Consider the following 112,100-nt stretch of genomic DNA (forward strand, 5'->3'; position numbering starts at 1 on the left):
ATGGCCGTTCGGTTCTGTCCTTCCTTGGTGATTTCGGAATCGGCAACGTGATGGAGAAAGAAGCGGCGATGTCCAGCGCTCGCGAGCGCCTAGCCAGCCTAGAGCGAGTGAGAAGTCAGAAAGGCTGCTCGAAGGTAGCCACTGCCCAGTAAGCGCAGACGAAACACACAAGCCCGCCCAGTGCGGGCTTTTTCATGCCCGGAGAAAAGCAATGCTGAGCAAATACCTGGCCGCCACCTACGAGGATGGTGCGCGCGGGCCGGATAGGTATGACTGCTGGGGGCTGGTCAGGGCGGTTCGTCACGAGCTGCTAGGGCTGCCACTGCTGCCCTCATTCGGCGCCGTGCGTAACACCATGCCCGCCGCATTCACACGCGCCTATGAGGAGCAGGCGGCGCTGATGGAGGAGTGCAAGCCAGAGCCTGGCGCTATTGCAGCCGTATTCCGCGGGCGAATCGTTATCCATGTTGCCGTTGTGGTTGAGATTGACGGAGCCCTGGCTGCGCTTGAGATCCGCAACGACCGAACAAGCGCTCGCTGGATGCGGCTTCCTGACTTCGAAGCTAGCTATCTGCGTGTCATCTACTACAGGGACAAGCCGTGATCTATATCTATCCGAGCAAGCTTGATGGCGGGCCGCTGGAAGAGCACTCCACAGTCGAGCCGATGACCGTCGATGCCTGGCTGCGTGCCAATGTCAAAGGCTATCGCCCGATTGATGTGGCGCCGATCAGCGTTAACATCAATGGTGCGCTGATTGAGCCGGCAGAATGGGAGTCTGCCGAGTTCGGGCCTTCTGATACGGTCGACATCTACCCAGAGCCAAAAGCGGCCGGCGTTGGCGCATTCCTCGTCAGTTACGGCGCCTACATCGCAGCAGCTATCGCGGTGCTCGCCGTTCTGTTGATGCCCAAGCCAGCGTCGATGAACCGTAACGGGCAAACGCAAGGCAACCAACTTGATCTTGCGACGACCAAGGGCAACCAGGTCAAAACAAACGCGCCGATTCGTGAAATTGCAGGCAAGCGCAAGGTATACCCTGACTACCTTCTCCCGCTGCGTCGGTATTTCACAGCGCCGCGCGAACAGTGGGTTGACATGCTCCTGTGTGTCGGCAAGGGAAAGCATTCCATACCAGAAAGCCGGATCTTGATCGGCGACACTCCGGTCATTTCGCTTGGCGAAGACGTGCAGTTCACGGTGTACCAACCTGGCGCCGATCTTAGCAATGAGCCCTGCGCTGTCTGGTGGAACTCTTGCCCGGAAGTTGGCGCGACATCAACGGGTACGTCAGGCCTGCAGCTGAAAGCGACGTTTGCTGTAACGCCAGACGTTTCGGCCACCTCTTATCTTTTCGATGGTGACACTGTGACTATCCCGTCCGGTGCAGGCGCTTTTCCGTCTGGCTGGGCTGCCGGGATGATTGCTCGGATTGAAGTCGCGTATCCCTACACTGTGATCGACGGAGGGGCTGGCCGGGACATCATCGAGGGCGACCTGTCGCAGATTGCCCCGTTTGCCGGAATGCTGATTGAGATCGTCGGCGACAACGAGGGTATGTATGTCGTCGAATCGTTCACGCCAGGCGCAACGGAAAGCGACCCGGACCAGATGACGCTTAGCTACGACGCTGGGGAGCCTGTCACATCGATGCTGACAGGCAGCGTACAGATGGGGATTGGATACCGCGGCCTGCGCTACAGGTTGTTGGCGGCAAGCTCCGACGCAATATCTGTCGAGCGAATGACCGACACCGGATCTACCGACTTGGACTGGCTCGGATTCTCGCCGCTATCGACAACGCTGGCATCGATTACGCTGGACGGCTCCACTCAGGAGGGCGACTGGTGTGGACCTTTCGCGGCATGCCCCGATGGAGAGCTGACTGCCGCGCTAGAGTGGGACGTGATGTTTCCAGGCGGCCTGATAAGGATAGGCAGCAAGGGCCAGTCGGTTGATGTGAGCGTCACAGTTGAAATTCAGTATCGCGACATCGAGCAAGCAGGTGATTGGGCCTCGATACTTACGACCTACAGCGGGAAAACATTAGACCAACTTGGTTATACGGAAAACGCGCTTCTCCCTTACGCGATGCGTGCCGAGGTCCGCATGCGGCGTATCGGCGCCGAGTCCACTAGCACGCAGAAACAGGACGGCGTTCAGTGGTATGGCCTCCGGTCCAGGCTGAACGGCCCAAGCAGCTATGAAGGCGTCACGCTGCTGGCAATGCGCGTGCGCGGCGGCAATCGTCTCGCCGCTCAGTCTGAACAGCTGGTATCAGTGGAAGCAACCCGTGTCCTGCCTGTCCGTAATGGTGGGGCTTGGGATGTCGAGACCCCGACGCGAGATATAGCGCCATGGATTGCACACGTCGCCCGCTCAATCGGCTACACGGACGATGACCTTGATATGGCTGAGCTGGACCGTCTGGGCGATGTATGGGCGGCGCGCGGCGATTACTTTGATTCGTCGGTCGACTCTATGAGCACGGTCAAGCAGTGCATTGTCGATGCGATGGCGGCGGGCTTTGCGGATATCACCATCGACCGAGGCAAGATCCGGCCGGTGAGAGATGAGCCTCGAACCACCTTCGAGCACATGTACACCCCGCAGAACATGACCGAAGCGCTGTCTAGGTCATTCACGGCCCGTAAGCCAGATGACTACGATGGGGTTGATGTCGAATATGTGGATGGCGTGACCTGGCAGAAGGAAACCGTAGAGTGCCGCCTGCCTGGCGACATCGGGCAGAAGGTCGAGAAGATCAAGCTGGAAGGGGTCACGAGTCGAACAAAGGCGTGGCGCATAGGCATGCGGCAGCGTCGTTCGCAGAAGTACCGGCGCTGGGGTTATCAGTGGGCGACGGAGCTGGATGCGCTCAATAGCCGATACCTGAGCTATTGCGCAGTGGGCGACGACGTTCCTGGGTATGGCCAGAGCGCCATAATGCTCAGTTACGACAGGGGAATTATCGAATCGTCCGAGCCCTTCGACTGGTCTGCAGGCGGCGCGCATGTGGTCGGTATTCGCCGGCCAGACGGCACGCTTTCTGGTCCGTACCCGGCAACGCAGATCGATGACTACCACCTGTCAATAACCGGCTTGGACTTCGAGCCGGACACCAGCTGGAGCATCGAGCCGCCGCATCTTCTGTTTGGCCCGCTCAACCGCTGGAGTTATCCAGTTCTAATCACAGGCATATCGCCAAGCGGCACAGAAGGCGCCTCGGTCGAGGCGATAAACTATTCAGATAAGGTATATGTGGATGATGATTCATTTCCCCCAGAATAGGGCGAGTCAGTGCCGTGACGAGCTGTATATCCAGCAAGCATGCGTGCCTCCATAACTCTTTTTGCAGCCTCCTCTTTTGTTTCAAATAGACCTAGATGCCTGTTCTTGCCGCCTATGCATGCTTGTGCGGCCCACTTTCCTCGCTGCTTGTGCCAGCTAACGCCGGTTATTCCGCTCGTATTGCTTCGGTATTTGGATTTGTTCTGCATATTGATGCAGCGTGGCACGCAACGGAGATTGTTTATTCTGTTGTTCAGTCCGTTGCCGTCTATATGGTCAATCTCATGGCTAGGCTCTTCCCCATAAAAGAGCTGCCAGGCAACCCTGCTGGCATTTAGTGTTACTGCTTTGTTCCCATCAATGGTTATCCTAATATTGCGCTGCCTATAGCCATAGGCGTTTGATTTAACCGAGCCAGCAACCTTTCCTGCAAACTTAGAGTTAAAGGCTCCTGAATCATGGCTCCTATGTAGCCAAGTTAGTTCTCCTGTTAAAGAATCGTAAGCAATAAGCGCATTTAAAACAGTTGTGGCGATTGGCTCAGCGGACATTAAGTTAAGCCTCTTGATTGTTTCGCAAATTATAACCGACTGTTCCGGCAATTACGACGGAATATAAAAGTTATTCGCCAACACATACCGGACACGGCCCACACGGACGCCGTGCGATTTCGTTCGCCTGGAGTAAACGCATGACTTTCAATACCGGCAACAATGTCCCGTCGACCGATCCGCGAGACCTGTACGACAACGCGCAGAATTTCGACAAGCTTATCGTCGGGCCTGAGCCTTCCTACCTGGATCGGCTAGGCGTGCCGCGCAAAAGCTGGGCAGGGATGGAAGCTGATTTCACGGCGTTCCTGGCTGCTTCCGGTTTCGAATCGACGCACCTGATATACGTAGATGGGCAACTGCTTACTGTTGACCGCCCTACGCAGCTGATTGATTACGACGGCTCTGTCTATCGCGTAAAAATGCCGGCCAGTTTTCCTCTAGAGCTGTCCGGGGTGTGGGTTGATGATGCGCCGTTGTTGCTCGACGTCGGCGACGAGTCTTTGCGGTTAGCACTTGCAACCAATGAAGGCGCCGGCCTTATCGGCATGGACCTGGGCGGCACTTACGCAGACGGTACGCTCGGCAAAGCGATTCTCGACGCACTCTCAACCCCCAAAGAAAACGCCGCCTGGGCTGGTTTCTTCGCCTGCTGGCCGATGGGGCACGCGCTTACTGCCGGTACGACGGAACGTGTCCAGCTTCCGGCAGGCGTCACCCACGGGCGTGCTGGCTTTGCGGCCGGGACGACTATCACGCACGCGGACGGGCAAAAGGCTGCGGATGCTCTGCGTATACAGCGAAACGCCGGCGACACCGATACTTCAAACCATACCGTTTGCATCAACCTGACCGCCGAGGAGACGAAGCCTCTCCGCGGGAAGCGCTGCACAATGCACCTTTTCGCGCGCCGTGGTGCAGATTACTCCGGCGCTACGATTACATATCGGGTGCAGGGATCGGTCGAGCCGGAGCAGCCGATTCTATCGTCCGTGGGGAACTACACGAATGGGCACGAGGTGTTGGCGACTGCCGATGTATTGCCGGGCCTCAATCAACCGGACGTGCCGTACTCGCTGACCCTAGACGTGCCGTCCGACATGACGCAGCTAGCGATCGTGGTAGTGGTGCGCTTCACCGGCACGGCGGGCACGAGCGACTTCATTGAGCTTGAAGATGCGTGCATTTACCCGGGTCGCAGAGTTTACCCAGCAGCGCGCCCGGACTTCGCTGCGCTGCTGAACAAGGCGGCGACTCGGTATCAGGCCAGCTACCCCTATGGCGTGCCTGTTGGCTCGAATACCCATCAGGGCGCGGTGACCTCCATTGCAAATGGCGCCGCGGTGAACTGGGCAGTGCACGCTAATGTTCGCTTCGCTCCGCGCATGATCGCGCCGCCCCGCGTTCAGTTCCTGGCGCCAAGCTCCGGCATTCGTTCGCGCTGGCTGAATCCTGCGGCCAGCACTTTTCTCTCTGGCATCGCATTCGACGTTTCCGACTCTGGCGTATCGATCACAAACAACGCTGCGGCAGTGGACGGCACTCGCTACCTCTGCCAGTGGGCCGCCGACGTACTTTTTTAAGGAAGCATCATGCCTATTACCCTTGGCGTTACCCGCGAGTTCGAGTTCACTGCGAACGACCTTAGCAACAACAACTGCATCTTTCCGCGTGACCCGCGGAACTCGGTTTTCGTGCAGCTGACCGATTTCCGTACAAAGCGGGTTTCGGCGGCGCCTTCGCAATACTGCGCGTTCCCGTATATCGTGAAGCTGGGAAGCTCGCTTGTCGGCCTCTACAGCGACGGCCCTGCGCACGCATCGTCCGAGCGGCAGGTCATGATTCGCTCTGACGATGGCGGACTGACTTGGAGTAGCGTCACCTTTACCGAGAACGGGTCTGGCACCTACGACACCACGTTGCTTTCCGGCCTGTTGGCGTCCGGCGCATCTGTGGTGCTGAAAGTCTGGACGATCAAGAACAACTCCGGAACCCTGGCGGTGACCAGCGTCAGTACAGTCGAGAGCGGCGGTGTCACCTACGCGCTGTGGTCGCGCCCGATACCGTCACCGACCGGCACCGTCTTGTATCGTACCGGCTATGGGTCGAACGGCACTAACACGCAGACGGCTATGTTCCAGTCCTCTGACGGCGGGGTAACCTGGACTTTCAGGTCACTGATGTTCGCCACTGCCGGGCGCAACTACAGCGAGGCGGACATGGTCCGCACAACTGGCGACAACCTGGTCGCCGTAGTGCGTGAAGACCTCGGCGCAGGAAATCCGCTCTATTACATCACCAGCGCCAACAACGGAACATCGTGGAGTGCGCCGGTAGCGATCCCGACAACTACGGTAAACGGTCGCCAGCCAAACCTAATGAAGCTGTCGGACGGATCCTACATTCTGGCAGTAGGCGACCGCGCGGGTGTCAGTGGTTTCAGCGGATCGGGCGATCGTGTCGCTGGAGTCGATACTACAGGCATAACGATGGTTCGCTCGACCGACGCGCTGACTTGGGGGACTCGCACGAGCTTGGCGGGAATGTATTCCACCGATGGCGGCCAGCCTTTCGTCAGCGAGACGGATGCCGGCCGCATCTGCGCCGTCTTCTATCACCGTCGCGGCATCAACAAGCAGCCGGAGATCGGCTGCTCGATGGTCAACGTCGCAGCGCTCTGACGCCTAACAGCCCCGCCAGCCGGGGCTTTTTATTGCCCAAGGATTACCCATGACCCTCTCAGAACTACGGGAGCGAGCCATAGCGCCCGCTCTCGCGCTGCTGCCTGCGCGGATGAATAGTCAGCAGGCTGAGATTATGTTGCTGGCTATCACGCAGCAGGAAGACCCTGAGCAACGCCGGCGTCAGTGGCCGACCGGGCCGGCGCGCGGGCTACTGCAATTCGAACAAGGTGGCGGCGTGCGCGGCGTGCTGAATCACCCATCGAGCCGCGAACATGCCCGACGTGTGTGTGCTGCTCGAGGTGTTGCGCCGGAGCCTGCCGCTGTATGGGCTGCGCTCGAGCGTGACGACGTGCTTGCCTTCGTGTTCGGCCGGCTGCTGCTCTGGACTGATCCGAAGCCGCTGCCTGGCGAGCATGATGCTGCGGGCGGCTGGGATCTTTACGCTCGGACTTGGCGGCCTGGCCGGCCTCACCCTGAACGTTGGCCGGCACGATTCGCCGCAGCCGTGCGGGAGGTGATGGCATGATCGCCCTGCTCAAGCAGTACAAGCTGATCGCTCTAGCTGCCGCTTTTGCGGTTGCCTTTGGCGCTGGAATGGTCGTGCGGGGCTGGTGGGCGGCGGCGATCATTTCTGACCTGAATGCAGAACATGCAGCCTATCGAGAGGCTATCAGCCGCGAATATGCACAAAAGCTGGTGGTGCTGGCCGGTGAGCAAAAAGCCCTTCAGCAGCGCCTAAGCACCCTCGACCAACAACGATACGGAGAGCTGCGCCATGCACAGCAAGAAATTGATCGGCTGTCTGCTGCTGTGGCTGATGGCTCTCGCCGGCTGTCAGTCCGCGCCGCCTGTCCAGCTACTGGAGCCGACTTGCCCGGGAGTTCCGTCGCCGGCCGCCTGGATGATGGAGCCCAGCGAGCCGACATTCACGAAGAAGATGCTCGACGTATTGTCGCCATCACCGGAGACGCCGACGCCTGCGCTGTGAAACTGACCGCGCTGCAGGAGTGGGCGATGGAAGTAACGAAGGGGAATTAGGGTTGCCCGGACGGGCTGAGATGGTGTTGGTACTCGTACCACTTTCTGTACCAATCGAGGGTGGAATAGGGCGTTTATGGGGCTTCAGGCTGGTATTGCTTAACGGTGCAATGCCTCCTTCACACCCTATGGCACCCTGACTTACTATACCGCGCAGTATAAGTATTAGAACCCGCCTCGCGACAGAGAGAGATTCGACGTGTTCCGACATGCCTTGCCCTTCCTCGGTGTTTTTGGTTTCGTTTTGCTTGCCGGTTGCGGCAATGGTGAGCCTGAGCAACTCTCGACGCGGCCGGTGATGGTGGTTCAGCCACAGCCTGCCAGTGAGGCCTTTGAAAGCTATCCGGGCGAGGTGCATGCGCGCTACGAACCCGAACTGGCGTTTCGCATTGCAGGCAAGGTCACGGAGCGGATGGTCGAAGCCGGCGAGCGGGTGAGCAAGGACCAACCATTGGCTAAGCTCGATCCGCAGGATGTGCGACTGCAACTCGAGGGTATGCGTGCTCAGGTGGCGGCGGCGGAAGCCAACTTACGGGTCGCCCGCGCCGAGCATGAGCGCTACAAGACCTTGATGGATCGCCAACTGGTCAGTCGCTCGCAATTCGACTCTTCTGAAAACGCCTATCGCTCAGCACAGGCACGTCTGCAACAAGCCCGTGCGGAATTCGACGTGGCCAACAACCAGGTCGGCTACGCCATCCTGCGAGCGACGCACGAAGGCGTGGTTGCTCAGCGTCGGGTTGAGGTGGGGCAAGTAGTTGGCGCTGGTCAGACGGCGTTTGTCCTGGCTGCCGATGGCGAACGCGAGGTGGCCATTAACCTGCCGGAGCAGGCGCTGGAACGCTACTCTGTCGGCCAACCGGTGTCGGTGGAAATCTGGTCGCAGCCGGGCAAGACGTATGCCGGCCACATCCGCGAGCTATCGCCAGCTGCCGACGCCCAGTCCCGGACCTACTCAGCGCGCGTTGCCTTCGAGGATGCCGAGGTGCCTGCCGAACTTGGCCAGAGCGCGCTGGTGTCGATCCGCAGCAATGGCGAGGTGCCCTTGGCTGTGCCGCTTTCGGCAGTCACGGCCGAGCAGGGCAACGCTTACGTCTGGCGAGTCAGGGAGGACGCCACTCTTGAGCGCGTCGTCGTACAAACGGGGGCCTTCGGTGAATCCTCGGTGCCGATTCTCAAAGGCTTGCAGGCCGACGATTGGATTGTGTTGGCGGGTGTGCAGATGCTCCACGAGAACCAGGCGGTGAGGGCGGTCGATCGTGATAACCGTCCGGTCGTGCTGGCAGCGCAGGAGTAATCACGATGCGCTTCAATCTTTCCGCCTGGGCGCTGGGTAACCGGCAGATCGTTGTCTATCTTATGCTGTTGATGGCCGTGGTCGGGGCGCTCTCTTACAGCAAGCTCGGTCAGAGCGAGGACCCGCCCTTTACCTTCAAGGCGATGGTAATTCAGACCCAGTGGCCCGGCGCGACTGCCGAAGAAGTCTCGCAGCAGGTCACCGAGCGCATCGAAAAGAAGCTGATGGAAACGGGAGAGTACGAGCGCATCGTGTCCTTTTCACGTCCGGGCGAATCCAACGTGACGTTCATGGCGCGCGATTCCATGCACTCCGAGCAGATCCCTGACCTCTGGTATCAGATCCGCAAGAAGATCGGCGACATCCGCCACACCTTGCCCGCCGGTGTGCAGGGGCCATTCTTCAATGATGAATTCGGCACCACGTTCGGCAACATCTATGCGTTGACCGGCGAAGGCTTTGATTACGCCGTGCTCAAGGATTACGCCGATCGCATCCAGTTACAGCTGCAGCGTGTCGCAAACGTCGGCAAGGTCGAGCTGATCGGTCTACAGGACGAGAAGATTTGGATTGAGCTTTCCAACGTTAAGCTGGCCAATCTCGGCGTGCCGCTGGAGGCAGTCAAACAGGCGCTCGAAGCGCAGAACACCGTCATGTCGGCGGGATTCGTCGAGACACCCAGTGACCGTGTTCAGCTACGCGTCACCGGTAGCTTCGAGACGGTCAAGGAAATTCGCGACTTCCCCATCCGGGTCGCCGGCAGCACCTTCCGCATCGGTGATGTCGCCGAGGTCTATCGCGGTTTCAACGATCCGCCCGCGCCACGCATGCGCTACATGGGCGAACCGGCGATCGGCCTGGCGGTGTCGATGAAACCCGGAGGCGACATCCTCGTGCTCGGCGAGGCGCTGCAAGAGGCGTTCGCACGACTGCAGCAGGAATTGCCGGCGGGCATGCAGTTGCGCAAGGTCTCGGACCAGCCGGCGGCCGTGAAGACAGGTGTGGGCGAGTTCGTCCAGGTGCTGATCGAGGCCCTGGTGATCGTGCTGCTGGTGAGCTTCTTCTCGCTGGGTGTCCGTACGGGGCTGGTGGTCGCGCTGTCGATCCCACTGGTATTGGCCATGACCTTCGCGGCCATGCATTACCTGGACATCGGTCTGCACAAGATTTCCCTGGGTGCGCTGGTGCTGGCGTTGGGACTCATGGTGGACGACGCGATCATCGCCGTGGAAATGATGGCGATCAAAATGGAGCAGGGCTTCGACCGACTCAAGGCTGCGAGTTACGCCTGGACCAGCACGGCCTTTCCGATGCTCACCGGTACGCTGATCACCGCAGCGGGCTTTCTACCGATCGCCACCGCACAGTCCAGTACGGGCGAATACACCCGCTCGATCTTCCAGGTGGTGACCATCGCCCTGATCGCCTCCTGGATCGCCGCGGTAGTGTTCGTGCCCTTGTTGGGCGAGAAGCTGCTACCCGATCTGGCCAAGCGTCATGCGCAAAAGCATGGCGGCAGCGAACAGGGGCACGACCCGTATTCGACGCCGTTCTACCAGCGCGTGCGGCGCGTGATCCATTGGTGCGTGCAGCGGCGCAAGACGGTCATCATCCTGACCTTGTTGGCGTTCGTTGGCGCGATCGGCTTGTTTCGTATCGTGCCGCAACAGTTCTTTCCCGCCTCCGGTCGTCTGGAGCTGATGGTCGATCTGAAGCTCGCTGAAGGTGCGTCGCTCAAGGCCACCGAAGCCGAGGTCCATCGCCTTGAGGAGATGCTCAAGGACCGCGCCGGCATCGACAATTATGTGGCCTATGTCGGCAGCGGGTCGCCGCGCTTTTACCTGCCGCTGGATCAGCAGTTGCCGGCCACCAGCTTCGCTCAGATCGTGGTATTGGCCGACAGTATCGAGCAGCGTGAGGCGTTACGTAGCTGGCTGATCGAGCGATTGCGGGAAGATTTCCCGACCTTGCGCGGCCGCGTCAGTCGCCTGGAAAACGGTCCGCCCGTGGGCTATCCGGTGCAGTTCCGGGTCACTGGTGAGCATATCGATGTGGTGCGCAAGCTGGCACGTCAGGTCGCGGCCAAGGTGCGCGAGAACCCCTATGTGGCTAACGTCCATCTCGACTGGCAGGAGCCGAGCAAGGTGGTCTGGCTGAACGTGGATCAGGATCGTGCCCGTGCGTTGGGCGTCAGTACGGTTGAACTGTCGAACTTCCTCAAGCGCACCTTCACCGGCACCACGGCGAGCCAGTTCCGGGAAGATAACGAGCTGATCGAGATCCTGATCCGTGGCACCGCACGCGAACGCGAAACCCTGTCGATGTTGCCCAGTCTGGCGATTCCCACGGCCAGCGGCCGCAGTGTGCCTTTGTCGCAGGTCGCAACCCTGGAATACGGCTTCGAAGAGGGCGTGATCTGGCATCGCAATCGGATGCCGACGGTAACGGTGCGTGCCGACATCTATGGCGATCAGCAGCCGGCCTCGCTGGTGCAACAGATCGAGCCGACCCTGAGTGAGGTACGCGAGGCGCTGCCCAGCGGTTACCTGCTGGAAGTCGGCGGTACCGTCGAGGACTCCAGTCGCGGCCAGGCCTCGGTGAATGCCGGAATGCCGCTGTTCATCATTGTTGTGGTGAGCCTGCTGATGCTGCAGCTGAAAAGCTTCTCACGTTCGGCGATGGTGTTCCTGACCGCACCGCTGGGGCTGATTGGCGTAGCACTGTTCCTATTGTTGTTCGGCAAGCCGTTCGGTTTCGTAGCGATGCTCGGCACCATCGCTCTGTCCGGCATGATCATGCGCAACTCGGTGATTTTGGTGGACCAGATCGAGCAGGACATTGGCGCGGGGCAGGATCGTTTCAATGCCATCATCGATGCCACGGTGCGGCGCTTCCGGCCCATCGTGCTGACAGCGCTGGCGTCGGTGTTGGCGATGATACCGCTGTCACGCAGTGTGTTCTTCGGACCGATGGCGGTGGCGATCATGGGCGGGTTAATCGTCGCGACTGCGCTGACATTGCTGTTTTTGCCAGCGCTTTACGCCGCCTGGTTCCGGGTCAAGGAAGCGCCTCAAAGCTGAGTCCTGAATGGGAGTCGGCGTCCGCTTAGACGCCGGCGGCCTGCAGCAGCTGCTCCGCTGAGGCCTTGGCCAGCAGCGCCTGGTCATCCGGGCCTTCGATGTGCGCCATGCTCAGTGCGCCTTCGATAAGAAATTGCAACTGGCGTGCAAGCTGCTGAGGCAGCGGTGCATCGAGTGCTTCCAGCAGCTCGCGCAGATGGTGCTGAAATTGCGCCTTGTATCCCGCTGCGCGCTGATGGATCGGGTGTTCTCGATCCAGATATTCGGCCGCTGCGTTGATGAACAGACAGCCACAGAACGCGGTTGGGCTGTGAATCATGTTGTTCAGTCCATCGAAAACGCTCAGCAGCGCCTTGCGCGGCGGCAACGCGCTGCGCGCCTCTCGCAAACGCTCGAGCATCGGCAGCTGGCGCGCTTCCAGCACCGCCAGGATCAGTTCGTCCTTCGACTTGAAGTGCTTATACAGGGTCATCTTGGCCACGCCCGATTCGCTGAGAATCCGATCGATACCGGTAGCGTGGTAGCCCTCTGTGTAGAACAGCCGCTCCGCAGTGGCGAGCAGCAGGTCGCGCTTGTTGGTTGCCATGTAGGTCTCCTCGGCCGGCCATTATGCGGGAGCGAAACTGTTCCCTCCAATTGTCCGCTGACCCATACATTGCGCTTGCAGTGTACAGACAGGTCTGTCTATTATCCAGTCGTGCCTGATTCAGGCCCATCCTCAAGGAGCGACACGATGAAACTCTACGACATGACCCTGTCCGGCAATTGCTACAAGGTTCGCCTGTTTCTTGGTTTGATCGGCCAAACGGCTGAACGGGTGCCGGTGGATGTGCTCAAGGGTGAGCACCGGCAGTCAGCGTTCCTGGCGACCAACCCAAGCGGGCAGGTGCCGGTACTTGAGGACGGCGAGTTCCGCGTGATCGACTCTCAGGCCATCCTCGTTTATCTGGCGCGGCGATATGCCGATGAAGCCTGGTTCCCGCAGGATGCGTTGGCTCAGGCGCGCATCGTCGGCTGGCTGAGCTTCGCGGCCAACGAGATGCACCATGGCCCAGCCACTGCCCGTGCGGGGCGTCTGTTCGGCAGGCCAATCGACGAAGCATTAGCCGCAAACCGTGCCGTGGCCGCCATAAGCCTGCTTGAACAACAGCTTGCGCAGCACGCTTGGCTCGCTGAAACGGCCGGCCCGAGCATCGCTGACATCGCGATATACCCCTATGCGGCGCTGGCCGGGGAGGGCGGTCTCGATCTCGCACCGTTTGCCGCAGTTAGGGCGTGGTGCTCACGTATTCGCCAGCTGCCGGGTTACGTCGGCATGCCCGGTCTGGAGTAAGGAGGCAAGCGCCATGGCCAGTCCTTTCCATGCCGGCGAACAGTGGGTACAGAGCCGTGTCGGCGTGCGCGAAAAAGCCGAGCAGATCGGCAGTCGAATGATCCACTCGGTCATGCCGGAACAGCACCGGGAGTTCTTCGCACAGCTGCCAGCATTACTGGTCGCTGCATCAGACAGCGAAGGGCAACCCTATGCTTCGGTGCTCTGTGGCGAACCCGGGTTTGCCTGGTCGCCGGACCCGGGCTTGTTGTGTGTCGAGGCCAGCATGCAGGCGGATGATCCGATTGCACCATTGCTGCAACCGCACAGCCCCGTTGGCTTGTTGGGATTGGACTGGCCGACGCGCCGTCGAAACAGGTTGAACGGACGAATCCTCCAACGCGATGCGCAAGGCTTCAGCGTGGCCGTGGCGCAGGCATTCGGCAATTGCCCGAAGTACATCCAGGCGCGACAGTGGCATACGGCTCCGCGCCAGCCGGGGCAGACGCTCGAAGGACATGGATTGGCCAACGAATGGCTGGGCCTGGTCAGGCAGGCGGACACCCTGTTTATCGCCAGCGACAGCCGGGACCCGGAGGGCGGCGGTGCAGACGTCTCACACCGTGGCGGGCCGCAGGGCTTCGTCGAGCTCGGTCGGGACGGCCGACTCTGGATGCCGGATTACAGTGGAAATCGGCTGTTCAACACGCTTGGCAATCTGGTCCGTGAACCCCGCTGCGGTCTGCTGTTCATCGATTTCGCCACTGGAGATCTGCTCCAGCTACAGGCCCGGGCAGAAGTAGTCTGGCCCGAGCAGTACGCAGCGCTGGGTGTTTCGGCTCTGCCTGGCGCCGAACGCCTGCTCGCGCTGGAGCCCGGTCACTGGACACTGCGGCGCTCACGTCTGCCGCTGGCATTTGCTGGGCATGACAGTTCGCCGTTTCTGCCTGGAACGGGAGTTTGAGCCATGCGTGTCCTGAAGAGTCTGGCTGTGTTGTTGATACTTTTCTCCGGCGCTTTATCGGCTGCGGAGTTGCGCTTCAGCCTCGTCCAAACCGGGCGGACTATTTCCAGCGGTGAATATGCCTGGCGTGACGGTGGTTCGCTGCCGTCAGCCGAGTTCAATCATGTCGCCGTGCTGATCGAACACAGGGGTAGCCGCCTGTTGTTCGGTACGGGTCTCGGACGGCAAATCGACGCTCAGCTGAACGGCGTAATCCCCTGGCGCGCGAAACGCTACAGCGCAGTGCAGCCGGCGCGAGACCAGTTCGATGGGGATGGCTTCGCCATCGACCGGGTGGTGCTGGGCTGCGCGCGCTGGAATCATGCCTCTGGCCTGGTGGATTTTGCCGAACTCCCGGTGCTCGCAAGTCCGGAGAGCATTCGCTACGCGCAAAGTGCCACACCGCCCGCGGTCATACCGGGGCAGTTTTCTCACGGGGTCAGGTGGCAGCCACTTCGCCTGGAACGCCGCGCTGTTTACGGGTTCGGGGAGAGTCTCGATCTGTTTGGCGACGAACGGCTAGTGCTGGTGAAGCTGGCCGGTCATGGTGCCTTGGGCCTGTTTCTCACTCTCGATGATGGTCGACGTTTCTTCTTTCGAGGGGATGCCCTGAGCTCCGAAAGCCGCGCGGAGGCGCTGCCCGCCGAGGTCTACCGATTGCAGGATGTCCGGCTGCAGGCTCGCCTCGGTTTCTATCCCCGTTGGGTCGAGTGATTGCGCCATTGAACTAGCCCTGAAATTCGTTCGCAGACCGCCGTTTTGAGCCCTTCCGTTCGTCTGTTCGAGCACGTCGAGCGATGCCTCGACAGCTAAGCTTAAGCCTGTATTTTTCTATCAGAAGCCAGGCCGGAAACGATGGGCGCAGTATGGCGAAACGACACATCTCGGGCAGAGGGCAGCAAGCGCGCGCCATCTGCTGACAAGCCTGGGCGAACACGTACGCACGGCAGCCGTCTGGCGCGCCGCATGGGTGTGTTCCTGGGCGTTTCATTGCTTGCCGGGGGCGGTTATGCCGCCTGGCATGAGATGCACACCTCGAAACTGCAGGCGCTGTGGCTTAACCGTTACGCCGAGAATCTGGACTACCAGCTCGAGCCCGGTGCGAGCCGTAGTATCAAATTTCCCGAGGCAGGACCATTCGACCGCCGTCTGGGCTATGCGGCCTTGCCGACGTTCCTGGAACGGCTGACCCAACGGGGGTTCAGCGTGCAGCAGCAGGTGAGTTTTTCGCCGGCGTTGCTGCGCTACGTGAACCGCGGCTTCTTCGTACCGTATCCGGAGAAATCCCAGGCAGGACTGACCATCGACGATTGTCGAGGCGAGCCCCTGTATGCCAACAGTTATCCGCACCAATACTACGAGACCTTCGATGACGTACCGCCGGTCATCGCGATGAGCCTGCTGTTCATCGAGGATCGCGGACTGCTCGACGCCGGCCGCCCACGAGCCAACCCCGCGGTGGATTGGCCACGTTTCACCATGGCGGCGGTCAGCCAGGTCGAGAAGAAGCTCGGCCTGCCGGTCCAGGCGGCTGGCGGCAGTACCTTGGCAACGCAGGTGGAGAAATACCGTCATTCGCCAGAAGGGCGCACTGGCAATGCTGAGGAAAAGATTCGGCAGATGATTTCTGCCAGCGTCCGTACCTACCGCGAAGGCCAGCAGACCATGGTCACCCGGCAGCGCATCGTGCGTGACTACCTCAACAGCGTGCCGCTCTCGGCCGCCTACGGTCACGGCGAGGTGCACGGCATCGCCGACGGTCTGCGCCTCTGGTACGGCGCCGATTTTGCCGAGGTCAACCGGGTGCTCGATGCTCGCCGTAACGCGGGCGTTAGCTATGAAACGCAGGGGCTGGCGCTGCGTCAGGTGCTCTCGCTGCTGATCGCTCAGCGGCGCCCGTCGTATTACCTCGGGGCAGGGCGCGACGACATGGCGGAACTCACCGACAGTCATATCCGCCTGTTGGCCAACGGCGGCGTCATCAATACACGGCTGCGTAATGCCGCCTTGCAGCAGAAGGTTGTGTTCCGGGACCTGCGCCTCGAGCCGGGTATCCGAGAGGTGCCTTCCAGCAAAGGCATCACGGCGGCTCGGATGCGCCTCAGCAACCTGCTGGGTGTTTCGTTGTATGAACTCGATCGTCTCGATCTGGCCGCGACCACGCCGCTGCACGGTGAACTGCAGGGGCAGATCAGCAACTACCTGCATCGACTGGCCGATCCGGCGTTCGCGGGCGAGGCTGGTTTGTTCGGCGAGCGCATGTTGTCACCTGAGCGTACCGGCGACGTGCGCTACAGCTTCACACTGTTCGAGCGCGGCGAGCAGGGCTTTCGCGTGCGGGTGCAGACCGATAACACCAACCAGCCGTTCGATATCAACGAGGGCAGCAAGCTGGAGCTGGGCTCGACCGCGAAGCTGCGGGTACTGACGACTTATCTCGAGGTTGTTGCCGAGCTGCACGAGCGCTACGCGACGAGCGATGCCGCCACCTTGCGCAAGGCCGAGGCGCTGGATCCGCTGACCCGCTGGGCCCTGGCGTATCTTATTCAGCATGAGGATCGCAACTTGCCGGCGATGCTTGATGCCGCGCTGGAACGGCGCTACTCGGCCAGCCCGACCGAGCGCTTCTTCACGGGCGCCGGTATGCACCGGTTCGGCAACTTCCGTCATCAGGACGATGGCCGCCTGCCGACCATGCGTGAAGCCCTGCAGGAGTCGATCAACCTGCCGTTCGTTCGGTTGATGCGTGATCTGGTGAGCTACAGCACCTATCAGACTTCCAACGGCGCCGAGTTGCTCAGAACTGACGACAATCCCGAGCGGCGGGAATACCTGCAGCGCTTTGCTGACCGTGAGGGCTCGGTGTTTCTCCAGCGCTTCTGGCGCAAGTACCGCGACAAGAGTGCAGACGAACGCATCGAAGCACTGCTGGACGGCATGCGGCCAACCCCATCGAGGCTGGCTGCGGTGCATCGTTATCTGATGCCCGAGGCAGATCGCGTAGCGTTCGAGCGATTCCTCAAGGCCCGACTGCCGACTGCGGACCTCACCGACAAGGCGCTCGACTCGCTGTACGAGCGCTATGCGCCGGGGTCGTACAGCTTGCCGGATCAAGGCTACATAGCCCGGGTCCATCCGCTGGATCTATGGCTGCTGGGTTATCTGATCAAGCATCCCGAGGCGGGTATTACCGAAGTGATCGCGGCCAGTAGCGCCGAGCGCCAGGAAGTGTATGGCTGGCTGTTCCGCAGTCGCCACAAGAGCGCACGGGACAGCCGCATCCGCATCATTCTGGAAGTCGAGGCGTTCACTGATATCCATCGCCGTTGGCAGCGTCTGGGCTATCCATTCGACCATCTGGTGCCGTCGCTGGCCACCGCGCTGGGCAGTTCAGGTGATCGTCCGGCGGCGCTGGCCGAGTTGATGGGCATCATCGTCAACGACGGCGTGCGGCTGCCGAGCGTGCGCATCGACAGCCTGCATTTCGCCAGTGACACGCCGTACGAGACTCGCCTCGGCATCCAGCCGGATGTGGGTGTGCGGGTGCTGCCGAGTGAGGTTGCGACGGCTTTGCGCGAAGCGCTTGCAACGGTGGTCGAGGGGGGCACGGCGCGGCGCCTGCGTGGCAGCTTTGTGCAGGCTGACGGTGAAGCCCTGCGTGTTGGTGGCAAGACCGGAACGGGTGACAACCGGATCCAGACCGTTGGGGCCGGCGGCCGGCTGATCAGCTCGCTGGCTCTGAATCGCACCGCAACCTTCGTGTTCTACCTCGGGCCGAACCACTTCGGCACGCTGACCGCCTATGTTCCAGGGCGCGGCGCGGACAGCTTCCGCTTTACCTCGGCGCTGCCGGTGCAGGTGCTCAAAGGCATGGCGCCGATCCTGCAGCCGTACCTGCAACCCGGCGCGCAGACGCAATGCCAGCCAGTTGGTGCGCCACTGGAGCCGACGCTGACGGCGAGCACCAAGAAGTCCTGACGATAGCGAGTCGAGCGGTCGGGGATACCAGACCGCTCTGATCTCTTCTCGCAGATGGCCTTTGCCGAAGACTCCGCGCTCGGCGACACTCATCCTTTTCGCGGGCCCAATCGGGGGCTTGCATGGGATTGAGGGACGACGATGAAACTGCCGATCTATCAGGTCGATGCATTTACTCATGAGCTGTTCAAAGGCAACTCCGCTGCGGTCGTGCCGCTTCAGCAATGGCTGAGTGACGCGCAGATGCAGGCCATTGCCGTGGAAAACAATCTGTCAGAAACCGCCTTTCTCGTGCGTGAGCCTGATGGGGCTTTTCACATTCGCTGGTTCTCACCGATCACCGAAATCGATTTCTGCGGGCACGCCACCTTGGCCAGTGCTTTCGTTCTATTGGGGCAGAAGCTGGCGACGGCTCCGCTGGTCTTCCGTGCGGCCGCGGTCGGTGATATCAGCGTCGCTCAGTTGGACGATGGCTTGCTGGAGATGAGCTTTCCCAACCGTGCCCCGGAACCCGTCGAAAACCCGCCGGTCGAGCTGTTCAATGGCCTTCGTGCCTTGCCGCAGACGGTGTTGAAAAGCAGCCAGGCCTGGTTTGCCGTGTACGAAGATGAAGATCAGGTGCGACAGCTATCACCCGATCTCGCGCTGCTCAAGTCACTGGCGCCACTGGATGTCGTGGCGACCGCGCCGGGACGTCAGCAGGATTTCGTCTCGCGCTATTTCTGGCCGGCCAATGGCGGCGACGAGGACCCGGTCACCGGCTCCATCCATGCAGGCCTTGCTCCTTACTGGAGCGAACGGCTGGGCAAGACGCAGTTGCTGGCGCTGCAGGCCTCGCGCCGCAGCGGTTTGCTGCACTGCCGGGTCGAAGGCGAGCGGGTTTTTGTCGCCGGGCATGCGGTGTTGTATCTGAAAGGCACGATTGAGGTGTAGTTCCCGGTTGTGAAACAGGCGCGCTCGCGTCATGCAGCGCCGCTATTGAACCGGGCGCTAGAACGACTTCACGATCCGCCCGAGCAGCTCCATCGCGTCCTCGCTGCGCTTGTCCCAAGGATGGCCGTAGTTCAGGCGTGCGCAATTGCGAAAGCGCCGGGTGGCTGAAAAGATCGGGCCTGGAGCGAGACTGATGCCCTGCGCGAGCGCCAGCTGCAACAATTGCAGCGAATCGACTCCCTCGGGAAATTCGAACCAGAGGAAGTAGCCGCCGCTGGGCCGCGTTACCCGGGTGCTGGCAGGGAAGTGACGCGCGGCGGAGGCAAACATTTCGCCCTGCTGACGTTCCAGTGCATGACGCAGTTTACGTAAATGGCGGTCGTAGCCGCCATGTTGCAGATAATCAGCGATAGCCGCTTGGGCCGGCACCGAGGGAGAAATCGTCGTCATCAGCTTGAGGCGGCTGATCTGTTCGGCATAGCGCCCGCCCGCCACCCAGCCGATCCGGTAACCCGGCGCCAGGCTTTTGGAAAAAGACCCGCAATGCATTACCCATCCGTCACGGTCGTGGCTCTTGACCGGTTTCGGCGGCTCCTGGTTGAAGTACAGCTCGGCGTAGACGTCGTCTTCGATCAGCGGGACCTGATGGCGCTGCAGCAGCGCATAGAGTTTCTCTTTGTTTGCCTCGCACATGCTCGCACCGAGCGGATTCTGCAGGCTGCTCATGAACCAGCAGGCCTTGATTGGCAGGCTGCCCAGGCGGCTTTCCAGGGTGCCCAGGTCGATTCCGTCACGCGGATGCACCGGGATTTCCACAGCTTTAAGTTTGAGCCGCTCCAGCACCTGCAAGGTGGCGTAGAACGCGGGCGCTTCGATGGCGACCAGATCCCCCGGTTCGGTGACCACCTGTAAGCAGAGGTTCAACGCTTCCATCGCGCCAGTGGTGATTACCAGTTCGTCCAACGGCAGCATGACTCCGCTGACCATATAGCGCAGGGCGATTTGCCGGCGAAGGTCAGGGTGACCGGTAGTCATCTCGGCGATCACCTCACGCCCCGGCATCTCGCGCACGGTGTGTGCCATGGAGCGGGCCAGGCGTTGCAGGGGAAACAGGTCGGGACTGGGGAAGGCGGAACCGAACGGAACGGTGTCCGGATCGCGCAGCGAGGCGAGCACCGAGAACACCAGTTCACTAACGTCGACATCGGTGGTTTCGCTCAGTCGTGGGCTGATCTCAGGCTCGGGAAGCAGGCGTCTGGCGTGCTCGCGAACAAAATAGCCCGAGCGCGGCCGGGCCTGAATCAATCCGCGATCCTCTAGCAGGTAGTACGCCTGGAACACGGTGGAGGGACTAACGCCGTAGGTGCGACTGGCATGGCGCACGGACGGCACCTTTTCGCCCGGCGCCAGCACGCCGGAGCGGATCAGTTCGGCAATTTCGTCAGCGAATTTCTCGTAGCGCTTCATCTGCTTCAGCTTCAGCAAGGGGCAATATCGGTCAGCCGCGTGAGCGGGCGCATGCGAACTGCCACCATCCTATCGAACGCTTGGTGCAATGAAGCTACTCGGAGCCGTTACCTGGCGTGTCGGGTCGCTCGCGTCAGTGACCGAGAAGTGCAGCTTCTCGTGCGCGTTCACATTGTCGTCAACGAGCGCCACGCTGACCGGGATATCGACGATCTCGCCTGCGGCGAGACTGATCTGGTGCGGGCCGTGCAGCTCGTAGGGGCCTTCGCCCAGGGTGATCAGATAGTCGTGCGGCTGCTGGGTTTTATTGATCACCTTCAAGCTGTACATGTTTTCGATCTGGCCCTCGATATTTTCTCGGTAGAGGGTGCGATCCTTGGTTACATCCAGGGATAACGTCGGTCGCGCTTCCAACGCCCAGACGAAGGCGCCGATCATAATCACCAGCGCTCCAGCATAGCCGATCAGGCGCGGTCGCAGCAGCGTAGTTTGGCCGCCTTCAAGCGCACGTTCGGAGGTATATCGGACCAGCCCTCGGGCGTAGCCCATCTTGTCCATGACGCTGTCGCAGGCGTCGATACAGGCACCGCAGCTCAGGCAATCGAGTTGCAGGCCGTCGCGGATATCGATACCGGTGGGGCAGACCTGCACGCACAGTGTGCAGTCGATGCAGTCGCCAAGGCCTTCGGCCTTTGGGTTGGCGTCTTTGCGCCGCGCGCCTCGTTGTTCACCCCGGGCGGCATCGTAGGACGCCACCAGCGTGTCGGCATCGAACATCACACTCTGGAAGCGCGAATAGGGGCACATGTGCACGCACACCTGTTCACGCAGCCAGCCGGCGTTGATGTAGGTCGCGGCGGTGAAGAAGAACAGCCAGAACGCGGCGGTTCCGCCCAGCTGCAGGCTGTACAGATCGATGACCAGTTCACGGACCGGGGTGAAGTAGCCGACGAAGGCAATCGCCGTGGCCAGGCTTACGGCAAGCCAGACGGCGTGCTTGGCAGTGCGTCGTAGCAGCTTGCTGAATGACAGCGGGGCGGCGTCCAGTTTAATTCGCTGGCTGCGATCACCCTCGGTGACTTTCTCAGCCCACATGAACACCCAGGTCCAGGTGCTTTGTGGGCAGGCGTAGCCGCACCAGACTCGACCCGCGAGCACAGTGATGAAGAACAAGCCGAAGGCGGCGATGATCAGCAACGCCGATAACAGGATGAAATCCTGCGGCCAGAATGTCGCCCCGAAGATATGGAACTGTTGTTTGTTCAAATCCCATAGCACCGCCTGGCGTCCGCCCCAGGTCAGCCACTGGGTGCCGAAATAGAGCAGAAACAATAGTCCGCCGCCGACTAGGCGCAGATTGCGGAACAGGCCGGCAAAACTGCGGGTGTGAATCGGCCCGCCCGCCTGTGCCGGGGTCAGGCGTATCGGCTTGCGTGGATCAACGGTGTCGATGATTGTTGCGCGGATGCGTTCGGTCATTGGGGTGCCCCTGTCAGGCTATATCAGGCGGCGCCGATGATCTGATCAGGGTGTTTCGCATAACAGGCTCAGGTACTGCTGAAAAATACGCATCAGATGGTCGCTGCGCTGGTTTGGATCTGCATCCGACGGGCCATCCAAGGCGTGCGCCCTCGTAGCGTAGGGGTTTGGCGACGACCTCGGTAATGTGGTCGCTGCACCGTGCCTGCACCGTGCGACGCTAGGCCACAGTCCGCGCAATCAGCTGATGCGGTTTTTCCGTGCGCATCTGCACCTGTTTCGAGGCGAGCGAGGCAAGTCATAGTCGCTCGCGTGTGGCCGATGCGTGCTGTCAGCGGCCGTTCCCTGCATGATTACCCGTTCCGCTCAACCGTTTTGATAGGACCCTCAATGATTCTCAAAGGCCTGACCTGGCTGGTCGTACTGCAGCTGCTTGGCAGCGTCATCCATCTCTCGCTGCTGCCAGCGCTGCCCGGTCCTATCATCGGCATGGTGCTGCTGTTCGGGCTGCTGTTGCTGCGCCGCGGCATTCCCGAGCCGCTGGAAAAGACCGCCGCGCTGCTGCTGCAGTATCTGCCGTTGCTGTTGATCGTGCCGGCGGCGGGGATCATGACCAGCAGCGAGGCCTTGCTTGCAGACCTGCCGGCGATTGCCGCCGGGCTGGTGTTGTCGCTGGTGGTGACCGTGCCGTTCTGCGGCTGGTTGATGCAGCGGCTGATTCGGCGCATGGACCGCCGAAGGGAGGATCAGGCATGAGCGGCGTCGACTGGCATAGCGTTTGGACGCTGACCCTTGATCATCCGCTGTTCTCAGTGGCGCTGACGTTGATTGCCTTTCAACTGGCACTGGCGTTGTACCGACGCAGTGGTTGGCTGGTGTTGCAGCCGGTCATGATCGGCATGCTGCTGGTGGTTGGCACGCTTTACCTGTGTGGCATCGACTATGCGAGCTATCGCGCCGACGCCTCGATGATCGCCGTGCTGGTCGGTCCGGCGACCGTGGCGCTGGCCGTGCCGCTGTACCGCCATATCCGCCGCATCCAGCAGCTGTTCTGGCCGATCCTCATTACGCTGGTGTTTGGTGGTGTACTCGGCGTTGCGCTGACCCTGGCGATCGCCGGCGCGCTGGGTGCGGATCTGTCGGTGCTGATGAGCCTCTCGCCCAAGGCAGCGACCATGCCGATCGCGATGTTGGTGGCTGAACAGCTGGGTGGTCTGGCGTCTTTGGCAGCGGTATTCGTCATGCTCACCGGGGTCATCGGCACCGCGCTTGGGCCGCTGTTGCTGGGTTGGGCCGGCGTCGATCATCCGGCGGCACGAGGCTTGAGCTATGGCATCAACGCGCACGCCATCGGCACGGCGAGGGCGCTGGAGGAAGGTGACGAGTGCGGCGCATTCGCGGCGCTGGGGATGAGTCTGCTGGGCATTCTGATCGCATTGTTCCTGCCGCTGGTGCTGGGCTGAGGGTTTCTGTTGCATCGGCAGCTGTTGCGGTTGGCCCGGCTACGCCTAGGCTTAGGGCTCTTCCCTCAGGAGCAGTCCCATGTTCGAGCAGTTCCAGCGTAACGAGTGTGAGGTCAACGGCGTTCGGATCAACTATCGCAAGGGCGGCTCCGGTCCGCCTCTGCTCTTGCTGCACGGATACCCGCAGACGCACGTAATCTGGCACAAGGTGGCCGATCAGCTGGCTCAGCGCTTCACCGTTGTGGCGGCTGACCTGCGCGGTTACGGCGATAGCAGCAAGCCCGAAGGCGGCGAGGATCATATCGCCTACAGCAAGCGCGAGATGGCGCGCGACCAGGTGGAGCTGATGCGCGCGTTGGGCTTCGAGCGCTTCGACCTGCTCGCCCACGACCGCGGGGCGCGGGTCAGTCATCGGCTGGCCATGGATCACCCGCAGGCCGTGCGGCGGCTTATCCTGCTCGATATCGCGCCGACCCTGGCTATGTACAGTCAGACCGACGAAACCTTTGCTCGCGCCTACTGGCACTGGTTCTTCCTGATTCGTCCGTCGCCGCTGCCGGAAACGCTGCTCGAGGCCGACCCCGAAATGATCCTGCGCACCGCCGTGGCCACCCGCGCCGATCATGTGCATCCGTTCAGCGAGGGCGCGTTCGCCGAGTACCTGCGATGCATGAAGCTGCCCGGCACCGTTCATGCGTTCTGCGAGGACTATCGGGCCAGCGCCGGCATTGATCTCGACCATGACCGCGAAGACCGTGCCGCCAAGCGAATGATCGCCGCGCCGTTGCTGGTGCTGTGGGGTGCCAAGGGTGTGATCGAGCGTTGTTTCGATCCGCTTGAGGAATGGCGCGCGGTTGCGTCAGACGTTCAGGGCAAGGCCCTGCCAGCGGGGCACTATCTGCCGGAAGAAGTGCCCGAGCTGCTATTGGAAGAAGTGCTGGCGTTTCTCGCCTGAAATCGTCCATCGCGCGGCGGATATATCGATCATAGCGATAGGTTCGTACAGAAAAATCCAACCATGTAATCGGCGATTCAATAGAAGATCACCTCATTCCGTCACTCGGCGCGCCTGTCGCCGAGTCGGCCACCGTTTAGAGGCCTCTCAAATGATCGACATTCGCCCCCGCGCCGAGCTCGGCAGCGCTCAGCATGGTTGGTTAGATACCCGTCATCACTTTTCCTTCGCTGAATACCACGACCCGGCCCGCATGCACTGGGGACACTTACGGGTCTGGAATGACGACAGCATCGCACCGCATTCCGGCTTCCCGAGCCACCCGCATCGCGACATGGAAATCATCACCTACGTGCGCAAAGGCGCGATCACCCATGAGGACAGCCTCGGCAACCGCGGCCGAACCGTGGCGGGTGACGTCCAGGTGATGAGCGCCGGCACCGGCATCACCCACAGCGAATACAACCTGGAAGACGAGACCACCGAGATTTTCCAGATCTGGATCTACCCGGATCAGTCCGGCTTGCCACCGGCCTGGGGCACTCGGCCTTTCCCGGCCGGTGAGCGCGCCGGCAGCTTCGTTACCTTGGCCAGCGGGATGGCAGAGGACGGTGATGCCTTGTCCATTCGAGCCGACGCCCGCCTGGTTGCGGCGACACTTTCTGCCGGTCAGGTTGCCGAATACCAGATTGGCGCGGACCGGAAGGTTTACATGGTTGCGGCCAGCGGGCGTATCGAAGTCGCGGAGCGAATCGCGGCGGCAGGTGATGGGGTGGCAGTGCGAGATGAGAAGCAGCTGAGCATCAAGGCGTTGGAAGACAGTGAAATCGTGCTGGTCGACGTTCGCTGAACATATCGACTTCCACTACTCAAACCGGAACACAACCCAGGAAGAGGAAACTGAAAATGGTGAAGATTCTCGTGGTGTATCACTCAATGTATGGCCACATCGAAACCATGGCCAATGCAGTGGCCGAAGGTGCGCGTCGTGTCGAAGGCGCTGAAGTGACCATCAAGCGCGTGCCGGAAACTATGCCGCAAGAGGCTTTCAAGAGTGCCGGCGGCAAGGTCGACCAGCAGGCACCGGTCGCCAATCCGGCCGAGTTGGCCGATTACGACGCGATCATCTTTGGTACGCCGACTCGCTTCGGCAACATGTCCGGGCAGATGCGTACCTTCCTCGATCAGACCGGTGGGCTCTGGGCCAAGGGCGCGCTGCACGGCAAGGTTGCCAGCGTGTTTACTTCAACCGGCACCGGCGGCGGTCAAGAGATGACCATTACCTCGACCTGGACCACTCTGGCGCACCACGGAATGATCATCGTGCCCACCGGCTACGGTATCGGCGAGTTCTTCGACATTTCGGAAGTAAATGGCGGCACGCCGTACGGTGCCTCGACCATCGCTGGCGGTGACGGCTCGCGTCAACCTTCCAATAAAGAACTGACCATTGCCCGTTACCAGGGCGAGCTGGTGGCCCAGACCGCGGTCAAGCTGAAAGGCTGATCGGCCGCGAAGGTGCCGGGTGGCTTGGCTCGCCCGGCGTCCCGGCCCAATCAGCCGTATTGCAGCAACCCGTACATCAGCTCATCGACATAGCCGGTGTCGCTGGCACGTTTGTAGGCCGCCCGCTGAGTGCCTTCGTGAACGAAGCCCAGACGTTCGTAAAAGGTGATGGCGCGGGGATTGTCCGCTTCGACTGTCAGCTCGACACGCGTGATGCCCGCTCGCTGCAGCCGCGCAAGGGCGTCCTGCATCATTCCCATGGCGATACCTCGGCCTTGAGCTTCCGGCGCCACGGCCAAGGTTCCAAGGTAGGCGACATGGGCAGTACGACCGACGTGCCGCTGCGCCTTGTAGAAGCCCATTACTTCCCCATCGACTTCGTATACGTAGAAACAGCCACTCTCGAACAACGGGTCGAACACCTTGCCGAACGCCTCGCGCGTCATCGGATCGAAGCCCAGGAAGGGCACCACTGATTCGTGCATGTAGATGTCGTAGACCCGATCAAAATCGGTAGGCGCGACCAGTCGGCGCATATCCATCCTCCTAGGGCAGCGGCGCGAACAGCGCCTCGATATCACTCGGCTCCAGTTGCCAGCCACCTTGATCACCGGCATCCAGCACGCCTGCGGCCAGTTCGGCTTTGCGTTGCTGCAGTTGCTGGATCTTTTCTTCGACGGTAGTGCGAGCGATCAGCTTGTAGACAAACACCGGTTTGCTCTGGCCGATACGGTGCGCGCGGTCGGTGGCCTGGTTCTCCGCGGCCGGGTTCCACCAGGGATCGTAATGGATCACGGTGTCGGCAGCCGTCAGGTTCAGACCGGTGCCGCCAGCCTTGAGGCTGATCAGAAACAGTGGGACTTCCCCATTCTGGAACCGCTTGACGGGAGTGCGCCGATCCTTGGTTTCGCCGGTGATCTGTACATAGTCGATGGTGCGGCTCTGCAGCTCTTCTTCAATCAGCGAGAGCATCGAGGTGAACTGTGAAAACAGCAGAATTCGTCGGCCTTCGGCGAGCAGCTCGGTCAGCATCTCCATCAGGCTGTCGAGTTTGCCAGAGGTGCCGCCCCGGACTGGCCGGGCGACGTCGCCCTTGACCAGACGGAGATCGCAGCACACCTGACGCAGCTTGAGCAGGGCATCGAGGATGACGATCTGACTGCGCGCCAGGCCTTTGCGGTCGATCTCCTCGCGGACTTTGCTGTCCATCGCCAGTCGCACGGTTTCGTACAGGTCGCGCTGAGCCGGGCTGAGCTCGACCCAGTGCAAGATCTCGTTTTTGGGCGGCAACTCCTGCGCGACCTGTTCCTTGCGTCGCCTGAGCAGGAAAGGTTTTATTCGCTTGGTGAGGTGCTCGAGCCGATCGGCGTCGCCGTGTTTCTCGATAGGCGTGCGGTAATCCCGGGTGAATTGCTTGGTATCGCCGAGCCAACCGGGCATGAGGAAATGAAACAGCGACCAGAGCTCGCCCAGATGATTTTCCAACGGCGTGCCGGTGAGGCAGAGGCGCTGGCGGGCGTCCAGACGTCCGGCAGCTTGCGCGGCCTTGCTGCTGGCGTTCTTGATGTTCTGGGCTTCGTCGAGCACCAGCACATGCAGCGGGACGTCTGCGAGCAGGTCGATGTCTCTGGGCAGCAGCGCGTAGGTGGTGAGCAGCAGATCGTAGTCGGTCAGGTGCTGGTAGAGCTGTCGACGCGTCGTCCCGTGCAGGGTCGCCACTTTCAGCGATGGCGCGAAGCGGGCCGCTTCATCCTGCCAATTGGGGATGAGGGTAGTGGGCATCACCACAAGAGAGGGTCGGTCCAGCTTGCCCGCTTGCTTCTCCAGTAACAGGTGAGCAAGAGTCTGCAACGTTTTACCCAGACCCATATCGTCGCCCAGAATGCCGCCGACCTCGAGGGCTCGTAGCGTTTGCATCCAGCGCAGGCCGTCCAGCTGATAGGGGCGCAGTGTTGCATTCAGGTCCCGCGGTGGGCTGATGTCTTCTTTGCGGTAATCGCGCAGTCGCTGGGCGAAATCCCGTAAATGCTCGCCGCCATGCCATTGCAGTGGGAGCGAATCGAGCCCAGCCAGCCGGGCCGCATCGGTTCGCTCCAGTCGTAAGTTCTCGCCGTTTGGTTGCTCTTGAAGATAAAGCTCCGAGAGGGTGGCCAAGATGGGTTTCAGGCGATCGAAGGGCAGCAGCACTTGCAGCGGTTGGTCATCTTCTTCGCGGCGCCGATCGATCTGCACTCGCAGGGTTTCGTCGTCGCCGCGTTGTGCCAGGGCGTGCGCAGAGAGCAGGGCCGGATTGCGTCGGATCAGCCCGAGCAGGACCGGCAATAGACTTATTCGCTCACCTTCAACGATGATGCCGAGTTCCAGGTCGAACCAGCTGTGCTCGGGCGGCTCTTCGACGTCGACGTACCAGGCATCAATCGAGGTCAGATCGTAGGCGAAGCCGGGCTGCATGACGATCTGCCAGCCTTGCTCGCGCAGCGGGGTCAGTTGGGTTTGGGTGAAATTCAGCCAGGCCGCCTCGCTCGACAGCTCGAACATCTCGGCCGAATCCTTCGGCAATGCCTGACTCTGGCGCAGCGCTGGGCGAAAACCCAGTTGCTGCAACTGCTGACGCAGCGCCTGTTCCGCGTCTAGCCGGCGGGCGATGCTCAACACGCGAGCCCCTTCGGTCTGGCGTACGCGTTGGCCGGGCTTGGCTTTGCCGTGAACCTGGGTGTGGCCGTAGAGGAAAGTCAGCCCGGCACGATGCTGGTGCTCGCTCACCATGCGTCCGCTGCTGAGCTGGTAGTTGACCGACTGATGGCTGCCGAGGCTCAGGTGGGGCAGTGGAAGTAGGTCATCGACCTGATGTTCTACGGGCTTGGCGGGGGCCGGCAGCTGCGGGGCGATTTCATGCAGCGTCAGGCTGAACAGGGCGGCCTGGGCAGATGGAACCGCGGGTGCGTCGAGGAGGTGCCGAGCCAGTGGCATAGGCAGACCGTGATCGACCATGCCCATTTCGTTCCGGGCCCTGTCGACGTAGTACAGCGGGTCCACAGCTGTAAGCAGTTCGCCGTGGGGTTCGGCCATGTCCAATCCAGGCTGGAAACCCCCGTCGGTTTGCTCGTTCCAGTTGAAGCGTGCCTGCCGGGGCCGGCCGGGCTGCAGTGCGGGCTGATCCCAGCTGAGAAAGGCGCGACCGCTTTCGAGAATCAGGCGCAGGATTTCGCCGCCGTTCTCGCCGTTGGGCTTGAATCCATTGCCTGATGTGCGGCCCAGCGTTACCAGTGCGGCAATGCGCAAATCCAGCGGCTGCATGAAGGTCGGCTTGCGAAATCCGGCTTCACGCAATCCATAGTAGGGCTGTCGCTCGCCCCAGGTGCCGTCTTTGTGTTGACGCACCTTGTAGACCTCCACGGAGAAGTCAGGGCATAGCAGATAGTGCAGACACCAGCCTTGGCCAGTTTGCAGGTTGTCACCTAGCGCCTGTGGGAGCTGCGATAGCCATTGTTCCAGCCGGTCAGGGAAGCGCTCACCGGACTGCTCGCTCTGCTTGGCGGGCAGGCGCTCGGCTTGCGCTTCGAGGGACGCTATCAGGGCTACGCAATGCTTGCAGTTGAGGCCAACCGGACAGCTGCAGATGCAGCTGAGCCGGCCGTCGCGGGATAACTCCAGCGACTGACGATAGACGCTGCCAGCTGAACCGCGGCAGGTCGCTTCGACATACCGTGAATCCTCACGGACGATCCTGATGCGATTCTCCGCTGCGTACTGCAGGCCCCTGGCGATTGCGTTTTCGGAAAACGGTAATCGCCAGGCGGCGGGCAGGTTGGGGAGAAAGTCACCCTGCATCGGTGGATCGGGCGGGGAGTACAGGCGTCTTCGGCATCGTTACGGCTTTTCCACGGACAGACGTTCGAGCAATGCCTCAAGCGTGTTGAAGCGCTCTTCGGCACGCTCCATCGGCACCTGAAATTTGAACATCGTGGCGCCTTCGAACTTGTAACGGTTGGGCTGGCTCTGGATCAGTTTGATCAGCACCATCGGGTCGACGCTGGTATTCGCAGCGAACTCGATACGTCCTCCTTGAGGGCCGGCGTCGATCTTGGTGATGCCGAGGCTGGCCGCCTGCAGCTTAAGCAGGGTCAGCCTGACCAAGTGCTTGGCAGGTTCAGGCAGCAGACCGAAGCGATCGATCATCTCGACCTGCAGTTCACGCAGACCGTTCTCGTCGGCGGCGTTGGCGATGCGCTTGTAGAGGATCAGCCGCGCATGCACATCTGGTAGGTAGTCTTCCGGAATCAACGCCGGGACGCGCAGATTGATCTCTGGTCCGCCGCCCAGCGGTTGATCGAGGTTCGGCTGTTCACCTTTCTGGATGGATTTGACCGCACGTTCGAGCATCTCCATATAGAGCGTGAAACCGACCGCTTGAATCTGCCCGCTCTGGCCATCGCCGAGCAGCTCGCCCGCGCCGCGAATCTCCAGATCGTGGGTAGCGAGGACGAAGCCTGCTCCGAGATCCTGCGCGTTGGCGATGGCTTCCAGGCGCTTCTCGGCGTCTGGGGTCATGGCCTTGCGTGGTGGCGTCAGCAGATAGGCGTAGGCCTGGTGGTGGCTGCGTCCAACGCGTCCCCGCAGCTGATGCAGCTGGGCCAGGCCGAACTTGTCGGCACGTTCGATGATGATGGTGTTGGCGCTCGGTACGTCGATGCCCGTCTCGATGATGGTCGAGGCGATCAGCACGTTAAAGCGCTTGTGGTAGAAGTCGCCCATCACCTGTTCGAGTTCGCGTTCGCGCATCTGGCCGTGGCCTACGCCAATGCGGGCTTCCGGCACCAGTTCGGCAAGATCGGCGGCGCATTTCTCGATCGTCTTCACGTCGTTGTGCAGGTAATAGACCTGGCCACCGCGCAACAGCTCACGCAGCAGCGCTTCCTTGATCACAGAGTTCTGCTGCTCCATGACGAAGGTGCGCACCGACAGCCGGCGCGCAGGCGGCGTGGCGATGATGGAGAGGTCGCGCATGCCGGCGACGGCCATGTTCAAAGTCCGAGGAATCGGTGTGGCGGTCAGGGTGAGGATGTCCACCTCGCTGCGCAGCGCTTTGAGCTGTTCCTTCTGGCGCACCCCGAAGCGGTGTTCCTCGTCGATGATCACCAGCCCAAGGTTGGTGAACTTGACGTCGTCCTGCAGCAGTTTGTGCGTACCGATGAGAATGTCGACCTTGCCTTCGGCCAGCTCCTGCACAGCAGCCTGGATCTCCTTGGCCGATTTGAAACGGCTCATCACCTCGACGCGAACCGGCCAATCGGCGAAACGGTCGCGGAAGCTGTTGTAGTGCTGCTGGGCAAGTAGAGTGGTTGGCACCAGCACTGCCACCTGACGGCCACTGTGCACCGCGATGAAGGCGGCGCGCATGGCCACTTCGGTCTTGCCGAAGCCCACATCGCCGCAAATCAGGCGGTCCATGGGGCGGGGCGCGAGCATGTCGTTGCGAACCGCTTCAATAGCGGCCAGCTGATCTGGAGTCTCCTCGAACGGAAAGCCAGCGCTGAACGTCTCGTAGTCGAGCTGCGGGTCTTCGAACGCATGGCCTTCACGTGCAGCGCGGCGGGCATAGATGTCGAGCAACTCAGCGGCGACATCTCGGACCTGCTCGGCCGCTTTGCGCTTGGCCTTCTGCCAGGTTTCCGAGCCCAGGCGGTGCAGCGGCGCCAGTGCATCGTCGCTGCCGGTGTAACGAGCAATCAGGTGCAGGCTGGAGACCGGCACGTAGAGCTTGGCCTCTTCGGCGTACTGCAGCATCAGGAACTCGGCGGCCTGACCTTCGATCTCCAAGGTGACCAAGCCGTGATAACGGCCGACACCGTGGTCGATGTGAACCACCGGCGCGCCTTCGCGCAGTTCGGTGAGGTTCTTGATGACGTTCTCGCCGGCATCACGACCTTTTTCACGCCGGCGGCGTTGCATGATTCGCTGGCCGAACAGCGGGTTTTCGGCGATCAGCGCCAGGGCCGGGTCTTGCAGCAGCAAGCCGTCGTCGAGCGGGGCGATGGTGATCGCTAGACGCTCGCCGCTTTCAACGAACTGCGGCCAGCCAGCAACTTCCTGCGGACGCAGCTTCAGCCGAGCGAGCAGCTCGAGCAGAACCTCGCGACGCCCAGCCGATTCGGCGGTGAACAGTACGCGGCCTGGAAATTCGTCGAGAAAGCGTCGCAATGCACCCAAGGGTTCAGGTGCCTTGGCGTCGATCGCAAGCTCAGGGAAGCGGCTGGCTGGAAAGCGCTCGCGGCCGATGCCGGTTTCTACATCGTCCTGGCTGGCCACGATCCGCGGCCAGAGTTTCAGATGCGCAAAGCAGTCTTCGACCGCCATGAACAGCTCGGCGGGTGGCAGCAATGGGCGCTCAGGGTCGACGCGACGCTCTTCGTAGCGAGTACGGACGTCTTTCCAAAAGTGCTCCGCAGCCTGCTCGATTCCCGGCAGCGAGAACACCTGGGTGTCTCCCGGCAGATAATCGAACAGCGTCGAGGTCTCGTCGAAGAACAGCGGCAGGTAGTACTCGATACCGGCCGGCGTGATCCCCGTGGATAGATCCTGGTAAACCGGGCAGCGGCGGAAATCCACGTCGAAGCGCTCACGGAAGCGTGCGCGGAAGCCGGTGACCGACTCCTTCTTCAGCGGGAACTCGCGTGCCGGCAGCAAACGGATCGACTCGACTTTATCTATGGAACGCTGATTCTCTGGATCGAAGGTGCGCAGCGTTTCGATTTCGTCGTCGAACAGGTCGATGCGGTAGGGCAGGGGGCTGCCCATCGGGAACAGGTCGATCAGCGCGCCGCGGACTGCGAACTCGCCGTGTTCGTAGACTGTATCGACACAGCGATAGCCGGCCGCTTCAAGGCGCGCCCGCATCTGCTCGACATCAAGCTTCTGGCCGACATCCAGTACCAGGCTGGATCCGAGCAAGAATCGCTTCGGAGCAAGTTTGTGTAGCGCTGTGGTGATCGGGACTACCAGAACGCCGTGCGTCAGCTCCGGCAGCTGATAGAGCGCTGCAATCCGCTGGGAGATGATGTCCTGATGCGGCGAAAACACGTCATAGGGCAGCGTCTCCCAGTCGGGGAAGTGCAGAACCGGCAGGCCAGGCGCGAAGAAGGCGAGCTCTTCCTGCAGGCGTTCGGCGCTCTGACTGTCGGCGGTAAGAAGGAGAGTGAATCGATCTGCGTTGCTGGCTGCTTCGGCAATGGCCAGGCTCAGCGCGGCACCAGGAAGGTTGCCCCAGGTTTGCTTGCCGCTGGCGGCAGGCATGGGCGGAAGGCGCAATACGGACACGAGTGGGCGTGGCTCCGGTCGATAAAAATGGACCGCCCGGATTGTAACTATCCGCGCGGGACGCTGTCAGTGTTTCGGCTGCACAGATTGCCGGCGCTAGGGTGCGGCGGCATAATGTAGCCCTTTTTCTCAGCCCCTACATGTTGGAAGGAACTGCCCGTGACTCAGAAGCCCGACCAGTGTCTTGGTGAATGGATTGATCGAGAAGCCCTCGCCGAAGCGATGATTCCGCTGATTGGTCAGCTGTATCGTAACAACAACGTGGTGACTTCCATCTACGGCCGGGGGTTGATCAACCGTTCGGTCATTGCTCTGCTCAAAGCGCATCGTTTCGCTCGTCACCGTCAGGCTGACGAAGCCGAGCTGTCCGTCAACGAAACCCATCAGATCCTCACGACCATGAGTCAGATGGACCTTGGCGCCGCTTCGGTGGATCTGGGCAAAGTCGTAGCCAAGTTCAAGGCCGAGGGCAACGGCCGCAGCCTTGATCAGTTCGTGCGTGACGAACTCGCTGAAGTTGCTGGCAAGCGCAACACCACGGGCGTCCATAAGGGCACCGACGTCGTGCTCTATGGCTTCGGCCGGATTGGTCGCTTGCTCGCCCGCATTCTGATCGAGAAGACAGGCGGCGGTGATGGCCTCCGTCTGCGCGCGATCGTCGTGCGCAAGGGTGCTGAAAACGACCTGGTCAAACGCGCCAGCCTGCTGCGTCGCGATTCGGTTCATGGTCCGTTTGAAGGCACTATTCACATCGATGCCGAAAACAACACCATCACCGCCAACGGCAATCTGATTCAAGTGATCTATTCGAACGATCCGGCCTCGGTGGATTACACCCAGTATGGAATCGAAAACGCTCTGCTGGTCGATAACACCGGCAAGTGGCGCGATGCCGAGGGCCTCAGCCAGCACCTCAAGTGCCCAGGTGTTGCCCGCGTTGTGCTGACTGCGCCAGGCAAGGGCGAGCTGAAGAACATCGTTCACGGCATCAACCATGGCGAAATCACGGCCGACGACAAGATCGTCTCCGCTGCCTCCTGCACCACCAACGCGATCGTGCCGGTGCTTAAAGCAGTCAATGACCAGTACGGCATCGTCAACGGTCATGTCGAAACTGTGCATTCGTACACCAACGACCAGAACCTGATCGACAACTTCCATAAAGGCAGTCGCCGTGGCCGTAGTGCTGCGCTGAACATGGTCATCACCGAGACGGGTGCTGCTACGGCTGCCGCCAAGGCGCTGCCCGTACTGAAAGGCAAGCTGACAGGTAACGCCATTCGCGTGCCGACGCCGAACGTCTCGATGGCGATTCTGAATCTGAACTTGGAAAAGGCGACGAACCGCGAAGAGATCAATGAGTATCTGCGCCAGATGGCCATGCACTCGGATCTTCAGAAGCAGATCGACTTCGTCAATTCGCAGGAGGTTGTTTCAAGCGATTTCGTAGGTTCTCGTCACGCAGGTGTTGTCGATGCCGAGGCGACGATTTGCAGCGATAACCGAGTCGTGCTTTATGTCTGGTATGACAACGAGTTCGGATATAGCTGCCAGGTAGTGCGTGTAATGGAAGATATGGCCGGCGTTAACCCGCCTGCTTTCCCGCGCTGACGGGCGGCTTTTGCTGAAAGAAAACGGGAGCTTCGGCTCCCGTTTTCGTTTCTTATGTTCTCAATAATGCTGCGGTCGATGCGCTGGCGGCTGGAGCGTCAATAGTCGGTTGCGGATGACCGCTTGTCTTTAGTCAAAAAATTGGAAGACCTTGGGTGGTCAGTCACGGGTCGCGGCCTCTATAATCGGGCGGATTTCTACCTGGGCCCGTGGCATAGCGTCGCGTCGATATATTTTTCGACGCGCGTCGTGCAATTCGACCTTCAGCTAAATCGCTGGGCCTGTAAAAAAGTCTTTTAAAATCAGTGGTTAGGCGAGCCGATGATCAATATAAAACGTGGGCTAGATTTGCCCATTGCAGGTGCGCCGGCGCAGCGTATCGAGGCCGGAAGGCCCGTGCGAAGCGTCGCCGTAGTAGGGTTTGATTACCCTGGCATGAAACCGACCATGGAAGTTCAGGTCGGTGATCGCGTGAAACTGGGTCAGGTGTTGTTTTCGGACAAGAAGACGCCTGGCGTTCATTTCACCGCCCCAGGCGCGGGTGTTGTAAGCGCGATTCATCGTGGCGAGAAGCGCGTCCTGCAATCGGTCGTCATTGACTTGGAAGGCGCTGAAGAGGTGACTTTCAACCAGTACGGCTCGGCTGAGCTGGAAGGGATCGGTGACGAGAAGGTTCGTGAGAATCTGCAGCAGGCTGGTCTCTGGGCTGCGTTTCGCACACGTCCATATAGCAAAGTTCCGGCTATCGATGCCGTTCCCAGCTCGATCTTCGTCACTGCAATCGACACTCATCCGTTGGCTGCTGATCCAGCATTGATCATCGCGGAGCGCGCTGCTGATTTCGAAGCAGGCCTAAAGGTTCTCGGCAATCTGGGTAAGCTGTTTCTGTGTAAAGCAGAAGGCGCCTCGTTACCCGGCGAGCAGATTGCGAAGGTTAAGACTGAAAGTTTCGCTGGTCCGCATCCTGCCGGTCTGGCTGGAACACACATTCATTTTCTGGACCCGGTTAGCGCCACCAAAAGCGTTTGGGCCATTGGCTACCAGGACGTAATCGCGATCGGTGCACTGTTCCTTACCGGCAAGCTTTCGGTAGAACGTGTGGTGTCGTTAGCCGGTCCGGTCGTTGAAACCCCGCGTCTGGTGCGTACTCGCCTGGGCGCTAATCTCGATGAGCTGACAGCTGGCGAATTGCAGCCTGGTGCAAACCGTGTTGTATCTGGATCGGTTCTGGGCGGTCGTACGGCGCATGGCGCTTTCGCGTTTCTCGGTCGCTACCACCAGCAGGTTTCCTGCCTGCGCGAAGGTAAGGAGCGCGAGATGCTGCACTACCTGCGTGCCGGTAGCGACAAGCACTCGATCCTCAACATCTATATCTCCAAGTTGATGGGCGGCAAGAAATTCGCTTTTTCCACCTCCACCAATGGCAGCCCGCGGGCCATGGTGCCGGTTGGGAACTACGAAGAGGTCATGCCGCTGGACATTCTACCGACTCAGTTGCTGCGCTCTTTGATCGTCGGAGATACCGAGGTTGCGCAGAAATTGGGCTGCCTCGAGCTTGATGAAGAGGACCTGGCACTGTGCACCTACGTCTGTGCCGGCAAGTATGAGTACGGCCCGATCCTGCGAGACAATCTGACCCGTATCGAGAAGGAGGGTTAAGGCATGGGCATTCGCGAATTTCTCGACAAGATCGAGCACAACTTCGAAAAGGGCGGCAAGTACGAAAAGTGGTACGCGCTCTACGAAGCGGCGGACACCTTCCTCTATCGTCCGGGCAGCGTGACCAAGACCACGGCCCACGTGCGTGATGGTATCGACCTGAAGCGGATGATGATCACCGTTTGGCTCTGCACCTTCCCGGCAATGTTCTTTGGTATGTGGAACACCGGTTACCAAGCCAACCTGATCTATGCGCAAAGCCCGGACCTGCTTGCAGTTCAGGAAGGTTGGCAGTTTGCGCTGATCAGTGCGTTGGCAGGGTTCGATCCGTCCAGTGCCTGGGATAACTTCATCCAGGGGGCGGCTTACTTCCTGCCGGTTTATGCGGTCACTTTCATTGTCGGTGGCTTCTGGGAAGTCCTGTTCGCCTCGATCCGCAAACATGAGGTCAATGAAGGCTTCTTCGTGACCTCGGTGCTGTTCGCGCTCACGTTGCCGCCCAGCATCCCGCTGTGGCAGGTCGCACTCGGCATCAGCTTCGGTATCGTTATCGGCAAGGAAATCTTCGGCGGTACGGGTAAGAACTTCCTCAACCCTGCTCTGACCGGACGTGCCTTCCTCTTCTTTGCCTACCCGGCGCAGATGTCTGGCGACGCCGTTTGGACTGCGGTTGACGGCTATGCCAGCGCTACTGCATTGAGCTTGGGCTTCGCAGGTGGCATAGAAAATATCGTAGAGAGCGGCATCACCTGGATGGACGCCTTTGTCGGCACCATTCATGGCTCGCTGGGTGAAACCAGCACTCTGGCTATCTTCATCGGCGGCGCGGTACTGCTGCTGACCAAGATCGCTTCGATGCGAATCGTTGCCGGCACCATGATCGGCATGATCGCGCTGAGCTCGCTGTTCAACCTGATCGGTTCGGACAGTAATCCATTGTTTGCCATGCCTTGGTACTGGCACATGGTGGTGGGTGGTTTCGCCTTTGGTCTGATCTACATGACCACCGACCCCGTGTCGGCAGCGATGACCAATACCGGTAAATGGATCTATGGCATTTTCATCGGTGTGATGGTGGTGCTGATCCGTGTAGTCAACCCGGCCTTCCCTGAGGGCATGATGCTGGCAATTCTATTCGCCAACCTCTGTGCACCCTTGATTGACCACTTTGTCATCCAGGCCAACATCAAGCGGAGGCTGGCGCGTAATGTCTAGTCAAAAAGAATCCACTGCCCGTACGCTGATAGTGGCCCTGCTGGTTTGTCTGGTGTGCTCGGTGTTCGTTGCAGGTGCGGCTGTCGCACTGCGTCCGACCCAGCTGGAGAACCGTCAGCTAGACAAGCAGCGCAGTATTCTGGCGATCGCCGGGCTCGGTGAGGCCGGTATGTCTGGCGCCGAGGTGAAGGCGCTGTATAAAGAGCGCATTGTCGCCAAGCTGGTCAACCTCGAGACTGGCAAATTCAGCGACGAGTTCGATCCAAATACCTTTGACCCCCTGGTTGCTGCGAAGGACCCGCAACTGTCCGACGCACTGCCGCCGGAGCAGGACATCGCATCGATCAAGCGTCGCGAAAAGTACAGCGTCGTGTATATCGTCGAAACCGATGGTGAACTCGACACGCTGGTGCTCCCGGTGCGTGGCTACGGCCTTTGGTCGACGCTCTATGGTTTTCTTGCCCTTCAGGAAGATTTGAACACCGTAGCTGGCCTCGGTTTCTACCAACACGGAGAAACGCCTGGTCTGGGTGGCGAAGTAGACAATCCCAAGTGGCGTAGCCTGTGGGAAGGGAAGAAGTTGTACAACGAGGATGGTGAGCTGGCGATCCAGATCGTCAAAGGTGGAGTCGATCCGCAGAGTCCGAACGCCAAGTACCGGGTAGACGCGCTTGCTGGCGCGACGTTGACCAGCAACGGGGTTAATAACCTGTTGCACTTCTGGCTCGGCGAGAACGGCTTCGGTCCTTTTATCGCTAACCTGCGCGCTGGGGAGGCTTGAGTATGTCGCAACCTACCATTAAGGAAGTCCTGTTCAATCCGGTCTTCAATAACAACCCCATCGGCCTGCAGATCCTCGGGATTTGCTCGGCGCTGGCGGTCACCTCCAACCTGAAAACGGCGCTGGTCATGTCCATCGCCCTGACGCTGGTTGTGGCTTTTTCCAACCTGTTCATCTCGATGATCCGCAGCCAGATCCCTGGCTCCATCCGCATGATCGTGCAGATGGTGATCATTGCGTCATTGGTGATCCTGGTGGATCAGGTGCTCAAGGCTTACGCCTTCTCGTTGTCCAAGCAGCTGTCGGTATTCGTGGGTCTGATCATCACCAACTGTATCGTGATGGGCCGGGCCGAAGCGTTCGCCATGCAGAACCCGCCGATGCTCTCGTTCTTCGATGGACTTGGGAACGGCCTCGGTTACAGCGCCATGCTCATTGCGCTCGGGATCATTCGCGAGCTGTTCGGTGCGGGTAAATTGATGGGTTACACCATTCTTCCTGTCGTAAATGACGGTGGCTGGTACTTGCCGAATGGCCTGCTGCTGCTTCCGCCTTCTGCGTTCTTCCTGATCGGCCTTTTCATCTGGGGCATCCGTAGCTGGAAGCGGGAACAGGTCGAGAAGCCGTCGTTCAAGATGGCGCCTCAGGTCTCGAACAAGGAGGCTTATTAATGGAACATTACATCAGCCTTTTCGTCCGCGCCGTGTTCATCGAGAACATGGCCCTGGCGTTCTTCCTTGGCATGTGTACCTTCATCGCAATCTCGAAGAAGGTCGAAACGGCCATTGGTCTCGGCATCGCGGTTATTGTGGTTCAAGCCATCACTGTTCCTGCGAACAACCTGATCTACACCTATCTGCTCAAGGCAGGTGCGTTGTCATGGGCTGGCTTGCCGGAGGTCGATCTGAGCTTCCTCGGCCTGCTGAGTTACATCGGCGTGATCGCGGCAATCGTTCAGATTCTGGAGATGACCCTCGACAAGTACGTACCCAGCCTCTACAACGCGCTGGGCGTGTTCCTGCCGCTGATCACTGTTAACTGCGCCATCATGGGCGGCACGCTTTTCATGGTCGAACGCGACTACAACCTGGCTGAAAGTGTGGTCTACGGCATGGGTTCTGGTCTGTCCTGGGCGCTCGCTATCGCCTTGCTTGCCGGCATTCGCGAGAAGCTTAAGTACAGCGATGTGCCGGATGGCCTACAGGGCCTCGGGATCACCTTCATCACCATCGGACTGATGTCGCTGGGCTTCATGTCTTTCTCTGGCGTACAGCTGTAAGGACGGGATGAACTGATGAGTTACGAAATTTTCCTCGCCATCGGCATGTTCACCGCCATCGTGCTTGCACTGGTGGTGATCATCCTCGCGGCTCGCGCCAAGCTGGTCTCCAGTGGCGATGTGAGCATCGAGATCAACGGCGAACGCACCATTACGGTACCGGCGGGCGGCAAGCTCCTACAAACATTGGCCGCTAACAACATCTTCCTCTCGTCTGCCTGCGGCGGCGGTGGCACTTGCGCTCAGTGCAAGTGCATCGTCGAGAGCGGTGGCGGCGAGATGCTGCCTACCGAGGAGTCGCACTTCACTCGTCGCGAAGCTGGGGAAGGTTGGCGCCTGTCCTGCCAGACCCCGGTCAAAGCGGATATGAAGATCGAGGTTCCGGAAGAGGTTTTTGGGGTCAAGAAGTGGGAATGCACGGTTCTGTCAAACCCGAACGTCGCTACTTTCATCAAAGAATTGACCTTGAAGTTGCCGGAAGGTGAGAAAGTCGATTTCCGGGCTGGCGGGTACGTTCAGCTGGAATGTCCGCCTCACGAGGTCCGCTACAAAGATTTCGATATCCAAGAGGAATATCGTGGCGACTGGGACAAGTTCAACCAGTGGAAGTACGTGTCGAAGGTCGAAGAAACCGTGATCCGCGCCTACTCCATGGCCAACTACCCGGAAGAGGTTGGACTGGTGAAGTTCAACATCCGTATCGCCTCTCCGCCTCCAGGTAAGGATGACCTGCCTCCAGGCCAGATGTCTTCGTGGGTATTCAGCTTGAAGCCCGGCGATAAAGTGACCGTTTACGGGCCTTTCGGTGAGTTCTTCGCCAAAGATACCGATGCGGAAATGGTCTTCATCGGTGGTGGTGCCGGTATGGCGCCGATGCGTTCGCACATCTTCGATCAGCTCAAGCGTTTGAAGTCCAAGCGCAAGATGAGCTTCTGGTACGGCGCACGCTCGATGCGCGAGGCCTTCTATGTTGAGGAGTACGATCAGCTGCAGGCCGAGAACGACAACTTCCAGTGGCATTTGGCGTTGTCCGATCCGCAGCCGGAAGATAACTGGAACGGCCCAACTGGCTTTATTCACAACGTGCTGTACGAGAACTACCTGAAGGACCATCCGGCGCCCGAGGATTGCGAGTTCTACATGTGCGGTCCGCCAATGATGAACGCCTCGGTGATCAAGATGCTCACCGACCTGGGCGTCGAACCAGAGAACATCCTGCTCGACGACTTTGGCGGCTAGTATGACCCCTGCGTTACTTCAGCCCGTCATCGTTGCCGCCCTGGCGGCAGCCCTGACGGGCTGTCTGTTTCAGGACGAGGTAGAAAGTTTCGGTGGTCCCACCATGGGCAGCACCTACTCGGTGAAGTACGTGGCCGGTGATGTCGCCGTGTCCAAAGAGCAGCTGCGAAACGAGACGGATGCAATTCTGGCCGAGATCGACAGCCAGATGTCTACGTACCGTGCCGATTCGGATATCGAGACTTTCAACGCGCTTCCTTCCGGCGCCTGCATGGCCATGCCCGAGGGGGTCCTCGAGCTCCTCCGAGCCGGCCAGCAGCTGTCGGAGGAGAGCGACGGGGCTTTCGATCTGACGGTTGAACCGTTGCTCAATCTATGGGGCTTCGGTCCTCACGGAACCGGCGAGCGTGTGCCCTCTGCCGAAGAGATAGCCACGGCTCGCGGCAACATGGGACATGAGCATCTTCGGATTGATGGCGAGCAGCTCTGTAAAGACGCAGCCGTACAGATTGATTTCAACAGTATCGCTGCGGGTTATGCAGTGGACCGGGTGACCGCACATCTAGAGGCTTCCGGCGTCCGCCGTTACCTTGTGGAAATCACCGGCGAGCTCAAGGCTCTCGGCCGTAAACCCGGCGGGGAGCCCTGGCGTATCGCAATCGAGGCACCGCACGACAACGAGCGAGTAGCGCAGCGGATTGTCGAACTCGACGGATTTGGTGTCTCCACGTCAGGTGACTATCGAAATTATTTCGAGCGTGACGGTAAGCGGTATTCGCACACGCTTGATCCACTGACCGGTGCGCCGATCGATCATCACTTGGCCGCCGTGACGGTTTTCGATCCCTCGACATTGAGGGCAGATGGGTTGTCTACTGTGTTGATGGTGCTGGGGCCCGAACGAGGTTTGGCATACGCGGGGGAGCGAAACATTGCAGCGTTCTTCGTGATTCGTGAAGGGCAGGAATTCATTAGCAAAAGCACTGAGGCCTTTGATGAGCTATTCGGTGCGGGAGTAAGCAAATGACTTGGTTGATCGTGTTTCTGGTCATGTTGCTGGTGGTCTTCGGTATGTCCATCGGCGTAATCATGGGCCGCAAGCCCATTGCAGGCTCCTGCGGGGGCATCGCCAATCTTGGCATCGAGAAGGAATGCTCGATTTGCGGTGGTAGCCGTGAGAAGTGTGAAGAGGTGAATCAAGAGGCGAGCCACGGTGACAAAGCAGATCTCGCATACGACGCGACCAGACGCTGATAGCCGTTTTTGATCGAAAGGCCGGGGATATCTAGCGCTCCGGGCGTTGGTCTTTGCATGCAGTGCCGGCGCAACCCATGCATCGGCGCGACGATCCAGGCGGCGGTGCGTCGAAGTCACTTCCGCCACCCGGTTTACCGAATTCGTTAACAGCGGCAGGGCTGCCTGCTGCGTGGTCTGGGGTGAATATGGCTGTCTACAATTACGATGTGGTGATACTAGGCTCGGGCCCTGCCGGCGAAGGCGCGGCGATGAACGCGGTCAAAGCTGGGCGCAAGGTCGCCGTGGTTGATAGCAGGCCACATGTGGGTGGTAACTCGACCCATCTGGGGACTATCCCGTCAAAAGCGCTGCGCCATTCGGTGCGGCAGATCATGCAGTACAACACCAATCCACTGTTCCGTCAGATCGGGGAGCCCCGTTGGTTTTCGTTTCCCGACGTCCTGAAAAGTGCCGAAAGCGTCATCGGTAAGCAGGTGACTTCCCGCACGGGGTATTACGCGCGTAACCGCATCGATATCTTCTTCGGCACCGCTAGTTTTGCCGACGAGCAGACCGTAGAAGTGGTCAGTGCCAATGGCATGGTTGAAACCCTGGTGGCCAACCAGTTCATCATCGCGACAGGCTCACGGCCCTATCGCCCCGATGATGTCGACTTTAGCCATCCCCGTGTCTATGACAGTGACACCATTCTTACCCTGAGTCACACACCGCGTCGTCTGATCATCTACGGAGCCGGTGTGATCGGCTCAGAGTACGCGTCGATCTTCAGCGGTCTCGGTGTTTTGGTTGACTTGATCGACAACCGCGACCAGCTGCTCAGCTTCCTAGACGATGAAATCTCCGACGCGCTGAGCTATCACCTACGTAACAACAACGTACTCATCCGTCATAACGAGGAGTACGAGCGTGTGGAAGGTGTGGATAACGGCGTGATCCTGCACCTTAAGTCTGGCAAGAAGATTAAGGCCGATGCCTTCCTCTGGTGCAACGGCCGAACCGGCAATACCGACAAGCTCGCCCTGGAAAACATCGGTCTCAAGGTCAACAGCCGCGGCCAGATCAAGGTCGACGAGCACTACCGCACTGATGTCGGAAATATTTACGCGGCTGGCGATGTAATTGGTTGGCCATCGCTAGCGAGTGCCGCTTACGATCAGGGGCGCTCGGCGGCAGGTAGCATCGTGGAGAACGACAGCTGGCGTTTTGTCGATGATGTGCCCACCGGCATTTACACTATTCCGGAGATCAGTTCGATCGGTAAGAACGAACGTGAACTGACCGAAGCGAAGGTGCCATACGAAGTGGGCAAGGCCTTCTTCAAAGGCATGGCGCGCGCGCAGATTTCAGCCGAGCCGGTCGGCATGCTGAAGATCCTCTTCCATCGCGAGACGCTGGCGGTACTAGGCGTGCATTGCTTCGGCTATCAGGCATCGGAGATCGTGCACATCGGTCAGGCGATCATGAACCAACCGGGCGCGGCGAACACGATCAAGTATTTCATCAATACCACCTTCAACTACCCGACCATGGCCGAAGCCTACCGCGTGGCCGCGTTCGACGGGCTAAACCGGCTTTTTTGAGCGGCTCCGACCGGTGGCCTGAGCCGGTCGGAGAAGATACCCGAGGCTGGCGGTGGCCTAATCGGGAAAGTTTTTAAGGCAGGTTGCCGGGCCGCCAATGAGGCGGCCTCGCTTTATGCGTTGCGCAGCGTCGTGACGGCAAGGCCGGGATAGTCAGTGATCAGGCTGTCGACGCCGAAATCCGCAAGGCGACGCATCAGAGCTGGCTCATTGACCGTCCAGACCGATACATGAAGGCCAAGTTGGCGGGCTTTGGCGATTCGTTCGGGTGTGCATAGGGTCCATTTCAATGCTAGTAGCGAGCAGTCGTACTGCTTGGCTACTTTCAGCGGGTCGAGCCAGGCGTACTCGGCCACTAGGCCGCACGACAATTCAGGAGTCAGCCTTTTCAAGGCCCTGAGCACCTCCCTCGAGCCGGATGTGACGGTAATCCGCTCGGTCAGTCCATGGTGCTCAGCCAGTGCCTTGATCGCCAGGACAGTCCGTGCGGCGCGCACCCTCGAAGCGCTTTTCACTTCCAACTGCCAATGCTCGAAGTCGCACTGCTCAAATAGCTCCGCTAGGCGCGGGATGGGGCAGGGGTGTTTCCAGTGGGGGCCGCTGTGGCGCGCGTCGTACTGGATCAACTCGTCTGCATCACGTTCGACGACCTTGCCGCGTCGCCCCGTGGTGCGTTTGAGCGTCGGGTCATGGATGACCATCAGCTCGCCATCTTTTGACAGGTGCAGGTCGAGTTCGCATCGGCGCACGCCATGGGCGAGGCACTGCTTGAAGCCGGCCAGGGTATTTTCAGGCGCTTCGCCCTTTGCGCCGCGGTGGCCATAGATAAGCGTCACGGTTGTCTCTCTGATTGCAATGATGTGGAGCGTTGGTGATGAATAACGCTGTTGATGACCCGGTTCCCCTCGAAGTAGACAGAAAAATCGCGGTAATCCCAACGAGTGATAGGTGGCTGACCGACAGCTGCGTGCTCCTCATCGGCTAAGCCAAAACGATCAAGTACGTCGATTTTCGCATCGCCGCGGCTGGGCAGCGGAAGGCCGGCCGGGCCTTGCTGGCCGACCGGAATTTTGATGTCTTCGGCGCGTGCCGACATGTTCAGGCTGAAAATCAGCAGTAAGAGCAGCAAAGGGCGCATCCATCAGGTTCCTTGCAGGTTTTCACGTGCCAGGCGTCGTTCCGTCGCCTGTTTCTGCAGGATATGTCGCGCGAGGAGTTGCCGTTGTGCATCAGTCAACGCTTCAAAGGATGTACCGATTGCAAACTGCCCGCCCTCCAGCGCTTGGCAGCTCGCTATACGTGCAGTCAGCAGCATGCCCAGGCCCTGGGGCATCAACGCCAGCTTGAGTGTCCAGGTTGAGCCTTCGTCAAGCGGCTGGTCATTGGTGAAACTAATGCCCCCTTCCGATAGCACGGTCGCCCGAGCTGGCCCGAGGTCCTGCAACAGGTCCTGGGCGAGCGCCTGACCAATCAGGTCGATGCGCTTGTTTTGCACTTTCAGGTAGTTGGCCAGCGTGCGGTTGCCCTCGGCTATCTGACGCAGCAGATGCTGAGCTTCAAAGTCGAGCTGATGGAGTTCGCCGAGCAATTCGAACCGTTGCGTCGAACCGTTACCTGAGACTGTTTCGGCGTGTTCCGGCGGCAGGATTTCAAGTGCGATCATATCCTCGATACGATAGTATTCGCGGCGATCTTCGGTGTCTTCAGTGGGCATGTCGATCCCTGAGCTGCAGTGATGACCTGAGTGTATCAGGCCGCTTGGCATCGTCATTCAGCTTGTTATTTCCCGCCAGCGAAAGCGAACCCAACGATTTATGTTCAGACCGCTGTCCGTGTATATCGGGGCGCGCTACACACGCGCCAGACGTCGCAGCCTCTTCGTCTCCTTCATTTCCTTTACGTCCATGATCGGGCTGGCGCTTGGTGTGCTAGTAATGATCGTCGTGTTGTCTGTGATGAATGGGTTCGATCATGAAATGCGCAGCCGTGTGTTGGGTATGGTGCCGCACGCTACGATCGAAAGCTCGACCCCAATCGACGACTGGCCGACATTAGCAGAGCGGCTCGTGCAGCATCCTCAGGTCGCTGCGGTCGCGCCGTTCATACAAATGCAAGGTTTACTGACTCATCGCGGGCAGGTCACCAAAATTCTGATTAACGCCGTGGACCCGGTTATCGAGCCGGAAGTCTCCATCGTGGGCCAGTTTTTTCGCGAAGGCACTCTGGCCGATCTGGCCCCCGGTGAGTTCGGCATTGTTATCGGCGACAAGGCGGCCAACACCTTGGGTGTAGGGGTCGGCGACAAGGTTACCTTTGTCGCCCCTGAGGTTACCGTCACGCCAGCAGGTGTATTTCCCCGCATGAAGCGGTTCACCGTGCGCGGTATTTTTCACGTCGGGGCCGGTGAGATCGATGGTTATGTGGCAATGGCCAACATCTCCGATCTGGCACGCTTGCACCGCTGGCAGCCGGATCAGGTCCAAGGGGTGCGCTTACGTTTCGTCGATCTGTTTCAGGCCCCGCGTATTGCATGGGAACTGGCGGGTCAGCTGGGTGATGACTTCTACTCCCGGGATTGGACCCGCACCCACGGCAACCTGTACCAGGCAATCCGCATGGAAAAGGCCATGATCGGGTTGCTATTGCTGCTGATCGTCGCCGTGGCTGCCTTCAATATCATCTCCACGCTGGTCATGGTCGTGACTGACAAGCGTGGAGATATTGCAATCCTGCGAACGCTTGGCGCGACGCCACGGCAGATCATGGCGATCTTCATGGTTCAAGGGACAGTGATAGGGATCGTCGGCACGCTGGTGGGAGCATTACTCGGTATCTTCGCGGCGCTCAATGTAAGCAGTTGGGTCGCGGCGCTAGAGAGATTGATCGGGCATAAATTTCTCAGCGCAGACGTGTATTTCATCGACTATTTACCGTCTCGACTGATGACCGCCGATGTGGTCCAGGTCTGCGTGGCGGCACTGATTCTTAGCTTTTTCGCCACCCTGTATCCGGCCTGGCGTGCGGCGCGGACGCAACCGGCCGAGGCGTTACGATATGAGTGAGTTGTTTATGAATGAACGGTCTGCGAACGAGGCCGCGGTACTGAGCTGCCGCAACCTGGGCAAGCGCTACGAGCAGGGTCCGGAGTCAGTCAGTGTGCTGTCCGGGCTTCAGTTGGAGTTGTTTCCCGGCCAGCGGGTCGCCATTGTCGGTACTTCCGGCTCTGGCAAGAGCACACTGCTCAATCTGCTCGGCGGGCTGGATACGCCTAGCGAAGGGAGCGTATGGCTGGCTGGGGAAGAGCTTTCCGCACTCAGCGAGAAGGACCGGGGCCTGTTGCGTAACCGTGCCCTTGGCTTCGTTTACCAGTTCCATCATCTGCTACCTGAATTCAGCGCTCTGGAAAACGTTTGCATGCCGCTGCTGATAGGCAGCACGCCGATAGCGGAAGCACGTACGCGAGCGACCGAACTGTTGCAGCGAGTGGGGCTTGGCCACCGACTCGCTCATAAGCCCTCGGAGCTGTCCGGGGGAGAGCGTCAGCGCGTAGCGATCGCCCGTGCGTTGGCGAACCGTCCGGCGCTGGTGTTGCTCGATGAGCCGACCGGCAACCTCGACCACCATACTGCTCAGGGGATTCAAGACCTGATGCTGGAACTGAGCAGCTCATTACGTACGGCCTTCCTCGTCGTCACCCATGATCCACAATTGGCCGGCCAGATGGATCACATCTTGCGCCTGGAAGATGGCCGGTTGGTGGCTGGCTAATGTTCAGGCCGCTCAGCATCTTCATTGGCAGCCGTTACACGCGGGCCAAGCGTCGCAATCATTTCATTTCATTCATCTCGCTGACGTCCATGATCGGGCTGTCGCTGGGCGTGCTGGCGATGATCATTGTGCTGTCCGTCATGAATGGCTTTCAGCGCGAAATGAGCAACCGCATCCTGGGCATGGTGCCGCACGCCGTGATAGCCGGTGACGGAAGGCCGGTGGACGACTGGCAATCGCTGGCCGAGCAGCTACGTGCGCACCCTGGGGTGCTCGGTACGGCACCGATCACCCAGCTTGAAGGCATGCTTTCTTACAGGGGGGCGATGCAGCCGATTGAAATCAAGGGCATCGATCCGAAGGCCGAAAGCGAAGTGTCTATCCTCGGCTCGAAGATGGTCGCAGGCAGTCTCGACGACCTAGAGGCCGGGGAATCCGGCGTAATCGTCGGGCTGATGACTGCGCGTCGATTTGGTCTGAAGCTGGGCGATAAGCTCACGCTGATCGTGCCTGAGCTCAGCGATGCGCCTGGTGGTATTACACCGCGGATGCAGCGTCTGAACGTCGTCGGGGTGTTCAAGGTGGGAGCTGAGCTGGATGGTAGCTTGGCTATGATTCACCGAGCCGATGCAGCCCAGATACTTCGTTGGCAACCAGAGCAGGTCGAAGGCGTGAGGGTCAGGCTGGCTGATCTTTATCGGGCTCCGCAGCTCGCAACCGAGCTTGTAGCCGGTCTCGGCAAGGGTTATCGCAGTGAGGATTGGTCGCTTACCCAGGGGAGTTTATTCAGTGCGATGAAGATGGAAAAGACCATGATCGGCCTGTTGCTTCTGCTGATCGTCGCGGTGGCAGCGTTCAATATCATCGCCACCCTGATCATGGTAGTCGCCGACAAGCGAGCGGATATCGCGATCCTGCGTACCCTTGGCGCAACGCCACGGCAAATCATGGCGATCTTCATGGTTCAGGGCAGCATCATCGGAATGACGGGAACTCTGATAGGGACGGTGCTGGGCGTGCTTGGTGCGATGAACGTCAGTGCCCTGGTGGCCTGGCTGGAAAAGGTATCGGGACAGCACATCTTCAGTTCGGATGTGTACTTCATCAGCACGCTGCCATCTGAACTGCGGCTGCAAGATGTCTTGCTGGTAACGCTGGCGGCGCTACTGCTCAGTTTCCTGGCGACGGTCTATCCCGCTTGGCGGGCAGCACAGACACAGCCGGCTGAAGCGCTGCGCTACGAATAAGGAACAGTCTTAGCGGCGGTCCATCTGCCGCTTGCGCCAACTGCGTCCGACCCACCAGCGCCAATAGCTCTGAGTGGCGATATAGCCCAATATCGCCACCACAACGCCGACAACGAATGAGCCTAGGAAGAGCGGTTGCCAGTGGCTGTCGAGCATTTGACGCACCCAGGCAAGGCTGAGCTCCATCGGCATCGGGGAAACCGGCGTGTCCAGCAGCCAGGCGCCTACCTTGTAATTGCAATAGAACACCGGCGGCATCGTCAGTGGGTTAGTCAGCCAGACTAAGCCCACAGCGATCGGCAGGTTTGCCCTTGCTGGCACGGCGCACAACGCGGCCGCCAGCATCTGCAGGGGCATCGGGATCATGGCCCAGAACAGACCGATAGCCATCGCTCTGGAAACCGAATGCCGGTTTAGATGGAGCAGGTTGGGGTCATGGATCAACGTGCCGAGAAACCGCAAAGACTTGTGTGCCTTTAGACGGTCGGGGTGAGGCATGTAGCGTTTAAAAAAACGACGCGGCATGAAGATTCTCTGGCGGGGCGAAGCGCGCCCGATTATGCCTGAAACGAGACCCGGCGCTGAGAGGAGTTTGTGACATAAATTCTACACTGTGAGCGCCGACAGGACGTCGGTCAGGCTATGTGACTCGGCGGTTTAACCTATCCGGAGCGGCCAGTCACGGGAAAGGAATCCAGGAGAACCGATGCGTACAGCGATGCTGGCGCTGGCAGCAGGCCTTCTACTGCTGCGTTTTTTACCGCAATTACCGCCTGTCTCAGCGTTGCCGTTCATATTGGCGGCGGGCCTGGTCTTGCTTCCGTTCCGCTGGCGAGCGATCGGTTGTTTTCTCTGCGGGTTTGCATGGGCGTGTCTCAGTGCCCACGAGGCGCTGGATGACCGCCTTTCAACTGAGCGTGATGGCCGTACGTTCTGGCTCGAAGGTACGGTGAGCGACCTGCCGGATGTTCGTGGCGGTGTGGTGCGTTTCGAACTGGTCAATATATCGTCCCGGCATAGCGACCTGCCGTCCAGGCTTCGCTTGGCATGGTACGGCGGCCCCAGGATGCAGGCGGGTGAGCGATGGCGGCTCGCTGCCAAATTGAAAAAGCCACGGGGCTTGGTTAATCCGCACTCTTTCGATTACGAGGCCTGGCTCTTGGCGCGGCGGATCGGTGCCAGCGGCACGATCAAAGCCGGAGAGCGCGTGTCGGTGGCGGCGGGAGGGCCGGGATGGCGCGATCAGTTGCGGCAACGCTTGTTGGTGGTCGATGCTCAGGGCCGCTCCGGCGCCATTGCCGCGCTGGTAGTGGGCGATGACAGCGGCCTGTCCACCACGGATTGGCGTACGCTCCAGGACACCGGAACCGTTCATTTGCTGGTTATATCGGGGCAGCACGTGGGCATGCTGGCCGGCTTGCTTTACGGCCTGGTGGCATTGTTAGCGCGATGGGGAATCTGGCCGCGGCGCGTCGCCTGGTTGCCCTGCGCTTGTAGCCTGGCCTTGGCTGGAGCGCTTGCGTACGGCTGGCTGGCGGGTTTTGAAGTCCCGGTCCAGCGGGCGCTGGTGATGGTCGCTCTGGTGCTCCTGTGGCGTTTGCGGTATCGGCATTTGGGTGTCTGGCTGCCACTGCTGATCGCCCTCGATGCTGTACTGCTGTTGGATCCGCTAGTAGGGCTGCAGTCGGGCTTCTGGTTGTCTTTCCTGGCGGTGGCGCTTCTTGCGCTGGTGTTCCGCGGCCGGCTTGGTAGCTGGAGTTGGTGGCGCGCATTAGGCCGTGCACAGTGGAGCATGGCCCTGGGCCTGTTGCCGATCCTGCTGGCGCTAGGCTTGCCGGTTAGCCTGAGTGGGCCGATTGCCAACCTCTTTGCAGTCCCACTGGTCAGCGCGGTAATCGTTCCGCTGTCGTTGTTAGGCACGTCCTTGTTGTGGTTGCCAGGCGTTGGCGAGCCAGTGCTATGGGTGGCCGGTGGGTTATTGGCAATTCTCTTTGATGCGCTGCAATGGCTTGCCGGCTGGCAGCCGGCGTGGCTACCAGCGTCATTGCCGTTTTGGGCTTGGCTGCTGGTTGCGCTTGGGACGCTGCTGATCCTGCTTCCGCCCGGAATACCGTTTCGGGCGTTGGGTCTGGTGTTTCTGCTACCGCTGCTGTTTCCACCCATCGACACGCCGGCAGTAGGGCAGGCGGAAGTCTGGCTGTTCGACGTCGGTCAGGGGCTCGCTGTGCTGGTCCGCACGCATGACCATGCGCTGCTGTACGACACAGGGCCGCGATATGGTGACTTCGACATCGGCGAGCGGGTTGTATTGCCGTCGTTGCGTACGCTGGGGGTGAGCGGTCTCGATTTGCTGATTCTCAGCCATGCCGATAGCGACCATGCGGGTGGCGCTTCGGCGATCCAGCGACAGATACGTGCTGGGCGAGTGGTCAGCGGTGAGCCGGCAAGACTGCCTGCTTCGCTAGGGGCCGAGATGTGCCGCTCCGGAGACGCCTGGGAATGGAATGGAGTCCGCTTTACGCTTTGGCAATCACCACGGGCCAGAGATGGAAACCAGTCCTCCTGCGTGCTGCTGATCGAGGCGAGCGGCGAACGTCTGCTGCTCACTGGCGACATCGACGTGGATACCGAGCAACTGCTCCTGACGAGCGACATGCCGCTTGAGGTCGATTGGTTGTTGGTGCCACATCACGGCAGTCGCAGCTCGTCGTCAACCGCATTCATCGAGGCAACAGGAGCCGGAGGTGCGCTCATCTCGCGCAGCTTGCATAACGCATTCGGACACCCGCATCCGGAAGTGCTGCAGCGGCTGCACACTGCCGGGGCGCGACTTTATGACACGGCAGAGCTAGGAGCGATTCGGATTCGCCTCGGCCGTTTTGAGCCTGTTCGAGGATTACGTACCAAGCGTCGATTCTGGCGGGAAAAATGAGAACCGGGGCCGTCGGCTGGCTGGCGGCCCTATGCTAGAGTGGCGCCACTTTTTCGAGGGGGATTCATCTCGTGTGGGAGCTGGTTAAAGCGGGCGGCTGGATAATGCTGCCAATCATCCTGTGTTCCATCGCAGCCGCCGGTATTGTTGCCGAAAGGCTATGGACGCTTCGGCCTAGTCGAGTGACCCCACCACACCTGCTTGGCCAGGTGTGGAAATGGATCAAGGACAAGAAGCTCAGTAACCAAAAGCTCAAGGAGCTGCGCGCGGATTCTCCGCTGGGGGAGATACTGGCTGCTGGTCTGGCTAACTCCAAGCATGGTCGAGAGATCATGAAGGAATGCATCGAAGAAGCGGCCGCCCGCGTCGTCCATGACCTCGAGCGCTATCTCAACGCGCTGGGTACGATTGCAGGTATTGCTCCCTTGCTCGGGCTTCTCGGTACTGTGCTGGGCATGATCGAAATTTTTAGTGCCTTCATGGGCTCTGGTATGGCCAACGCACCGTTGCTCGCAGCGGGTATTTCCAAAGCGCTGATTACTACCGCGGCGGGTCTGATGGTCGGCATACCGGCACTGTTCTTCCATCGCTTCCTCCTGCGCCGAGTCGAAGAGCTCGTAGTCGGTATGGAGCAGGAAGCGATCAAGTTGGTTGAAGTTGTGCAGGGTGACCGTGACGTCGACCTAGGTGAGGGCAGGGCGTGAAGTTTCGTCGCAAGGCGCGGGAACATGTCGACATCGGCTTGGCCCCGCTGATCGATGTGGTATTCATTCTGTTGTTGTTCTTCGTGGTGACCACCACTTTTACTCGCGAAACCCAACTGCAGGTTGATCTGCCGGAGGCGGCGAGCGGGTCGCCACCACAGGAAACTGAGCAGAAGCGGCTGGAGGTTGTGATCGACGTCAGTGGCAACTTCAGTCTCAATGGCAAGTCGCTGGTCAAGCATGACCTGAACACATTAATGGCGGCGCTCGGCAAGGAGTCGGGCGGCGATACAAGTTTGCCGATGATCATCAGTGCCGACGGTAAAACTCCGCACCAAGCGGTCATTACCGCCATGGACGCAGCCGGGAAGCTGGGCTTCGCGCACCTGCGCATCACTACCATTGAGGCCCAGCCGGAGCCCTAATGTCCTTTGCTGATCGTCTCCAGCGGGCCTGGTACGAAGGGCATCCTGCCTTGGCGCTGCTTGCGCCGTTGGAAATGCTCTACCGCCGCGTGGTGACCGCTAAGCGAAAGCGGTTCATCAACGGCGTGATCGATTGCTATCGGGCGCCCGTGCCTGTGGTGGTGGTCGGAAATATCACCGTTGGCGGTACCGGCAAGACCCCCCTGATTCTCTGGCTCATCGAGCACTGTCAGCGACGCGGCCTGAAAGTCGGTGTAGTCAGTCGTGGCTACGGTGCCAGACCACCGGAATATCCGTGGCGGGTAGAGCCCGAGCATTCTGCGGCCGAGGTTGGCGATGAACCATTGCTGATCGCGCAACGAACAAACGTACCGGTGATGATTGATCCTGATCGTTCCCGCGCGGTTCGTAAATTGCTCGAACTCGAGCTGCTAGACCTGATCCTTTCCGACGATGGGCTGCAGCATTACCGGTTGGGGCGCGATCTGGAGCTCGTCCTCATTGATGCTGCTCGTGGACTGGGCAATCAACGCTGTTTGCCCGCTGGCCCGCTACGTGAGCCATTGGAGCGGCTGGAATCGGTCGATGCGGTGCTGATAAACGGTGCGCAGGTAGACAGTCCCTCGGGGTTTGCGTTCGCCCTGCAGCCATCGAAATTGATCGAGTTGAGCACTGGGCAAGTCTGGCCCCTTGACCATTTTCCTGCAGGCCAGCGGATGCATGCAGTCGCTGGAATCGGCAATCCACAGCGTTTCTTCACCACGCTCGAGGCGCTACACTGGCGGCCGATTCCGCATGCTTTCGCCGATCACGCTCGTTATAGCCTGGAGCAGCTGAGTTTCAGTCCAGAGCTACCCTTGGTGATGACGGAGAAGGATGCGGTCAAATGCCGGGCTTTTGCGCTGCCGGGCTGGTGTTATCTCCAAGTCCAGGCCGAGCCTTCCGCAGCTTTCGTCACTTGGTTTGATTCCCAGCTGGACCGTTTGCTGCTCGTTCATCCCTAAGCCGCTCGATCTGCCAGGTGCGGTCGGCTGCATCCAAGGACTGCACACCATGGATACCAAACTGCTCGATATTCTTGCCTGCCCGCTCTGTAAGGGGCCGCTGAAGCTGACCGATGACAAGTCCGAACTGATCTGCAAGGCCGACGGCATGGCCTTTCCGGTCCGGGACGGCATCCCGGTGATGCTTGAAAGCGAAGCCCGCACCCTCGACGTGGATGAGCGTCTGGACAAATGACTAACGCTTATACCGTGGTGATCCCGGCGCGTTACGCATCCACGCGCCTTCCGGGCAAACCTCTGCAGGACATTGCCGGCAAGCCGATGATTCGCCATGTCTGGGAGCAGGCCTGCAAGAGCAGGGCACAGCGGGTAGTGATCGCCACGGACGATCAGCGCATTCTGCAAGCCTGCGAAGGCTTCGGTGCGCAGGTATTGCTAACACGGGTCGATCACAATTCGGGCACCGATCGGCTTGCCGAGGTGGCGGAGCAGCTGGGCTTAACGGCTGACGCGATAGTCGTCAACGTGCAGGGCGATGAACCATTGATTCCGCCTTCGGTGATCGACCAGGTGGCACTCAATCTGGCTGCTCACCCCGAAGCCGCGATCGCCACGCTTGCCGAGCCAATCAGCGATCCGCACGCGCTCTTTAACCCGAACGTGGTAAAGGTGCTGAGCGATATCAATGGGCTGGCGCTGACTTTCAGTCGCGCGACACTGCCGTGGGCGCGGGACGAATTCGCTCGTAAGCCCGATGCGCTTCCGAGTGATGTTCCGTACCGTCGGCATATCGGCATCTATGCCTATCGGGCCGGGTTCCTGGCTGACTTCGTGAGCTGGGGGCCGTGCTGGCTGGAGAATACTGAGTGCCTGGAGCAGTTACGTGCGCTCTGGCACGGCAAGCGCATTCATGTCGCCGATGCGGTCGAGGCGCCTCCGGCTGGTGTCGACACCGCCGAAGATCTTGACCGCGTCCGCAAACTGCTCGGAGCTTGAGCGTGAAGGTTCTGTTCGTTTGCATGGGCAACATCTGCCGATCGCCCACTGCTGAGGCTGTACTGCGCAAATACGCGCAGGATGCTCAGCTGGACAGCCGAATCACCATAGATTCGGCTGGAACCGGTGATTGGCATGCCGGGAAGGGGCCCGATCAGCGCGCTTGCCAGGCTGCAGCCAGGCGAGGCTATGACCTCAGCGCTCTAAGGGCGCGGCAGGTGATCGCCGAGGACTTCCAGCGCTTCGATCTCATCCTGGCGATGGATCACGACAACCTAAAGCGCCTAGAGGCCCTGCGTCCAGCAGGCTCAGACGGTGAGCTCGATCTATTTCTGCGCCGATACAAATTGGGCTCGGACGCTGTACCCGATCCGTATTACGGCGGGGAGGACGGCTTCGAGCAGGTGCTCGACCTGATCGAGCGTGGTGCTGCTGGATTGCTCGATGAGATCAGAGGGCGTCAATGAGCCTTCTCATCGAGCCGGGTTATTCACTCAAGGCGCTCAACACTTTTGCGGTCGAAGCCCGTGCCGCCTATTTCGCTGAAGCCCAGGACGATCAAGCAGTAACCGAAGCGATCAATGAGGCCTGCCGCATCGACGTTCCGCTATGGATCCTCGGCGGCGGCAGCAATTTGGTACTGACCGGAGATGTACAAGCACTGGTGCTGCACATGGCCAGCCGGGGCATTCGAGTTCTCAAGGATGACGGCCAGCAAGTAGTGATAGAAGCGGAGGCCGGCGAGCCTTGGCATCCGTTCGTACTGCGGAGCCTAGAGCTTGGTTTGGCTGGGTTGGAAAACCTCAGTCTGATCCCCGGTACGGTCGGTGCGGCACCCATCCAGAATGTCGGGGCGTACGGGGTCGAGATAAAGGATGTCTTCGCTGGGCTGACTGCACTGGATCGCCAAACTGGCAGTTTGGTGGAGTTCGATTTGGCGGCATGTGAATTTGCCTACCGCGACAGCCTGTTCAAACGTCAGGCGGGACGCTATGTGATTCTTCGGGTGCGTTTCATGCTTCATCGGACTGCGGAACTAAGTCTAGAGTATGGCCCGCTCCGTAAGTGGCTGCAGCAGCATGATGTCCAGTCCCCCACACCGATGGATGTGAGTCGTGCGGTCTGTTCGATCCGCAGTGAAAAGCTGCCAGACCCTCGGGTTCTGGGCAATGCAGGCAGTTTTTTCAAGAACCCTTTGGTTCCTCAGTCGAAAGCTGACGCCTTGCTCGGGCAGTACCCCGATCTGGTGGCGTTTCCGCAAGGTGGCGGGCAGGTCAAGCTGGCCGCTGGCTGGCTCATTGATCGTGCAGGCTGGAAGGGTTATCGACAGGGGGATGTGGGCGTCCACAGGCTGCAAGCGTTGGTGCTCGTCAACTACGGGCAAGCAACCGGCCAGCAAATCCTGCAACTTTCCGAAAAGATCCAAGCTGACATCCTAGAGCGTTTCGGTGTGAATTTGGAAATCGAGCCGAACGTCGTCTGACTCAGCCCCGTTTCGGCTCTGCCGTGCCCGTTCTTAGCGTTCTATAAGGGCGACAGATCTCCCGATCTCCGCGGCTACAGGCGGAAACAGTAAGCGTTGACTAGGCGTGTTCTCTGGTCATCTGGGCGCTCCACGAAAGAGCGGCGCAGCGATCTTTCCACATTTGTTCGCCAACAAATAAAAAAGGGATGCCGAAGCATCCCCTTTCTACATCGCTGGTCCTGTCAGTCTTGACGCTTGTCGAGGCCCTGCGGATCGGCTTCCTCCTGCGCATCCGCGTCAGCTTCAGTGGCGGGCTTGATCGCCTCCACTTCGGGCTGGAGCAGCTCGGTCACGGCCTGTTCGGCTTCAGGTTCGGCAGGTGGTGTTTCCGGCTTCCGGGCAACGCTTGGCTCTGCATTGCCATTTGCCGTGCTGGCTGGCTGCTCATTTGTCGCGTCGGTGTCCGGTTCGCTGACAACGATTTCAGGGCTGGCCATTTCTGCCGGAGCTTGGGTTTCGGGGGTCGCTTTCTCTTTCGCTTCGGCCTCGGCTGCTTCTTTAGCAAGACGCTCTTGCTCCAAGCGGCGGCGGCGGACCTCACGTGGGTCGTTAGGTGCACGACCGCTAGCCGTCACGACCGGCGCTTCAGTCTCGGTCGCGGTCTGGGTCGGCTCCTCGAAAGCAGGTGTAGCCTCAGGCTGTGAAGTCTCGGGCGCCGTTGCTGACGCTTCGGGCTCGCTGGCTTTCTGCACCGCCGGAGCTGGCTCCGCTACTGCGATAACCGGTGTCACGGCTTCGCTATCCTGAGTCGCGGGAACATTAGCTGGCTTGTCAACTTCGGTTGCTTCGGGCGTGTTATTAACGGCCACAGCTGGAGCTGGGGCTTCCGCTTCCCTTGCTTCAATTTGAATCTCAGTGGGTGCGGTGTCGGTGTCTGCGGTGTTCGCTGCGAGAGCGGCGGCAGTTGCGGCAATGGCGACTTGTTCAGATTTCACCGGCGCATTGCTTTCGCTTACCTCGGCGTTGTTGCTTTGGGCCTCGTCGTCGATTTCGTTTCCGTTGGCGTCGCGTTGACGATCACGGCGGTTGCTGCGGCGACGCTGGCCACGAGAGCGGCGGCGTGGGCGATCGCTACCTTCTGGCGACTCCTGCTCCTCCTGAGCGGTCTCCGCGGTTTCGTTCTGCTGTTCCTCGGCTTGTTCTACATGTTCTACACGAGGTTTGCGCTCTTCGCGGGGCGGCCGCGGCTTACGCTCAGAACTTTCTTCGCCGTTCGCCGCGACTGGAGCGGTCTGCGCGACATCATCGAGCGGTGCGCGCAATTCGCGTTTGCGCTCTTCTCGCGGCTGACGATCTTCGCGTGGGGTGCGCTCACGACGTGGTTGCTGTTGCTGTTGCTGTTGCTGTTGCGGCTGTGCAGTGCTTTCGCTGGCTTCGACTGGCTCGCGAGACTCACGCGGTTCGCGAGCTTCCCGTGGCTTGCGCTCTTCGCGTGGAGGGCGCGCCTGACGCTCTTCACGAGGCTGACGGTCTTCACGCGGGGCGCGCTCTTCACGAGGCTTGCGCTCTTCGTCGCGGTTGCTGCGCGAATCACGGCGACGGTTCTGCTGGCGCCCACTACGGCGTTCATCGTTGCGTTGCGGGCGGCTGCTAGCGGCGGGTTTCTTCTCAACTTCGGCGGCTGGCGTTTCCTGCTTGCCGGCGAAGAGGCCGACCAGGGACTTGACCAACCCCTTGAACAGGCTTGGCTCCTGAGTGGCGGGTGCAGGCAGCTCAGCGGGCGCAGCGATCGGGGCCGGCGCGGGCGCGGTACGCTGTGGTGCGGTTTTGACGGCCGCTTCCTGGCGAACCAGTGTGCGCGTCGAGCTGACCGGCTGAACTTCCTCAACCTCGGTTGGGCTCATTTCATAGCTGGCCTGACCAGTGATAATTTCCGGGCTATCGTCGCGCAGGCGCTGCACTTCGAAGTGCGGCGTCTCCAGATGATCGTCCGGCAGGATGAAGATGCGCGCGCGGCTGCGCAGTTCGATCTTGGTGATCGCGTTGCGCTTCTCATTGAGAAGGAAGGCGGCAACCTGGAAGGGAACGCGGGCGCGGACCTCGGCGGTACGATCCTTAAGGGCTTCTTCTTCGATCAGACGCAAGATGGCCAGCGACAATGATTCGACATCGCGAATGATGCCTTGGCCATTACAGCGCGGGCAGACGATACCGCTGGTCTCGCCGAGCGATGGACGAAGGCGTTGGCGGGACATTTCCAGTAGGCCGAAGCGCGAGATGCGGCCGACCTGGATTCGTGCGCGGTCGGCTTCCAGTGCTTCACGAACCTTCTCTTCAACGGCGCGCTGATTCTTGGCCGGGGTCATGTCGATGAAGTCGATGACGATCAGGCCGCCAATGTCGCGCAGGCGCAGCTGGCGGGCGATTTCCTCGGCCGCTTCCAGGTTGGTCTGCAGGGCAGTTTCTTCGATGTCGCCGCCCTTGGTGGCGCGCGCCGAGTTGATGTCGATGGACACCAACGCCTCAGTCGGGTCGATAACGATGGAACCGCCGGATGGCAGCTTCACTTCGCGCTGGAAGGCCGTCTCGATCTGGCTTTCGATCTGGAAACGGTTGAACAGTGGTACAGGATCTTCGTACAGCTTGATCTTGCTCGCGTACTGCGGCATGACCTGCTGAATAAAGGAAAGCGCTTCGTCCTGGGCTTCGACGCTATCGATCAGAACTTCGCCGATGTCCTGGCGCAGGTAGTCGCGAATGGCGCGAATGATGACGTTGGATTCCTGATAGATCAGGAAGGGCGCGGCGCGATCCTGAGAGGCTTCCTTGACTGCGCTCCATAGCTGCAACAGGTAATCGAGGTCCCATTGCATTTCTTCACTTGAACGGCCGAGGCCGGCAGTACGGACGATCAAGCCCATATCGGCAGGGACATCAAGACCGTTCAGTGCTTCGCGCAGTTCGTTGCGTTCTTCGCCTTCAATTCGACGAGAAATGCCGCCCGCGCGCGGGTTGTTCGGCATCAATACGAGATAGCGACCGGCGAGGCTGATGAAGGTGGTCAGGGCAGCGCCTTTATTGCCGCGCTCTTCTTTTTCGACCTGAACGATGACTTCCTGGCCTTCGCTCAGGACTTCTTTGATGTTGACGCGGCCTTCCGGCGACTTCTTGAAGTACTCGCGGGAAATTTCCTTGAGGGGGAGGAACCCGTGGCGATCGGCACCGAAATCAACGAAGGCGGCTTCAAGGCTGGGCTCGACGCGAGTGATCTTACCCTTGTAGATGTTGGCTTTCTTCTGTTCACGAGCACCGGATTCGATGTCAAGGTCGAACAGGCGCTGGCCATCGACCAGTGCGACACGCAACTCTTCGGGCTGAGTCGCGTTAATTAGCATTCTTTTCATGTAGTACCGTCGGTTTCCAAGGCAGCGGAAACGGCGTTCGGCACACACGACTCTCGCGGTCGGTGTCAGGTGAGTCAGGAATGGTTGTAAGGCACTCCAGTGTCCAGCGATTTCAGGCCGGTTGGGCCGGCGTCGCGACGACGTCTCCTGCTTACTGTCGGAACAGAAGCAATGGTTCGGGAGGAGGAATCAGCAATCGGTAGCGGACGGAATGAAGCGTCTATGAAAGCCTTTACTACGCAATCCGAGGGCTGTACATCTCCACCCAACACTCATACTTTGAAAATCGGGTGCCGCTCGCAGAATCCGGGAGCGGGTTATCGATTATCGTGATTCCCCTTCGGGAACACGCATCATGTCTTCAAGGCTTGTTTCGGAGCTTCTGCTGCTTGAGAAAAGCTCCGCTGGACGGCCTCACGTCCTGGAACATTGCTGGGTCAAGGATGGCGGTTTCGCTGGCATTCTCTAACCTGTCCGCTTTTGGCGGCGCCTGGACTATAACAGTAATGTTTAAGTGCTTCAAATAAGGGAAAATTGATATCATCCGCGCATGACCAATACCCCCTCTCAGACCTCCGGCGTGCAAATGCTCGAGGTCTCGCCGGAGCTTGCCGGCCAGCGCATTGATAACTTTCTCCGTACCCAGCTCAAAGGTGTGCCCAAGACCTTGATCTATCGCATTTTGCGCAAGGGCGAGGTGCGGGTAAACAAAGGCCGTATTAAACCCGAGTACAAGCTTCAGGCGGGTGATGTCGTGAGGGTGCCACCGCTTCGGTTGCCTGAGCGGGACGAGCCAGTCCCGCTCGCGCAAGGGCTTCTCGAGCGGCTTGAGGCGGCAATCGTTTTCGAAGACAAAGCCTTGATCGTGTTGAACAAGCCTGCAGGGATCGCGGTGCATGGAGGCAGCGGGCTCAGCTTCGGGGTTATCGAGGCCCTGCGTCAGTTGCGCCCGGATGCAAAGGAGTTGGAGCTGGTGCATCGCCTGGATCGGGACACCTCCGGGTTGCTGATGATCGCAAAGAAACGCAGCATGCTGCGTCACTTGCACCTGCAATTGCGGGGCGATGGGGTCGACAAACGCTACATGGCTCTCGTGCGGGGGCGCTGGGACACCGGTAAGAAGCAAGTAAATGCGCCGCTGCTGAAAAATACCCTGCGTTCAGGTGAGCGGATGGTGGAGGTCACTGACGAGGGCAAAGACGCACTGACTCTTTTCCGCGTGCTGCGCCGTTTTGGCGACTTCGCTACGCTGGTCGAGGCCAAGCCGGTAACCGGACGTACGCATCAGATTCGTGTGCATGCCCGCCATGCCGGTCACAGCATCGCTGGCGATAATAAATATGGTGATGAAGAGTTTTCCGCACTCATTCGTGATCTGGGTGGTAAGCGCCTGTTCCTGCATGCCTATGCGCTGAAGGTTCCTTTGCCTGACGGTGGCGAACTGAGTTTGGAGGCGCCGGTCGATGATGTCTGGGCCCGGACGCTGGAGAGGCTTGGTGAATAAGTACGAACTGCTGATCTTCGATTGGGATGGGACGTTGGTGAATTCCATCGGGCGTATCGTTGAATCCATTTTGGTTGCTGCGGCCCGGTGTGACCTGCCGCGGCTGGATGAGGACAGTATCAAGGGGATTATTGGGCTAGGTCTGCCTGAGGCGATAGCCGCGCTGTATCCAAATGTCACCGACAGAAGGTTGGTTGAGGCGTTCCGTCGTGCGTACGCCGACCATTATTTGTCACTGGAGGCTGAGCCGTCGGCGCTTTATCCAGGTGTGGCGCACGCGCTACAACAGTTCCGTGATCAGGGGCATCAGCTTGCTGTGGCGACTGGCAAGGGGCGGCGCGGGCTGGATAGGGTCCTAGCAGGGCAGGGTTGGACTGATTTTTTCGATGTGACCCGCTGTGCTGATGAGACTGCGAGCAAGCCTGACCCGCTCATGATCCACGAAATCCTCGCTCACTGCGGGGTCGGGCCCGAGCGGGCTCTGATGATCGGGGATTCGGTGTTCGATTTGGAGATGGCAAGGCGCGCAGGCGTAGACAGTGTTGCGGTTTCCTACGGCGCACAACCCGTCGAGGTGCTGTTGTCGTGTTCGCCGTGCATGGCTATCAATCATTTTTCGGAGCTCGGTGACTGGCTGTGCTCTGCTGCTGGTCACGCTGAGGTGGTTGCATATGTCGGATGAATGGGGGAAACCCGTGAATGAGTCTAAGGAAGACCGTACTAGTCTAAAGCTGTTGGAGAAAACGCTGCTTGCCGGCGTCCAGGAGCAGCGGCGAGCTCGGCGTTGGGGGATCTTTTTCAAGCTGGTGACATTCGTCTATCTCTTTGGGGCGCTGCTGATATTTTCGCCGCTGTTGCACATGGGGGAAGGGAAAGCTGTTGGTGATACCCATACTGCGATCATCAATGTCCGCGGAATGATTGCCGATGAAGAGGCGGCGAGTGCAGACAACATTGTCGGTGCGTTGCGTGCGGCCTTTGAGGATTCAAATACCAAGGGTGTGGTGTTGCGGATCAACAGTCCGGGTGGCAGTCCGGTGCAGTCCGGCTATATCTATGATGAGATCCGCCGGTTGCGTGGGGAGTACCCGGCCATCAAAGTTTATGCAGTGATTGCCGATCTAGGGGCGTCTGGCGCTTATTACATTGCAAGCGCTGCGGATGAAATTTATGCCGACAAGTCGAGTCTGGTTGGCTCTATCGGCGTCACCGCTGCGACCTTTGGCTTTGTCGAGACAATGGACAAGCTGGGCGTCGAGCGCCGTGTCTATACCTCAGGGGAGCACAAGGCGTTTCTAGACCCCTTTCAGCCGGAAAAGCCAGAGGAAACCGAGTTCTGGCGCAGCGTGCTTGCTACCACTCACCGGCAGTTCATCGACAGCGTGAAGCAGGGGCGGGGCGATCGATTGCAAGTCGCGGGGCATCCTGAGCTCTTTTCCGGGCTCATCTGGTCTGGTGAGCAGGCGCTTGAGCTCGGTTTGATTGATGGTCTTGGCAATGCCAGCTATGTCGCACGCGAGGTAATTGGGGAAGCTGAGCTGGTGGATTTCACCGTCAAAGACTCGCCTTTGGAGCGGTTTACCAAGCAGCTCGGTGTCAGTATTGGTTCGCAGCTTGCCCTGTGGATGGGTTTCCAGGGGCCTCAGCTGCGTTAGTGCAGTGTCAGGGTACTTCGACCCCGGCATTGTTAAGCATGTCTACCAGTCGGATCAGGGGTAACCCAATTAGGCTGGTGATGTCTGTTCCTTCGGTGCTGCGGAACAGGCTGATTCCCAAGCCCTCTACCTTGAAACTGCCGGCGCAATCGTAGGGTTGTTCGGCCCGCAGGTAGCGTTCGATCTGCTGATCACCAAGCGTCCGGAAGTGAACGGTAAAAGCGATGCAGTCGATCTGGGCGGCCCCGGTTCGGCTGTCCAGCAGTGCCAATCCGGTTAGAAAGTCTACGCTTTTGCCGCTGCAGCTCTGTAATTGGCTCTTTGCTCGGTCGAAGGTGTGAGGTTTGCCAAGGATGTTTTGTCCAAGCACGGCGACCTGGTCGGAGCCAATGATCAGATGATCCTGATGAGAGGGTGCCAAGGCTTTGGCTTTCTCTAGGGCCAAGCGGCGTACGAGATGTTCCGGTAGCTCCCTGGTGAGTGGGGTTTCATTTATTTCCGGGGCGCTGTAAGCGAACTCAAGCTGAAGGCGTGAAAGCAGTTCGCGACGATAAGGGGAGCTTGATGCGAGAAGCAGGGGTCGCATTCTTCTTCCTTTATATATAGGTACTGATCGATGGTCGGCCGAGCGCTATTGTGCGGCTGAATTCCTTTGACAGTCGACAGGCGCATCCCTAGAATGCCGCGCTTATGTTGAAAGGACCAATACCTCCGCACGTAGATCCGCGCAAGCTCGCTGACCGAGCGGCTTCCCTGAAGGGCGAGCTGCAATTGTCTGGGCTGAAGCGGCTCGTCGATCCTCTTGAGGATGATAAGGGTGTGGTGCGCGCCAGTTTTGATTTTGGGCGCGACGAGCAGCGCACTGTGGTCATCCACAGTGAGCTGGATGTTGAGGTCACGATGATTTGCCAGCGCTGTCTGGAGCCGGTTGTTCTGCCTATTCACAGCGAATGCGATTATGCCGTGGTGAATGAAGGGTCGAGCAGTCAGCACCTGCCTAAGGGTTATGACGTGCTGGAAGTGGGAGAGGATCCTCTGGATCTGCTGGCGCTGGTTGAAGAGGAGCTTCTGCTCGCTCTTCCGATTGTTCCACTCCATGACCAAGAAGTTTGCCAGCCGCCGGCTGGGCCTGATGAGCCCGAGCCGAAAGAGGACGAGGTATCGCGGTCCAACCCGTTCAGCGTACTGGCTCAGTTAAAGCGTGACCCAAACGTTTAGGAGTTGATCCCAATGGCTGTTCAGCAGAACAAAAAATCCCGTTCCGCCCGTGACATGCGTCGTTCGCACGATGCACTCGAGCCGAACGCCCTGTCCGTGGAAAAGAGCACCGGTGAAGTTCACCTGCGTCACCACGTTTCTCCGGAAGGTTTTTACCGTGGTCGTAAAGTGATCGATAAGGGCGCTGACGAGTAAACCTTGTCTGCTCCGATCATAGCGATCGATGCAATGGGTGGGGACTTCGGTCCCCACTGCATTGTTCCGGCCAGTGTCCAATGTCTGGCTGAATACCCCTCGCTTCATCTGGCCTTGGTTGGCCAATCCTCCCTGTTAGAAGAAATTATCGCTCGGCATCCAGCTGTGGATCGCGCTCGTCTGTCGATTGTCAATGCCGATGAAGTGATCGGTATGGATGAGCGTCCAGCGCAGGCGTTGCGCGCCAAGCCGCGCTCGTCCATGCGCATCGCTCTGGAGATGGTGCGTGATGGGCAGGCTCAGGCTTGCGTCAGTGGCGGGAATACTGGTGCGCTGATGGCACTTGCTCGGCAGGTATTGAAAACCCTGCCTGGGGTGGATCGCCCGGCGATGGTGACTGCGATTCCTACGCTTGAGGGGTCGTGCCTGTTGCTTGACCTCGGCGCGAATGTGGACTGCACGGCCGAGCAGCTCTATCAATTCGCTGTCATGGGGTCGGTTGCGGCGCAAAGCCTTGGTATCGAGCAGCCACGCGTCTCGTTGCTGAATATTGGTACCGAAGCAATCAAGGGTAATCAACAGGTCAAAGCAGCAGCCGGGCTTTTGCAGCAGGCTAGCGGTATCAACTATCAAGGGTTCATCGAGGGTGACGCGCTGTTCCGCGGCGAAACAGATGTTGCGGTATGTGATGGCTTTGTTGGCAATATTCTGCTCAAGTCTAGCGAAGGTTTGGCGCATATGGTAGCCACGCGGGTCGAGCTGCTTTTCCGTCGCTCATTGATTTCACGCCTGGTCGGTGCGCTGGCTCTGCCCTTGCTGCGTCAGTTGCGGGCGGACCTGCGCCCAGCTCAGTACAACGGTGCCAGCTTCCTTGGACTCCAAGGTATTGTCGTGAAGAGCCATGGTAGTGCAGCTGGCGAGGGGTTTCGGTCGGCTATACGCCGTGCTGCGCAAGATGTAGAGCGAAATCTTCCGGCGCAATTGCGCAGTCGTCTCGAACACTTGCTTGTGACTGATCGGTCCACAAGCGACCCGGGTGATGTGACTGCACCCGGTGGATCGGCATCCAACTGAACAATTCGTTGCGCCCTAGTGCGCATTCTTTTCTGACGAACAACCACAAGAGAGCCGTTTTCATGTCCGCATCACTTGCATTCGTCTTTCCAGGCCAGGGCTCCCAGGCCCTAGGCATGCTCGCCGAGCATGGCGCCCAGCAATCGCTGATCATCGATACCTTTGCCGAGGCCTCGTCTGTGTTGGGTTACGATCTGTGGGCACTTTGTCAGCAGGGTCCAGAGGACCAACTGAATCAGACCGACAAGACTCAGCCCGCCATTCTCGCCGCTTCGATTGCATTGTGGCGTTTGTGGCTGGCTGAGGGCGGTGCGAAGCCGGCCTTCGTCGCGGGTCACAGCCTGGGCGAGTACTCGGCGTTGGTTGCTGCTGGTAGCCTTCCGTTTGCCGATGCGGTGAAACTGGTCGAGCTGCGGGGTCAGCTGATGCAGCAGGCTGTTCCGGCCGGTACCGGCGGCATGGCCGCGATTTTGGGTCTAGAGGATGCCGATGTTTTGGCAGCGTGTGGCGAGGCGGCGCAGGGTGAGGTCGTAAGTGCGGTCAACTTCAACGCGCCAGGCCAGGTCGTGATTGCCGGCAACGCTGCGGCGGTCGAGCGAGCCATCGATGTCTGCAAAACCAAGGGTGCCAAGCGCGCCATGCCGCTGCCGGTCAGCGTGCCTTCTCATTGCGACCTGATGCGCCCTGCAGCCGAGCAGTTTGCCGCTGCCGTGACCGGCGCCGGCTGGCGGGCCCCCGAGATCCCATTGGTGCAAAATGTCAGTGCAGCAATCGTTTCGGATCTCGACTCGCTTAGACGCAATCTGCTGGCTCAGCTCTATAGTCCGGTTCGCTGGGTCGAAACTGTTGTTGTGTTAAGCGAACACGGTGTGACCGGTCTGGTCGAGTGCGGCCCGGGCAAGGTGCTTTCCGGTCTCAATAAGCGCTGCGTCAAAGGCCTCAGCACCTACAATCTGGACACCCCCGAAGGTTTTGCGGCCACCCGTGGCGCAGTGCTCTGAATAAGGAGATAGGTATGAATTTGCAAGGCAAGGTCGCGCTGGTAACAGGCGCCAGTCGTGGTATTGGTCAGGCCATAGCGCTTGAACTTGGACGTCAAGGCGCCATCGTGATCGGCACGGCGACCTCATCTTCAGGGGCTGAGCGCATTGCTGAGACGCTCAAAGAGAACGGCATCGAAGGTGCTGGGCTGGTGTTGGACGTCACCAGTGATGAATCAGTTGCCACCACCCTGGAGCATATTCAGCAGCACCTCGGTCAGCCGGCTATTCTGGTCAATAACGCCGGCATCACGCGGGACAACCTGATGTTGCGGATGAAAGACGACGAATGGCACGAGGTGATCAATACCAATCTCAGCAGCCTTTATCGTTTGACCAAGGGTGTTCTGCGGGGCATGACTAAAGCCCGCTGGGGGAGAATTATCAGTATCGGTTCCGTGGTGGGTGCCATGGGGAACGCCGGGCAGGTAAACTACGCCGCGGCCAAAGCCGGACTCGAAGGTTTCAGTCGCGCGTTGGCACGTGAAGTCGGTTCGCGCGGTATCACGGTCAACGCCGTGGCTCCGGGCTTCATCGATACAGATATGACGCGCGAGCTGCCAGAAGCTCAGCGTGACGCATTACTGGGGCAGATCCCGCTGGGTCGCCTCGGTCAGGCGGAAGAGATTGCCAAGGTCGTCGCCTTCCTAGCTTCTGACGGTGCCGCCTATGTCACCGGGGCCACTGTCCCAGTGAATGGCGGTATGTACATGAGCTAATGTGACGCCCGACGCATGTACGCAGTCATAACGGCTGATTAGTTTCGTTATAAAACTGTGGTTTGTTTATAGACAGATGGTTGAAAGCAGGTTCATGCTTGCCCGCTTTCAGCTTGAAATGCGGAAAACGCTTTCTATACACTACCGCGCAGACCAGCTGCCTGATTTTTCCATAGGAGTGAAAACAAGGTATGAGCACCATCGAAGAACGCGTCAAGAAAATCGTTGCCGAGCAACTTGGCGTCAAAGAAGAGGAAGTTACCAACAGCGCTTCCTTCGTCGAAGACTTGGGTGCCGACTCCCTTGACACCGTTGAGCTGGTGATGGCTCTGGAAGAGGAATTCGAGACCGAAATCCCGGACGAGCAAGCCGAGAAGATCACCACTGTTCAAGAAGCTATCGATTACATCAACGCGCACGCGCAGTAAGTCGTAGTCCTGCTTCGAACCAGTAAGCCGCACTGCCTCGAAAGGGCAGTGCGGCTTTTGTTTGAGTTAGTTGAATGCAGCTGGTCGTGCCGGTGGCCGACATCTGTGAAGGCGGCTCTCTTTCCGTTACAGATGCTAGCGGAGCAGGGCGAGTCGAATGAATGCAAGGAGAATTGCTGTGTCGCGTAGACGCGTCGTAATTACCGGTATGGGCATGCTCTCACCGCTGGGTAACGATGTGCCAAGCAGCTGGCAGGGGATTCTCGCCGGCCGCAGTGGTATCGGCCTAATAGAGCATATGGACCTTTCCGCCTATTCCACTCGCTTTGGCGGATCAGTCAAGAATTTCGATGTCGAGCAGTACCTGCCCGCTAAAGAGGCTCGCAAACTCGACCTTTTCATCCAGTACGGACTGGCCGCCAGTTTCCAGGCAGTACGAGATTCCGGGCTGGAAATCACCGATGCCAATCGCGAGCGTGTCGGCGTCGCCATGGGCTCGGGCATTGGTGGCCTGACCAATATCGAAAACAGCTGCAAGGCATTGATCGAGCAGGGGCCGCGCCGTATATCGCCGTTTTTCGTGCCGGGCTCGATCATTAACATGGTTTCCGGTTTTCTATCGATCCATCTTGGTTTGCAAGGCCCTAACTACGCCATTGCTACGGCCTGCACGACGGGTACGCATTGCATCGGCATGGCTGCGCGGAACATCGCCTATGGCGAGGCTGATGTGATGGTAGCCGGCGGGTCGGAAATGGCAGCCAGCGGGCTTGGAATAGGCGGGTTCGCCGCCGCTCGTGCATTGTCCACCCGCAACGACGATCCCGCTTCAGCCAGCCGCCCGTGGGACAAGGACCGGGATGGCTTTGTGTTGTCCGACGGCGCGGGCGCGTTGGTGCTAGAGGAGCTCGAGCATGCCAAGGCTCGCGGGGCGAAGATCTATGCCGAGCTGATTGGTTTCGGCATGAGCGCAGATGCGTTCCACATGACCTCACCGCCTGATGATGGCGCGGGTGCTGCTCGCTGCATCCGTAACGCTATATTGGACGCGCGGATCGATGCCAAACAGGTCGACTACATCAACGCCCATGGCACCTCGACGCCGGCCGGCGACAAGGCGGAAGCTGCTGCGATCAGAACGGTATTCGGTGATCACGCTTACGAGCTGTCGGTCAGTTCGACCAAATCGATGGTCGGTCATCTGCTTGGTGCGGCAGGCGCTGTCGAGGCAATCTTCAGCGTGCTTGCCATACGCGACCAAGTGGCGCCGCCGACGATCAACCTTGATGAACCCGGCGAAGGATGCGACCTCGATTTCGTCCCGCATGAGGCCAAGCCGCGGACAATCAATGTTGCTGTCTCCAACTCCTTTGGTTTTGGTGGCACCAACGGGTCGCTGGTGTTCCGCCGGTTCGCCGAGTGACGTTGAGCTGGGTGGATGGGCAGCCAGCTGAAGGGCTGCCCATTCATGATCGAGCGCTTGCTTACGGCGACGGCCTATTTGAAACAATCAAGGTGTTGGCCGGCTGCCCCGAACTGCTCGATCGGCATTTGCAGCGGCTGGAACATGGCTGCCGGCGTCTGGCGATCCCCTGCGACATCAATGGCGTAGGTAGCCAACTCATCGCCTTCAGTGCCGAGCTTGGAGAGGGTGTCGCCAAGCTCATTGTCAGTCGAGGGGAGGGCAAGAGAGGCTATGCTCCGCCCGTCCCCTGTATGCCTCGAACCGTCCTTACCGGATCCTCCCTTCCGAACTACCCGAAAGCACATGCCGAACAGGGCGTTCGCCTGTACCCCTGTACGACCCGTCTTGCCGAGCAGCCAATTCTGGCCGGTCTGAAGCACCTCAATCGTCTGGAACAAGTGCTGGCCCGAGCCGAGTGGCAGGATCCGGTCTACGCCGAAGGCTTGATGCGCGACACCTCCGGGCGGGTCATCGAAGGCGTTTTCAGTAACTTGTTCATCGTCGAATCGGGCAGGTTGATGACGCCGTCCCTTGAGCGCTGCGGGGTCGCAGGGGTGATGCGCGAAGAAGTGCTGGACCGCGCGCGGATTGCCGGCGTGCCGACCCAGGTCGGCGATCTGTCGCTAGGGCAGCTCTATCGCGCTGACGAGGTCTTCGTTTGTAACAGCCTGTATGGCATTTGGCCTGTTCGCCAATTGGATGCCAGTGTATGGCCGGTGGGGCCTGTCACACGTAAACTTCAAAGCCTGGTGGCTGATCTGTCGAGCAATACGTGATTCGAAAACTGTCTTTTGTGCTCCTCGGCGCCTTGCTGATCGCTGCGCTGGCGCTCGGCCTGGTCTATTGGAAGCTTCACTCCGCCTTGGGGCAGCCGCTGCAGCTTGGCGCAGCGCAAACGCTTGAGGTTCAGTCTGGGGATACGCCCAGTGGCTTGTTGCAACGGCTGGAGCGAGGCGGCGTGTTGAGCGACTCGTTCTGGTTGCGGCTGCACTGGCGGCTGAAGCTCTCAGGACACACCTTGCACAGCGGCGAGTATCAACTGCGGCCAGAGATGACTGCCCGCGACATGATCGGGCTATGGCAGCGTGGCGAGGTTGTGCAACATACCCTGACCATCGTCGAAGGGTGGAATTTTCGCCAGGTGCGCGCCGCGCTTGAGGCGCTGCCTACGGTAAAGCAGACGATTGTTGGTCAGTCAGATGATGAAGTCATGACGCGACTCGGCCAAGCCGGCTCGCATCCCGAGGGCCGCTTTTTCCCTGACACCTACAGCTTCACCCGCGGTGTCACCGATCTCGAACTGCTCCAGCGCGCTTATTCACGGCTGGAAACGGTGCTGGCGGAGGAGTGGCAACAGCGTAGCGAAGGCTTGCCCTATCAAGACCCGTATGAGGCGCTGATCATGGCTTCAATCATCGAAAAGGAAACAGGGGTTCCGTCAGAGCGCGGCGAGATCGCTGGCGTTTTCGTTCGCCGGCTGGAGCAAGGCATGTTGCTACAGACAGACCCGACGGTGATCTATGGTATGGGCGAACAATATAGGGGGCGGATCACCCGCAGCGATCTGCGCAGGCCGACCCCCTACAACACCTATACCAACAGCGGGTTACCACCGACGCCGATCGCGATGGTTGGCCGGGAAGCGATTCACGCTGCGCTGCACCCGGTTGAAGGAAAAAGCCTCTACTTCGTCGCTCGGGGGGATGGCAGCCACGTGTTCAGTGATTCGTTGAGCGAACACAATCGCGCGGTGCGTGAATATCAACTCAAGCGCCGAGCAGACTATCGTTCCAGCCCACCGCCCCGGCAAACCCCGGCGCCGATTGAGAATGCCCAGTGACAGGACTCTTTATTACATTGGAAGGGCCCGAAGGCGCGGGCAAGAGCACCAACCGTGAGTACCTCGCGCAGCGCTTGCGTGAACACAGCCTAGACGTCGTCCTGACGCGTGAACCCGGGGGCACGCCGTTGGCTGAGCGCATTCGTGAACTGCTGTTGGCGCCTGCAGACGAACCCATGAACAGCGATACGGAGCTGTTGTTGGTGTTCGCGGCACGCGCACAGCATCTTGCTCAGGTCATTCGGCCCGCGCTCGCGCGAGGCGCTGTGGTGCTGTGCGACCGGTTTACCGATGCCACCTACGCTTATCAGGGCGGTGGCCGCGGTCTCCCCACCCCGCGCATCGAGCAGCTTGAATGCTTTGTTCAGGGTGAGATGCGTCCGGACCTGACGCTGATCTTCGATTTGCCCGTTGAAATCGGTCTGAGCCGCGCCGCTGCTCGGGGACGTCTTGATCGCTTCGAGCAGGAAGGGCTCGAATTCTTCGAGGCCGTGCGCAGCGCCTATCTCAATCGGGCGCAGCAGGACCGGCAGCGCTATCGTGTGGTCGATGCAGGCCAGTCTCTAGCCGCAGTACAACAGAGTCTGGACAGGCTTCTGCCTGAGGTGTTGGAGCGTGCGCTTGGCTGACGGCATTCTTCCATGGCAGGTTGATCTCTGGCAGTTGCTAGCCGGTCGTCAACAGCATGCTCATGCCTATTTGCTGCACGGGCCCGCCGGTATTGGCAAGCGCGCCTTAGCTGAACAGCTGATGGCACTTTTACTGTGTCAACGGCCGGCCGCACTGAGTGCGTGCGGGACCTGCAAAGGCTGCCTGTTGCTTGCAGCGCATACCCATCCAGACCATTACATTCTGGAACCGGAGGAGGCCGACAAAGCGATCAAGGTCGATCAGGTGCGCCACCTCGTAGGTTTTGTTACTCAGACTGCTCAGCTAGGTGGACGTAAGGTCGTTCTGCTCGAGCCAGCCGAGGCGATGAACCTTAACGCTGCCAACGCCTTGCTCAAGAGTCTCGAGGAGCCTGCAGGCGATACCGTTCTGTTGCTTATCAGTCATCAGCCCAGCCGGCTGCTACCGACGATCAAGAGTCGCTGCGTGCAACAAAGCTGCCCCTTGCCCGGGCGCCAGCAGAGCCTTGATTGGCTGGCGGTCCAACTTCCAGATGTGTCGCCTGCGCAGCGCGAGGAGCTGCTTGCATTGTCTGCCAATTCGCCATTGGCCGCGCTCAAGCTGCAGGGTGCGGGCGTACTCGATATGCGGGTGCAAGTAGTCGACGGGGTAAAGAAACTGCTCAAACGGCAGCAATCTCCCAGTCAGCTGGCTGAGGCCTGGAATTCGCATTCGCTGATCCTGTTGTTCGATTGGTTTTGCGAATGGGCTCATCTGATATTGCGCTTTCAAATGACCGGCGATGAAGAAGGGCTTGGCGCAGCCGATATGCAGAAGGTGATTCAATACCTGGCGGAGAAGTCGTCACCCGACCGGCTGCTGGTGCTGCAGGATTGGTTGCTTGCCCATCGACAGAAGGTCCTGGGCAAAGCCAATCTTAATCGTGTCTTGCTTCTCGAAGCGCTTCTGGTGCAGTGGGCAAGCTTGCCCGGGCCAAGCTAGAATCCATCGAACTGTTGTTAGGAATGAATACCGCATGAGCCTGCCTGCAAACCTTGGTCCGCGTAACGGCATTCTGTCTCTGACCATCAAGGACAAGTCAGTGCTCTATGCGGCGTACATGCCGTTCATCAAGCATGGCGGATTGTTCATCCCGACTAACAAGAGTTACAAGCTTGGCGACGAGGTATTCATGCTGCTGAGCCTGATGGACGAGCCGGAAAAGATTCCGGTTGCGGGTAAGGTCGTGTGGATCACGCCCAAGGGCGCCCAAGGCAACCGGGCCGCAGGCGTTGGCGTGCAGTTCAATGAGGGTGACTCGACTGCCCGCAACAAGATTGAAACCTACCTCGCCGGCGCGATGAAATCAGACCGTCCAACGCACACCATGTAGCGTCATCGCAAGCGATTCGTTCGCTTAGCTTTTTTGCCGTTGCTTTTTCCGCCGCGCTGACCTGACTGCGACCGATGGGCTGCTTTGCTCTACAATGGCGCGTTTTCGGTTCGGGTACTTTTCCATGCTGATCGACTCGCATTGCCACCTCGATCGTCTCGATCTTACCTTGCACGACAACTCCCTCGATGCAGCTCTGCATGCTGCGCGTCAGCGTGGTGTTGGGCATTTCCTTTGTATCGGTGTCAGCGCCGAGAATACTGCTGCTGTCAAAGCGCTTGCGCAGCGCTATGACGACGTCGATTGTTCGGTGGGGGTGCACCCGCTGGACCTCGAGCCGGGTGCCGAACCTGCCATGGACTGGTTGCTGCAGGAACTGGACGCGCCCGGTGTAGTGGCGATCGGCGAAACAGGGCTTGACTACCACTACGAGCCTGAAGCCGCCGAGTTGCAGCAGCAATCCTTCCGTCTGCATCTCGATGCCGCGCGGATCAGCGGTAAACCAGTCATCGTCCACACTCGTGCGGCTCGTGCCGACACGCTGGCGCTGCTCCGCGAGGCTTCGTTGCCGCAGGCCGGCGTACTGCATTGCTTCACCGAAGACTGGGACATGGCCAAGTCTGCCTTGGATCTAGGGTTCTATATTTCGCTATCCGGCATCGTGACATTTCGCAACGCCGATGCCTTGCGGGATGTCGCTCGCCGTGTTCCTGCGGATCGCCTGCTAGTGGAGACGGATTCGCCTTACCTGGCCCCGATCCCCTACCGCGGCAAACCGAACCTGCCGCAGTATGTGCGCGAGGTCGCCGAGTATCTCGCTGATCTGCGCGGGGTCGGCTTCGAGGTGCTGGCGGCTCAAACCACAGATAACTTCAAGCGGCTTTTTCCCTTGGCGCGCGTCAAGAACTGACGAGCGCGAGCGCGCGTGCAAGGCGGTGTGCTTGGCGGGCCTTCTCCGCACATGCCGTGTACAATCCGCGCCGCTTAATGCACATGCCGGTAGCCGGCATGCGGATACGAGGGTTTGGGTTGGCGCTCAAAGCATAGCCTTCCGTCAGTCTCGTCATTTCTTCGTCACAGACCAAACTAGGTGACGCCATGTCCAGCGATACGCTGCACACCGGGCCGCTTCAACGCGGCCTGAAAAACCGGCACATTCAGCTGATCGCACTCGGCGGGGCTATTGGAACGGGGCTCTTCCTCGGCTCAGCCGGCGTGCTGCGCAGCGCCGGGCCGTCGATGATCCTTGGCTATGCCATCGGTGGGATGATTGCCTTCCTCATCATGCGTCAGCTCGGCGAGATGATCGTCGAGGAGCCGGTTGCGGGATCCTTCAGTCATTTTGCGCACAAATATTGGGCCCCTTATGCAGGCTTTCTCTCCGGTTGGAATTACTGGGTGCTGTATGTCCTGGTGGGGATGGCCGAACTGACCGCGGTGGGTAAATATGTCCAGTTTTGGTGGCCGGAGGTGCCGACTTGGGCCACCGCTGCGGTGTTTTTTGTGCTGATCAATCTGATCAACCTAGTCAACGTTAAGACCTTTGGTGAGACTGAGTTCTGGTTCGCGATCGTCAAGGTCGGAGCCATTGTCGGCATGATTGCGCTCGGCCTGTACCTCTTGCTGAGCGGCGCGGGTGGTGAACAGGCTGGCTTCAGCAACCTCTGGAGCCACGGCGGGTTCTTCCCCAACGGTATCAGCGGGATGGTCATGGCCCTGGCAATCATCATGTTTTCATTCGGCGGCTTGGAGCTGGTGGGGATCACTGCAGCCGAAGCATCCGACCCGAAGACAGTCATTCCCAAAGCCATCAATCAGGTCGTTTATCGGATTCTGATCTTCTACATCGGCGCGCTCAGCGTTCTGCTGGCGCTCTACCCTTGGGACAGCCTACTGGAAACGTTGGGTTCGGCCGGCGACCCCTACAGCGGCAGCCCTTTCGTGCAGATCTTTTCACTGATCGGCAGTGACACGGCTGCGCACATCCTCAACTTCGTGGTGCTGACGGCGGCTCTCTCTGTCTATAACAGCGGCGTGTACTGCAACAGTCGCATGCTATACGGCCTGGCGGAGCAGGGCGATGCGCCGAAGGTGTTGATGATGGTCAACCGCCGTGGGGTACCGGTGCTTGCAATCGCTGTCTCTGCACTCGTCACCATGCTCTGTGTGCTGGTGAACTACCTGCTGCCGCAAACAGCGCTTGAGTTGCTCATGTCGTTGGTGGTTGCGGCGCTGCTGATCAACTGGGCGATGATCAGTCTCGCCCACTTGAAGTTTCGCAAGGCAATGAAAGCGCAGGGCATCGAGCCTTCGTTCAAGGCCTTTTGGTATCCGCTCAGCAATTACATTTGCCTGGCGTTCGTGGCATTGATTGCCGCGATCATGTTGTCGATGCCCGGTCTGCGAACCTCAATCATCGCGATACCATTTTGGGCGCTGTTTATCTGGCTGTGCTTCCGGTTGCGGCTTTCGAGCCGGCGTGCCGCGCATGGTTGATACGTTGATACGTTGAGGCGTATGGCCACAGCGAACAAAAAAAACCCGGCGTCGCGGGGAGCCGGGTCAAGACCATTAGGAGTATGAGGTCACGTTCCTCGCTTCCTCAGCTGGCCGAGCAGTGGGGGGATTGCGCGGCCAGTGATTGCAGTATTGGTCCGAATCCTAAACGCTGCTGGGCGATTGCGGCGATTTTTAAACGGATTTGGAATAGTCGCGTCCAGGCTGATCGCTCACTTCGCGACCAGCCCGCGAACCACTGCCAGGCTCTGTTCGATGACCGCTGGCGGCGTGTAGAAATGTGGTGAGAATCTGATCCCTCCACCACGAAGCGCACAGACGACCTGCTCCTCCTTGAGGCGTTGAAAAAGCGTCGAGTTGTCTATCCCATCGATCCGGAAAGTCAGAATGCCGGCTCGCCGAGCTGGATCGGTTGGGCTCAGCAATTCGGCCCCCGGCATGGCCGATAGCTCTCGCTGGAGGTGGTCGATCCGTTCGGCCAGTGCCTGTGCCACCGTGACTATTCCCACCTCTTCCAACAAGGACAGGCTGGCTTCCAATGCCATGGCGCCGAGCAGATTCGGGCTGCCGCACTCGAAGCGCTGCGCGCTGCTCGCCGGCTGCCAATCGCTGCGGTCATAATCGCCGGCGTGCTCGAGCATATGCCAGCCGTACTCGTGAAGCTTGAGCTGATCGCGTAGATCGCTCCGGCAATAGAACACACCCAGGCCTTCTGGGCCCAGCAGCCATTTATGTCCGTCGGCCATCGCAAATGCACACCGGCATTGCTGAGCATCGAATGGCAGCGCGCCCAGCTGTTGGATTGCGTCGATGCACAGCAGAACGCCACGTCGTTCGCAGTCTTCACCGAGTCGCGGCAGGTCTAGCCGCAGGCCGCTCGCGTACTGCACGGCGCTGATCGCCAGCAAGCGAACGTTCGGCCCGCAGGCCGCGAGCAGGTCGCCTTCGGGATCTTCACCCTTGAGGCTGACCTGGATGACCTCGACCCCTTGCGGCCGCAACGCCTCCCAAACTACACGGTTGGAGGGAAACTCCTCGTCGCTGATGACCACCTGGTCACCGGGCTTCCACTCCAGTCCGAAGGCTACGAAAGACAGTGCTTCCGAGGTGTTCTTGACCAGCGCTATGTCTGCTGGGGTTGGTGCGTTCAGCAACCTGGCCAGGCGATTTCGCAGACGGGTTTCAACCGCCAGCCACTGCGGGTAGTCGCGCGCGCCAATCGTGATGTTCTGTTGGGCAAAGCTGGTTACCGCATCGCTCGCACGGCGAGGCCAGGGCGAGACGGCCGCGTGATTCAGGTACCGCAAGCCGTCGATTTGGGGGAATTCGTCATTCAATGTACTCATAGGCAATCTTCCGTGCATTTTCTGACTAAACAGGCATAATCATGTGCTTCGATTTTTCACACTGCAGCCACTTATGCAAAATGAATCCCGTAAGGTCCGCGAATTTCGCCGTCGCGAACAAGAGATTCTCGACACGGCGCTCCAGTTGTTTCTCGAACAGGGAGAAGACAGCGTCACCGTCGAGATGATCGCCGACAGGGTGGGGATCGGCAAAGGCACCATCTACAAGCACTTCAAATCAAAGGCCGAAATCTACCTGCGGCTGATGCTCGACTATGAGCGGGATCTGAACGAGCTGCTGCATTCACCGAGTCTTGATCAGGACAAAGAAGCGCTGTCTCGCGCCTACTTCGAATTTCGCATGGGCGATCCCCAGCGCTATCGGTTGTTCGACCGTCTCGAGGAAAAGGTGGTCAAGGGTAATCAGGTACCGGAAATGGTCGAGGAGCTGCACCGTATCCGGGCCTCCAACTTCGAGCATCTAACCCAGCTGATCAAAGGGCGCATTGCCGAAGGAAAGCTGGAGGACGTGCCGCCTTATTTCCACTATTGCGCAGCCTGGGCCTTGGTACATGGGGCTGTAGCGCTCTACCACTCGCCGTTCTGGAGTAATGTTCTCGAGGATCAAGAAGGCTTCTTCCAGTTTCTTATGGATATCGGCGTGCGTATGGGCAACAAGCGCAAGCGAGACTAGCCCAGTCTCTGCGATGTGGTGGCGTAACTAACGATTGGGTCGCGGAGCATTCTCTAGAACTGAGAACGCATAAAGGTTGGTGACTGAAACGGGTCATTCGGACTATATAGGGCAGCGGACTTCCGACCGCTGCCGTGCCTTCGCGGCTACCCTGGTCGTTACTGTTGGAAAACCATCTCAGCATTTGGATAAGAGATCAGCGTCCCAGCGAAGTGTCATGCTTCACCAAAGGAAGCCTCACTACCAGCTCACTTCCTTTACCGCTTCCCTCACTCTTGCCGGTCACCGTGCCACCGTGTGCCTCCACCAACTCGCGGACTACCGTCAGACCGATGCCCAGCCCTGCACCGTTGAAACCAATCGCATTCACATCCTGCACGAATGGCTCGAAAATGAACGGTAGCGCTTGCGCTGTGATCCCGATGCCGTTATCGCGAATGCTGACCTCCACCATGTCCCCTTCGGCAGTAGCCAAAAGGCTGACCGAGCCACCGACCGGCGTGTACTTGGCCGCATTACCCAGCAGGTTGCCGAGAATCTGGGCGAGCCGCATGGAGTCGCCATTTATTGCCAGCACCCCGTCGGGGAGTATTGTGCTCAAGTGTATGTCGCGCGCGATCATTGCCGGACTGCAGAGCTCCACAGCTTCATGGATGATCTGAACCATATCGACAACGCAACATTTGAGTCGAAACTTGCCGGTGCTGGCACGCGCCAGGTCGAGCAGATCCTCTACCAGTCGAGACATGTGGCGTACCTGTCCCTCGATCAAGGCCTGCATTCGCGGCAGCTCCTCGCTGGGCACACGACCCAGACGCCCTGCGATCATGCTGATAGGTGTCAGGGGATTGCGCAGTTCGTGAGCTACCAATGCGAGTACTTTGCGTTGCTGCTCCAGGGCGAGTTCGGCTGAGGCCTGCAGGTCTTTTGCGCTCAAGGCGGCCGTAACCAACTGTTCGTTGGCTTCACGCATATCCTGATATAGCTGCTGCTCTGCTTGCGTGAGCTGCGATCTTTTTGCATCCGACTGCGCTAACAAGGTCGCTAGAACCAATTGCTGGTTGGCCTCGATCAGTTGCTCCATCTGCTGACTGTCGACGAGTTGGCTATGGGTATCGTTGAGCTCTTTATGCAATGCCGCGAGGACCGCGCGAGCTTCGACGGTTTGCTGCCCGAGCCGGAACAGTTCGCTGGAGGCGGTAGCCATAGCTAGCTTGTTGTCGGCACTAGTCTTTTTCACGAGTTTGTATTCACCCCTCGTTCCCACTGCGACACCGTTGGGTAGGTCGTCCTCCGAGCAGACCTTCTTGATCCGACAACATCTCACCGATCTGCAGTCCGTTATCGTCAATTCGATACAGGCGTAACTCATCCGAATGACTGCTGGCGCGCACCTTGACCACCGCCATGATGCGCAACAAGCGGCTTTCAACTTCTATATAACGCTGGACGATGATGGCGTCGGTGAGAAAGGCCGTACCGTAAGGACTGAATCGCAAGTCCGTGTAGCGATCTTCGAGCTCCGAAGTCATCAGTACACTGACCCCAGCAGAGGTCAGTGCAGTGACCATCCGTGAAAGCGATTCACGATAGTCTTCACGGAATGTAGGTGCCAGCGCCAGTTCGAAGCCCGAGAGGGAATCGATCACCACGCGGGTCGCCTTCAGTCGGTCGATCTCGCTCAACAGCTCAGAAACGATTTCGTCGATGGATAGGTCAGGGGCACGACTGTCGACCAAACCGACTTGGCCGTTCTTAATCAGATCGGCAAGGGTGGCGTTTTGCGAGCGATTGGGTCGTTGTTCGAATACAGCGATGACGCCGGTTTCGCCATTGCGAACACCCTCGGCGAGGAAGGATGCAGCCAGAACGCTTTTACCAGAACCCGATGGTCCGGCCACGAGCAGGGAATAGCCCAGAGGCAGTCCACCGCCGAGCATATCGTCGAGCCGCGGTACGCCCATTTTCAGGCGCTTCAGAGGGAAGGTCTGCGGTTCCTCGACGGGACTGGACACCGCGGGTGCAAACACCTTGATTCCCGACGTGGCAATGCGGAACGTGTGCAGCCCAGGTAACGTTGGCTGGCCACGCATCTTCATGATTTCCATCTTACGTACCATGGAATTGCGCTGAACGCTCTGGCGCAACCAGATCAGCCCATCGGCCACGGTGAAAATCGGGTTGGTATCGGTTTCGGTGAAGTACTCACCAATCAGAAATGTCGTTGCCTGCCAAGTGGTCATCAGCATGCCCAGTTGTTGAACGAACTGCGGCAGGTTGTTGTTCGGGTTGTTCTGGGTCTGGCTGGCCAGCACTACCGAACGGAACGAGTCGACGAACACCAGAGCGGGTGAATGGCTTTCAACCTCGCTGACGATACGCCGCAGCACTTCGTCCAGATCGCCGGCCAGGGTATCGTCAGCCAGATTGATGTAGCGGATCGACTTGTTAATCGCTTCGCTGTCGAAGAACTCGAATTGCTGTTGATAACGCAGCATCTTCAGCGGTGGCTCACCGAGCACCGTAAAAAAAAGCGCGGGGCGTTCGGGGGTCGCCAGCGCGAACATCATCTGGTGAGCCAGGGTGGTTTTGCCGCAGCCTGGGGGGCCAGCGATCAGGTTGAAGGAAAACTCCGGCAACCCTCCGCCAAGCACTTCGTCCAACCCCGGTACACCGGTGGCTAGGCGGTTGATAGTCGCTTTGGTGCTCATGGCGATTTTTCCTGCGCAGGGGTTTCGCTCGAAGAAGGTTCCCACACACCGCGAAGCAAGCGTGTGGTGAGCGAGGACCCGATAAGCGTGGTCAGCAGCTCGTGGAATGTAACTAGCAACACCTCACCAAAAAGCAGCGCTTCGGCTTCGCTTTGCTTAACGAGCACGGCCTGCAGAACGGTCAGGTCGAGAGAAGCCTGCATCCCGCCATACGTGCTGGCCAGGTGTGGGTGGCTAGAGAGGCACAGGTGCAGGCTACGGCGATAAAGCGCAGCAACACCTTGCTGCCCGACGATGGGGGTCAGCGATGAGTCTATGTCCTGCAGTATGGAGATGATCGCCTGGGCGACTGCTGCGGCGTCAGGGTTAGGGCCAACGCGACGCGTCAGAGAATCTACAATCTCATGGCTCTCTTCGCTTCGCGTGGACATAGCTAGCCGATATCTGATGGGGCAAGTGTTGATAGTACACCCTAAGCCGAGAAGCGAAGACTTAACCGGCCGTCACCTTAGGTCCGTATCCTTTTTCGGTCATGGGACCGGTGAACTTCAGCGACAGAAACGTGGGGAATAATTAACTTGCAGTGTGAAGCTACCGATATATGCCAATCATCCAGACACTGGCATTCGTCATTTTTGATGCTAATGCGCTCGTGCCGTTGATATGTCGGCAGAGCTACCGTGCCAATCGTGAGCCTAGGGCGGGCTATTATTCGCTGCGCAAGATACCGGCGGCGCTTTATCCGATTGATAACACCGGCTTCATTGCTGCACGACGGAAGGCGGTTGTGAGCGGCACATCGTCTAACTGGCGTGTTTGCTGCATTGCTTCGCTAATCGTCGGTTTTCCGTCACGTCTGGAGCGAGAGATGAACGTGTTTAGCCTTATCGTGGCCGCACTCCTGTTAAGCGGCTGCATGAAGGTAAGCGACATGGCTGAGGGCACCCGCCATCAGCTGCGTGACGTTGGCATTCTCGACCATAGCGAGACTGTCAGGTCCGCCTCGTGGCGCCTGCAGCCCGACTCGTTCATCTACATTGCGCAGGGTCACTTCGTTCCCCCAGGCGGCGCCTATCCGCGCCCGAACGTAGTGGCCGAAGAGGCGTTTGAGAGCTTCGTCCAGTACTTTCCGCTGGTCCGGCGTGCTCCAGAACCTCTAGGACTGGAAGAAGCATTGAACCAGGCGGCAATCGCGGGTGCCCATTACTTGCTGTACACACGATTCGCCGCAGCAGACGACCGTATCGGCAGTTTCGATGAGTTTGATGACCAACGCGCGCTCGACCGACTGGGTGTTGATACGAGCACGGTTCAGTTGATGCTGATCGAGACCGGCAATAGGTATCTGGCCGATACGGCAAGTATTCGCAGTCGCGGCGGATTGCTAAATATCTATGACGCGACACCGCAGGTCTTGTTGGGTCCGCCCTTGCGTGATTACGCCCGGCGCCTGATAGGCCTGGGGCGCTGAGGAGTCAATATGAGCGATGCGGGAAAAGCTGCGAATCTGTTGAGTCAGATTCCCAACGCCGAGAAGAAAGGCTTGCCACCGGTGCATCTGTGGAATCCACCGTTCTGTGGTGATCTGGACATGCGAATCATGCGCGACGGTAGCTGGTTCTACCAAGGCACGCCTATCGGGCGGCCTGCTATGGTGCGACTGTTTTCCACAGTGATCCGGCGAGACGGCGATGACTATTTTCTAGTGACCCCAGTCGAGAAGGTCGGCATCAAGGTGGATGATGCGCCGTTCGTGGCGGTTGAACTGGTGGCAGAGGGAAGCGGAGAAGCTCAGGTGCTCCGCTTTATCACCAATGTCGGAGACGAAACCGAAGCGGGAGCAGAGCACCCAATTCGGGTCGAGCTAGATCCGGATACTCAGGAGCCAGCACCCTACGTTCATGTGCGGGCCAACCTCGAAGCGCTGATTCATCGCAACGTGTTCTACCAGTTGGTTGAATTGGCCGTGCCGCGTGAGATCGATGGAGCCGACTGGCTGGGGGTCTGGAGCCAAGGCCAGTTTTTCCCGATCGGTCGCTCCGAGTAGTTCGATCGAGCGTATCGCTACAGAAGGAAGCCGTATCGCCCGTGCTGTGCCAATGGGTGGTCAGTCGGTACGCCAGAGGATTTCAGCTTCGCCGCGCTCGCTGACGCTGATCCAGCGGTCGGCGTCTTCCACCGATTCTTCTTCCTGCCAACCGCCCGGCGCGCAGCGAATCTCTACACCAAGTGCCTGATAGGCGTCGCGGGCGCAGGCGATATCGTCTTCCCAGGGCGTCGCGTCGCTTTCGAGCAACAGGCTGTGCCACTTTCCCACGGCCTTCGGCAGCCAGGTCACTGGAATGTTGCCGGCGCTGCACTTGAAGGTTTTACCCTTGGCTTGCCAGGCAGAGCAGCTTCCGACCGCCTGGTTCAGCCACTCAGTGACGGCGTCCTGGCTCGCGTCCCTTAGGTAAATTTCGATATCCGGTTGACGCATGGGATGGCCTTGTCTGGCTGGTCTTGCAGCCGGTTGATGTTAACTGTTGAAGCCTAGAAGGCTGCATCAGACGCATTGGATCGACCCAAAAGCCGACGCCGTATTCGTTTGGATAACCTGATCAGTCTCGCTGAATCCAGTCATAGCGTATCGCAACCCGTACGTGCAATGGCGCTTGGATGACTGCTGCGCGGCGTTCGGCGCTGGCGCGCCAACCGTGCGGGGTCATCGCCAGTAGATCAGCACGGGCTTGTGGGTCATCCAGTTGCAGCTCGAAGGACAATGTCTCGCTGTGAGCGAGGTGCATGCCTTCGGGGATCAGCGATAGATGCTTCTGATCGTCGTAGTCGCGGACTTCGTCGTACAGCAGACCTCGCAATTCCCATAAGTGCTCGCGAGTCGGACCCATGCGCAGCAGGCCGCCGCCGGGTGCTAGCAGACGCCGTGCTTCGGTCCAGTCCAGCGGGCTGAATACACTGGCCAGCAGATCGCAGCTGGCATCAGCCAGTGGCACCCGTGCCATGCTTGCTACCAGCCACTCGATCTGCGGCGCGCGCTTACAGGCGCGTTTGACGGCTTCACGGGAAATATCCAGCGCGTAGCCATCCGCATCGGGCAAAGCCTGAGCAATCTGCGCCGTGTAATAACCTTCGCCACAGCCGATATCCAGCCAGCGACTCGGTGAGCGTTCGGCTGCCAGCTGTGCCAGTCGCGTCGCCAGCGGCGCGTAGTAACCCGCCTCGAGGAAGCGCCGCCGCGCCTCGACCATGGCTTGGTTGTCGCCCGGGTCGCGGCTGTTCTTGTGCTGCACTGGCAGCAGATTGAGATAGCCCTGGCGGGCCCGATCGAATCGGTGATTAGCCGGGCAGGCGACGCCGTTGTCCGCCGCGCTGAGCTCGGCGTGGCAGATAGGACAGGTCAGCATGCGAGCAGGTTGACCAGGGTCTGGTAGTAGATCTCGGTGAGCAGGTCGAGGTCGCTGGCGAGGATATGCTCATCCACCTGATGAATCGTTGCGTTGACCGGGCCCAGCTCGACGACCTGGGTGCCCAAAGTCGCGATGAAACGCCCGTCCGAGGTGCCGCCACTGGTGGACGGTGTGGTCTCGCGGCCAGTGACGCTGCGGATTGCCGCAGCCACGCCGTCGAGCAGGTCACCGGGTTCAGTCAGGAAGGGAAGGCCCGAAAGGGCCCAGTCGACATTCCAGTTGAGGCCGTGTTTATCGAGAATCGCCGCAGTGCGTTGCTGCAACCCTTCGACGGTGGATTCGGTGGAAAAACGGAAATTGAACACCGCCTCCAGCGTGCCGGGGATGACGTTGGTGGCGCCTGTGCCCGAATTCAGATTGGAGATCTGGAAGCTGGTCGGCGGGAAGAAGTCATTGCCATCGTCCCAGTGTTCACCTGCCAGTTCGGCCAGTGCCGGTGCCGCCAGATGGATCGGGTTCTTGGCAAGATGTGGGTAAGCCACATGGCCCTGTTGGCCGCGAACCGTAAGCGTGCCACCGAGCGAGCCGCGGCGGCCGTTTTTGACCACGTCGCCGACAAGCGTAGTGCTCGATGGCTCACCAACGATGCACCAGTCAAGCCGCTGGCCGCGCTCACGCAAGCGCTCTACCACAGCCTTTGTGCCGTGGTGCGCAGGGCCTTCCTCGTCGCTGGTGATGAGGAAAGCGATCTGGCCTTTGTGGTCCGGATGCTCAGCGGTAAAGCGCTCGACCGCGACAATCATCGACGCCAGGCTGCCTTTCATGTCGGCAGCGCCACGGCCGTGAAGCATGCCGTTTTCGTCGATTCGCGCGGCAAACGGAGGATTCTGCCACGCCTGTACCGGGCCGGTAGGGACCACGTCGGTATGGCCGGCGAAGCACAGCACGGGACCTTCGCTGCCGTGGATCGCCCAGAAGTTCTCGACGTCCTCAATGTGCATCGGCTCGATGGCAAAGCCGCAGGCGGCGAGGCGCTCACTCATCAGTTGCTGACAGCCCTCATCCAGCGGCGTGACCGATGGCCGATTGATCAGCTCGCAGGCGAGTTCGAGGGTCGGTGAGAGGGCGGCGGCGATCATCACAGCTCCGGGGCAAGGCGGGGAAAGGGCGCCATATTAAATTAAAAATGAGGGCAGCAGCGGGCCGGAAAGACCCGTTTTCGAAACGCCTCGGTATGCCTGGCTGGGACGACGTGGGGCTCGGGCCTATAATCGGCTAACGTCTTGTTTGAGGTATGACATGTCTATCGACGATCAACGTTTCGGCGGCATTGCCCGTCTGTACGGCTCCGAGGGGCTGCAGCGTTTAGCGGCTGCGCATGTCGCGGTGGTCGGTATCGGCGGGGTTGGCTCCTGGGCGGCCGAAGCGCTGGCGCGCAGTGGCGTCGGTGAAATCAGTTTGTTCGATCTCGATGATGTCTGCATCACCAACACCAATCGGCAGGTCCATGCGCTAGAGGGTGCGGTGGGCAAGCCAAAGGTGGATGAAATGTCGGCGCGGATAAAGGCGATCAACCCGGCGTGTGTGGTTCACGCCGTGGCCGACTTCGTGACTCGCGAAACCATGGCCGACTACATCACCGAGCAGTTGGATTGCGTTATTGACTGCATCGACAGCGTGCCGGCCAAGGCCGCGCTCATCGCCTGGTGCAAACGTCGCAAGATCCAGATCATCGCCACTGGCGGCGCGGGCGGACAGGTGGACCCCACGCAGATACAGGTCGCCGATTTGAACAAAACGTTCAACGACCCCCTCGCGGCGAAAGCGCGTTCGCTATTACGGCGTGAATACAATTTCTCTCGAACCCCTGGGCGTACCTACAGCGTGCCTTGTGTGTTTTCCACCGAGCAGCTGCGCTACCCCAAGCCAGATGGTGGCGTCTGTCAAAGCAAAAGCTTCGTCGGTGAAGGGGTGAAGCTCGATTGTGCTGGCGGGTTCGGCGCGTCGATGATGGTGACGGCCAGTTTCGGTCTGGTCGCGGCGGCTAAGGCAGTAGACAAGCTGGTCGCCGGGGCTCGGCGGCCGGCGGAGCGTCTGAAAACCTGATAGCGGCGTTTGTCTGGCCTCTGTTAGCGCCGGTCAGGTAGCCTCTGCCAGCTCACGCATTCTGCCAATAACGGCATTCATCCCATTGGCGCGTGATGGCGAAAGCTGCCGTGAGAGGCCAAGCTGGCTGAACCATTCCGCTATGTCGAGCTGCTGTAGCTCGCCGACATTCAGGCCATTGACGCGAACCAGCAGCACGGCAAGCAGCCCACGCAACAAACGCGCCTCGCTGGTGCCGCGGAAATGCCAGTGGTTGTCTTGTCGCTCGCCGACTAGCCAGAGCTTGCTGTCGCATCCGGCAACCAGGTTGAGCGCGTTGCGCTCGGTGTCGCACAGGGGCTCAAGGCAATCACCCCATTGCATCAACAGCCGCGCACGTTGTTCCCAGCCCGCAGCCAACCGAAAGGCCTGCAGCGTTTCGGCGGCGGCTTCGGGAAGCGCGATCATCGCAACATTTCCAGAGCCTGATCCAGCGCATCGAAGAATCGCTCCAGATCGAGTCCGTCGTTGTACAGCCCGAGCGATACGCGAATCGCACCTTCGATACCCAGTGTTTTCAGCAGGGGCTGCGCACAATGGGTGCCGCTGCGTATGGCGATACCTTGTTCGGTCAGCAGGTGGGCCAGATCGCCGTGATGGACGCCATCGACCGTAAAGCTTGCCAGCGCCAGCTGCGGATCGCCGAGCAGTCGCAGGCCTGCCCGCTCAGCCAAACCTGTGCGCAACGCGCTATGCAGGGCGAGCTCGTGCCGGTCAACAGCATCGGCATCCAGTCTCGACAGGTAGTCCAGCGTGGCGCCCAGGCCGATCACACCCCCGATGGGCGGGGTTCCGGCTTCGAAACCCAATGGGGCCGCGTGGAATTCGGCATGCTGGAAATCAGCGACACGGACCATTTCCCCGCCGAACTGCCAATGCTTGAGTTTGAGCAATGACTCGCCCCGGCCGTAGAGCGCGCCAACGCCTTCCGGGCCGTACAGCTTGTGACTGGAGAGCACATAGAAATCGCAGTCCAGCGCCTGCAGGTCATGTCGGCCATGGACCACGCCTTGGGCACCGTCGACTATGCTGAGCGCGCCCTGCGCCTTGGCCATTGGCAGCAACTCGGGCAGTGGCTGCCACGCGCCCAACACGTTGGATAACTGGCTGACGGCAAGCAGGCGGGCGCGCGGGCCGATCAGGCTGGCTGCTGCCTCGAGGTCGATAATGCCGCGCTCGTCGAGCGGCAGTACGACAAGCTTGGCGGCACGTCGCTTGGCCAATTGCTGCCAAGGCAGCAGGTTGGCGTGGTGCTCAAGGGCGCTGACGACGATATCATCGCCAGCTGAAATCAGATGCTCGAGCCCGTAGGCCAGGAGATTCAGTGCTTCGGTGGCACCGCGGGTAAAAACGATTTCGGTCGGACATGCGGCGTTGAGCCAGCGCGCCACCTTGATACGTGAGTCCTCGAATGCGCGGGTCGCCCGTTCTGCCGGTTGGTGTTGGGCTCGATGCACATTGGCGGTGCCACTGGTGTAGTAGCCGGTGAGGGCATCGATCAGTGCCTGCGGCTTCTGCGAAGTGGCAGCACTGTCCAGATAGGTCTGACCTTGGGCCTCAAGGATAGCCAAGGCTGGAAAGTCGGCGCGCCAGGGCGATGTCAGCGGCATGGGGACTCCTGAAAGCAGGACGGGACGCCTGATGGAGGGACTGCGTAAACAGGCTGGCGAGCTAGCGCCGGCCTGTCTACGTTTTGACGCTGCGTTTAGTTGTGCGCGTGCAGCGCCTCGTTCAGCTCTATCGCAGACTTGTGCGTCTTGCATTCGACCGCACCGCTCAGGGAATTGCGGCGGAATAGCAGATCCGTCTGGCCGGCCAGTTCGCGCGCCTTGACGACCTTGACCAGCTCACCTTGCTCATCGAGCAGGTTCACCTTGGTACCGGCTGTGATGTAGAGGCCGGATTCCACGGTGTTTCGGTCGCCCAACGGAATGCCGATCCCCGCGTTTGCGCCGATCAGGCAGCCTTCGCCGACCGAAATGACGATGTTACCGCCACCGGACAGGGTGCCCATGGTCGAACAGCCGCCGCCAAGATCCGAGCCCTTGCCGACGAACACGCCAGCGGAGACACGGCCTTCGATCATGCCCGGGCCTTCAGTGCCAGCGTTGAAGTTGATGAAGCCTTCATGCATCACCGTGGTGCCTTCACCGACGTAGGCGCCGAGGCGGATACGCGCGCTGTCGGCGATACGAACACCGGCCGGCACCACGTAGTCGGTCATCTTCGGGAATTTGTCGACCGAGACGACTTCCAGCAGATAGCCCTTCAGGCGCGCTTCCAGCTGGCGCTCGGCCAGCTCGGCCAGATCGACGGCACCCTGATTGGTCCAGGCGACGTTAGGCAGTAGCGGGAAGATGCCAGTGAGATTCAAGCCGTGTGGCTTGACCAGGCGATGGGAAATCAAATGCAGCTTGAGATAGGCCTCAGGGGTGGAGGTCAGTGCTGCATCCTCGGCGAGCAAGGTCACGACCAATGGGCGCTGGCTTTCGGCAAGGCGGGTCAACAATGCATGTTGAGCAGTGTCGAGCGGCTTGATGGCATCGGCCAGTTGAGCCGCCTGGGTGGTGTTGATGGTGACGGCCTGATTGCCACCTTCATAATTCAGCAGCGGCGCAATGGCGGCGACCAGCTCGCCGCTCGGGTGCAGCAGTGGCTGCGCATAGAAAACTTCCAGCCAGCTGCCCTGGCGGTTCTGGGTGCCGACGCCAAACGCCAGGCTGAAGAGAGAATTGCTCATATGGGAGTCCTTTATCAGTCGCGCTCGTCTCGGCGAGCGGGTCTCAGTTCTTGGCTGCCAGCTCGGCAGCATAGGTGTCTGGCTTGAAGCCAACGAGCGTCTTGTGGCCCAGATCCAGAACTGGGCGCTTGATCATTGACGGCTGGGCCAGCATCAGTTCGATGGCCTTTGCCTGGTCAAGATCGGCTTTCTGCTCATCGTCCAGTTTGCGGAAGGTCGTGCCGGCACGGTTGAGTACGATCTGCCAACCATGTTCATTGCACCAGGCTTCCAGGTGGGCGCGGTCGATCCCAGCGCTCTTGTAGTCATGAAATTCATAGCTTAGCCCCTGCTGGTCGAGCCAGGTACGGGCTTTTTTCATGGTGTCGCACGCCTTGATGCCAAACAGGCAGCGTCCTTTGCTTTTATCGGGCATAACAGCTCCGCATTCTCCGGCCAAACTGGGCCGCGGATTATGCCACGATGAGACGAAGCCTGCCGTCCGTGGCGCGAAGCCGGCCTGACCTCCCTGTCGCATGCGCTTGCCGCGCGAGTGAAGAGGTTCGACCTTTTCCCCCTAAGATGTTGTCCACTGATCACAATCGTAACGATGAGGTCATGTATGGCACGCAAGCATTTCGAGAACCACGAGGCCATTTCGTCCGCCGTTCCTGCAGACGAGGGGTTCGAGGCGGTGATCGCCGTCAAGCGTCGCGGCACGGACGAAAATGCACATATTTTCAAAGTCGCTAACGGGCGCCGTTACGACCTCGCGTCCGAGGCTGACGTGGCCGCGGAGGCAGCGCTGACCAAGGTCAGGGAGGTCAGCGATGAAGGTGAGCTGATCTGGGAAGAAAATGCCATCTGACGGGAGGATGTCATGAGCGAATCGGAAAAGCCGAACACGGACGAGCAGGGTAAGCAGGATGAAAACACGAAGGCTGACGTACCCGAACACATGAAGCCGGAGAATCTGGAGAAGCTGCGCGACTATGGCAAAGACATGATTCCGCCAGGTGTCGCCTGACGCGCTGAGCCGGACGCCGTGGCGTCCGGCTATGACGTCAAAGCGTCGTGATGAACGCGCGGATTCGCTCCGCAGCCTCGACGCAATCCTCCAGCGGCGCCACAAGCGCCATGCGCACACGGCCCGTTCCTGGGCTGACGCCGTCTACCTCGCGTGACAGGTAGGACCCCGGGACCACCGTGACATGCTCGCGTGCATACAGCTCGCGGGTGAAAAACTGGTCGTCCACTGGCGTCTTCGGCCACAGATAGAAGCCGCCGTCCGGTCGCTGCACGTCCATCACTGGCGAGAGGATCTCCAGCACCGCGTCGAATTTCTCCCGGTACAGCTGCCGATTGGCCTGCACATGAACCTCATCGTTCCACGCCGCGATGCTAGCCAGTTGGGTTTGCACCGGCATGGCGCAGCCGTGGTAGGTGCGGTACAGCAGAAACGCTTTGAGAATATCGGCATCGCCCGCGACGAACCCGGAGCGCAGCCCCGGCAGGTTCGAGCGTTTGGAAAGGCTGTGAAAAACCACGCAGCGCTTGAAATCGTTGCGTCCGAGCGCTGCGCATGCAGTCAACAGCCCAGCGGGCGCTTGGTCTTCGTCGAAATACAGCTCGCTGTAGCATTCGTCGGCTGCGATGACAAAATCGAACTCGTCCGCTAATGCGATCAGCTTCTTCAGCGTTTCAAGCGGGACCAGTGCGCCGGTCGGGTTGCCCGGGGAGCAGAGGAAAAGGATCTGCGTCTGCTGCCAGACCTCTGGCGAAACCGCGTCGAAGTTTGGATTGAAGCCATTATCCGCGGTGCAAGGCAAATAATGCGGCGTGGCGCCGGCCAGAAGTGCCGCACCTTCGTAGATCTGATAGAAGGGGTTGGGGCTGACCACCAGCGCACCCTGTTCGCGGTTGACCACGGCTTGGGTGAAGGCGAACAGCGCTTCACGGGTGCCGTTGACCGGCAATACATGCCGTGCCGGGTCGACTGAGCCTTGAGCCACACCAAAGCGTCGCTCGCACCAGCGGGCGATCGATTCGCGCAACGCCGGGATGCCCTGCGTGGTGGGGTACACCGCAAGCTGGTCAAGGTTGTCGGCCAGTGCTTGAGCGACGAAATCCGGCGAACGGTGTTTCGGCTCTCCGATCGACAGCGCGATTGCGCGCTTGTCTGCTGGCGGCTGCGCACCGGCAAGCAGGCCGCGCAGTTTTTCGAAAGGATAGGGCTGCAACAGGGTCAAGGCGTCATTCATGGTCAGGTCTTCGAAACGTCGAGAGGCGCCAGGCTGCGCCTCGATTGATTCAGTCTTGGCGGGCGCCGCCGTAGTAGGCGCAGCCGCGTAAGGTCTGGCCGTCCAGGCGTAGCTCGGCAGTCAGATGGCTGACTGCGCCGGTTGCGCTGTCCAGGCAGCGTTGCGGGGCTACCCACAGATCGAGGCGCTGATCGTTGGCTTCGGTGCTGAAGCTGGTCTGCCCACTGGGCAGTTGCTCTTCCAGATAGGGCAAGGCCAAGGCCGGTTGGCCGGGACGCTCAAGGAGCAAGCCGCCGCTGGTGATCTTCACGCTCCAGCCTGGCTCGTGACCCGTCGCGCGCAGGAGCAACCGGTTGAAAGTGTCGTCGCTGCAACCCGGCCCCTCTGTCTGCAGGCGATACACCTGGGTCAGCTGAAACTGGTCTCTATCGCCACTTTGGGTTATCAAACTGCCACGGATGTCGGCAAATAAAGGCTGGTTGCTTCCGACCATCAGCGCCTGTGCATCGTCGGGCAGTCCTGTCGCGCCGCTATCGAGCAACGCGAGGTCGCGTCGGCCCTGGCAACTGCTGAACTGCAACCCGCCGTCCTGCTGGGTGATGGTGCCCTGCAGACGCTCGGTCGGTCGCGCCGGAGGCTGGTCGTCCCATTGCAGTGACTGGCACCCGGCAAAAACCGGTAGGAGACTGAGCAGTAAAGCGCGAGGTGCGATCATGGGCGGGCTCAAATTCAGGCGGGGCAATGCTGCGCCAGTGGGGCTGGCGCAGATGGGTCAGCTACCTTTGACGGGTCGGCCGTCGACGGTGCCTTCTTCGAGCATGATCTGGTACTCCTTGCCGTCCTTTTCGACCTGATGCAAGCGGACGAGCATGTAGTCCCAATTCTTCGCGAACCAGAGGATGGTCTGTCGCTTGCTCTGCGTCGGATCGCGCACGCGCTCGACCTTGATCGCATCGACCTGACCGGCCTTCGTGCTGACTTTTTCCTCACCGAGGACGCGGAAGTCGTAGGTTTCGATCTCGTCGCCATCTACGACCTGATAGCTCATGCTCTTCTCGCCCGCTGCAACCGCGTGCTGAAGAGCGATCTGATAGGTGGACTTGTCCAGCAGGCCGCGATTCAGCGGAAGCTTCACCGGGTCACCACGGTCTTCTCCGACTACCTGCTTGGCTTGCCAGTCAAAGTCGTGCTCGATGGATTTTCCCTTGCCCAGTCCGCTGCGTTTGAGTCGGTATTTCTGCGGTAGGAAGGTCTCGCCTTCGACTGTGAAAACGCTGCGCTCATTGAAGCTGGCGACCAGCATCGAGGCTTCGAAATCCAGCTCCCAGGTATTGTCATCGCGTTTTTCCAGGCTGCGCTGGGCTGTGCCACTGACAGGTACCTGTTTCCAGTCCGCGGTGTAGCTAGCGGAGAAAGGCTTCAGCTCAAGGGCCTGGACCGGCAGGGCCAGCACGGCGAGAGCGAGCAGCAAGGCACGACGCATAATGTCTCCTAGATTCTTAATAGATGGCCGGTGGCCGGCAACAGCATGTCGTCCAGCATCGCGCCTTGTGTGGCAAGGCGCAAGCGGCCCTCGGCGAACCAGTGAACTGCCAACGGATAGATAATGTGCTCGGCTGCATGCACTCTATCGGTCAGCTTGTCGATGCTTTCGTTGGGTTCAATCTTTAAGCAGGCCTGTATGGCCACAGGGCCGCCGTCGAGCTCTTCGGTAACGAAGTGCACGCTGCAACCATGTTCCCGGTCACCGGCGTCGAGTGCCCGGCGGTGGGTATCCAGTCCCTTGTATTTCGGTAGCAGGGACGGATGGATGTTGAGCAGGCGACCCTGGTAATGGCGAACGAAGCCTGCGGTGAGAATGCGCATGAAGCCGGCTAGCACCACCAGCTGCGGCTGGTATGTGTCGATGATTTCCATCAGAGCCGCATCGAATGCTTCGCGGTCAGCAAAATCCTTGTGCTGCACAACGTGCGTATCGATGTTGGCCGCTTGCGCACGCTGCAGGCCGAAGGCCTCTGCGCGGTTCGAAACCACCGCGCGGATACGCGCGGGGCTGTGGTCTTCGTCGAGGCTGTCGATCAGAGCCTGGAGATTGCTGCCAGACCCAGAGAGCAGCACGACGACATTACAAGGTGCGTGCATTACTGGGTTTTCAGGTTGTTCAGCAGGACGCGTTCAGCACCTTCGTCAGCTGAGCCAATTTCGCCGATGACCCAGGGGGCTTCGCCGGAGGTGCGTAGATTGGCGAGCACGGCTTCGACCTGATCCTGGGCGACACAGATCACCATGCCGACGCCACAGTTCAATACTCGATGCATTTCATGCTCATCGACATTGCCTTGCTGCTGCAGCCAGTTGAAAACGGCCGGACGCTGCCAGCTGGCGACATCTATGACCGCCTGGCTGCCTTCGGGCAGAACGCGTGGGATGTTGTCTAGTAGACCGCCACCGGTGATGTGCGCCATTGCTTTCACCGCACCGGTTTCCTTGATGAGCTTGAGTAGTGGCTTCACGTAGATACGTGTCGGCGCCATCAACAACTCGGTGAGCGGCTTGCCGTCTAGTTGCGTGTTTTCGATGTCGGTGCCGGCTACCTCGATGATCTTGCGGATCAGCGAATAGCCGTTGGAATGTGGGCCGGACGACGGAAGGGCAATCAGCGCATCGCCAGCGGCTACTTTTGAGCCGTCGATAATTTCACTTTTTTCCACCACGCCGACGCAGAAGCCGGCCAGGTCGTAATCTTCACCTTCATACATACCGGGCATTTCCGCGGTTTCGCCGCCCACCAGCGAGCAACCGGCCAGTTCGCAGCCTGCCCCGATACCCGTTACAACCGTTGCGGCGATGTCGACGTTGAGCTTGCCGGTGGCGTAGTAGTCGAGGAAGAACAGCGGCTCAGCGCCGCAGACCACCAGGTCATTCACGCACATGGCGACCAGATCCTGGCCAATGCTGTCGTGCTGATTGAGGTTCAATGCCAGGCGCAGCTTGGTGCCCACGCCATCGGTGCCCGAGACCAGCACGGGCTGCTTGTAACCAGCCGGAATTTCACAGAGCGCGCCAAAGCCGCCCAGGCCACCCATGACCTCAGGACGAGCGGTGCGCTTGGCCACGCCTTTGATGCGTTCGACCAGCGCTTCGCCTGCATCGATGTCGACACCGGCGTCCTTGTAGCTGATGGAGGGTTGCTTGCTCATAAGAATCCGGACCTGTGAAGGGAAGTGCGGGGGCGACCGGGTCAGAATCAGGTTTCTGTCGCGACGCTGCGAGGGCGCCGGACCGGTCTGCGGAAAGCGCGCGATTTTATCAGGCTTGCCGCACAGCGACCATCCCGCGATCGGGGATGTCGAATAGGTGTGGCAGGGACAGGCAAGGTATTTCCGCGGTGCGATACGCAGCCTATGACTGCTGCGGTTGCCCCGAGTTAGGTGCCTGTTTAAGGTATAACGCATGATTATCCCGAACCCGGTCGCCGCAAGGGGCCGGCAGGCCCTCATGACTGGCTAGCCAGCGAGTTTTTAAAATATGCGCGTAACTTCCCGTCTTCTCGCCCTGTGCTGCGCAGTTGTGTCCGCTCATAGCATGGCGGCACCCGTCAGCGATCTCTACAAGGTGCGTGAACCGGTTGCCAGCCAACAACCAGCCGAGCGCGAAGAGGCGCTACGAAAAGCATTCGATACGCTGGTGCTGCGTCTGACCGGCGACTCCAGCTCTGATCAAGAGGCTGTTGTGCAGTTGCGCAACGATCCGCAGCAGTTGGTGAGCCGCTACGCCTATGAGGGCGACGCAGTTGTCGTTAACTTCGATCCGGTGACTACCGAGCGTGCGCTGCGGTCAGCCGGGCTTTCATTATGGGGCGCTGAGCGCCCGAGCATCCTGACCTGGTGGCTCGGAGAGTCGGCTAACGGCTCGCAGCTTGTTGGCGATGCGCAGGAGGGCTCCTCCGACTTGCGGGCGGCCGCCCAGCATCGTGGCTTGCCGTTGCGTTTGCCGTTGGCCGATCTGAGTGAGCAGCTCGTGGCCACCCCCGAGACCGTCACCGCGAAGGATCCACAGGCGCTTCGCGAAGTATCGGAGCGGTACGATGCAGATGGGCTGCTAACCGTCATGGCTAAACAGTCCGGCGAAACCTGGCAAGCCAACTGGCGCCTCTGGGTTGGTGACAAACAGACGCAGGGTAAGGCGAGTGGCGACACCCGATCCGCGCTGGCCGATGAGGTCATGCTCGCTGTAAGCACATTCCTGGCGCCGCAGTACCGCGTTAAGCCCGGCGACAGAGCGGAGATCACGCTAGAGGTGCTTGGGGCTGACGTGGAGCGTTTCGCCGAGCTAGATCACCTGCTTGAACCCTTCGGTGCACGCTTGCAGCGGGTCGAAAGCGATCGGCTGGTGTATCGCCTCAACGCCAGTCCAGAGCAACTGCGGGCTCAGCTGGCCTTGGCGCGACTGCAGGAAGTCGCCCCCGATGAAATTGACATGCAAACGATAGACGCCGCGGGCGCCGATGCTGACGTCGAGCCCATCGGCGACGGTGACGTGTCGGCCGGAGACGCTGAAGCGCAGCCAAGCAATGCCCAATCTCCTCTCGACGAGCCTGGCGCACCGGCAAGCGAGCAATCCGAGCCGGCAGATCAGGGCACGTTGCTGCGCTACCGTTGGTAGCGTTTATCCGCCCGACAGTAAATCGGAGTGGGCTTTGCCACCCATGGCACTCATCGATTCACGATTTCCCCTTCCGCCTGCTGTAGCCAGCGGCCTCAGATCACCCAAACAAGACGTTTAGAACATGACCATTACCCACAACAACCGCTGGCTATGGCTGGTGGCGCTGTTTTTGATTGGCTGGTTGATCTATCAGCTATCACCCATCCTTTCGCCTTTTCTGGTCGGCATCCTGCTGGCTTATCTGGGCGACCCACTGGTAGACCGGCTGGAGCGTTGGAAGCTGTCCCGAACCTGGGGTGTGATTCTGGTTTTCACACTGTTCACACTGCTGTGTCTGTTGCTGCTGCTGGTGTTGGTTCCGATGCTCGGCAAGCAGCTGATGCATCTCTATGAGCTTGCACCGCTGGGCCTGGACTGGCTGCAGCTTACGGCGCTGCCCTGGGTGCAAGCGCGGTTTGGCCTCGACGAGGATTTCTGGCGCGTCGATCAGCTCAAGAGCGCGTTTTCCGCCAATCTCGGCAGCACCAAGGACGTGGTAGCGATCATCCTCAGTCAGGCTACGGCTTCGAGCATCGCTTTGCTGGCCTGGCTGGCGAATCTCCTGCTGGTGCCGGTGGTGTGTTTCTATTTACTGCGGGACTGGGACCTGATCATGGCCAAACTGCGCACGCTTCTACCGCGGCGGCGCGAGGATGCTGTCATGGCGCTGATGCGCGAATGCCACGAGGTCATCGGCGCCTTTCTGCGTGGACAGCTGCTGGTTATGTTGGCGCTGGCTGTCGTCTATTCCGCTGGTCTCATGTTGGTCGGTGTCGAATTGGGACTGTTGATCGGTGTCTTGGCTGGCCTAGCCAGCATCGTGCCGTACATGGGGTTCGTGGTGGGCATAGGCGCGGCAGTGATTGCCGTGCTGTTCCAGTTTGGTCTGGAGCTCTATCCCCTGCTGGGCGTCGCGGCGGTGTTCACAGTAGGGCAGATGATGGAAGGCATGCTGCTAACCCCGCTGTTGGTGGGTGACCGTATCGGCCTGCACCCCGTTGCGGTGATCTTCGCGGTGCTGGCTGGGGGGCAACTGTTTGGTTTTACCGGCGTGCTCCTGGCATTGCCAGTTGCGGCGGTGATCATGGTCCTGCTGCGCCATGTGCATGATCTCTATAAACTCTCGGATCTTTATGCAGAGCCGCCGGTCGACCCGCCCCGCCAACCATGAAACCCATTCAGCTTCCCCTGGGCATTCGTCTTCGTGACGATGCCACCTTTGCCAACTTCTACCCGGGCGCCAATGCGGCCGCGCTTGGCTATGTCGAGCGAGTCTGTTCGCCTGCGGCTGGTTGGTCCGATGAATTGATCTATCTGTGGGGCGGTACTGGCGTCGGGCGCAGTCATTTGCTTCAGGCTGCATGCTTGCGCGTCGAACAACGTGGTGAACTGGCCGTGTATCTGCCGTTGGCGGAAGTGGCGGAATACGGCCCGGCGCTTCTGGATGATCTGGAACAGAGCGAGCTGGTCTGTCTGGATGATCTGGATGCCATAGCGGGCGATCCGGTGTGGGAAGAAGCCTTGTTCCATCTGTTCAATCGGCTTCGCGATAGCGGTCGGCGCCTGCTGCTCGCCGCAGATGCCTCGCCGCGAGAGATCGCTGTACAGCTTCCAGATCTCAAGTCCCGTTTGAGTCTATCGCTGGTGTTTCAACTGCAGGAACTCTCGGATGAGGACAAGCTGCGCGCCTTGCAGCTTCGAGCATCGCGCCGCGGTCTGAATCTGCCGGACGATGTCGGCCGTTTCATCCTCACTCGCGGTGCCCGCAGTATGAGCGCATTGTTCGAGTTACTCGACCGGCTCGATCAGGCCTCCCTACAGGCGCAGCGGAAACTGACCATCCCGTTTCTCAAGGAAACGCTCGGCTGGTAGGAACGCTGGCAGCAGGCTGTCGAGTCGGCCCGGCTTTGCAGGTCAGTACGGCCAAGCTGAACCGAAACGTCGTCATGCGGCTCACCCGAGAGTAGGTTGAACTGCTGGAGTAGGGTGGGCTTCAGCCCACCGACGCTGTCCAACGTTACCTGAGAACCTGGCGCCTCGCCTCGCTGTGCCTCCTGCTCGTCTCAGCTTTCGCCAGCCGCTTTGCGACCGTACTGATAAGCCCAACGGGTATAGAGCAGGGCGCTTATGAAGAGCGTCAGGCTGATAGTTGCTTCCAGCCAGCCGTAAACCATCCGGGTCGGGTTGATCGCGGCAAGCACGCCTTGAATGAAGTAGATGTTGACGATAAAACAGGTCCAGGCATGGGCGCGCGGGCTTCCGGAGATCATGCCAGGGGCCACCAGAAGGAGTGGAATCAGCTGAATGCTGACCACCACCCAGGTGCGCGCGCCGTGCAGGTCGGCAAATGCCAGGTTCCAGACGACCAATAGCACGGCCAGCCCAATGAAACTGGCCAGGCTGATCGCGCGGCTGAGTTTTACCCGTGGCGTCAGCCATTCGAGCGACGGCAGGGGTTTCGGCTTTCTAGCCACGGTTATTCTCCAGACGCTTGGCGGTTTCCGCGAGGCGTTGGCCTAGTGCGCGGCAAAGACTGATTTCATGCTCATCTAATGCACGCTTGCCATCTGCTCCGGCATGGTGACTGGGGCCGTAGGGGGTGCCGCCGCCACGAGTTTCAAGCAAGGCGTTTTGGCTGTACGGCAGGCCGAGCAGCAACATGCCGTGGTGCAGTAGGGGTAACAGCATGGACAGCAACGTGGTCTCCTGACCGCCATGCAAGCTGGAGGTCGAGGTAAACACGCCAGCAGGTTTACCGACCAGTTCGCCGGTCAGCCAGAGTCCGCTGGTGCCGTCGAGAAAGTATTTCAGCGGAGCGGCCATGTTGCCGAAGCGGGTCGGGCTACCAAGAGCGAGGCCGGAGCAATGTTTCAGGTCATCCAGCGTTGCGTAAATGGCGCCATGCTCGGGAATCGCAGGCGCAACCGTCTCGCATTCGGCAGACACGGCCGGTACGGTGCGCAATCGTGCCTCAAGCCCTGCCTGCTCGACGCCTCGGGCAATTTGCCGGGCCATTTCCGCAGTGGCGCCGTGACGGCTGTAATACAGCACAAGGACGTACGGTGCACTCATGGCAGGATCTCCAGTACCTTTTCCGGCGGTCGTCCGATCACCGCCACATCACCGGCTACCAGTATCGGCCGTTCGATAAGTTTAGGGTGAGCGACCATGGCGTCGATGATCTGCCCATCAGTGAGCGTCGGGTCGGCGAGGTTCAGGGTTCTGTACTCTTCCTCGCCGCTGCGCAGCAGCTGGCGTGGGCTGATGCCCAGCTTGGCAAGTATCTGCTTGAGCTCTGCAGCCGACGGAGGCGTTTCGAGATACCGGATGACGGAAGGGGAGAGGCCGCGTTGTTCGAGCAGTTCCAGGGCAATTCGTGATTTCGAACAGCGTGGGTTGTGGTAAAGGATCAATTCGGTCATTTGGGTTGCTTCGCGCCAATTTAGGTGGCCATTCTAACCCTCAAAGCTGTGGCGCTTGAAACGGTGGTCGCGGAGGGCTGTCTGCCAAGGTAGGCTTTTACTTGCTACAGGCCTGCGGGTAACCGGGTTTCGGCGATCGCGACTGACACCGAGGGGATTGAATGCAACAGCGGATCAAGGATTTTGTGGAGTTCGGTCGTTTCTTGGTGCAGCGCTTCCTCGCGGATCGCGGCCCACACAGCGCTGCCGCATTGACCTATACCACCCTGTTCGCGGTGGTGCCGATGATGACGGTGACGTTCGCCATGCTTTCCGCCATTCCTGCGTTTCAGGGGATCGGTGAGCAAATCCAGATATATATCTTCAGCAACTTCATTCCTTCCACGGGCGCTACCATTCAGGACTATCTGGTCGCCTTCACTGATCAGGCGAGGCAGCTGACCTGGTTCGGTGTGGGGTTTCTGATGGCAACCGCGCTGATGATGCTTTTGACCATCGAAAAGGCGTTCAACGTTATCTGGCGCGTGCGCCAACCGCGCCGTGGGATCTCAAGCTTTCTGTTGTACTGGGCGATCCTTAGTCTCGGCCCGTTGCTGTTGGGTGCGGGGTTTGCCATGAGCACCTATATCACCTCGTTGTCGCTGATATCGGGCCCGCATGCGCTGATTGGCGCGCGCACCGTTTTAAAAGCGATGCCCCTGTTGCTCAGTGTCGCGGCATTCACATTGATCTATGCAGCTGTGCCGAACACTCGAGTGCCGCTGCGGCATGCATTGGTAGGTGGGACGTTTACCGCTGTGCTTTTCGAAACGGCGAAGCAATTGTTCGGTTTGTATGTCAGCTATTTCCCCAGCTATCAATTGATCTACGGGGCGTTTGCCGCAGTGCCGCTGTTTCTGCTGTGGGTCTATCTGTCCTGGATGATCGTATTGTTCGGGGCGGAACTGGTCTGCGGATTGTCATCGTCACAGCAATGGCGACGCCGCTCGGTACCGCGGCTGCTGGTCATGCTCGGGTTGTTGCGCGTGCTTTACGAAAGTCAGCAGGCCGGGCGAGAGGTGCGTTTACGCGATGCCCACCGAAGCGGCTGGAAGCTGCCGGAGGACGAATGGGATGAGATCCTCGAGTTCTTCGAGCGGGAGCAGCTTGTTTGTCGGACCGGCTCTTCCGGTTGGGTGCTCTGTCGCGATCTCAACAGCTACAGCTTCGATCAGCTGTTGCGCTCCAACCCCTGGCCTCTCTCGGGTAAGCAGGCGCTACCGGAGCATCTGGATGAGCCCTGGTACCCAACGCTGCGTCAATCCATGGAGCTGCTTCAGCGCGAGCAGGCCAGCCTGTTTGGTGGTAGCGTCGCGGATTGGCTGCAGTCGCAGCGCGTCTGAACGAGCCGATACTCAGCATCGCAAGGAAAACGAACATGAACAGAGGACTCAGCGGATTGCTTGGTGCCTTCGCCTGCTTGATGCTGGTGGGCTGTGGTGAGGATTGGGGGGCGGACCAGCACGGCGCTAATGTCACTGCGCAGCAGCTCGACGGGCAGTGGCTGCTGATCAATTACTGGGCCGAATGGTGCGGCCCTTGCCGAACCGAAATTCCCGAACTGAACGCACTGGACCAGTCGCGGGACGACATCACGGTACTGGGCGTGAATTTCGACGGGCTGCAAGGCGACGAGCTGGTCGCTGCGGCCAAGCAGTTGAACATCAATTTCAGGGTGCTCAGCGTCGATCCGGCGGAGCGGTTGGGCCTGCCACGCAGTGCAGTGCTGCCGGTCACCTATATTGTCGATGCTGGCGGGGAAGTCCGCGAGAGTCTGGTGGGTGAGCAAACGGCGGAAGGGCTGCTCGCCAGGCTGGATAAACTACGGAGCGAGGGGTAGTGACTATTCGGGCGCTGGCGCCCGTCGTCAAGGCTTGACGTACCAGAAATCCTGCCAGAAGCCGATGACCTTTGCTGGGTAGTGATGTTTGCCGAGGCTACCGTTATAGCGTGCCAGCGCTCGGTTGATGTCACCATTTTCCTTCTTCAGGTAGTAGCTGAGGATGGTGCAGCCGTAGCGAAGGTTGGTGGCGTTGTCGGTCAGGTTGTCTTGCGGCCGACCCAGTTCGGCTTTCCAGAAGGGCATTACCTGCATCATGCCTTGCGCGCCGACGCTGGAGATGGCGAAACGGTCGAAGTGACTTTCCGCATGGATCAAAGCCAGCACAATGTCTGGTTTGAGCGCTGCTTTGCTGGCCTCCTGATGAACCAACCGCAGTAATGTCAGCCGCTCCTGCGGGTCGGGAACGTAGCGCTTGAGGCGGGTCGACATATCGAGCAGCCAGACTTCTGCGTCAAAGCGATCCTGAAAGCTCTCAGCTTCTGCTACGGTTCGCTGCATCAGTTCGCGAAGCTCCGGCTCGGGTGCCTGGCGAACAGTCGCAGCGACTGGCCAGGCAACCACCAGCATTAACAGCCACAGGAGTCGGAGCGGCTTCATGACGCGGCCTAGTCGCCTTCGCCTGGATCGTGTGCCTGGCGACCGGCATCCTGCATCAGGCTCCGGAGAAACTCCTGCTGCAAATCTGGGTCGTTGCGGGTCAGCTCAATCAAGCTCTGTTCAAGCTCGCTGGCTTCCTCCTCGAGACCAAGCTCTGAAAGCCGCTTGACGCGATGCACCCATTGATTGACATCGTCACCTTCGAGGTCATCGAAGATCAGGTCGTGCGCTTCGAGAAGCTTGCCACGCAAGGCGCGACTGACAAGAAGCGTGGCGTCAGCTCGGGTGCCGTCCTGCGGGTCTTCGACCCGTAGCTGAAGCTTGCCGACCTGGCTGATGTCCTGATCGGCGAAGGGGCCATCAAGTAGATTCAGGCGCAGCACGCCGTTGCGATCGGTGCTCAGTTCGTGCGTTTCGTTGGCCGCAACGACCTGCACCGAGCGCTCAGCCCAAGGGAGGCTGGAGTACTCGAGCCGGGCGTCGCGTCGCTGCTCGTCGAGGCTGGCAAGGTTCTGCTGCGAACGGCCGTTGGACTCAACATTAACGAACGGATTGAGGCCCGCAAAACCGTAGCTGATCCAGTCGCGAGTGGCGCTTTCCGGTAGGTTGCCGAGCAACACTACATTGAGCACATTGGCGCCAATACCTGCGACCACCGCAACAGCGCCCAGCGGAATTTCGTATAGCTCGCGCCAGGGTTGATAGGGTGTATAGCGATCATAGCGGCGTGTCACCTCGAAGTCGGTGACTTCGAAGGTCTTCTGGTCGAGTACGCGGATACGTCGCTGTGGCAGCTCGAGCAATGGCGCGCCCACCTCAATGCGCAGACTGTGGTCGAGCAGTTTGCGTTCGGTACGGGCTTCTTGTTCGCTACGTTGAGGCAGCTGATTGGCGCAGCCACCCACAAAAAGCGCCATGCAGAGCATGGCGCAAGTTGAAGCACTTCGGTTGAGCATGATTTCCGTCAGCGGCTGGCGCGGGAATTGATGAATTCGAGAATGTCGGCAGTAGGGATGGCCTGGCTTTCGGCATCGCGGCGATGCTTGTATTCCAGAGTGCCATCGGCAAGCCCGCGGTCGCCTACAACGATGCGATGCGGTATTCCTACCAACTCCATATCGGCAAATTTGACGCCTGGACTGGTCTTTTTGTCACGGTCGTCGAGGAGAACGTCGTAGCCAGCAGCGGTGAGTTCCTCGTAGAGCTTATCGGTTGCTTCGCGGACGGCCTGGTTTTCGTACTTCATCGGGACCAGCGCGATCTGGAACGGGGCGAGGGCCTCGGGCCAGATAATGCCGCGCTCATCGTAGTTCTGCTCGATGGCGGCCGCGACGACACGGGACACGCCGATGCCGTAGCAGCCCATGGTCAGAATTACAGGCTTGCCGTTTTCACCCATCACGCTGCAATTCATCGCCTGGCTGTACTTGGTACCCAGCTGGAAGATGTGCCCGACTTCGATGCCGCGCTTGATGATCAGCGTGCCGACGCCATCTGGGCTTGGGTCGCCTGCAACTACGTTGCGCAGGTCCGCCACCTCAGGTAGCGGCAGGTCACGCTCCCAATTGACGCCGAAGTAGTGCTTGTCCTCCTGGTTGGCTCCCGCCACGAAATCGCTCATTAGCGCCACAGAACGATCAATGACGCAGCTGATCGGCAAGTTCAGCGGGCCTAGCGAGCCAGGACCGGCACCCATAATCGCGCGGATTTCCGCTTCGGTCGCGAATACCAGCGGTTGTGCGACCTGAGGCAGGTTCGCCGCCTTGATCTCGTTCAGTTCATGGTCACCACGAACGATCAGTGCAACCAGTTGGTCCTTCTCAATGCTCCGCACAAGCAGGGTTTTGATCGTTTTTTCAATAGGCAGCTGGAACTGCTCGACCAGTGCAGCAATGGTCTTGCAGTTAGGGGTATCTACCAGGCGGAGCTCTTCGGTCGCAGAGCCGCGCTCAGTCTCGCGGGGGATCGCCTCGGCCTTCTCGATGTTAGCCGCGTAATCGGAGCTGTCGCTGAATGCGATATCGTCTTCACCGGACTCGGCCAGTACATGAAACTCATGCGAGCCCGTGCCGCCAATAGAGCCGGTATCCGCCTGGACAGGTCGGAAATTCAATCCCAGTCGCGTGAAAATCTTGCAGTACGCCTCATGCATCCGGTCATACGTTTCCTGCAGTGACTGTTGGTCAGCATGGAACGAATAGGCGTCCTTCATGATGAATTCGCGCCCGCGCATCAGGCCGAAGCGAGGACGGATTTCATCGCGAAACTTGGTCTGTATTTGGTAGAAGTTGATCGGCAGTTGCTTGTAGCTGTTCAGCTCATTGCGCGCCAGGTCGGTGATGATCTCTTCATGAGTCGGGCCAACACAGAATTCGCGGTCATGACGGTCTTTCAGACGCAGTAGCTCTGGACCGTACTGCTCCCAACGGCCGGTTTCCTGCCAGAGTTCAGCAGGCTGTATCCCTGGCATCAATACTTCCAGCGCGCCGGTCTTGTTCATTTCTTCGCGAACGATAGCCTCGGCCTTGCGTAGCGCGCGCAGCCCCATCGGCATCCAGGTATAGAGGCCGGACGCCAGCTTGCGGATCATCCCGGCACGCAGCATCAGCTGATGGCTGATGACAACGGCGTCAGAAGGGGTTTCTTTAAGGGTCGAGAGCAGGAACTGACTGGTGCGCATGTGGGCCGTTGTGTCCTTGCAGAGCGTAGAATTTGGCTCGGCATTGTACGGTGGCGATACTCTGGCGTACAGAATCGTTCCGATGGCGTGCGTCTGCAAGAATGAAGAAGCCCGGCGAGTGCCGGGCTTCTTGTTTAGCTCGAGTTACAGCTCATGGGCCTGTATTACAGGATGCTCAGCGGGTACTCGACGATCAGGCGGAGGTCGGTCAGGTCGGTGCCGTTAACAGGGGCGTAGTCGCTGTCGGACCAGTACTTGGCGTGACGGAGGCGGAGCGAAAGATCTTTCGCTGCACCGTCCTGTACGACGTACTTGGCTTCAACGTCCCACTCGCGTTCCTTACCTTCGCCAGTAGCTGTGGAGATGTCCCAGCCTTGCGCGTAACGGGTCATGAAGCTCAGGCCCGGGACACCATAACTAGCCATGTTCAGGTCGTAGCGAGCTTGCCAGGATTTCTCGTCTTCGCCGTTGAAGTCGGAATACTGAATCGAGTTAGCCAGCCAGACGGTACCGCCGCCGTCATCGCCGTAGATGTAGCCAACACCGTCAACACCGCCATGCGACTGCTGGTAAGCAACGGTTAATTTATGCGCATCGAACGCATAGGTACCAGCAAGGCTCCAGATAGTGTTGTCTTCGTCGTTGGCAGTGCCGACGTACTCCGACTCATACTCGCTTTGGTAAATATTAAAATCGAACGCAAGCGACTGTTCGCCGCCCAGATCCATGTTGTAGTTGACGTTGCCGTAGTATTTCTCGAAAGCGTCTTGCAAGTCGGAGTAATACAGCGAAGTGCTTAGGTTATCGCCGAACGCGTAAGTACCACCGACGAAGATGATTTCGTCTAGTCCCAAAGCGTCATGGCTGGATTCGCGTTGAGCGCTCAGCGCGGTGAAGCGACCTGCATTCAGCTCCAAGCCTTCGATTTCACTGCTGGAAATGAGGCCGCCCTCGGCTGTTTCAGGAAGCAGACGGCTGTCGTCTGTCGAGAAAACAGGCACGGCGACAAACTGCGTGCCGTATTTCAGGACGGTGTTGGATACGCGGAATTTCACGGCCGCGCCAGCTTGGGAATAGTCATCGGCAACGTGCTCGTCGCCTTGTACTGCTGGGAATATGCCGTTGCCCTGACGGCCGCGGCCGGTGTCCAGTTTAACGCCAAGAAGACCGATCGCATCGACACCTACACCTACGGTGCCTTGGGTGAAGCCGGATTCGAAGGTGCCGATGAAACCGTGGCCCCACTCTTCGCGATAGCTCTGACCATTGACTGCAGGAGTACCACCGGCACCGTTATCACGGAAATCACGGTTCATATACAGGTTACGGTTCAGAATCGTCAGGCTGCTGCCTTCGACAAAGCCTTCCGATTCGGACTGGCTGGACGCCAGCGCCATTTGCGACGTGCCGGCCGCAACGGCCATGGCGATAACGCTCCACTTCATCACTTTCATCGTGATTGCTCCTTTGGTTTCAAATTGGTGCTTGCTTTCCTGCGTGCGCCGGAAAGAGGCATCTTTATTTTCGGTATACAAGCTCAATTGAGTCCTTCGTTTGCCTAGCTGGTCGTGACCTGCAGCAAGCCTGGAATGTATTTCCGAGAATTACTGTGTAGCTGGGTAAACTAGCGCGAGCAAGCTTAACTCAGCTATTTATGATTTTCTTCCCCCGTCCATGCAGCTTTTTTGTCCAAAGCAATAACCGTGCACAAAACTCATTTACTGATTTTTTGCGACGATTCGAGTCGATGCATGTTGCCGCTCGCGCTAAAGCAGGGCTGAGTGGGAACCTGCTGCACCTCGCTGGTGCGCGTTGCTTTGCTGATCCCCTTTCGAGTGCTGGAGTATCCTGCCGCAAACGACCAGGCAAAGCTTAGCTGGCGCCGACATCAAATTAGGCAAAGGAGACCTTTATGTTCGTTCTCGATGAACGCTTGCAGCAGGACACGGTGACGCTGGGCAACTTTCCGTTATGCCGGTTGCTTTTAATGGATGATGCCAGTTATCCATGGTTCATTCTGGTGCCCCGTCGGGAGGAGGTCAGTGAGCTGTTCCAGCTGGATCCGGCCGATCAGCAACTGTTGTGGCGAGAGGCGACGGCCCTGGCGGAAATAGTCAAAGACACCTTTGGCGCGGACAAGATGAATGTGGCAACACTGGGCAATGTCGTGAGCCAGTTGCATGTGCATGTGATTGCCCGGCGGCGGGACGATGCTGCCTGGCCGGCCCCGGTGTGGGGATTTCAGTCGGCCAAGCCTTACAGCGAAGCGCAGCTAGCCGCGATCAAGCAGAAGTTGGAGCTGGTGCTCACCGACGGCTTTCTGTTCGAGGGGGGTAGATAATGGACTTGGAACAACGCATCACCGATTTGGAAGCGCGCCTAGCTTTTCAGGACGATACTATCCAGACCCTTAATGATGTGCTGGTCGCACAGCAGCGCACAGTCGACAGACTGCAGGCACAGCTAGGTTTGCTCGCAAGACGGCAGGAAGATCTGCAAAGCAGGATGGAAGGCGAGGGAGATGAGGCGCCCCCTCCGCATTACTGATAAGGCGGCGGGGTGTATTGACGGCAGGGTGGCGTAGCACCCTGCGCTGGGATCATTGGTTGATCGGGTCGGCGACTACGTCTTCGGCCTGGAGGCCTTTATCACGCATCATGATCGTAAATTCGACGCGTTGGCCTTCAACCAGCACCCGATGACCTTCCCCTCGAATCGCCCGGAAGTGGACAAATACATCGTCGCCACTGTCACGGGAAATGAAGCCAAAACCCTTTGAGGTGTTGAACCACTTGACGGTACCCGTTTCGCGTCCGGCGGTTGGAGTCGCGGCATGACTAGGTTGGACCTTACGGGCCTTGCTGGCGCCACGGTGGGCGCCGGCGCTTGCGCTTTTCGTTTGGCTTGTTGCCAGTTGCAGCAGTACGGCAATGAAAGCGAGCATGAGACTGGCAAGGGTCGCCGGCTGGCCAGCGAAGCTGGCGACAGGAATCAATACGATGGCCGCCTGGACGGCGACTGCAGCGATCAGCAGCGCGGATGCGCCGAACAGAATCGGACGACCGTGACTGTGACCAGTGGTGTTCAGTTGGATGGAGGCGGCGAACTGCACGTTCAGCAGTCCCAGAAGCAGCAGGCATAAGGCTGCAGGCTGGACCAGCAGAGGCACGGCGCCGGTTAGGCTGGGTACGAAGGACAATATCAAGGCGGCTACGCCCGTTAACACATGAAGGATCTTAAGCATTCTTATGACTCACAGTTAAATAGCACGACAGAATGCGGCAGGCTGTAGGGCAAATTGAGACGCTGAGTGTGGGTGAAGCGATCACTCGTATTTGATGGTGCCCTGCCTGCGGCGCGCGCGAATTTAACAGCAAAGCGTGCCCACGCAAAATTCGCTGCGGTTTAGGTGAGGAGCGGTCGGGGTGAGGTTTGTCAGGTCTAGCTTGTCAGGGTCCAGTTTGCGCCGGATGGAACGGGATAGCCGCGAATACAGTTATCCCGTTCGTAAGCGAGGACGCTAGTGCGGTCAGGCAGCCAGCAGGCTGCGCAGCATCCAAGCGGTCTTCTCGTGGATTTGCATGCGCTGAGTCAACAGGTCAGCGGTGGGCTCATCGCTGACTTTTTCCAGCAGCGGGAAAATGCCACGTGCTGTACGGACTACGGCTTCCTGGCCTTCGACCAGTAGTTTAATCATCTCTTCAGCGGCCGGAATTCCCTCCTGCTCCTTGATAGACGAAAGCTTAGAGTAGGCCGCATACGTACCTGGCGCCGGAAAGCCCAGTGCGCGGATCCGCTCGGCAATGTCATCCACAGCTAGCGCCAGTTCGGTGTACTGGGTCTCGAACATCGTGTGCAGGGTGTTGAACATCGGTCCTGTCACGTTCCAGTGGAAGTTGTGGGTCTTCAGATACAAGGTGTAGGTATCGGCCAGCAGGCGGGACAAACCGTCCGCAATTGCGGCGCGATCCTGTTCAGCAATACCAATGTCGATTTCCATGGTTTTCTCCTGTTTGATGAATTCGCTGACATTTATGCCAGAAAAGGAGTGTCTTTGGTGAAGTGCTGCGATGGCAGCGGCGGCATATGGGTTCGAAGGCTCAAAGACGGCTTCGGTTCAAAAAGGATGGTTATGGGCCTGATTGCTTGACCCTATCGGCAGCCGGCTGCGTTGAAATGATTATGCAGATATAATCCCGCGCTTGTGTCGGGCGGCTCGTTTTGCCGTGCGAGGAAGCGCTGCGGTGCTGGTGCTTGATCCTCCATTGCCGACGATTGATATTCCGGGCGGGACGCCACTAGGTAGCCGCCTGCACAGTCGCGATTCCAGCGACCCAACGAATTTCCAAGATACGAGAAGCGAACCTCACCATGATGCGCAGCCACTATTGCGGCCAGTTGAACGAAAGCCTGGACGGCCAGGAAATCACTCTTTGCGGCTGGGTTCACCGTCGCCGTGACCACGGCGGGGTTATCTTCCTCGATGTACGTGACCGTGAGGGCCTGGCTCAGGTCGTGTTCGATCCCGACCGTGCCGAAACTTTCGCTGCCGCAGACAAGGTGCGCAGCGAGTACGTGATCAGGATTACCGGCAAGGTGCGCCTGCGCCCGGCCGGTGCGGTCAACCCGAACATGACGTCCGGCGCTATCGAAGTACTGGGTTACGAACTTGAAGTTCTGAACGAGGCGGAAACCCCGCCGTTCCCCCTCAATGAATACAGCGACGTAGGTGAGGAAACTCGCCTACGCTATCGCTTCATCGACCTTCGTCGTCCGGAAATGGCCGAGAAGCTCAAGCTGCGCTCGAGAATCACTGCCAGCATCCGTCGTTACCTAGACGAAAATGGCTTTCTCGACGTTGAAACGCCTATTCTCGGGCGCCCGACCCCTGAGGGTGCACGTGATTACCTGGTGCCTAGCCGTACCCATCCCGGTAATTTCTTCGCGCTGCCTCAGTCACCACAGCTCTTCAAGCAACTGCTGATGGTTGCGGGTTTCGACCGTTACTACCAGATCGCCAAGTGTTTCCGTGATGAGGACCTTCGCGCCGATCGTCAGCCAGAATTCACCCAGATCGACATCGAAACCAGCTTCCTCGATGAGTCCGACATCATCGGAATCACCGAGGGAATGGTGCGCAAACTGTTCAAGGAAGTACTGGACGTCGAGTTCGGCGAGTTCCCGCACATGCCGTTCGAAGAAGCCATGCGTCGTTATGGCTCCGACAAGCCGGACTTGCGTATTCCGCTGGAGTTGGTCGACGTGGCCGATCAGTTGCAGCAGGTTGATTTCAAGGTATTCAGCGGGCCGGCGAACGATCCCAAGTGCCGCGTCGCCGCGCTGCGGGTACCGGGCGGTGCAAGCATGCCGCGCAAGCAGATCGACGACTACACCAAGTTCGTCGGCATCTACGGTGCCAAGGGGCTGGCGTACATTAAGGTTAACGAGCGCGCTAAAGGCGTCGAGGGACTGCAGTCCCCCATCGTGAAGAACATTCCGGAAGACAAGCTAAACGTGATCCTTGATCGCGTTGGTGCCGTTGACGGGGACATCGTCTTCTTTGGTGCGGATAAGGCCAAGATCGTATCCGAGGCGCTGGGTGCGCTGCGCATCAAGCTTGGTCATGACTTGAAGCTGTTGACCTGCGAGTGGGCGCCGATGTGGGTCGTCGACTTCCCGATGTTCGAGGAGAACGATGACGGCTCGCTCAGCGCGCTGCATCATCCGTTCACCGCACCCAAGTGCACGCCTAAGGAGCTGGAAGCCAACCCGGCGGGTGCGCTGTCGCGTGCGTACGACATGGTTCTTAACGGCACCGAGCTGGGCGGCGGTTCGATCCGTATTCACCGCAAGGAAATGCAGCAGACCGTGTTCCGCATTTTGGGTATCGACGAGGCAGAGCAGGACGAAAAGTTTGGCTTCTTGCTCGATGCGCTCAAATTTGGCGCGCCGCCGCACGGTGGTCTGGCGTTCGGCCTCGATCGCCTGGTGATGCTGATGACCGGCGCGCAGTCGATTCGTGAAGTCATTGCTTTCCCGAAAACACAGAGCGCCGCAGACGTCATGACCCAAGCGCCGGGTGCCGTGGATGGCAAGGCGTTGCGTGAATTGCACATTCGCCTGCGCGAGCAGCCGAAAGCCGAATGACGGCACAAGAGCCCAGGGAAACCTGGGCTCTTGGTTTCAGCAAGATGAAAAGTTGATCGGAAAGGGAGGCAGTTAATGGCTGGTCATTCCAAATGGGCCAACATCAAGCACCGCAAGGGGCGTCAGGACGCCAAGCGCGGCAAGATCTTCACCAAGCTCATTCGCGAGCTGACGGTTGCCGCTAAGAGCGGGCCTATTCCCGCAGACAATCCACGTCTGCGCTTGGCGGTCGACAAGGCACTGGTTGCGAACATGTCGCGGGACGTCATCGACCGTGCCATTGCGCGCGGCGCAGGCAACAACGAGGCCGACAATGTCGTCGAGTTGACCTATGAAGGCTATGCGCCTAGCGGCGTCGCCATCATTGTCGAGGCCATGACAGACAACCGTAACCGTACAGCAGCTGAGGTGCGTCATGCCTTCAGCAAGCACGGCGGAAACCTCGGCACGGATGGGTCGGTGGCCTACATGTTCGATCGCAAGGGGCAGATCAGCTTTGCGACGGGCGTAGAAGAGGACGCATTGATGGAGGCGGCGCTTGAAGCCGGCGCCGACGATGTGGAAATGGGCGAAGACGGCTCGGCTCTGGTGTCTACAAGCTTTACAGATTTTCATGCCGTCAACGAGGCGCTGGGTGCGGCCGGGTTCAAGGGTGACGAGGCGGACATCGCCATGATCCCGTCGATCGCTGCGCCGGTCACTGAGCTCGAGACTGCGCAGAAAGTGCTTCGCCTGATTGATGCGCTAGAAGATCTGGATGACGTACAGAACGTCTACCATAACGCTGAGATTCCAGATGAAATCATGGAACAGCTGGACTGATCCGTTGCGTTAAGTAGAAAGCCGGAAGTCACCGAGTGTGCTTCCGGCTTTTTATTGGCGCTGAGCTTGGTGTCCCGTGATGTCGCTGGTCGCCACGACGGGGCGTCCTTATACTGGTGGCTGGATAAATAGACAGTATGGCGACTGAATGACGCTTATTCTGGGGATAGACCCCGGTTCACGGATCACCGGCTACGGCGTAGTGCGGGATAACGGTCGCAGCTGCGAATATGTAGCGTCGGGCTGCATTCGGACCGGCAGCGGTGAGCTTTCGGCGCGCTTGCAGGCGGTATTCTGCGGCGTCAGCGAAGTCATTAGGCTCCATGGTCCTGTGACGATGGGCATCGAGCAGGTGTTCATGGCGCGCAACGCCGACTCCGCATTGAAGTTGGGGCAGGCGCGAGGGGCTGCAATCGTAGCGGCCGCTGAGCACGGGTTAGAGATATCTGAGTACACCGCCACGCAAGTTAAACAAGCGATTGCAGGAACTGGCGGGGCGGATAAGCAGCAGGTGCAGATGATGGTGATGCATCTGCTGAAATTGACGCAAAAACCGCAAATCGACGCATCTGACGCTCTGGCCATTGCCCTGTGTCATGCACATCATCGTCAGAGCCTGATTCCACACGGTCTTGCCGGTGCTAAGCGAAGAGGCGGGCGCCTGCGGCTGTAGCTGAGTTCACCGGTGTTGTTTGAAGGTTGTATGAGCAATCCGATCGGCTAAAGATCGATTGAACGAGGATGTATCAACGTGATTGGACGCTTGCGCGGTACCTTGGCGGAAAAGCAACCGCCTCATCTGATTCTCGATGTCAACGGCATCGGCTACGAGCTCGAAGTACCCATGACTACACTGTATCGCCTGCCTTCGGTGGGTGAGCCAGTCACGCTTCACACCCATCTGGTGGTGCGTGAAGATGCGCATCTGCTCTACGGTTTTGCCGAAAAGCGCGATCGCGAACTGTTTCGGGAGCTGATTCGGC

Annotated in this window: 111 protein-coding genes and 2 pseudogenes (2 of these 113 cut by a window edge); 74 read left to right on the plus strand and 39 right to left on the minus strand. The window is 59.5% G+C overall.

What is annotated here, in order from left to right; genetic code table 11:
* The 3 genes in view from ACQKEK_RS02575 to ACQKEK_RS02585 are tightly spaced (at most 59 nt apart) and all read left to right on the plus strand, a layout consistent with a single transcriptional unit that may run on beyond the window.
* Nucleotides 1-152, plus strand: partial view of a hypothetical protein gene (locus ACQKEK_RS02575; protein WP_392853264.1) — the 3' end only. 193 nt of this gene lie to the left of the window's left edge; only the last 152 of its 345 coding nucleotides appear in the window; its start codon lies off the left edge, out of view; the stop codon is at nt 150-152.
* 59 nt (nt 153-211) lie between these two features.
* A complete protein-coding gene (locus tag ACQKEK_RS02580; protein ID WP_392853263.1) occupies nt 212-604 on the plus strand; it encodes a hypothetical protein in 393 nt (130 codons plus the stop codon).
* The gene (locus ACQKEK_RS02585) at nt 601-3,291 is read left to right on the plus strand and encodes a host specificity factor TipJ family phage tail protein (RefSeq protein ID WP_392853261.1); all 2,691 of its coding nucleotides are present in this window, start codon (nt 601-603) and stop codon (nt 3,289-3,291) included. Before ACQKEK_RS02580 ends, ACQKEK_RS02585 begins: the two co-directional genes overlap by 4 nt.
* Here the strand turns inward: ACQKEK_RS02585 and ACQKEK_RS02590 are convergent.
* On the minus strand, nt 3,243-3,842 hold the full coding sequence (locus tag ACQKEK_RS02590) for an HNH endonuclease (protein ID WP_392853259.1): 600 nt from the start codon (nt 3,840-3,842) through the stop codon (nt 3,243-3,245). The two genes, ACQKEK_RS02585 and ACQKEK_RS02590, sit on opposite strands and share 49 nt — an antisense overlap.
* Nucleotides 3,843-3,982: 140 nt before the next feature.
* On the opposite strand from ACQKEK_RS02590, the gene ACQKEK_RS02595 reads away from it, so the two are divergent.
* From ACQKEK_RS02595 to ACQKEK_RS02620, 6 genes are all read left to right on the plus strand, one after another.
* Nucleotides 3,983-5,425, plus strand: a complete 1,443-nt coding sequence (locus ACQKEK_RS02595; protein WP_392853257.1) for a hypothetical protein — start codon at nt 3,983-3,985, stop codon at nt 5,423-5,425.
* Nucleotides 5,426-5,434: 9 nt separating this feature from the next.
* Nucleotides 5,435-6,523 carry an exo-alpha-sialidase gene (locus ACQKEK_RS02600; protein ID WP_392853255.1) on the plus strand — a complete coding sequence of 363 codons (1,089 nt, stop codon included), beginning with the start codon at nt 5,435-5,437 and terminating at the stop codon, nt 6,521-6,523.
* Nucleotides 6,524-6,572: 49 nt separating this feature from the next.
* Nucleotides 6,573-7,052, plus strand: a complete 480-nt coding sequence (locus ACQKEK_RS02605) for a hypothetical protein (RefSeq protein WP_392853253.1) — start codon at nt 6,573-6,575, stop codon at nt 7,050-7,052.
* Nucleotides 7,049-7,564: a lysis system i-spanin subunit Rz gene (locus ACQKEK_RS02610; RefSeq protein WP_392853251.1), complete on the plus strand. Its 516-nt coding sequence runs from the start codon at nt 7,049-7,051 to the stop codon at nt 7,562-7,564. The genes ACQKEK_RS02605 and ACQKEK_RS02610 overlap by 4 nt, the downstream gene beginning before the upstream one ends.
* A 199-nt stretch (nt 7,565-7,763) precedes the next feature.
* A complete protein-coding gene (locus tag ACQKEK_RS02615) occupies nt 7,764-8,861 on the plus strand; it encodes an efflux RND transporter periplasmic adaptor subunit (protein ID WP_499140933.1) in 1,098 nt (365 codons plus the stop codon).
* A gap of 5 nt (nt 8,862-8,866) precedes the next feature.
* The gene (locus tag ACQKEK_RS02620; RefSeq protein ID WP_499140934.1) at nt 8,867-11,941 is read left to right on the plus strand and encodes an efflux RND transporter permease subunit; all 3,075 of its coding nucleotides are present in this window, start codon (nt 8,867-8,869) and stop codon (nt 11,939-11,941) included.
* 25 nt (nt 11,942-11,966) lie between these two features.
* Here ACQKEK_RS02620 and ACQKEK_RS02625 read toward each other — a convergent pair whose 3' ends face one another.
* Nucleotides 11,967-12,527: a TetR/AcrR family transcriptional regulator gene (locus ACQKEK_RS02625; protein ID WP_241530558.1), complete on the minus strand. Its 561-nt coding sequence runs from the start codon at nt 12,525-12,527 to the stop codon at nt 11,967-11,969.
* Nucleotides 12,528-12,674: 147 nt separating this feature from the next.
* On the opposite strand from ACQKEK_RS02625, the gene ACQKEK_RS02630 reads away from it, so the two are divergent.
* From ACQKEK_RS02630 to ACQKEK_RS02650, 5 genes are all read left to right on the plus strand, one after another.
* Entirely contained in the window at nt 12,675-13,274 is a 600-nt protein-coding gene (locus ACQKEK_RS02630; protein ID WP_499140935.1) for a glutathione S-transferase family protein, read from the plus strand.
* Between the two features lie 13 nt (nt 13,275-13,287).
* On the plus strand, nt 13,288-14,217 hold the full coding sequence (locus ACQKEK_RS02635) for a flavin-nucleotide-binding protein (RefSeq protein ID WP_499140936.1): 930 nt from the start codon (nt 13,288-13,290) through the stop codon (nt 14,215-14,217).
* A gap of 3 nt (nt 14,218-14,220) precedes the next feature.
* Nucleotides 14,221-14,970 (plus strand): MBL fold metallo-hydrolase, encoded by a 750-nt coding sequence (locus tag ACQKEK_RS02640; RefSeq protein ID WP_499140937.1) that lies wholly within the window; start codon nt 14,221-14,223, stop codon nt 14,968-14,970.
* A 141-nt stretch (nt 14,971-15,111) separates the two neighbouring features.
* On the plus strand, nt 15,112-18,234 hold the full coding sequence (locus ACQKEK_RS02645) for a transglycosylase domain-containing protein (protein ID WP_499140938.1): 3,123 nt from the start codon (nt 15,112-15,114) through the stop codon (nt 18,232-18,234).
* A 153-nt stretch (nt 18,235-18,387) separates the two neighbouring features.
* Nucleotides 18,388-19,167, plus strand: coding sequence for a PhzF family phenazine biosynthesis protein (locus ACQKEK_RS02650; protein ID WP_499141335.1), 780 nt, complete (start codon nt 18,388-18,390; stop codon nt 19,165-19,167).
* A 57-nt stretch (nt 19,168-19,224) separates the two neighbouring features.
* On the opposite strand, the gene mapR is transcribed toward ACQKEK_RS02650, so the two are convergent.
* Nucleotides 19,225-20,634 (minus strand): GntR family transcriptional regulator MpaR, encoded by a 1,410-nt coding sequence (gene mapR, locus ACQKEK_RS02655; RefSeq protein WP_499141336.1) that lies wholly within the window; start codon nt 20,632-20,634, stop codon nt 19,225-19,227.
* 69 nt (nt 20,635-20,703) lie between these two features.
* A complete protein-coding gene (gene ccoG, locus ACQKEK_RS02660) occupies nt 20,704-22,113 on the minus strand; it encodes a cytochrome c oxidase accessory protein CcoG (protein WP_499140939.1) in 1,410 nt (469 codons plus the stop codon).
* Nucleotides 22,114-22,503: 390 nt separating this feature from the next.
* On the opposite strand from ccoG, the gene ACQKEK_RS02665 reads away from it, so the two are divergent.
* The 5 genes from ACQKEK_RS02665 (at nt 22,504) to wrbA (ACQKEK_RS02685) (ending at nt 26,037) form a co-directional block, all read left to right on the plus strand.
* Complete coding sequence (locus ACQKEK_RS02665; protein ID WP_499140940.1) at nt 22,504-22,869, plus strand: CidA/LrgA family protein; 366 nt, start codon at nt 22,504-22,506, stop codon at nt 22,867-22,869.
* A complete protein-coding gene (locus ACQKEK_RS02670; protein ID WP_499140941.1) occupies nt 22,866-23,576 on the plus strand; it encodes an LrgB family protein in 711 nt (236 codons plus the stop codon). Before ACQKEK_RS02665 ends, ACQKEK_RS02670 begins: the two co-directional genes overlap by 4 nt.
* A 79-nt stretch (nt 23,577-23,655) precedes the next feature.
* The gene (locus ACQKEK_RS02675; RefSeq protein WP_499140942.1) at nt 23,656-24,531 is read left to right on the plus strand and encodes an alpha/beta fold hydrolase; all 876 of its coding nucleotides are present in this window, start codon (nt 23,656-23,658) and stop codon (nt 24,529-24,531) included.
* A gap of 151 nt (nt 24,532-24,682) precedes the next feature.
* The gene (locus ACQKEK_RS02680; RefSeq protein WP_499140943.1) at nt 24,683-25,381 is read left to right on the plus strand and encodes a pirin family protein; all 699 of its coding nucleotides are present in this window, start codon (nt 24,683-24,685) and stop codon (nt 25,379-25,381) included.
* A 56-nt stretch (nt 25,382-25,437) separates the two neighbouring features.
* A complete protein-coding gene (gene wrbA, locus ACQKEK_RS02685; RefSeq protein WP_499140944.1) occupies nt 25,438-26,037 on the plus strand; it encodes an NAD(P)H:quinone oxidoreductase in 600 nt (199 codons plus the stop codon).
* Nucleotides 26,038-26,087: 50 nt separating this feature from the next.
* Here the strand turns inward: wrbA (ACQKEK_RS02685) and ACQKEK_RS02690 are convergent, their stop codons facing one another.
* The 3 genes from ACQKEK_RS02690 to mfd are packed head-to-tail and all read right to left on the minus strand — an operon-like array spanning nt 26,088 to nt 33,354.
* Nucleotides 26,088-26,573 (minus strand): GNAT family N-acetyltransferase, encoded by a 486-nt coding sequence (locus ACQKEK_RS02690; RefSeq protein WP_499140945.1) that lies wholly within the window; start codon nt 26,571-26,573, stop codon nt 26,088-26,090.
* 10 nt (nt 26,574-26,583) lie between these two features.
* Nucleotides 26,584-29,868, minus strand: coding sequence for a DEAD/DEAH box helicase (locus ACQKEK_RS02695; RefSeq protein ID WP_499140946.1), 3,285 nt, complete (start codon nt 29,866-29,868; stop codon nt 26,584-26,586).
* A gap of 39 nt (nt 29,869-29,907) precedes the next feature.
* Nucleotides 29,908-33,354 (minus strand): transcription-repair coupling factor, encoded by a 3,447-nt coding sequence (gene mfd / locus ACQKEK_RS02700; RefSeq protein ID WP_499140947.1) that lies wholly within the window; start codon nt 33,352-33,354, stop codon nt 29,908-29,910.
* A 159-nt stretch (nt 33,355-33,513) separates the two neighbouring features.
* On the opposite strand from mfd, the gene ACQKEK_RS02705 reads away from it, so the two are divergent.
* The 10 genes from ACQKEK_RS02705 to sthA all read left to right on the plus strand — a co-directional run bounded on the left by ACQKEK_RS02705 (nt 33,514) and on the right by sthA (nt 43,975).
* Entirely contained in the window at nt 33,514-34,965 is a 1,452-nt protein-coding gene (locus ACQKEK_RS02705; protein ID WP_046161987.1) for a glyceraldehyde-3-phosphate dehydrogenase, read from the plus strand.
* 321 nt (nt 34,966-35,286) lie between these two features.
* A complete protein-coding gene (locus ACQKEK_RS02710; protein WP_499140948.1) occupies nt 35,287-36,624 on the plus strand; it encodes a Na(+)-translocating NADH-quinone reductase subunit A in 1,338 nt (445 codons plus the stop codon).
* Between the two features lie 3 nt (nt 36,625-36,627).
* On the plus strand, nt 36,628-37,839 hold the full coding sequence (locus ACQKEK_RS02715; protein WP_045428889.1) for an NADH:ubiquinone reductase (Na(+)-transporting) subunit B: 1,212 nt from the start codon (nt 36,628-36,630) through the stop codon (nt 37,837-37,839).
* On the plus strand, nt 37,832-38,620 hold the full coding sequence (locus ACQKEK_RS02720; protein ID WP_045428887.1) for a Na(+)-translocating NADH-quinone reductase subunit C: 789 nt from the start codon (nt 37,832-37,834) through the stop codon (nt 38,618-38,620). Before ACQKEK_RS02715 ends, ACQKEK_RS02720 begins: the two co-directional genes overlap by 8 nt.
* Entirely contained in the window at nt 38,617-39,291 is a 675-nt protein-coding gene (locus ACQKEK_RS02725; protein ID WP_181689958.1) for an NADH:ubiquinone reductase (Na(+)-transporting) subunit D, read from the plus strand. The genes ACQKEK_RS02720 and ACQKEK_RS02725 overlap by 4 nt, the downstream gene beginning before the upstream one ends.
* Nucleotides 39,291-39,899, plus strand: coding sequence for an NADH:ubiquinone reductase (Na(+)-transporting) subunit E (gene nqrE / locus ACQKEK_RS02730; RefSeq protein ID WP_045428883.1), 609 nt, complete (start codon nt 39,291-39,293; stop codon nt 39,897-39,899). Before ACQKEK_RS02725 ends, nqrE begins: the two co-directional genes overlap by 1 nt.
* A 12-nt stretch (nt 39,900-39,911) precedes the next feature.
* Nucleotides 39,912-41,138: an NADH:ubiquinone reductase (Na(+)-transporting) subunit F gene (nqrF, locus tag ACQKEK_RS02735; RefSeq protein WP_241531123.1), complete on the plus strand. Its 1,227-nt coding sequence runs from the start codon at nt 39,912-39,914 to the stop codon at nt 41,136-41,138.
* Nucleotide 41,139: 1 nt separating this feature from the next.
* A complete protein-coding gene (locus ACQKEK_RS02740) occupies nt 41,140-42,165 on the plus strand; it encodes an FAD:protein FMN transferase (protein ID WP_499140949.1) in 1,026 nt (341 codons plus the stop codon).
* A complete protein-coding gene (gene nqrM, locus ACQKEK_RS02745; RefSeq protein ID WP_045428877.1) occupies nt 42,162-42,392 on the plus strand; it encodes a (Na+)-NQR maturation NqrM in 231 nt (76 codons plus the stop codon). The genes ACQKEK_RS02740 and nqrM overlap by 4 nt, the downstream gene beginning before the upstream one ends.
* A gap of 188 nt (nt 42,393-42,580) precedes the next feature.
* Nucleotides 42,581-43,975: a Si-specific NAD(P)(+) transhydrogenase gene (sthA, locus tag ACQKEK_RS02750; protein WP_499140950.1), complete on the plus strand. Its 1,395-nt coding sequence runs from the start codon at nt 42,581-42,583 to the stop codon at nt 43,973-43,975.
* A 113-nt stretch (nt 43,976-44,088) separates the two neighbouring features.
* On the opposite strand, the gene ACQKEK_RS02755 is transcribed toward sthA, so the two are convergent.
* The 3 genes from ACQKEK_RS02755 to ACQKEK_RS02765 are packed head-to-tail and all read right to left on the minus strand — an operon-like array spanning nt 44,089 to nt 45,689.
* Nucleotides 44,089-44,811, minus strand: coding sequence for a glycerophosphodiester phosphodiesterase (locus tag ACQKEK_RS02755; protein ID WP_046161981.1), 723 nt, complete (start codon nt 44,809-44,811; stop codon nt 44,089-44,091).
* Nucleotides 44,808-45,113 (minus strand): phosphodiesterase, encoded by a 306-nt coding sequence (locus tag ACQKEK_RS02760; protein ID WP_499140951.1) that lies wholly within the window; start codon nt 45,111-45,113, stop codon nt 44,808-44,810. The genes ACQKEK_RS02755 and ACQKEK_RS02760 overlap by 4 nt, the downstream gene beginning before the upstream one ends.
* Nucleotides 45,114-45,116: 3 nt before the next feature.
* Nucleotides 45,117-45,689 (minus strand): PilZ domain-containing protein, encoded by a 573-nt coding sequence (locus ACQKEK_RS02765; protein ID WP_499140952.1) that lies wholly within the window; start codon nt 45,687-45,689, stop codon nt 45,117-45,119.
* A gap of 100 nt (nt 45,690-45,789) precedes the next feature.
* On the opposite strand from ACQKEK_RS02765, the gene ACQKEK_RS02770 reads away from it, so the two are divergent.
* The 3 genes from ACQKEK_RS02770 to ACQKEK_RS02780 are packed head-to-tail and all read left to right on the plus strand — an operon-like array spanning nt 45,790 to nt 48,990.
* Entirely contained in the window at nt 45,790-47,037 is a 1,248-nt protein-coding gene (locus ACQKEK_RS02770) for a lipoprotein-releasing ABC transporter permease subunit (RefSeq protein WP_499140953.1), read from the plus strand.
* Between the two features lie 7 nt (nt 47,038-47,044).
* Nucleotides 47,045-47,743, plus strand: coding sequence for a lipoprotein-releasing ABC transporter ATP-binding protein LolD (lolD, locus tag ACQKEK_RS02775; RefSeq protein ID WP_499141337.1), 699 nt, complete (start codon nt 47,045-47,047; stop codon nt 47,741-47,743).
* Nucleotides 47,743-48,990: a lipoprotein-releasing ABC transporter permease subunit gene (locus ACQKEK_RS02780; protein ID WP_499140954.1), complete on the plus strand. Its 1,248-nt coding sequence runs from the start codon at nt 47,743-47,745 to the stop codon at nt 48,988-48,990. Before lolD ends, ACQKEK_RS02780 begins: the two co-directional genes overlap by 1 nt.
* Nucleotides 48,991-48,999: 9 nt before the next feature.
* On the opposite strand, the gene ACQKEK_RS02785 is transcribed toward ACQKEK_RS02780, so the two are convergent.
* The gene (locus tag ACQKEK_RS02785) at nt 49,000-49,515 is read right to left on the minus strand and encodes a DUF2062 domain-containing protein (RefSeq protein WP_045428862.1); all 516 of its coding nucleotides are present in this window, start codon (nt 49,513-49,515) and stop codon (nt 49,000-49,002) included.
* Nucleotides 49,516-49,696: 181 nt separating this feature from the next.
* Between ACQKEK_RS02785 and ACQKEK_RS02790 the strand changes: the two genes are divergently transcribed.
* From ACQKEK_RS02790 to murB, 8 genes are all read left to right on the plus strand, one after another.
* The gene (locus ACQKEK_RS02790) at nt 49,697-51,922 is read left to right on the plus strand and encodes a DNA internalization-related competence protein ComEC/Rec2 (RefSeq protein ID WP_499140955.1); all 2,226 of its coding nucleotides are present in this window, start codon (nt 49,697-49,699) and stop codon (nt 51,920-51,922) included.
* Nucleotides 51,923-51,993: 71 nt separating this feature from the next.
* Nucleotides 51,994-52,626 (plus strand): flagellar polar localization protein PocA, encoded by a 633-nt coding sequence (locus ACQKEK_RS02795; protein WP_045428860.1) that lies wholly within the window; start codon nt 51,994-51,996, stop codon nt 52,624-52,626.
* A complete protein-coding gene (locus tag ACQKEK_RS02800) occupies nt 52,623-53,051 on the plus strand; it encodes an ExbD/TolR family protein (protein ID WP_499140956.1) in 429 nt (142 codons plus the stop codon). Before ACQKEK_RS02795 ends, ACQKEK_RS02800 begins: the two co-directional genes overlap by 4 nt.
* Complete coding sequence (gene lpxK, locus ACQKEK_RS02805; RefSeq protein WP_216706882.1) at nt 53,051-54,055, plus strand: tetraacyldisaccharide 4'-kinase; 1,005 nt, start codon at nt 53,051-53,053, stop codon at nt 54,053-54,055. The genes ACQKEK_RS02800 and lpxK overlap by 1 nt, the downstream gene beginning before the upstream one ends.
* A gap of 49 nt (nt 54,056-54,104) precedes the next feature.
* Nucleotides 54,105-54,290, plus strand: coding sequence for a Trm112 family protein (locus ACQKEK_RS02810; RefSeq protein WP_019342470.1), 186 nt, complete (start codon nt 54,105-54,107; stop codon nt 54,288-54,290).
* On the plus strand, nt 54,287-55,051 hold the full coding sequence (gene kdsB, locus ACQKEK_RS02815; protein ID WP_499140957.1) for a 3-deoxy-manno-octulosonate cytidylyltransferase: 765 nt from the start codon (nt 54,287-54,289) through the stop codon (nt 55,049-55,051). The genes ACQKEK_RS02810 and kdsB overlap by 4 nt, the downstream gene beginning before the upstream one ends.
* Nucleotides 55,052-55,053: 2 nt before the next feature.
* Nucleotides 55,054-55,518, plus strand: coding sequence for a low molecular weight protein-tyrosine-phosphatase (locus ACQKEK_RS02820; RefSeq protein WP_499140958.1), 465 nt, complete (start codon nt 55,054-55,056; stop codon nt 55,516-55,518).
* The gene (gene murB, locus ACQKEK_RS02825; protein WP_499140959.1) at nt 55,515-56,534 is read left to right on the plus strand and encodes a UDP-N-acetylmuramate dehydrogenase; all 1,020 of its coding nucleotides are present in this window, start codon (nt 55,515-55,517) and stop codon (nt 56,532-56,534) included. Before ACQKEK_RS02820 ends, murB begins: the two co-directional genes overlap by 4 nt.
* Before the next feature lie 224 nt (nt 56,535-56,758).
* Here the strand turns inward: murB and rne are convergent, their stop codons facing one another.
* On the minus strand, nt 56,759-59,920 hold the full coding sequence (gene rne, locus ACQKEK_RS02830) for a ribonuclease E (protein WP_499140960.1): 3,162 nt from the start codon (nt 59,918-59,920) through the stop codon (nt 56,759-56,761).
* A 550-nt stretch (nt 59,921-60,470) separates the two neighbouring features.
* On the opposite strand from rne, the gene rluC reads away from it, so the two are divergent.
* From rluC to sppA, 3 genes are read left to right on the plus strand one after another with little or no spacing between them, the layout of a single operon-like run.
* Nucleotides 60,471-61,424, plus strand: coding sequence for a 23S rRNA pseudouridine(955/2504/2580) synthase RluC (rluC, locus tag ACQKEK_RS02835; RefSeq protein ID WP_046161970.1), 954 nt, complete (start codon nt 60,471-60,473; stop codon nt 61,422-61,424).
* Nucleotides 61,387-62,106 (plus strand): HAD-IA family hydrolase, encoded by a 720-nt coding sequence (locus ACQKEK_RS02840; RefSeq protein ID WP_499141338.1) that lies wholly within the window; start codon nt 61,387-61,389, stop codon nt 62,104-62,106. The genes rluC and ACQKEK_RS02840 overlap by 38 nt, the downstream gene beginning before the upstream one ends.
* Nucleotides 62,096-63,079 carry a signal peptide peptidase SppA gene (gene sppA / locus ACQKEK_RS02845; RefSeq protein ID WP_499140961.1) on the plus strand — a complete coding sequence of 328 codons (984 nt, stop codon included), beginning with the start codon at nt 62,096-62,098 and terminating at the stop codon, nt 63,077-63,079. The genes ACQKEK_RS02840 and sppA overlap by 11 nt, the downstream gene beginning before the upstream one ends.
* 7 nt (nt 63,080-63,086) lie before the next feature.
* Here the strand turns inward: sppA and ACQKEK_RS02850 are convergent, their stop codons facing one another.
* Complete coding sequence (locus tag ACQKEK_RS02850) at nt 63,087-63,665, minus strand: Maf family protein (protein ID WP_499140962.1); 579 nt, start codon at nt 63,663-63,665, stop codon at nt 63,087-63,089.
* 104 nt (nt 63,666-63,769) lie between these two features.
* On the opposite strand from ACQKEK_RS02850, the gene ACQKEK_RS02855 reads away from it, so the two are divergent.
* The 14 genes from ACQKEK_RS02855 (at nt 63,770) to ACQKEK_RS02920 (ending at nt 75,556) form a co-directional block, all read left to right on the plus strand.
* Nucleotides 63,770-64,297, plus strand: a complete 528-nt coding sequence (locus tag ACQKEK_RS02855; RefSeq protein ID WP_128119419.1) for a YceD family protein — start codon at nt 63,770-63,772, stop codon at nt 64,295-64,297.
* Between the two features lie 12 nt (nt 64,298-64,309).
* Nucleotides 64,310-64,492, plus strand: a complete 183-nt coding sequence (rpmF, locus tag ACQKEK_RS02860) for a 50S ribosomal protein L32 (RefSeq protein WP_019342480.1) — start codon at nt 64,310-64,312, stop codon at nt 64,490-64,492.
* 3 nt (nt 64,493-64,495) lie between these two features.
* Nucleotides 64,496-65,566, plus strand: coding sequence for a phosphate acyltransferase PlsX (gene plsX / locus ACQKEK_RS02865; protein WP_499140963.1), 1,071 nt, complete (start codon nt 64,496-64,498; stop codon nt 65,564-65,566).
* A 62-nt stretch (nt 65,567-65,628) separates the two neighbouring features.
* On the plus strand, nt 65,629-66,567 hold the full coding sequence (gene fabD, locus ACQKEK_RS02870; protein WP_128119417.1) for an ACP S-malonyltransferase: 939 nt from the start codon (nt 65,629-65,631) through the stop codon (nt 66,565-66,567).
* Between the two features lie 14 nt (nt 66,568-66,581).
* Complete coding sequence (gene fabG, locus ACQKEK_RS02875; protein WP_045428830.1) at nt 66,582-67,325, plus strand: 3-oxoacyl-ACP reductase FabG; 744 nt, start codon at nt 66,582-66,584, stop codon at nt 67,323-67,325.
* A gap of 191 nt (nt 67,326-67,516) precedes the next feature.
* A complete protein-coding gene (gene acpP, locus ACQKEK_RS02880; RefSeq protein WP_003283670.1) occupies nt 67,517-67,753 on the plus strand; it encodes an acyl carrier protein in 237 nt (78 codons plus the stop codon).
* Nucleotides 67,754-67,931: 178 nt separating this feature from the next.
* Nucleotides 67,932-69,176 (plus strand): beta-ketoacyl-ACP synthase II, encoded by a 1,245-nt coding sequence (gene fabF / locus ACQKEK_RS02885; RefSeq protein WP_046161963.1) that lies wholly within the window; start codon nt 67,932-67,934, stop codon nt 69,174-69,176.
* A gap of 2 nt (nt 69,177-69,178) precedes the next feature.
* Nucleotides 69,179-69,994, plus strand: a complete 816-nt coding sequence (gene pabC / locus ACQKEK_RS02890; RefSeq protein WP_499141339.1) for an aminodeoxychorismate lyase — start codon at nt 69,179-69,181, stop codon at nt 69,992-69,994.
* Entirely contained in the window at nt 69,991-71,058 is a 1,068-nt protein-coding gene (mltG, locus tag ACQKEK_RS02895; protein ID WP_499140964.1) for an endolytic transglycosylase MltG, read from the plus strand. Before pabC ends, mltG begins: the two co-directional genes overlap by 4 nt.
* Nucleotides 71,055-71,687 (plus strand): dTMP kinase, encoded by a 633-nt coding sequence (gene tmk / locus ACQKEK_RS02900; RefSeq protein WP_499140965.1) that lies wholly within the window; start codon nt 71,055-71,057, stop codon nt 71,685-71,687. Before mltG ends, tmk begins: the two co-directional genes overlap by 4 nt.
* Entirely contained in the window at nt 71,680-72,669 is a 990-nt protein-coding gene (locus tag ACQKEK_RS02905) for a DNA polymerase III subunit delta' (RefSeq protein WP_499141340.1), read from the plus strand. The genes tmk and ACQKEK_RS02905 overlap by 8 nt, the downstream gene beginning before the upstream one ends.
* A 34-nt stretch (nt 72,670-72,703) precedes the next feature.
* Entirely contained in the window at nt 72,704-73,060 is a 357-nt protein-coding gene (locus ACQKEK_RS02910) for a PilZ domain-containing protein (protein WP_025241024.1), read from the plus strand.
* Between the two features lie 124 nt (nt 73,061-73,184).
* A complete protein-coding gene (locus ACQKEK_RS02915) occupies nt 73,185-73,970 on the plus strand; it encodes a TatD family hydrolase (protein WP_128119414.1) in 786 nt (261 codons plus the stop codon).
* A gap of 188 nt (nt 73,971-74,158) precedes the next feature.
* The gene (locus tag ACQKEK_RS02920) at nt 74,159-75,556 is read left to right on the plus strand and encodes an amino acid permease (protein WP_128119413.1); all 1,398 of its coding nucleotides are present in this window, start codon (nt 74,159-74,161) and stop codon (nt 75,554-75,556) included.
* Nucleotides 75,557-75,789: 233 nt separating this feature from the next.
* Here ACQKEK_RS02920 and ACQKEK_RS02925 read toward each other — a convergent pair whose 3' ends face one another.
* Complete coding sequence (locus tag ACQKEK_RS02925; protein WP_499140966.1) at nt 75,790-76,923, minus strand: aminotransferase class V-fold PLP-dependent enzyme; 1,134 nt, start codon at nt 76,921-76,923, stop codon at nt 75,790-75,792.
* Between the two features lie 73 nt (nt 76,924-76,996).
* Here ACQKEK_RS02925 and ACQKEK_RS02930 point away from each other — a divergent pair, with 73 nt between their 5' ends.
* Complete coding sequence (locus ACQKEK_RS02930) at nt 76,997-77,617, plus strand: TetR/AcrR family transcriptional regulator (protein ID WP_045428807.1); 621 nt, start codon at nt 76,997-76,999, stop codon at nt 77,615-77,617.
* A gap of 196 nt (nt 77,618-77,813) precedes the next feature.
* On the opposite strand, the gene ACQKEK_RS02935 is transcribed toward ACQKEK_RS02930, so the two are convergent.
* From ACQKEK_RS02935 to ACQKEK_RS02945, 3 genes are read right to left on the minus strand one after another with little or no spacing between them, the layout of a single operon-like run.
* The gene (locus ACQKEK_RS02935) at nt 77,814-78,824 is read right to left on the minus strand and encodes a sensor histidine kinase (protein WP_128119411.1); all 1,011 of its coding nucleotides are present in this window, start codon (nt 78,822-78,824) and stop codon (nt 77,814-77,816) included.
* 43 nt (nt 78,825-78,867) lie between these two features.
* Entirely contained in the window at nt 78,868-80,328 is a 1,461-nt protein-coding gene (locus tag ACQKEK_RS02940; protein ID WP_499140967.1) for an ATPase domain-containing protein, read from the minus strand.
* Entirely contained in the window at nt 80,325-80,759 is a 435-nt protein-coding gene (locus ACQKEK_RS02945) for a hypothetical protein (protein ID WP_499140968.1), read from the minus strand. Before ACQKEK_RS02945 ends, ACQKEK_RS02940 begins: the two co-directional genes overlap by 4 nt.
* 437 nt (nt 80,760-81,196) lie before the next feature.
* Between ACQKEK_RS02945 and ACQKEK_RS02950 the strand changes: the two genes are divergently transcribed.
* Together ACQKEK_RS02950 and ACQKEK_RS02955 are read left to right on the plus strand one after the other, a co-directional pair.
* On the plus strand, nt 81,197-81,799 hold the full coding sequence (locus ACQKEK_RS02950) for a DUF4823 domain-containing protein (RefSeq protein WP_499141342.1): 603 nt from the start codon (nt 81,197-81,199) through the stop codon (nt 81,797-81,799).
* Nucleotides 81,800-81,808: 9 nt separating this feature from the next.
* On the plus strand, nt 81,809-82,375 hold the full coding sequence (locus tag ACQKEK_RS02955; RefSeq protein ID WP_128119410.1) for a DUF1285 domain-containing protein: 567 nt from the start codon (nt 81,809-81,811) through the stop codon (nt 82,373-82,375).
* 60 nt (nt 82,376-82,435) lie between these two features.
* Here ACQKEK_RS02955 and ACQKEK_RS02960 read toward each other — a convergent pair whose 3' ends face one another.
* The 3 genes from ACQKEK_RS02960 to dapE all read right to left on the minus strand — a co-directional run bounded on the left by ACQKEK_RS02960 (nt 82,436) and on the right by dapE (nt 84,874).
* Entirely contained in the window at nt 82,436-82,807 is a 372-nt protein-coding gene (locus ACQKEK_RS02960; protein WP_241530595.1) for a hypothetical protein, read from the minus strand.
* 121 nt (nt 82,808-82,928) lie between these two features.
* The gene (locus ACQKEK_RS02965) at nt 82,929-83,732 is read right to left on the minus strand and encodes a putative RNA methyltransferase (protein WP_499140969.1); all 804 of its coding nucleotides are present in this window, start codon (nt 83,730-83,732) and stop codon (nt 82,929-82,931) included.
* Entirely contained in the window at nt 83,726-84,874 is a 1,149-nt protein-coding gene (dapE, locus tag ACQKEK_RS02970; protein WP_499140970.1) for a succinyl-diaminopimelate desuccinylase, read from the minus strand. Before dapE ends, ACQKEK_RS02965 begins: the two co-directional genes overlap by 7 nt.
* Before the next feature lie 160 nt (nt 84,875-85,034).
* On the opposite strand from dapE, the gene tcdA reads away from it, so the two are divergent.
* The gene (gene tcdA / locus ACQKEK_RS02975; protein WP_128119406.1) at nt 85,035-85,841 is read left to right on the plus strand and encodes a tRNA cyclic N6-threonylcarbamoyladenosine(37) synthase TcdA; all 807 of its coding nucleotides are present in this window, start codon (nt 85,035-85,037) and stop codon (nt 85,839-85,841) included.
* A 33-nt stretch (nt 85,842-85,874) separates the two neighbouring features.
* Here tcdA and ACQKEK_RS02980 read toward each other — a convergent pair whose 3' ends face one another.
* The 4 genes from ACQKEK_RS02980 to ACQKEK_RS02995 form a co-directional block, all read right to left on the minus strand.
* On the minus strand, nt 85,875-86,288 hold the full coding sequence (locus ACQKEK_RS02980; RefSeq protein WP_499140971.1) for a SufE family protein: 414 nt from the start codon (nt 86,286-86,288) through the stop codon (nt 85,875-85,877).
* Nucleotides 86,285-87,490 (minus strand): aminotransferase class V-fold PLP-dependent enzyme, encoded by a 1,206-nt coding sequence (locus ACQKEK_RS02985; RefSeq protein ID WP_499140972.1) that lies wholly within the window; start codon nt 87,488-87,490, stop codon nt 86,285-86,287. Before ACQKEK_RS02985 ends, ACQKEK_RS02980 begins: the two co-directional genes overlap by 4 nt.
* Nucleotides 87,491-87,585: 95 nt before the next feature.
* On the minus strand, nt 87,586-88,620 hold the full coding sequence (dapD, locus tag ACQKEK_RS02990) for a 2,3,4,5-tetrahydropyridine-2,6-dicarboxylate N-succinyltransferase (protein ID WP_128119403.1): 1,035 nt from the start codon (nt 88,618-88,620) through the stop codon (nt 87,586-87,588).
* Nucleotides 88,621-88,663: 43 nt separating this feature from the next.
* Nucleotides 88,664-89,035: an ArsC family reductase gene (locus ACQKEK_RS02995; RefSeq protein ID WP_499140973.1), complete on the minus strand. Its 372-nt coding sequence runs from the start codon at nt 89,033-89,035 to the stop codon at nt 88,664-88,666.
* A 186-nt stretch (nt 89,036-89,221) separates the two neighbouring features.
* Here ACQKEK_RS02995 and ACQKEK_RS03000 point away from each other — a divergent pair, with 186 nt between their 5' ends.
* Nucleotides 89,222-89,467: a hypothetical protein gene (locus ACQKEK_RS03000; protein WP_499140974.1), complete on the plus strand. Its 246-nt coding sequence runs from the start codon at nt 89,222-89,224 to the stop codon at nt 89,465-89,467.
* 12 nt (nt 89,468-89,479) lie between these two features.
* Complete coding sequence (locus tag ACQKEK_RS03005) at nt 89,480-89,626, plus strand: hypothetical protein (protein ID WP_164863199.1); 147 nt, start codon at nt 89,480-89,482, stop codon at nt 89,624-89,626.
* 37 nt (nt 89,627-89,663) lie between these two features.
* On the opposite strand, the gene dapC is transcribed toward ACQKEK_RS03005, so the two are convergent.
* From dapC to purM, 5 genes are read right to left on the minus strand one after another with little or no spacing between them, the layout of a single operon-like run.
* Nucleotides 89,664-90,860: a succinyldiaminopimelate transaminase gene (gene dapC / locus ACQKEK_RS03010; protein WP_499140975.1), complete on the minus strand. Its 1,197-nt coding sequence runs from the start codon at nt 90,858-90,860 to the stop codon at nt 89,664-89,666.
* A 49-nt stretch (nt 90,861-90,909) separates the two neighbouring features.
* A complete protein-coding gene (locus ACQKEK_RS03015; RefSeq protein WP_128119400.1) occupies nt 90,910-91,575 on the minus strand; it encodes a COG3650 family protein in 666 nt (221 codons plus the stop codon).
* Nucleotides 91,576-91,632: 57 nt separating this feature from the next.
* Nucleotides 91,633-92,343, minus strand: a complete 711-nt coding sequence (locus ACQKEK_RS03020) for a DUF3108 domain-containing protein (RefSeq protein WP_127838830.1) — start codon at nt 92,341-92,343, stop codon at nt 91,633-91,635.
* Nucleotides 92,344-92,351: 8 nt separating this feature from the next.
* Entirely contained in the window at nt 92,352-93,002 is a 651-nt protein-coding gene (purN, locus tag ACQKEK_RS03025) for a phosphoribosylglycinamide formyltransferase (RefSeq protein WP_499140976.1), read from the minus strand.
* A complete protein-coding gene (gene purM / locus ACQKEK_RS03030; protein WP_499140977.1) occupies nt 93,002-94,060 on the minus strand; it encodes a phosphoribosylformylglycinamidine cyclo-ligase in 1,059 nt (352 codons plus the stop codon). Before purM ends, purN begins: the two co-directional genes overlap by 1 nt.
* Before the next feature lie 328 nt (nt 94,061-94,388).
* Here purM and ACQKEK_RS03035 point away from each other — a divergent pair, with 328 nt between their 5' ends.
* The 3 genes from ACQKEK_RS03035 to hda all read left to right on the plus strand — a co-directional run bounded on the left by ACQKEK_RS03035 (nt 94,389) and on the right by hda (nt 97,439).
* Nucleotides 94,389-95,525 carry a DUF2066 domain-containing protein gene (locus ACQKEK_RS03035; protein ID WP_499140978.1) on the plus strand — a complete coding sequence of 379 codons (1,137 nt, stop codon included), beginning with the start codon at nt 94,389-94,391 and terminating at the stop codon, nt 95,523-95,525.
* 124 nt (nt 95,526-95,649) lie between these two features.
* Nucleotides 95,650-96,738, plus strand: a complete 1,089-nt coding sequence (locus ACQKEK_RS03040; protein WP_499140979.1) for an AI-2E family transporter — start codon at nt 95,650-95,652, stop codon at nt 96,736-96,738.
* Nucleotides 96,735-97,439 (plus strand): DnaA regulatory inactivator Hda, encoded by a 705-nt coding sequence (gene hda, locus ACQKEK_RS03045; RefSeq protein ID WP_045428765.1) that lies wholly within the window; start codon nt 96,735-96,737, stop codon nt 97,437-97,439. Before ACQKEK_RS03040 ends, hda begins: the two co-directional genes overlap by 4 nt.
* Nucleotides 97,440-97,630: 191 nt before the next feature.
* On the opposite strand, the gene ACQKEK_RS03050 is transcribed toward hda, so the two are convergent.
* The 3 genes from ACQKEK_RS03050 to arsC are packed head-to-tail and all read right to left on the minus strand — an operon-like array spanning nt 97,631 to nt 98,989.
* The gene (locus ACQKEK_RS03050) at nt 97,631-98,041 is read right to left on the minus strand and encodes a DUF2069 domain-containing protein (protein ID WP_499140980.1); all 411 of its coding nucleotides are present in this window, start codon (nt 98,039-98,041) and stop codon (nt 97,631-97,633) included.
* Nucleotides 98,034-98,639, minus strand: a complete 606-nt coding sequence (gene wrbA / locus ACQKEK_RS03055) for an NAD(P)H:quinone oxidoreductase (RefSeq protein WP_064481954.1) — start codon at nt 98,637-98,639, stop codon at nt 98,034-98,036. Before wrbA (ACQKEK_RS03055) ends, ACQKEK_RS03050 begins: the two co-directional genes overlap by 8 nt.
* Nucleotides 98,636-98,989 carry an arsenate reductase (glutaredoxin) gene (gene arsC, locus ACQKEK_RS03060; protein ID WP_499140981.1) on the minus strand — a complete coding sequence of 118 codons (354 nt, stop codon included), beginning with the start codon at nt 98,987-98,989 and terminating at the stop codon, nt 98,636-98,638. Before arsC ends, wrbA (ACQKEK_RS03055) begins: the two co-directional genes overlap by 4 nt.
* A gap of 161 nt (nt 98,990-99,150) precedes the next feature.
* On the opposite strand from arsC, the gene ACQKEK_RS03065 reads away from it, so the two are divergent.
* The gene (locus ACQKEK_RS03065) at nt 99,151-100,371 is read left to right on the plus strand and encodes a virulence factor BrkB family protein (RefSeq protein WP_045428756.1); all 1,221 of its coding nucleotides are present in this window, start codon (nt 99,151-99,153) and stop codon (nt 100,369-100,371) included.
* Between the two features lie 35 nt (nt 100,372-100,406).
* The gene (locus tag ACQKEK_RS03070; RefSeq protein WP_128119393.1) at nt 100,407-100,868 is read left to right on the plus strand and encodes a TlpA family protein disulfide reductase; all 462 of its coding nucleotides are present in this window, start codon (nt 100,407-100,409) and stop codon (nt 100,866-100,868) included.
* Between the two features lie 27 nt (nt 100,869-100,895).
* Here ACQKEK_RS03070 and ACQKEK_RS03075 read toward each other — a convergent pair whose 3' ends face one another.
* From ACQKEK_RS03075 to ACQKEK_RS03090, 4 genes are all read right to left on the minus strand, one after another.
* Nucleotides 100,896-101,468 (minus strand): lytic transglycosylase domain-containing protein, encoded by a 573-nt coding sequence (locus tag ACQKEK_RS03075; RefSeq protein ID WP_128119392.1) that lies wholly within the window; start codon nt 101,466-101,468, stop codon nt 100,896-100,898.
* Nucleotides 101,469-101,476: 8 nt separating this feature from the next.
* A complete protein-coding gene (locus tag ACQKEK_RS03080; RefSeq protein WP_499140982.1) occupies nt 101,477-102,424 on the minus strand; it encodes a hypothetical protein in 948 nt (315 codons plus the stop codon).
* Between the two features lie 8 nt (nt 102,425-102,432).
* Nucleotides 102,433-104,148 carry a proline--tRNA ligase gene (locus ACQKEK_RS03085; protein ID WP_499140983.1) on the minus strand — a complete coding sequence of 572 codons (1,716 nt, stop codon included), beginning with the start codon at nt 104,146-104,148 and terminating at the stop codon, nt 102,433-102,435.
* 164 nt (nt 104,149-104,312) lie between these two features.
* Nucleotides 104,313-105,602, minus strand: coding sequence for an OprD family porin (locus ACQKEK_RS03090; RefSeq protein ID WP_499140984.1), 1,290 nt, complete (start codon nt 105,600-105,602; stop codon nt 104,313-104,315).
* Nucleotides 105,603-106,060: 458 nt separating this feature from the next.
* On the opposite strand from ACQKEK_RS03090, the gene ACQKEK_RS03095 reads away from it, so the two are divergent.
* On the plus strand, nt 106,061-106,489 hold the full coding sequence (locus ACQKEK_RS03095) for an HIT family protein (RefSeq protein WP_499140985.1): 429 nt from the start codon (nt 106,061-106,063) through the stop codon (nt 106,487-106,489).
* Nucleotides 106,489-106,695: a SlyX family protein gene (locus ACQKEK_RS03100; RefSeq protein ID WP_128119388.1), complete on the plus strand. Its 207-nt coding sequence runs from the start codon at nt 106,489-106,491 to the stop codon at nt 106,693-106,695. The genes ACQKEK_RS03095 and ACQKEK_RS03100 overlap by 1 nt, the downstream gene beginning before the upstream one ends.
* 52 nt (nt 106,696-106,747) lie before the next feature.
* On the opposite strand, the pseudogene ACQKEK_RS03105 reads toward ACQKEK_RS03100, so the two are convergent.
* The 3 genes and pseudogenes from ACQKEK_RS03105 to ACQKEK_RS03115 form a co-directional block, all read right to left on the minus strand.
* A pseudogene (locus ACQKEK_RS03105) lies at nt 106,748-106,966 on the minus strand (cold-shock protein); the annotation flags it as partial.
* Between the two features lie 150 nt (nt 106,967-107,116).
* A pseudogene (locus tag ACQKEK_RS03110) lies at nt 107,117-107,392 on the minus strand (cold shock domain-containing protein membrane protein); the annotation flags it as partial.
* 285 nt (nt 107,393-107,677) lie between these two features.
* Nucleotides 107,678-108,148, minus strand: a complete 471-nt coding sequence (locus tag ACQKEK_RS03115) for a Dps family protein (RefSeq protein ID WP_019342527.1) — start codon at nt 108,146-108,148, stop codon at nt 107,678-107,680.
* Nucleotides 108,149-108,519: 371 nt separating this feature from the next.
* Here ACQKEK_RS03115 and aspS point away from each other — a divergent pair, with 371 nt between their 5' ends.
* The 4 genes from aspS to ruvA all read left to right on the plus strand — a co-directional run.
* The gene (gene aspS, locus ACQKEK_RS03120) at nt 108,520-110,295 is read left to right on the plus strand and encodes an aspartate--tRNA ligase (RefSeq protein WP_499140986.1); all 1,776 of its coding nucleotides are present in this window, start codon (nt 108,520-108,522) and stop codon (nt 110,293-110,295) included.
* Nucleotides 110,296-110,370: 75 nt separating this feature from the next.
* Nucleotides 110,371-111,117, plus strand: a complete 747-nt coding sequence (locus tag ACQKEK_RS03125; protein WP_128119385.1) for a YebC/PmpR family DNA-binding transcriptional regulator — start codon at nt 110,371-110,373, stop codon at nt 111,115-111,117.
* 148 nt (nt 111,118-111,265) lie between these two features.
* Nucleotides 111,266-111,790, plus strand: coding sequence for a crossover junction endodeoxyribonuclease RuvC (gene ruvC / locus ACQKEK_RS03130; RefSeq protein WP_216706879.1), 525 nt, complete (start codon nt 111,266-111,268; stop codon nt 111,788-111,790).
* 78 nt (nt 111,791-111,868) lie between these two features.
* Nucleotides 111,869-112,100 carry the 5' portion of a Holliday junction branch migration protein RuvA gene (gene ruvA / locus ACQKEK_RS03135; protein WP_046161930.1) on the plus strand. It continues 374 nt past the right edge of the window, so the window shows 232 of its 606 coding nt (coding positions 1-232); it begins with the start codon at nt 111,869-111,871; the stop codon falls past the right edge of the window.

Source organism: Pseudomonas sp. NPDC077408 (assembly GCF_050269105.1).
Classification (GTDB): Bacteria; Pseudomonadota; Gammaproteobacteria; order Pseudomonadales; family Pseudomonadaceae; genus Stutzerimonas.

Coding starts and splice junctions, on each gene's coding strand:
- ACQKEK_RS02580 (WP_392853263.1), top strand. CDS start 212: ATGCTGAGCAAATACCTGGCCGCCACCTACGAGGATGGTGCGCGCGGG.
- ACQKEK_RS02590 (WP_392853259.1), bottom strand. CDS start 3,842: ATGTCCGCTGAGCCAATCGCCACAACTGTTTTAAATGCGCTTATTGCT.
- ACQKEK_RS02595 (WP_392853257.1), top strand. CDS start 3,983: ATGACTTTCAATACCGGCAACAATGTCCCGTCGACCGATCCGCGAGAC.
- ACQKEK_RS02600 (WP_392853255.1), top strand. CDS start 5,435: ATGCCTATTACCCTTGGCGTTACCCGCGAGTTCGAGTTCACTGCGAAC.
- ACQKEK_RS02605 (WP_392853253.1), top strand. CDS start 6,573: ATGACCCTCTCAGAACTACGGGAGCGAGCCATAGCGCCCGCTCTCGCG.
- ACQKEK_RS02610 (WP_392853251.1), top strand. CDS start 7,049: ATGATCGCCCTGCTCAAGCAGTACAAGCTGATCGCTCTAGCTGCCGCT.
- ACQKEK_RS02620 (WP_499140934.1), top strand. CDS start 8,867: ATGCGCTTCAATCTTTCCGCCTGGGCGCTGGGTAACCGGCAGATCGTT.
- ACQKEK_RS02625 (WP_241530558.1), bottom strand. CDS start 12,527: ATGGCAACCAACAAGCGCGACCTGCTGCTCGCCACTGCGGAGCGGCTG.
- ACQKEK_RS02630 (WP_499140935.1), top strand. CDS start 12,675: ATGAAACTCTACGACATGACCCTGTCCGGCAATTGCTACAAGGTTCGC.
- ACQKEK_RS02635 (WP_499140936.1), top strand. CDS start 13,288: ATGGCCAGTCCTTTCCATGCCGGCGAACAGTGGGTACAGAGCCGTGTC.
- ACQKEK_RS02640 (WP_499140937.1), top strand. CDS start 14,221: ATGCGTGTCCTGAAGAGTCTGGCTGTGTTGTTGATACTTTTCTCCGGC.
- ACQKEK_RS02645 (WP_499140938.1), top strand. CDS start 15,112: ATGGGCGCAGTATGGCGAAACGACACATCTCGGGCAGAGGGCAGCAAG.
- mapR (WP_499141336.1), bottom strand. CDS start 20,634: ATGAAGCGCTACGAGAAATTCGCTGACGAAATTGCCGAACTGATCCGC.
- ccoG (WP_499140939.1), bottom strand. CDS start 22,113: ATGACCGAACGCATCCGCGCAACAATCATCGACACCGTTGATCCACGC.
- ACQKEK_RS02665 (WP_499140940.1), top strand. CDS start 22,504: ATGATTCTCAAAGGCCTGACCTGGCTGGTCGTACTGCAGCTGCTTGGC.
- ACQKEK_RS02670 (WP_499140941.1), top strand. CDS start 22,866: ATGAGCGGCGTCGACTGGCATAGCGTTTGGACGCTGACCCTTGATCAT.
- ACQKEK_RS02675 (WP_499140942.1), top strand. CDS start 23,656: ATGTTCGAGCAGTTCCAGCGTAACGAGTGTGAGGTCAACGGCGTTCGG.
- ACQKEK_RS02680 (WP_499140943.1), top strand. CDS start 24,683: ATGATCGACATTCGCCCCCGCGCCGAGCTCGGCAGCGCTCAGCATGGT.
- wrbA (WP_499140944.1), top strand. CDS start 25,438: ATGGTGAAGATTCTCGTGGTGTATCACTCAATGTATGGCCACATCGAA.
- ACQKEK_RS02690 (WP_499140945.1), bottom strand. CDS start 26,573: ATGCGCCGACTGGTCGCGCCTACCGATTTTGATCGGGTCTACGACATC.
- ACQKEK_RS02695 (WP_499140946.1), bottom strand. CDS start 29,868: ATGCAGGGTGACTTTCTCCCCAACCTGCCCGCCGCCTGGCGATTACCG.
- ACQKEK_RS02710 (WP_499140948.1), top strand. CDS start 35,287: ATGATCAATATAAAACGTGGGCTAGATTTGCCCATTGCAGGTGCGCCG.
- ACQKEK_RS02715 (WP_045428889.1), top strand. CDS start 36,628: ATGGGCATTCGCGAATTTCTCGACAAGATCGAGCACAACTTCGAAAAG.
- ACQKEK_RS02720 (WP_045428887.1), top strand. CDS start 37,832: ATGTCTAGTCAAAAAGAATCCACTGCCCGTACGCTGATAGTGGCCCTG.
- nqrE (WP_045428883.1), top strand. CDS start 39,291: ATGGAACATTACATCAGCCTTTTCGTCCGCGCCGTGTTCATCGAGAAC.
- ACQKEK_RS02740 (WP_499140949.1), top strand. CDS start 41,140: ATGACCCCTGCGTTACTTCAGCCCGTCATCGTTGCCGCCCTGGCGGCA.
- nqrM (WP_045428877.1), top strand. CDS start 42,162: ATGACTTGGTTGATCGTGTTTCTGGTCATGTTGCTGGTGGTCTTCGGT.
- sthA (WP_499140950.1), top strand. CDS start 42,581: ATGGCTGTCTACAATTACGATGTGGTGATACTAGGCTCGGGCCCTGCC.
- ACQKEK_RS02760 (WP_499140951.1), bottom strand. CDS start 45,113: ATGCGCCCTTTGCTGCTCTTACTGCTGATTTTCAGCCTGAACATGTCG.
- ACQKEK_RS02765 (WP_499140952.1), bottom strand. CDS start 45,689: ATGCCCACTGAAGACACCGAAGATCGCCGCGAATACTATCGTATCGAG.
- ACQKEK_RS02770 (WP_499140953.1), top strand. CDS start 45,790: ATGTTCAGACCGCTGTCCGTGTATATCGGGGCGCGCTACACACGCGCC.
- lolD (WP_499141337.1), top strand. CDS start 47,045: ATGAATGAACGGTCTGCGAACGAGGCCGCGGTACTGAGCTGCCGCAAC.
- ACQKEK_RS02780 (WP_499140954.1), top strand. CDS start 47,743: ATGTTCAGGCCGCTCAGCATCTTCATTGGCAGCCGTTACACGCGGGCC.
- ACQKEK_RS02785 (WP_045428862.1), bottom strand. CDS start 49,515: ATGCCGCGTCGTTTTTTTAAACGCTACATGCCTCACCCCGACCGTCTA.
- ACQKEK_RS02790 (WP_499140955.1), top strand. CDS start 49,697: ATGCGTACAGCGATGCTGGCGCTGGCAGCAGGCCTTCTACTGCTGCGT.
- lpxK (WP_216706882.1), top strand. CDS start 53,051: ATGTCCTTTGCTGATCGTCTCCAGCGGGCCTGGTACGAAGGGCATCCT.
- ACQKEK_RS02810 (WP_019342470.1), top strand. CDS start 54,105: ATGGATACCAAACTGCTCGATATTCTTGCCTGCCCGCTCTGTAAGGGG.
- kdsB (WP_499140957.1), top strand. CDS start 54,287: ATGACTAACGCTTATACCGTGGTGATCCCGGCGCGTTACGCATCCACG.
- murB (WP_499140959.1), top strand. CDS start 55,515: ATGAGCCTTCTCATCGAGCCGGGTTATTCACTCAAGGCGCTCAACACT.
- rne (WP_499140960.1), bottom strand. CDS start 59,920: ATGAAAAGAATGCTAATTAACGCGACTCAGCCCGAAGAGTTGCGTGTC.
- rluC (WP_046161970.1), top strand. CDS start 60,471: ATGACCAATACCCCCTCTCAGACCTCCGGCGTGCAAATGCTCGAGGTC.
- ACQKEK_RS02840 (WP_499141338.1), top strand. CDS start 61,387: ATGTCTGGGCCCGGACGCTGGAGAGGCTTGGTGAATAAGTACGAACTG.
- sppA (WP_499140961.1), top strand. CDS start 62,096: ATGTCGGATGAATGGGGGAAACCCGTGAATGAGTCTAAGGAAGACCGT.
- ACQKEK_RS02850 (WP_499140962.1), bottom strand. CDS start 63,665: ATGCGACCCCTGCTTCTCGCATCAAGCTCCCCTTATCGTCGCGAACTG.
- ACQKEK_RS02855 (WP_128119419.1), top strand. CDS start 63,770: ATGTTGAAAGGACCAATACCTCCGCACGTAGATCCGCGCAAGCTCGCT.
- rpmF (WP_019342480.1), top strand. CDS start 64,310: ATGGCTGTTCAGCAGAACAAAAAATCCCGTTCCGCCCGTGACATGCGT.
- fabD (WP_128119417.1), top strand. CDS start 65,629: ATGTCCGCATCACTTGCATTCGTCTTTCCAGGCCAGGGCTCCCAGGCC.
- fabG (WP_045428830.1), top strand. CDS start 66,582: ATGAATTTGCAAGGCAAGGTCGCGCTGGTAACAGGCGCCAGTCGTGGT.
- acpP (WP_003283670.1), top strand. CDS start 67,517: ATGAGCACCATCGAAGAACGCGTCAAGAAAATCGTTGCCGAGCAACTT.
- ACQKEK_RS02910 (WP_025241024.1), top strand. CDS start 72,704: ATGAGCCTGCCTGCAAACCTTGGTCCGCGTAACGGCATTCTGTCTCTG.
- ACQKEK_RS02915 (WP_128119414.1), top strand. CDS start 73,185: ATGCTGATCGACTCGCATTGCCACCTCGATCGTCTCGATCTTACCTTG.
- ACQKEK_RS02920 (WP_128119413.1), top strand. CDS start 74,159: ATGTCCAGCGATACGCTGCACACCGGGCCGCTTCAACGCGGCCTGAAA.
- ACQKEK_RS02925 (WP_499140966.1), bottom strand. CDS start 76,923: ATGAGTACATTGAATGACGAATTCCCCCAAATCGACGGCTTGCGGTAC.
- ACQKEK_RS02930 (WP_045428807.1), top strand. CDS start 76,997: ATGCAAAATGAATCCCGTAAGGTCCGCGAATTTCGCCGTCGCGAACAA.
- ACQKEK_RS02935 (WP_128119411.1), bottom strand. CDS start 78,824: ATGGCTACCGCCTCCAGCGAACTGTTCCGGCTCGGGCAGCAAACCGTC.
- ACQKEK_RS02940 (WP_499140967.1), bottom strand. CDS start 80,328: ATGAGCACCAAAGCGACTATCAACCGCCTAGCCACCGGTGTACCGGGG.
- ACQKEK_RS02945 (WP_499140968.1), bottom strand. CDS start 80,759: ATGTCCACGCGAAGCGAAGAGAGCCATGAGATTGTAGATTCTCTGACG.
- ACQKEK_RS02950 (WP_499141342.1), top strand. CDS start 81,197: ATGAACGTGTTTAGCCTTATCGTGGCCGCACTCCTGTTAAGCGGCTGC.
- ACQKEK_RS02955 (WP_128119410.1), top strand. CDS start 81,809: ATGAGCGATGCGGGAAAAGCTGCGAATCTGTTGAGTCAGATTCCCAAC.
- ACQKEK_RS02960 (WP_241530595.1), bottom strand. CDS start 82,807: ATGCGTCAACCGGATATCGAAATTTACCTAAGGGACGCGAGCCAGGAC.
- ACQKEK_RS02965 (WP_499140969.1), bottom strand. CDS start 83,732: ATGCTGACCTGTCCTATCTGCCACGCCGAGCTCAGCGCGGCGGACAAC.
- dapE (WP_499140970.1), bottom strand. CDS start 84,874: ATGATCGCCGCCGCCCTCTCACCGACCCTCGAACTCGCCTGCGAGCTG.
- tcdA (WP_128119406.1), top strand. CDS start 85,035: ATGTCTATCGACGATCAACGTTTCGGCGGCATTGCCCGTCTGTACGGC.
- ACQKEK_RS02980 (WP_499140971.1), bottom strand. CDS start 86,288: ATGATCGCGCTTCCCGAAGCCGCCGCCGAAACGCTGCAGGCCTTTCGG.
- ACQKEK_RS02985 (WP_499140972.1), bottom strand. CDS start 87,490: ATGCCGCTGACATCGCCCTGGCGCGCCGACTTTCCAGCCTTGGCTATC.
- dapD (WP_128119403.1), bottom strand. CDS start 88,620: ATGAGCAATTCTCTCTTCAGCCTGGCGTTTGGCGTCGGCACCCAGAAC.
- ACQKEK_RS02995 (WP_499140973.1), bottom strand. CDS start 89,035: ATGCCCGATAAAAGCAAAGGACGCTGCCTGTTTGGCATCAAGGCGTGC.
- ACQKEK_RS03000 (WP_499140974.1), top strand. CDS start 89,222: ATGGCACGCAAGCATTTCGAGAACCACGAGGCCATTTCGTCCGCCGTT.
- ACQKEK_RS03005 (WP_164863199.1), top strand. CDS start 89,480: ATGAGCGAATCGGAAAAGCCGAACACGGACGAGCAGGGTAAGCAGGAT.
- dapC (WP_499140975.1), bottom strand. CDS start 90,860: ATGAATGACGCCTTGACCCTGTTGCAGCCCTATCCTTTCGAAAAACTG.
- ACQKEK_RS03015 (WP_128119400.1), bottom strand. CDS start 91,575: ATGATCGCACCTCGCGCTTTACTGCTCAGTCTCCTACCGGTTTTTGCC.
- ACQKEK_RS03020 (WP_127838830.1), bottom strand. CDS start 92,343: ATGCGTCGTGCCTTGCTGCTCGCTCTCGCCGTGCTGGCCCTGCCGGTC.
- purN (WP_499140976.1), bottom strand. CDS start 93,002: ATGCACGCACCTTGTAATGTCGTCGTGCTGCTCTCTGGGTCTGGCAGC.
- purM (WP_499140977.1), bottom strand. CDS start 94,060: ATGAGCAAGCAACCCTCCATCAGCTACAAGGACGCCGGTGTCGACATC.
- ACQKEK_RS03035 (WP_499140978.1), top strand. CDS start 94,389: ATGCGCGTAACTTCCCGTCTTCTCGCCCTGTGCTGCGCAGTTGTGTCC.
- ACQKEK_RS03040 (WP_499140979.1), top strand. CDS start 95,650: ATGACCATTACCCACAACAACCGCTGGCTATGGCTGGTGGCGCTGTTT.
- hda (WP_045428765.1), top strand. CDS start 96,735: ATGAAACCCATTCAGCTTCCCCTGGGCATTCGTCTTCGTGACGATGCC.
- wrbA (WP_064481954.1), bottom strand. CDS start 98,639: ATGAGTGCACCGTACGTCCTTGTGCTGTATTACAGCCGTCACGGCGCC.
- arsC (WP_499140981.1), bottom strand. CDS start 98,989: ATGACCGAATTGATCCTTTACCACAACCCACGCTGTTCGAAATCACGA.
- ACQKEK_RS03065 (WP_045428756.1), top strand. CDS start 99,151: ATGCAACAGCGGATCAAGGATTTTGTGGAGTTCGGTCGTTTCTTGGTG.
- ACQKEK_RS03070 (WP_128119393.1), top strand. CDS start 100,407: ATGAACAGAGGACTCAGCGGATTGCTTGGTGCCTTCGCCTGCTTGATG.
- ACQKEK_RS03075 (WP_128119392.1), bottom strand. CDS start 101,468: ATGAAGCCGCTCCGACTCCTGTGGCTGTTAATGCTGGTGGTTGCCTGG.
- ACQKEK_RS03080 (WP_499140982.1), bottom strand. CDS start 102,424: ATGCTCAACCGAAGTGCTTCAACTTGCGCCATGCTCTGCATGGCGCTT.
- ACQKEK_RS03085 (WP_499140983.1), bottom strand. CDS start 104,148: ATGCGCACCAGTCAGTTCCTGCTCTCGACCCTTAAAGAAACCCCTTCT.
- ACQKEK_RS03090 (WP_499140984.1), bottom strand. CDS start 105,602: ATGAAAGTGATGAAGTGGAGCGTTATCGCCATGGCCGTTGCGGCCGGC.
- ACQKEK_RS03095 (WP_499140985.1), top strand. CDS start 106,061: ATGTTCGTTCTCGATGAACGCTTGCAGCAGGACACGGTGACGCTGGGC.
- ACQKEK_RS03100 (WP_128119388.1), top strand. CDS start 106,489: ATGGACTTGGAACAACGCATCACCGATTTGGAAGCGCGCCTAGCTTTT.
- ACQKEK_RS03115 (WP_019342527.1), bottom strand. CDS start 108,148: ATGGAAATCGACATTGGTATTGCTGAACAGGATCGCGCCGCAATTGCG.
- aspS (WP_499140986.1), top strand. CDS start 108,520: ATGATGCGCAGCCACTATTGCGGCCAGTTGAACGAAAGCCTGGACGGC.
- ACQKEK_RS03125 (WP_128119385.1), top strand. CDS start 110,371: ATGGCTGGTCATTCCAAATGGGCCAACATCAAGCACCGCAAGGGGCGT.
- ruvC (WP_216706879.1), top strand. CDS start 111,266: ATGACGCTTATTCTGGGGATAGACCCCGGTTCACGGATCACCGGCTAC.